This is a genomic window from Paradesulfitobacterium aromaticivorans, from assembly GCF_054657415.1.
The window spans coordinates 575,390-686,356 of the sequence record NZ_BAAHYT010000010.1; the positions used below are offsets into that span (position 1 = coordinate 575,390).

A 110,967-nucleotide genomic window follows, 5' to 3' on the forward strand; every position below is an offset into this window, starting at 1 on the left:
AGACATCCGCCTGGGAGTCCATCGCCAGTTGCAAGCGCTGGGCCAAATCTTCCCGTTTGCGTTTGAGCAAGCCCTGAGAAGTCCCCAAATCCTGGTCTTCCTCGCGCACCATGATGGCCTTGCCGCCACCCTGCTCAATTAAGAGCTTGAGCCGCTTCGCTATGGCCAAAGTAATATCCTTCTCCAAAGTTTGGCTTTTTCCCACTGCGCCCGGGTCAACCCCGCCGTGCCCGGCGTCTATGACCACAACCTTGTCCCCTAACGTCCAGTTCCAAATTTTCGTGTCCTTGTTGCCTGCCTGCCACGCTACCCCTATGACGAAGACCGCCGCTAACAGCACTCCGAGATAGAGGAGATTCCTTCTCCCTCCTGCCTTCCATCTATATGTTTTCATGCCCATCCCCCTATTTTATGCTTTCGCTTTACCATATGGGCGGGAGCGATGGAATATGTCGTTAGACAAACTAGTCGCATCTACTTCATCTCAAAGATATCTCTCAACTCTGCTTCCGTTAACTTCGACAGCATCGTTTCACCCGGCTGAATCACAGCATCGATTAGTTCTTTCTTCTTCTCCTGCAGGGCATTTACTTTTTCTTCAATCGTTCCCTGCGTAATCAGCTTAATCACCTGAACCGCCTTTTTCTGGCCGATGCGGTGGGCGCGGTCAGTGGCCTGCTCCTCAACAGCGGGGTTCCACCACGGATCAAAGTGAATCACCATATCGGCACCGGTAAGATTTAAGCCGGTGCCGCCTGCTTTTAAGGAGATCAGGAACACCTTCCCTGCCCCGGCATTGAAGGCTTGCACCATGTCCGCACGTTCGGAGGCCTTGGTGGAGCCTCGCAGATAAAAGTACTCTATCTTTTCTGAGGCTAAATGTTGCTGGATAATATCAAGCATGGACGTAAACTGGGAAAAGACCAAAATCCTGTGGCCACCATCCAAGGCATCCGCCAGAATTTCCTCAAAAAGGATCATTTTGCCGCTCTCCCCGTCATACCCGTCTACGAACATCCCCGGATGAGAGCAGATTTGCCTGAGCCTGGTCAGGGCCGCCAGAATCTTGATCTGGCTTTTTTCAAATCCTGCAACCGCTAATTCCTTGGCTATGTTTTTGCGGGCCTCCTGCAAAAAAGCAAGGTAAATCTTTGTCTGCTCTTCGGTCATCTGGGCTTTTAATCTGGTTTCTATTTTTTCCGGAAGTTCCTTTAAGACATCTCTTTTCAAACGGCGCAAGATAAAGGGATTGACATGCCGGCTTAATTCGGCCAGGGGCCCGGCATCCTCTCCCTTAACAATGGGCGTTTCAAACTTTTTGTGAAACTCCTGGTGAGACAAAAGATACCCTGGCATGATGAAGTTAAATATGGACCACAGTTCGGATAGGGAGTTCTCGATCGGGGTTCCGGTCAGGGCAAAATACCCTTTGGCCTTGAGCTGCTGCACAGACTTGGCATTGATCGTGTGCGGATTCTTAATGTGCTGGGCCTCATCCAGGAAACAGTAGGAAAACTCAAGGTTCGCATAATAATCAATATCCCGCCGCAGCACAGGGTAAGAAGTCACCACCAAATCCCAATCCTTGCAGTCTGCCAACTGAGCCCGACGCACCCGGGGATTCCCTTCCACCACTAACACTTTCAATTCCGGCACAAACTTTTTGGCTTCCTCCTGCCAGTTATATACAAGCGAGGTCGGCGCTATAACCAGAGCGGGGCCGGATAGCGCAACCTTCTCCGCCAGGATAAAGGCCAAGACTTGCACTGTTTTACCCAGGCCCATATCGTCTGCCAAGATGCCGCCCAGACCATACGCAGCCAATGTTTTTAACCATTTGAAACCGGTCTTCTGATAATCCCTGAGCACCGTCTGCAGTTCCGGCGGAACATCATACTCCGCATCCTGAGGTTCGAGAATACTTTGCACTAAGTGTTTAAAGGCTTTGTTGCGCTGGATACCTGGCAGGTTAGCTTGGCGCAAAAAATTGTCAATATATAAAGCCCGGAATTTCGGGAGATTGAACACCTTCTTACTGAGATCCTCAGCTTTGAGATCCAGGTTGTCCACCAGTTTGGCGAAATTATCCAGTTCAGGCTGTTCTAAATTGAGAAAAGAGCCATCCCGCAGCCTGAAGTATTTTTTCTTAAGCCGCAGGGACTTAAAGATATCTCCTAATTCTCCCTGATCAATATCACTGTATTCAAAAGATACTTCCAAAAGGTCCAAGTTCTCATCTAAGCGAACCCGGCCGGAAAAGGAAGTTGAAGTCCGGATTGTGAGCTTAAACTCATCGGAATAATATATTTCAGCCAAGTCCTGCAGTTGGGAGAGGTAGGTCATGATAAATTCAAATATTTTTTCGTCATCGTCCAGATGAATTTGACCCTGGGTCACGCTGAATTCTGCCTGTTCCAGGATATTTAGAACCTTCCTCTCTTGTTCAACAGCGCGAATAAGAATAGTATCTTCTGCAGCCTGGCTGCTGCCTGCCTCTGCGGTGGAAGCAAAAGGATTAATCACCGTTTCCCCATAGTGAAACTCCACGCGGACAATGATTCCATTGTTTGCTGAGCGATCAAAGTAAATTTTGGGCATCAAGCTTTCCCGGCTGAATTTGGCAGCGAGCTTCGGTTCAATCACGACTTTACCCATTTTTTCAATCAGGGGTAGAGCCTCTGAGACAAAGAACTCCTTCTTCTCCGCCGGCAAGACGATATCGTTGGTTAATCCTTGCTGGTAAGCCTTGAGCATAGAGGGTAAACTCTGTTTTTGGGCCGGAGACGCCAGGTAGATCTTCTGCCTATACATAAAATAACTGCCGTCCGCAGTAAGCTGGATCGGTAATTCATCTGTTTCCAGCACCAACGCCAAATCCTGAGCTTCAGCGCGCAAAGAAAATTTCAGTGGCAATCCTTCCCGGCTAATTCTGGTTGCCTGGCGCGAACCGGTGTGTATCCCCACATAGAATTCTTTGTCTCTAACAGAATCTAAAAACTTCTTCAGAAAAGGCCCCGTTAAGCGCAAGAATTTCTGGTTAAAAAGGCTTGCACCATAATAGAAGCTTCTCATGTCTGCAAGAGCCTCATGCTGTTCAAACATTTCCCCGAGCATGGCAATTACCGGACGGTCTTCCTCTTTGAAGGTATGTCTCAGGGGTTCAAACGTAAACTGTTTGCCGAATTCCAGCGACTGTTCCTCTTGTATACATTTTAGAAGTTTCCCGATGTCCTTGACCACATACAGACGCTGCCGCCCCACTTTTAGCTGCAAATCCCCCACAATCCTTGCATGTGAGTGCAGGATATCCAGTTCCAGATCGAGGTTTATCTCTTCTTGGGGATATTCCTGGCGCTGGCCGGCAAAAAAGGCTAGTAACTCTTTAGCAGAGCGTTGTTTGATCTCGCGTTTTACCTTCACTGGGTCCAGGCGTTGCTGAAGGGTTTTGAGCACGGCTACAATATGCTTGCACGCTCCAGGGTAAGTGCTGTAAGCCGGGCAGGTGCACTGATACTGGCTAATTGAGCTATGTTCATTAAAATATACCTCTACGCGGTAGTTGTACGTCCCCATGACCATGGCGCTAGCCGCACCGATCGCGGGCTCAAAAACCAAATTAGTTACTCTGTTAGCCATGTAATAAGCAACGCCATGACTATATACATCTTTATTGGTGGCAATGGCAATGATCTCATTGTTTTTAACGTCTAATAGCGGCATAAGGCTGCTCCTTTAATGCTCCTTAACTTGGGCTCGCAAGGCTTGGCTGGACTTGCTAAACTTGCTAGACTTCCCGGCTCACTGAGCTTCTAAATCCTTGACCCCTCTGTAAATAAGTTCAAACAGCTCGGCCAGATCCTTTTCCTCGACACAGGAAAAGGCAATACGCACATCACTTTCCCCGAGTGATATGACTCCTACTCCATATTGTTCAAGCAAGTGCTGCCGTAGCTTTTCCGCATTCACTCGCTTAAGCTTCAAGCACATAAAATAGCCGGAATTAAAGGGATAGTACTCCCACACATCAATATACTTGCCATTTTTAAGCACATTCTTTACTTTAAGGGCGCGCCTTTTCAGAACTTCATACTTCGCTTGCTTTTGTGCCGGAAAATCAGGAGCTTGCAAGGCCTGTAAAATAAAGGTCTGGGACGGATGCGTCACACTGGAAACCACGCCGCGAATAATCCCTAAAGCTTTGTTTTCTAACGCATTAAGCACCGCGGTATTATCAGACGCAAAGGTGATAAACCCGACCCGAAAACCCCACACATACTCTTCTTTGGTCGCTCCATCGACTTTGACTGCTAATACCCGTGGATGAATGTTGGCTAGTCTGCCAAATAATGATTCCGTAATCGAGTCCTCATAGAATAAGCCGAAGTAAGCATCATCCGTAACGGCAACCACATTGAGCCCCTGGTCTGCAACTTCCTTCACTGCAGTCACAATCTCCGCCGCTTCCTCTTCCGTAGGCGTGTAGCCGGTCGGATTATTCGGGAAATTGAGCAGCAGGATTGCCTTGACCTGCTGCTTTTGGGAAAGCAGGGCTTCTTTCATGCCACTCACATTAAATTTACCCTGGTCTGTGAAAAAGGGATAGGTTACTGTTTTAGCCCCCCGGCGCACGCCGAAGATGAGATTATAGTTGCCCCAGAGCTTATCCGGCAAAATCAAAGCATCGTTGGAGTCTATAAACATGTCCGCAACAATACTCAACCCATGTGTCAGGGCATTGGTGACAATGGGGTTGCTGAAAGTTTTCCCCTTGAGCGAGGGATTTTCTTCAAGCATTTTCTCCCGCCAAACTTTTCTCAGCTCCGCTTTCCCGGCTGGGGGAGCATAAGGGTAAATATCTTGCGGCTTGTATGCTGCTAAGGTTTCCTGTAGAAGCGGTAAATACAGGGGCTCGTCCTCTTCCGTCGCGATGCCGATGGTCGCATTAAAGCGGTAGGCCTTCTGTTTCGCTTCCGCAGATTGCGTCAGGATGCCCTTGGGAAAGTATAAACTTTTCCCTAAATCGGATAACATGTCATAGACGTGGGGGTTTGCGGATTGAAGCTCATTATTTAGTTGCTGTGCAATCGGATTCATTTATTCAGCCCTCCACCTTTCAGTATGTAGTTCATCTAATGGCTGATCGCCATAAATATTTCAAGTACCCTTTATAAGAAGCAACTATATAAGAATCCACTCTTTAGTTTACCACAAAAAGCTTATTTAGGTGTTTACTTTTCTGCATTAAAAACAATTACAAAACTCCATGGATTAAACCTCCATGGAGTTTTTATGAATCTAAGCGCGCTACCGCAAATTATGGGAATTCACCAATTCCATAGCGGTTAAAAAGTTAATAGCCTTTTCCACATTTTCCTCCGAAATATCCCAGTTGAAACCTTTAGCTTTCTGAACAACTTCATGCCTTGTTGTCGCTTTGGATTCACTCTTCAAAATAAAGTGCGACTTAGCTGCAATCGAGAGTTCCATATAATCCAAATTCCCGGCTGATTTTAATTGGTCTAAATAACGGTTTATTTCCTTAACAATCTCTGGATTTTCTTTCCGTATCAGCTCAACGATAGTACGTCCATCATCCGTAAGTTCATAGACAAAACGCTTCATTTCAAAGCCGTTTTTATTAAAACCATAGTCAGCTCCGGGGCATGTCCCCGTCACCCTGATAATATCCCCGCACAAAAGTGGTCAGACGGCGGTATAAAGCTATTTCCGGATCCGAGAGTTTAATTTCGACCACTTCCGCGCTGCGCCGACCGGCAATGGCCCCGGTTTCACTGTGATGCGCCTCATCCACAATCACCAAGTCATAGGAAACTCCCAGCACTTGTTCCCGTTTACTGTCCCGTTTGGCAGTGTTAATCGAGGCAATAATGCGGGGAAATACTTCCCAGGGATTAGGGTAAGCCTTAAATTCAGGACTGTCATAGACCACAAAATCCAAATTGAATTTGGACTGCATTTCTTCCCGCCACTGCTCGACCAGGGAAGGAGGGGCAAGCACCAACACCCGGCGCACCAACCCGCGCAGAATATATTCCAACGCAATCAGACCGGCCTCGATAGTCTTGCCCATACCCACCTCGTCACACAGCAGAGCCCGTCCACGCAAATTGGTGAGGGCATGCCGCACCGTATGCAGTTGATAATCGAGCGGCTGAATTTGGCGCACCGCAGGCAAGGAGAGCAGTGTCTCAAACCCGGGGCTCAAGGACAGGTGGAGGGCTTGTCGGCGCAAATACAGATCCGATGCTGGTGACGCCCCCAACTTTTTGATGGCTGCCAGAACCGCCGCGTCTTCCTCCGCAAAAAAATTAATCCGCACCGGGGAAGCCTCAAAAGTAACCGACGCAGTGGGCCGTGACGGAAGGGGTGAAGATGGTGCAGGAACTCTCGCGGTTGTGCGCTTCGGCGGCCGGTTTGACGGTTATAACCGCCGGGGTTTTTGTCGTACCCCTGGCATTGACCATGGCCATCAGGGTGTTGCCATACTCATCTGACAAAGTGACAATCCGGCGGGCGAAAGGCCTAAAAAGTTCAGCCAAAGGCCCCTCCAGACTGAGCGTATTCGATACCCTCAACTCAGGTGACAACTCAAAAATAATCTTGTTCTGGACACCCTTCATCAGATTGATCCAACCTTCCATCTGACATCATTACGATTCCCTTGCTTTTATTCTGTCACGCATTCAGCAAATTGACAACTATAACAATTGCGGGCAATCTTGCGGAAAACCTTCGCCTCTCCTTTAAGCACCGGCACGACTTTAGGTTCGAGTTTTATTTAGCGGGTACTCCCCTGCGCTCAAACGCAAATAGTTTTCCGAGATTAGATAGATCGGCCGAAAATCATGGCCCCATTGGGAAATACAATGGACTTCATCAATTCTTGCAAATCCTGCCAAAATTCTTCACTATAGAAATGACTTGATAGAAATGACTTGTATAAAATTTCCGACAACTTCCGGCTAAATGGAATATTTTTACTCTATCTTTATTCGATTCTATCACAGAGCGCGGACATAGTTTTGCGTTCGAACGGAACAATCACATCATTGCCTCCGGTGCTTCATCAAAAGACTGGGAAATTACAAATACAAGAATTAAAATGAAAAACCAAGTGGGATAAAAAAGGTATAATGGTATAATAAGAATACTAAGGGAATATCAAGAGAGAATATCAAAAAGCAACCCCTATTCTATTTTAGGAAAGGTGATCCCGATGAAAATTCTTTTAGTCTATCCCAAAAATCCCATTACCTATTGGGGCTTTCAGCATGCTCTGAAGTTTGTGTTCAAGAAAGCCGGTTATCCGCCCCTTGGCCTGTTGACCGTTGCAGCCATGCTTCCCGCACATTATGAAAAAAGACTGATCGATATGAATGTGACAAAGTTAAAGGATCAAGATATCTTATGGGCTGATTTCGTATATATCAGCGCCATGGTTGTCCAGAAAGAATCCGCCAGGGAAGTGATTGACCGTTGTAAGCGTTTGGGGATAAAGACGGTCGCCGGTGGACCCCTCTTTACTTCCGAACCTGAGGAATTCGATGATGTGGATCATCTTGTACTGAATGAAGGGGAATTGACCTTGCCTGCTTTTCTCAGCGATATTGAGCGAGCGGCAGCAGCACACCTTTACACGTCTCCGGAATGGGCTGATTTGCGGAAAACCCCTGTGCCATTGTGGAATCTCATTAACCTAAAAAAGTATGCAACCATGAACATTCAATACTCCCGCGGCTGTCCCTTTGATTGCGATTTTTGCAACATTACTTCCTTGTATGGACACACACCAAGGACAAAGGATACTTCCCAATTGCTTGAGGAATTGAACGCTCTTTATAATTCAGGTTGGAGAGAAGGAGTCTTTTTTGTCGATGATAATTTTATCGGTAATAAAAGAAAATTGATCGCAGAAATATTACCCGCGCTGATTGATTGGATGACAGAAAAGAAATATCCTTTTGCCTTTCTGACGGAAACATCCATCAACCTTGCGGACGATGAACAATTGATGCGCTTGATGGTAAAAGCTGGTTTCGATACCGTATTTATCGGCATCGAAACACCGAATGAGGATAGCTTGACTGAATGCAACAAGATGCAGAACAAGAACCGCGATTTGATCGCGTGCGTAAAAAAAATCCAAAAGTTCGGGCTACAGGTACAAGGGGGATTTATCGTAGGATTTGATAACGATAACGCAACCATTTTTGATCGTTTGATCAGCTTTATCCAGGAGAGCGGTATCGTCACAGCCATGGTTGGGTTATTGAATGCACCCAAAGGGACGAAACTGTATCGGCGCTTAGCCGGAGAAGGCCGACTGATGGAAGATTTCTCCGGGAATAATACAAACTTTACCATGAACTTTATTCCCAAAATGGACAGAGAAATACTGGTCAAAGGCTATCAAAGGATCGTGGATACCATTTATTCACCCAAAACATATTATGAGCGTGTGCTGACCTTTCTCAAGGAATACACCCCTGAAAAGCCTCCGATGGTGCATCTGAATGTTCGCTACATCATGGCCTTCTTCAGAACCGTCATCCGTTTAGGCATCATCGGTAAGGAAAGACGTTATTACTGGAAACTGATCTTCTGGTCTTTATTTAAGTCTCCCAAGAATTTTCCCTTGGCCGTCACCTTCTCCATCTATGGATTCCATTTCAGAAAAGTATTCGAAAGAACTTCTTAGGATTCTTTCATAGAAGTACAGCCCTAATTTGGCAGCCCTCTCCAGCAAAGACGGCGGGATCAGATCCGCGTGGATAATGATATGCCGACATCGTTACCCATAAAAGAAATAAGCCTAGAAATCAATGACAGTTTGGTACTCCGCGTGCTATGATCAAGGCATACTACCAAAAGGAGTCTGAATAATGTTGATTGACGACGCGATCAAAGCCTGGAAATTAACCAAACGCTATGGCAGCTTTACCGCAGTCAATGAGATCGATTTCTCCGTCCACCTGGGAGAATGTTTCGGGCTGTTAGGCCCTAATGGAGCAGGCAAAACATCCACAGTTAAAATGATATACGGCTTTTCCCCGGTTACCTCAGGCAAGCTATATGTCTTAGGAGAAGACATCATGGTTAATCCCCGTGAGGTGAAAGCCCACCTGGGAGTCGTGGCCCAGGAGGATAACCTGGACCCCGAACTGACCGTCCGGGAAAACCTGCTTGTGTATGCTACCTATTTCCGCTCGAGCCGGGAAGCAGCCCGCACACGGGCTGATGAGATACTCTCCTTCATGGGCCTGGAGGACAAAGCGAATGACGTGGTAGAAAACCTTTCCGGCGGGCTCAAGCGGCGCTTGACCATCGGCCGCGCTTTAATTAATCAGCCGGAACTGCTCATCCTGGACGAGCCTACCACCGGGCTGGATCCTTATGCCCGCCGCCTCGTCTGGCAGCGCTTGCGCCAGCTGAAGGAGAGCGGAACGACCATGCTGCTAACTACCCATTACTTAGAAGAAGCCAGCCAACTCTGTGACCGGCTTCTCATTTTACACCACGGAGAAATCCTCGAACAAGGTTCTCCTGCCGAACTAGTGCAAAAACATGTCGGCCGCGAAGCCTTGGAATTGGGACTTTCCCAGGAAGCAAAAATTCCCAAGGATTTAGTGGATACTTTCCTTAAGTGGGGAGGGCCTTTGGTTAAATCTCATCAAGTTTTGGGTAATGATCTTATAATCTTCACCCAACAAGGGGAATTTTTGTCCGCAAAAGTTAAAAAGCAGGCTGCCGCCGCCAAGATTCCTTTGGCTTTCCAGCGCCTGCGCCCCACGACCCTCGAAGATGTCTATCTCAAATTAACCGGTGAGTTCCTGGATGCAGCAGAGGGTGAGGAAAGGGAGTAGAGATATAATGCCCAACACGCGTCTTAGCAAGCTGTCCCTGCTTCATGGAATCAGCGAAAAACCTGATCTATCCTGGCCCCTTGTTTATAGGGTGTTTCTCCGCAACCTTAAGGTATTTAGGAAGACTTGGGTGGCCACGATCATGTTCAACTTCGTGGAGCCCCTGCTCTATCTCTGGGCGATGGGCTTTGGGCTCGGGGTCTATGTGACCCAAATCCAAGGCTTGTCCTATCTGGACTTCCTCGCTCCCGGTTTGATTGCCTCCTCAGCCATGTTTGCCACTACTTATGAAATGACTTATGGCAGCTTTACCCGCATGGGCCATCAGAAAGTGTTTCACGGCATGGTCGCAACACCCATGAGCATGGACGACGTTTTAATGGGTGAAATTTTGTACGGAACCTTCAAAGGGATACTTTACGGCTTTGTTTTTTTCATAGTTGTTGCCTTATTCGGTATCGTCAAATCTCCATGGGCACTCCTTGCCGTTATCCCTCTCTTTTTTATGGCAGCCGTCTTCTCGATCCTTTCCCTGATTTGGACCGCAATCGCCCCGAATTATGACTCCTTCGGCTATTTCTTTACCCTCTTTATTTCCCCGATGTTTCTGTTTGCCGGGATCTTCTTCCCGATCGACAACCTTCCACCGGCTATTCAATTTCTGCCCGCACTTACCCCGCTCTATCACGCCGTTGAAGTCATCCGACCGCTGGTTCTGGGTAAGCTTTATTGGGGCATGCTCATCCATTTGGTGTGGCTGATTGCTTTTACCTTAGTCACTGTCCGCTTGCCGCTGGTGATGGTGAGGAATAAGCTCATAAAGTAAGCATCAACCAGCTTTGATGAATGCATTCAATTATTTCGCACCAATTTCAGGCATGGCATCCCAAGTCTGCCCGAGCAGGATTCGCCCGTTTTTCTTTTTGTTTGTTCCACCCCACTGTTTAAAATAGAACATCACATTTTGACGATGGCATTCTTCTTTCAAGGAAAGAACCCCTTCAGGTTCCATCTTTCTTGCCCCCCGGTCCACTTTCTCCACCTACGATTGCCCAATCAATTCCGGATAAATCCGGATAACTTACCTTATCGATTAATGGTTCAAACGAGATAAAGCGAACCCTTGCATCAACTTGTCTCAAAATGTCTATCCAATACTTGAGTTTGGGCTATGGCGGCTAACGAACTCCATTTTAAATTCATGGCGTAGGGATCAAGGAAGATCACACCTCGCCAATAATTCCTATACCAGTCGTAGGAATTAATCGTTGCCAAGAGTTCATTACAATCACCTATTATAAATTCTGCATTTATAGTAGGATTTTTTGCCTAATATTCTTAGCTAATATCTCTATGTATTCACTTGATGCCCGCTTTTGCTTTAAGATCGTCGCCGGGAATTCCTCTGACTTCAGTCAGATCAGCCATGATGTATGCAGCAGGAATACGTCAGTGTATACACCCAGCAATAGGTTAGTCCCCCATACAATGATGGAGCGTGCTCCAAGTCCCGGAACCCGCGAAAATACTGGACATTACCCTTAAAAAGGGGAATTCCAAAAAGTTCTTAGTACTTTTTGGAATTCCCCTATAAAACATTCCTATAAAAATCCTTAATAAATGATAAGTGGCTTAATTACTCCATCTTCCTTTGTTTTCATTAGATTAAATGCTTTTTCTAATTCGCTAAACGAGAATTTATGAGTAGTTAACGGAGTTGGATCGATTTTCCCTGTCTCAATCAGTCTAAGCAAACGACCTAGGCGTTCCTTTCCGCCTGGGCACAATCCTGTCTTAATAGTTTTACCACCCATTCCTACACCCCAGGCTAACCGTGGAATCATAACATAATCACCCTTAGAATGGTAACCTGCATTGGAAATGGTACCACCAGGTCGAGTAGCCTTTACGCATGACTCAAAAATTACCTGAGAGCCTACTGCATCTATTGCAGAATCTACACCTTCCCCGCCAGTTAACCGTAAAATCTCCTCTACAGGGTCTACTTCTGTAAAGTCAACAATAATATCAGCCCCAAATTGTTTGGCCATTTCTTGACGTTTTGGTACAGACTCTACAGCAATAATTAAACCTGCACCAAGCAATCGTGCTCCTGCTGTTGCCATCAGGCCAACAGGTCCTTGTCCGAAAATTGCTATAGTGCCACCTAGTGGAATATCAGCATTTTCTGCGGCCATAAAACCAGTTGACATCATATCTACAGTATAGACAGCTGCTTCGTCGTTAACAGAATCAGGTATAATTGCTAAATTAGCTTCTGCATCATTTACATGGACATATTCAGCAAATATACCGTCCTTAACATTTGCATATTTCCATCCACCCAACATTTCTGTGCACTGGGAAGTAAAACCTCTTAAGCAATTTTCACATTTAAAACAAGGTGTTATAGCTCCAACAGCTACCCGATCTCCTTCTTTTACGCTCTTTACTTCGCTACCTACCTTATAGACAATACCTACAACTTCGTGACCAAGGGTGAGATTCTCCCTCTCACCGATTGCACCTTCTAAAGTATGAATATCGGAGGTGCAAACTAAACCCACTGTTGGTTTAATGATAGCATCGTTCGGACCTAAATCCGGGATTGGTTTTTCCATCCAGCCTACTTCATCAATGCGCTTCATAACAAATACATTCATTGTTTTCATCACCGAATCTACCTCCGTTTTTAAATTTTACCTACAAAACATTCTATTGTTTCAATTATCGTTTTTATTTTCACCCCTCTCAAATTAGTTTAATTTTTAATTTCTTTATGCACCTATACTAACCAGAATCTATTAAAATCATTTAACCCAAGTGATAAAAAAATAATACAAAATCTATTATGTAAATAGAAGGTAAAAACAAAATCGAACAAAGACTGGTGAAACTTGAGCAAGCGGTGCGCAAGCTAAAGGAAATCACTTTACATTCATGGGAACAATACAGCAATAATGAAGCACTAAGAGACAGGGCCGAACGCAACCTACAGGTCGCGGCTCAAGCTTGTATTGACATCGCCAACCACATTATTGCTGACAAAGGGTATCGTACTCCTCAAGGGTATGCTGAGAGTTTCGTGGTATTGGCCGAGGAAGAACTTATTCCCAAGGAACTGGCTAACAAAATGAAAATGATTGCCGGGTTCAGAAATATCCTTGTCCATGATTACCTGGAAATTGATCATAAGATTGTCTACTCAAGTATAAACTACCTTGACGACTTCAGACAATTTGCGTCATATGTACATAAATTGCTTTAATGCGAAAGGCTAAAGAGACATTTCTCACCCATCGCTTCTCCCGCAGCATTTTTTGGTTTCTTGCCGCTGCCACAGGGGCACGGATAATTGCGACCGATTTTTGGGCTCACGGCATGCACCTTGGCTTGTTTTGGCTTAGAGACGCGGATCCGTGCCATTGTCGTTTTATTTTCATCACGCATCTTTTGTTCCGCCAAGAAATCTTTCCGCTTAAGGCAGTCTTTCTTTTTTCTACAAATGAGGACCAAAGAAAAAAGGGGGTTATCGCCAATATAACCTCTCATAGATGCAGTCCCAAAATGTGTCTATTCTCGAACAAGTAAATTGGAGCTAGTTAGTCACTCTTAAATGCACAAATTAGCAAGTTCGTCAAAAGTCATTTTTAATATTTCCCCCAGTACTTGCTAAATTATCAAGCAATTCTTTTCGAAAATGCACATCCTTCATCGCTACACTTTCAGTGGTTTCCAATTTAGAACAAGACATCATGGCTAAACCGCGGGGGGTGAAAGCGCGCCTAGGGGTCGTAGCGCAAGAGGATAATCTTATGGCAGCTTTACCCGCATGGGCCATCAGAAAGTATTTCACGGCATGGTCGCAACACCCGTGAGCATGGACGACTTTTAATGGGTGAAATTCTCCCGCCGGCTATTCAATTTCTCCCCGCGCTTACTCCGCTCTATCACGCCGTTGAAGTCATCCGTCCGCTCGTCCTGGGCAAGGTTTACTGGGGCATGCTCATCCATTTGGTGTGGCTGATTGCTTTTACCTTAGTCACCATCCGCTTACCGCTGGTAATGGTGAGGAATAAGCTCATAAAATGAGCATCCCCGCCAAGCTGTGCACAGCCGTTTCCCCCATCAATTTATACCCCTCAAGACTGGGGTGTACCTCATCAACGAAAAGCCTATCAGCTTGCCCTTCGTTAATCGCCGCCAGGAACGGACTGTAAAAATCGATATAGGGAATCCCTTCTCGACCTGCATAATCTTTGAGCCAATTTCGGTATTGCATGAGGTACTTTTCTTCTGCCGGCAAGAGAGATGGGGTGGGCAGCCCAAGCATGGGACTAATCCCGTGCTGGCGGCTCATTTCCACCATCGCTTCGAAGTTTGCGCTGACCTCGGCCAGAGGATAGCCGGCAGCGGCATCATTAGCTCCTCCGAGAATGATAACATGGGTCGGGGTGTAAGCAAGCACATCCAGCTCAAACCGTTTACGCATGCCGCGTGTCAGATCCCCGCATATCCCATGATTCAGTATCTCGAGCTTTAGTTCCCGGGCTAGATATTCCACCCAGGATTCGTGCTTGCTATACGGGTACCCTTCGGTAATCGAATCTCCAACCGCAACAAGTTTCATGCCCTTTGCTCGTCCTTCCATTACACTGCTCAAGCGCTTAATGAAGGAATTAACTGGGAAAAACAAGTAGAATGAGGTATAATAAATTTAGAGTTTTGCGGGGGTGTTTTTATGTCTCAGAACATTATCTTTTCAAAAGCAGAATTAAGAGCGCGACTCCAAAGTTTTATAGAACTCATCAAGCATAGAGACAGCATAGTTGCCTTATACCTTTTCGGTTCGTATGCCGCCGATCGACCAACGCCCTTAAGCGATATTGACCTGGCTGTCTTGTTTGAAAAATCTGTTGATCGGGAATTGTACCTGCCAGAACGGTTGCGGTTATTAGGAGAACTGTCAATAATTCTAGGCACGGACAGAGTTGAACTGATCGTGCTGAATGAGGCACCTCCTAGTCTAGGATACCGGGTGATAAGAGACGGAAAATTATTATTTGCCGGAAATAATTCGGACAGTCAGATAGTAAATTTCAAAGTTAAAATACTTGACCGGTATTTCGATTATCAAACGGCACAGAGGATATTTTCCGAAGGTCTGGCCAGACGCATACAGGAGGGTGGTTTTGGTGGTTGATAAAGATAAAATCGAACAAAGGCTGGTAAAACTTGAGCAGGCGATGCGCAAGCTAAAAGAAATTGCATTACAATCTTGGGAACAATACAACAATAGTGAAGCGCTAAGAGACAGGGCGGAACGCAACCTACAGGTCGCGGCTCAAGCCTGTATTGATATAGCCAACCACATTATTGCTGACAGAGGTTATCGTACTCCTCAGGGATATGCCGAAAGTTTTTCAGTTTTGGCCGAGGAAGGAATCATTACCGACAGACTGGCTGACAAGATGAAAATGGTTGCCGGGTTCCGAAATATCCTTGTCCATGACTACCTGGAAATTGATAATAAGATTGTATATTCAAGTTTAAACCACCTAGACGATTTCAAGCAATTTGCATCAAATGTATATAAATTGCTTTAGTATTAAAACATAGTTCTCTTGTATACAGTCAGGCACCCAGAGGGATTAGGGGTTACTTACCCTCACTGATATTTTATGTCAGACCCCGTAAGTTTCCTGCCCCTCCACAAACGCACAAATTTCAGTCAGGAACTCCGGGCCATACTTCTCAAGTTTTCTTTCCCCCACGCCGTTGATCCGCAGGAGCGCCGTGCGCTCAGTCGGACAGAACTCCGCCATCTCCCGCAGGGTATTATCTGCAAAGATCATGTACGGCGGCAGCTTTTCCCGCGCTGCGATGGCACGGCGCAAACCGCGCAAGCGTTCAAACAAGCTCTGCGGATCGGTATTCTTCTTCTCTATTTTGCGGAGAACCTTTCGAAAAACTTGAGCCTCCCCTTTCAGGACAGGCACAACTTTGGGTTCCAGTTTAACCAGCGGGTACTCCCCTGTACTCAAGCGCAAATAGTTTTCTGTGATTAAATAGTTCATACAGTCTTTAATTTCCTGAACCGGCATCTGATTCATTAAGCCGTAAGTGGAGAGCCGGTCGAACTTTAGGTCGAGGACTTTTTTATTGCGCGAACCTTTTAACACTTCTGCAACCAAATTCATCCCAAAACGCTCACGCATACGGTAGATACAGGAAAAGATCTTTTGCGCCTCAATCGTGAAATCCACTGTTTCGCGGTCATCCTTGCAGTTCCCGCAGTTGCCACATTCTTGAGGCACATCATTTTCCCCGAAGTACTCCAGGATCGTTTTGCGCAAACACCGGGTTGTATGGCAGTAATCCACCATCTCCTGCATTTTCTTCAGTTCACTCAGCTTGCGTTCTGGGTGCAAGGTGGTTTGTTCAATCATGTGCCTTTGCAACACGACATCCTGGGGAGAATACACAAGGATACATTCTGCCGGCTCTCCGTCCCGGCCCGCCCGTCCGGCTTCTTGATAATACGCTTCCATGGTTTTAGGCATGTTATAGTGAAGCACGTAGCGCACATTGGACTTGTCAATCCCCATACCAAAGGCATTCGTCGCCACAATCACATTCACCCGATCATGCAGGAAATCCTCTTGGCTCTTTTGCCGCTCCAAGTCATTCATTCCGGCATGGTACTTACCCGCTTTAATTCCTTTCCCGGCCAAAAATGCCTGCAGCGTATCCACCTCTTTGCGGGTGGCTGCGTAAACAATTCCGCATTGCTCCGGATGCGCTTGCACGTATTGAAGAAGAAACACTTTTTTGTTCTCCCCGCGCAAGGTAGAAAACGTCAGATTCGGTCGGTCAAAACCGGTGACGAATATCTTCGGACGTTGTAACCGCAGAAGGCGCACGATATCCTGTTTGACCTCTGCGGTCGCCGTAGCGGTAAAAGCACCGACCAAAGGCCGCTGTGGGAGTCCCTGCAAAAACGGCCCCAAGCGCAGATAGCTCGGTCGAAAATCATGGCCCCATTGAGAAACACAGTGGGCCTCGTCAATGGCCACAAACGAGATTTGCAGCAACTCTAGCAAGGAGGCAAAGCTCTCCGTCTCCAGGCGTTCCGGAGCTATGTACAACAGCTTATATTCCCCGAGACGGGCCTTCTCGATCCGATTCCGGGTTTCCCTGAGCGTCAGGGAACTATTAATAAAAGTCGCCGGAACTCCATACTGCTCAAGCGCGTCGACCTGATCTTTCATAAGAGAAATTAGAGGCGAAATAACAAGGGTGACCCCTTCGAACAAAAGCGCCGGAATCTGATAGGACAAAGACTTCCCTGCTCCGGTCGGCATAATGGCTAAAGTATCAGATCCCTGAAGCAAACTCGCGATGACTTTTTCCTGGCCCTCCCGCAAGTGAGAGTATCCGAAATATTTCTGTAAAACCCGGAGGGCTTTGTCCATCATGGCGTTCAATTCCTTTCCTTACCTTCCCTGTTTAGCAACTTGCCTATATCTATCGTCCTAAGGATCTTTGTTACTACATTATCCCACACTAGCTTCACTTACAGCATGAGTATATAAATTCTGCATGAATGCCCAAACTCCTTGATTTGTTTTTGAATTTCGGCGCAAATAAAACAACCGTTCCCAAGTTAATTGGAAGCGGTTGTAGGTAATCAAATGAACCTGTCAAGCAATATGTCCTCCACATTTCTTCTTCCATCAATTACTGCAAGCACCCATACTTTATTTGCTTCAGTCTTATAAATAATTCGCCAAGACGGGCTAATTAATTCCCGGTAGATTATTATACTAAAAAATCCTAATTCCGGAACAATTCTTCCCTGTAGCGGCAATAGCCGTAAGTTATCGGCTTTTTCTTTAATAGCCAGATAGACTCTTCTTGCTTGAATTTCACTGTCAAGGGCAATATATTCAATTATTTTCTTTAAATCCTGCTGGGCAGTTTGTGTCCAGAAGACCTGATATACCTCTATAGTCATGGTGTAATAGCGTCAAAGTCACGATCTAAGTCTGAAAAAAAGTCTTCCTGTGACATAACTTTTCCATCGACTATATCACGTTCGCCTTGGGCCATTAGTTTTAACAAACCGATGGCCTTCTTCATTTTTTCGTAGGATTCAGTATCCACCAGAACCGCCTTAGCCTCACCGTTTTGAGTCACATAGACGGGTCTGTGGGTCTCGTTCACTTGCTCCAGAATCTCAGCCGCATTGGCTTTAATATATGAAATAGGTCTAATATCTTCTTTAATATTCATCGCATGATCACCACCGGTACAAATATAGTACTAAATTAAGACCGGTTTGTCAATAAAGAAGCCTTACTTCAGGTGGAATTTAAACTCCATCTGAAGTTTAGTCGCACTTAATTAAAACGATAGGTCCAGAAAGACTCTTGCTCGAGAAAGCGAGAAATTGAGCTTTTCGATGTCCCTTCTTTGAATTGAACATCCTCCAAGTGACCAAACATCAGTTGTGACTGTGACCTATGTGCCCGAATTGCTGCCAGCTTCATATCTACCACGGCAGAGATATCGTTGTTGATATCCGGCGGACCAATTACATCCTGACACATGCGTGCAAAAGCATGTGCGTAAACCACAGGGCGTTCGTCAGCGGAAAGACCAGAAATAGCCCGGATAGTCACTTCCCCAAGTGCATTGTGATCCGGGTGTACCGCATATCCGGGATAGTGGGTAAGTACCAGCGAAGGCCTAACCTCGCGGATTATTTGTTCCAGCCTGCTAGTAAGTGCTTCAGGTTCCTCAAACTCGATCATTTTATCCCGCAGACCGAGTTTAATCACATGTTTGATGCCAAGAACCTGACAAGCTTTTTCCAGCTCTGCTTCCCTAACGTGAGGCAGCGACTCTCGGGTGGCGAAAAATGGTTTCCCCATGTTGCGTCCCATTTGGCCCAGGGTGGCGCAAACATAAGTAACCGGTATACCCGATTTAGTGAATAGGGCTATGGTCCCTCCACAGCCAAATGTTTCATCATCTGGATGAGGAAAAACTACCAGAACATGTTGTGCCAAGGATCTTTTACCTCCTGCGTTTATCCAACTTTTATATCTAAGAAATTAGCCCTCTAAGACTGGTTACAGCTCAAACGGATTCAGACTAAGTTCCAACGCTACAGCCAATCGTCCCTCTTCATCATGACCGGCCAGTAATAGCCGTCCTTCTTGGTCCACCTCAAAGTCAGTTAACCCTTCGGCATAAACCCAGCCGAGTTCCATCTTGAGGCCGACTCGATACGGGCGGTCGCCCGTGATAACCCCTCTCCCAAAACGGATCCGACTATTGCGAATATATGCTCCGACGGCCATTTTACTTTCCTGGCGATGGACGGCATAAGCCCCGTTAGTTGTCTCCAGATGGAGGTATACTTCACGGTTAAGAAAACCGTCCAGCACAGCTTGTACAGTCACCTTATCAATTGGGTTCATGAACTTATCACCACCTCGACGAATACATTGTCAACTTGTTATGTTTTGGCAAACTCAAATTTCAGGGTCCCGTTCTCTCGGTCTTCCCAGGTCAGATAAGCTGCGAATGATTTGCCGTTTTTAGATTTGAAACCTTTAATCAAGGGTGTTTTACCTCTTTTTAACAGGCTTTTCATCTGGCTCGGAGTTAGCACTTTGCCACAGATGGTATTTTTCCATACCACAAAGCGACAACCAGCCCGCCAATTGGCACATCCATACCCTTTCTTCCCTTCGATCACCATCCCCCCGCAGCTGGGGCAGGCGCCTAGATCGATGTTCGATGTTCGAGGCACGAGATTCGACTGCGAGGATTCTTTCGGGCCTCGTTGTGCTTTGGAGGTATCGGAAGGCGCATGGGCCAGAGGTGATTTTCCGTGAGCTCGTTCGAACGAACGCAGTTCCTCAATCATGTGGTCTATGGCCTCTGCGACAGTCAGCATGAATTTTTCTAAAGCCAATTCTCCTTTTTCCACTCTGGCCAGATCAAACTCCATTTGTCCGGTCATTTCGGCGCTAATCAGAAGCCTGGAATAAGGAAGCCGTTCCCGGATCAGCCGGATAAGCTCACTTCCCTTCTCCGTCGGCCTTAATACTTTTTGTTCCTGTACAATATAGCCTCGCTGTAACAGGTTTTCCAAGATGGCGGGTCGGGTAGCCACGGTACCCAAGCCTTTCCCTTTTAATTGTTGGCGCAGTATCTCATCGTCGATCTGCTTGCCGGCAGTTTCCATGGCCTTGAGCAAATCTCCCTGTGTAAAGCGTTTAGGTGGTTTGGTCGCCTTTTCTTCGACAATGACCCGGTTCGTCTGCACATCCTCCCCGAATTGTAAGGGCGGGAGGGCTGTGTTCTCACCATCAGCCTGCTCACTATCTTTTGAAGAACGTTCCTCATCTTCTTCAGATCCGTAAGCCCTCTTCCAGCCTGCGCTAAGCATCACCTTACCTTTGGTGCGAAATAGTTCGCTTACCACTTCGGTTATCACTTCGGTCTGCTGGTAACGGGCAGCCGGAAACCAGATCGCCAAGAACCTGCGCACGATTAAATCAAACAGTTTTCGCTCCCCATCGGTGAGCCGCTCGATGCTAATTTTCTCTGTCGTCGGGATAATAGCATGGTGGGCAGAAATCGTATTGATTATCCTCTTGCCCTTAGGTACACCTAAACGACCCGCTTCTTCCGCCAGATAAAGATATGGCCCTTGGCATACAGCCTGCAAGTGAGCAGGCAGTTTCGGAACCAGATCGGCCGGTAGATAGGGGCAATCTGTCCGTGGGTAGGTAATGGCCTTTTTCTCATACAAAGACTGGGCTAGCTGGAGCACCTGCTCGGCGCTAAAACTATAACGCTTAGAGGCGGCTACCGTCAGACTGGTGAGGTCAAATAAAAGCGGCGGCGGTTCCGATACTTCCTTTTGCTCTAGCTTAACGACGTGGTCAGTGAAGAAACCCACAATCGCGATAATGGTTTCTGACAGCGAACGGAGTCCCACACCTCTTGAAAAAGCAATTGTCCTTCCCGATCGGCATCTGTACCGCAAATCACCTGCTCAATCTCCTTCGACTTCAGCCACTGTTGAATGACATTATACTGTTTGCGTGCTTCGGATTTCACCGCCCTGCGGAATTCCTGTAAGCCAGGCAATACCGGCAACCGCTTGAGACTCCAGCGTCGGCCAACCCGTTCGAGATCCATATACACTTCCGGACGCTCCAGTTCCAAAAGGTGACCGAAGCACCAGGTGATCACATACTTTTCATTCTCCAGATACCCGTCCCTTTTACCCAGCACACTGAGGGTCCGTGCATATTCCCGGGCTTGTGCCGGCTTTTCGGCGATAATCAGTGTTCTTCCCATGCCAGACCCCTCTTCCTTCTACTTAGCCCTCCCAGTTATCATACCCAGTCAAATTCGAACTGTCTCTTCTTCTTGAGTTCTTCTTCAAGCGGGTCAATATGGTAGGAACCCCGCTCAATCTTCGAGGTCGTTCATTAATGGAAATTGCTTATATCATGACACAATTCGGCAATTGAGTAGGTATTTCCTCCTTATACTTGTCAAAGCTCCCCCGGGTTCAACCAGAAACCTCCTTAATTAAAAATAATAAAGCATCCCAACGACAAAAGTTTTCGCACCAATCTCCGGCATCTCATCCCAAGTCTGCCCCAGCAGAATTCGTCCGGCTTTCTTTTTATTGGTTCATAAGTCTTTCCGCTCTTTTCGTCAATACCTAAAAGGTATGCCATGATGCCTGGCTCTCTGACGATGGTATCCCCATCATCGATATAATCAAAAATCTCGCGCAAAATTCTGGTAAGATATTCTGCCAGAATTTTAGAAGACTCAGCCGAATCCAGCGGCTGAGTCTCTTTTATGACAAGCTCCTGATCAATTCTATTAAGGTTTTCAGTAATAATCCCATTAATGATTTGCTCATATAGCCCATAGATGATTCCCGACATGCTCCACCTCTAACCAATGACCTCTTCAGCTTTTCCACCAGTGGAATATCGGCAGGGGCAAAGTCATATAAATCCAACTCATTGTGATTAGCCCAAACGATTAGGCAATAGTTTCAGAAACCGCATTATCATGGATTCTCTGAGACCGTTGAATATCCCAGGTGCCGGTGATGAGTCACCAGAATAGTGTCTTAGAGTACAGAAAGCAAGATTATTTTTTCCAATTCTTCTTCACTCTTTGCAACCCGGCCTGCCCCAATGCCTTCCAGATAGATTGCGTTTTCCTCTTCCTGTCCAGGTATCGGCCTGAAAATAACCAAGGGCACCCGTTTCGTCAACGCCTCAGAAACCGTTAAGCCACCTGCTTTCGTAATAATAATGTCCGCAGCACTCATCAATTCCTCAACATTTTGTACAAATCCAAAACGCGCAACTGGGTTTTGTAACGCCTGAATGAATTTCACAAATTCACTGCGCCCCAAACCGTTCAAAAATCGTTGGAGTACGGAATCTGGAGGAATCTTTGACGTACGGTAGTAAAATTTCCCCCATAGTTTCGGCGTATGTTTAATGAGCTCAATGTAGGTGTTCTTAACAACAGTGTTGAAGGTCTTACTGAGAAATGCCCCAAAATCCAAATGCGTAATTTTAACGTTTGGGTCCTTGGCACGTAACGCCTCGATAACCGCTTCAGCCGCTCGCACATGCCCGGCCCCAGACGTCGCCGAAAAAATCAGCACACTCATTTGCTCCACGTACAAACCTCCTCGTTTCAAACTGGGCTCTCGGCATTCACCGAGTTAGAAGGGACAAGGGTTTCTCCCGAATTCCGGAGAGGCTATTAAACCGTGCAGAAAGACGCTCAAATTCCCGTTCCGCGCATTGCATGATATCCTGAATAATGCATGCTGCGGGTTCAATACGTTTAACCGCTCCGACGATTTGACCAGCCATGATTGAACCGTTCTCAATATCCCCCTCCACCATGGCTAATCGTAATTTCCCTACACCCAGTTTCTCGAGTTCCTCAGCTGGCATCCCTTCCCGTTCATGTTGATCAATTTCACGGGTAAAGTGATTATCCAAACAACGAACCGGGTGACCCGTTGAACGTCCTGTCACTACAGTAGCACGATCTTTCGCTTTAATAATCTTATCCTTGATAAGCTGGGAAATGGTACATTCTTCTGCGCACATGAAGCGTGTCCCCATTTGTATCCCTTCGGCTCCGAGGGCTAAAGCTGCCACCAGGCCTCGGCCATCCACGACCCCTCCGGCAGCAATGACCGGGATTTTAACGGCATCGACCACTTGGAGAACTAGTGGGAAAGTTCCAATGTCCCCGATATGCCCGCCGGACTCCATTCCTTCGGCAATGAGTGCATCAACCCCAGCCTTTTCCAGCCGTCTGGCCAACGCGACAGAGGCCACCACTGGAATCACCTTCGTTCCAACTTTTTTAAGCATGGGCACGTATTTCCCAGGATTCCCTGCCCCCGTCGTAATCACCGGGACACGTTCCTCCAAAATCACCTGCATGACTTCATCCACAAACGGGGACATCAACATGACGTTAACCCCGAAAGGCTTTTTCGTGATCGCTTTCACTTTACGAATTTCCTGACGCAACCAGTCCGCAGGAGCCTGTCCTGAACCAATGATACCTAACCCGCCGCTTTCCGAGACCGCAGCGGCCAGTTCTCCGGTCGAAACCCAAGCCATTCCGCCTTGGAAAATTGGGTATTCAATCCCGATGAGGTCACAAATCTTTGTTTTTAGCATTCCTGCGTCCCTCTCTTTGCCCATTTCAAAACAGTCGCGCCCCACGTTAGACCGGCCCCAAAGCCTACCATGACTAACACATCCCCATAGGCTACTCTCCCCGCCTTTACGGCTTCATCCATAGCCACAGGAATAGAAGCCGCAGACATGTTACCATAGCGGTCTAAATTTACGACTACCCTGTCCGGAGAAATTCTCAGACGTTTTACGGCAGCATCTATGATCCGAATATTAGCCTGATGGGGAACTAAAAGATCAACGTCTTCTTTACCTAAGCCCGCACGTTCCAAAGCCCGCAAGGCCGCCTCGCCCATAATCCTTACGGCAAACTTGTAAGTCTCGCTACCCGACATATGAATTGTATGCATTTTTTGTTCTAAGGTCTCCGCTGTCGGTGGATTTTTGGAACCGCCGGCTGGTACAAGCAATAACTTCCCCCCCGAACCGTCAGCCCCCAACTCAAAACTCAAAAAGCCGTAGCCATCTTCAACCGGTTGAAGAATTGCGGCTCCAGCGCCATCGCCAAATAGGATACAAGTCGCTCGATCCTCCCAATTAAGCAATTTACTAAGAGTCTCCGCTCCGATAACTAAAGCTGTGCGGTACATACCCGTAGCAATAAATTGACTGGCAGTAGTCACCCCATAGAGAAACCCACTACACCCAGCTTCCAAATCAAAAGCCGCCGCCTTTTTAGCCCCTAAACGATCAGCTACTAAACAAGCAGTTGCCGGAAAAATATAGTCTGGAGTAACTGTTGTTACGATCACGAGATCCAACTCTTCAGGAGTTATCCCTGCATCGGCCATTGCCCGCAAAGCAGCTAGATAACAAAGTTCTGATACCGGCGTATCTTTCTTTACTATATGACGTTCCTTGATCCCCGTACGGCTGATAATCCATTCATTATTGGTATCGACCCTCTTTTCCAAATCCACATTGGTTAAGACATCTTCCGGAACATAAGAACCGGTTCCGACGATTCCGACTTGGCGCATTGTGTAAAACCTCTTTCCGCTATTTTTCTCCCAGCTACTCAACAGCTTGGTAATATCTCATTTTTGTCTAGCATCTACCCACGTTATAGCTAACGAATTGACCTAGATAAATAATGGTTTAAAGTAGAAAAATCACGGATTCTTCTACTTTAAACTGTCCTAGCGTAGCGTATATTTCTGCTGAAATGTTGGCGGGCTCCCCAGTTTAGCGAAACAAGGCCAGAATAAAGCCAACCGCTTTGCTCCAAAAAGACTCATGCTTTTTAGTTGGAGCAGAGGAAAGTGGCTCATTTGCATTTGCATTTGTCTTCACTGAACAGTCCCCAAATCAGCCTTTTTAAAGATGCAACAATACACTTTGGCACAAAAGACCCAAAAACAAAATACTATTTTAGCCAACACGCGGCATAATCTCGCTATCCGGTAATTTAAGGTCGGATTGATGCTTAATTTTAAACCAGAACTCTTCAACAGTTGCTACTTTATCCATAAAACAAACCAAGAATCCTTCCCGGCTGCGGGGCCACCGGGGAGTTAACGGCCACATGTGGTAGAGGATGATGTCTTGTTCTTTCTTGGAAAGACAAAAACACCGATCAGCATTTTGACACGCGATACGGGGATGACGAAAGCCGTGCCAGTGCTTGCCATCGGGGCGTGGCAAATGCCAGTCATAGAGGTAGAAATCATGGAGAAGCGCTCCCCGTGTAGCACTTCGGCTATCGAAAGAAGGTATGACCTTCCGTAATCGCTCTGAGTAAGTAAAGGTTAACCAAGCTACATGGAGTGAGTGATCGAAAACAGTGAATGGTTTATGATGGGGAAACTGAGCTAACTGCTTGAATTCGGGATGTTCTAGAATATCTTGCACTAACTCTTGAAAAATCAAAGGGCTCACCTCTAAATCTATTGTAAAGTATTAATCTTCTTTGTTTTGACCCAGGATTTTTTGTCTTTGACGTTTAACAAACTGTTCCACTGAATCCTGTTTGGCTTGGAGCAAGGAAACGGTTTCATTTAGCGTATGGCGCAGCTTGGGATAAGTGGAAAGTAACCGGCGAAAGGGCCGGAACAAAACCACTAAACGCTCGTGACTCTGAAGCGTGTGATTTTGCTGGAAAATATCTACAATGCGTTTTAAGCGGTGGAGAAGAATGGTTGATTGAATGATATCCCACACAAGATAAATTATAAAAATGAATGCGAGAATGATTTTAGGACTAGACGGGATGCCTAGTAAATAATCATGGAATTGTGGGTGGATGAAGCGGGCAAACACAAGACCGAGAACTCCCCAGATTAGCGAAAAAGGAAGGGCGATCCGTCCTTGGAAATTTAGCGGGGTGTCACTGTAATCCCAGAGTTGTAAGTGAAAGAAACGTTCTAGACACAGCCCGGATACGTATTCTAAAGCCGTGCTTAAAACGACGAAATAAATAAATCGCCATTCCCAAGCGAGATCTGATATCCATGGATCTGTCATTGCGACTAAGAGTGTAAAGGAACCATAGAGCGGCAGAAAAGGGCCTTTAAGAAAACCGGGATTGACGATATGTTGTTGGGTGAGGGAACGGTATGCGCTTTCCAATATCCAACCTGCAAAAGCGTAAGAAGCAAAGGTCAGGACTGTATATGAAAAGTGGTCAAGCCAAAGCAAACTAAGCATTAAATATTAACTCCTTAATGAGGGCATAAGCAAAACCTTAGACTGAGTTCCCAAAAAGACCCAAATATGGCGGAAAAACAATTCCCCGCTTGCAGGAACACAGTTGCATTTTATGCCAGTTAGACTTAAGATATACCCAAAAGACCCAAAAGATAAATCTGTAATCACTATAACATTTTTTTTATTGCTGTCAAGATGAATTAATAAGTCAATCTGATGAGGGAGAAAGAAACAGAATGGGTATAACTGAGAGACGCAAGCAGTTCTTGCAACAGATTATGAACCTTTATGAAAAGACGGGTTTGCCTGTTCATTATATAACTTTGGCCAATCTAATCGGAGTCAGTAAATGGACAGCTTATGATATGTTAAAAGAGTTGGAGAAAAACGGTTTGCTTAGACGGGACTATACCATAAACCCCCATGAATCAGGGCGGTCTATGATCGTTTTTGCCCCAACGCCCAAAGCCGAGGAGCTTTTTGGTAAGACGAGGACTACAATTTGTAACCCGAGGGAATTGAGAGCTATCAAGAATTCGGTACTAGGTTTACTTAAGGAGGTGCGGATGTTTCGTCTCCAGCAAGCAGTCGATCTCTTTTTGGAGAAAATTGCTCATGTAACTGTCCAGGCAGAATTTTGTCTCTACATCCTCGGACTTTTGATTCTGTATCTCAATGTACTCGGGAAAAAGCGGAAACAGATGATTGAGCACTTGATGAATGTTTCGAATCGCTCGGAAATACAATTGACCATGTTTTTTGGGACGGTGATGGGAACGGCTGTTCAAACCGTTGGCCATGAACTCGGGCCTGAAATCACTAAACTCATCGCTTTGTTTTTTAACTATCTTGATGAATTAAGTCTTGACGAGCTACAAACGCTTACTGATTTTGTCCGGGAAGCCATGGTTTAAACATCGTATTACTTAAAACATTGGTTTTTGAACACTGACATACCGTTCAAGTGGGCGTCCTAGCAATAAGTGACAGGCTCTTCGGTAGTGGGATTAGCTTCTAATGCAACTGTTGCACAGGTCGAAGGTTATTAGACCTAGTAAAGGGGGTGGCAAAAAACATTGCTTAAATATGTGATATTTGTCCTAGCCTATCTTGCAGGGGCGATTCCATTTGCGTATTTTGCTGGTACGGTGAAGCAAGTTGATGTGCGTAAGGGCGGGAGCGGGAACATTGGAGCCACGAATGCCTTTCGGTTACTCGGACCGAAGTTGGGGTTGGCGGTTTTAGCCGGGGATAGCTTGAAAGGAGCTTGGGCAGCATGGAGCTCTTACTAGTTGTCAGGTGATTTTCAAATTAGGTTAAGTGCATCATGTCGTTAGATGAGCCACTTGTTCGTTTACACCCATCGACAAGGGCATCTCAGTTAACAGTAATCCCCTGTTGACCCATGCATATTACGAATTGACAAAATAGAAAAAAATCATATAATCAAATTAGATCGGATGTCCGAATTAAAAATAAGGAGCAATGCCATGAACAACGAAATGGAAAAAATGAACCAATCCCAAAAAATATTACTCGCTGCATTTGAGTGTATTTCATCAAAGGGTTATGCAAATGTATCTTTGCGTGATATTGCCGATGGAGCAGGGGTTGTTCTAAGCCAGCTTAACTATTACTATAAAAATAAGGAGGGGTTGCTTACAGAGGTAATAAAAATGATGATGCAAAAGTACCTGCAGGAAGTAGAGGATCATTTAAGAAATGGAACCACTGCCAAAGAAAAAATATCATCCCTTATTATATATTTTCAGGAAATGTTAGAGGAAAATCCTAAGCTTTTCAGACTGTTGTATGACTTTAGCGGGATGGCACTCTGGTCAACTACATTTAGCGAATTACTCCGAAACCTGTTTAATGATTTAGCAAATTTAATAGAAAAACATGTCCTAAATAATATTGCCATAAAAGGCAATATATATGGCTATTCCCCCAAATCCATTGCCAGGATGATTTTTGGAGCAATGTTCGGAACTGCCATACAGGTCATTTTAGACCCTCAAGAAAAAAACCTACCTGAAGCTTTAAATGCAATTGAATTGGTGCTTGAGTAAAGAGTAAAGAGTAGACTGAGAACAAGGAGAAAATTACAATGGATCATAACACTATAAAAGAAAATCTAAAATCTTTTGGACTCAAGAAAGTTATATCTTTTATAGATTCTGACCCGGACAAGAACATTCCAAAGATCATAGATTGGGTCGAGAAAATCGATGTTGAAGGGATTGTTGAAAGACAGCTAAAATCTGTAAAATCGGTAATTAAAGATGAAGATGGTAATTGGTACCAGCTTATAAAGAGTCTTTGGACTGACATTGATGATGGCGTAAGAAAAACCTTATTCGAAAATTTTGTAGTTAACGCTACAATACTAGGTGGAAGTAGGCGAAGCAAGGGAAAGGAAGAAAATAACTGTAATATACCATGGGCAATACTTATGGATCCAACCTCTGCATGCAACCTAAAATGCACAGGTTGTTGGGCAGCAGATTATGGAAATAAGCTGTTTATGGATTATGAAACCTTGGATAAGATAATTTTGCAAGGTAAGGAACTCGGTACGTACATGTACCTTTATTCCGGTGGCGAACCCCTTTTAAGAAAGGATGATATTATCCGTCTATGTGAAAAGCATAATGATTGTGTGTTTTTGGCCTTTACAAATGGAACTTTAATAGATGAGACCTTTGCCGATGAAATGCTTAGAGTCAAAAATTTTGTACCAGCAATAAGTGTAGAAGGATTTGAAGAAGCTACAGACTATCGACGCGGCAACGGTACATACAAGAAAGCCCTTGGTGCGATGGATATATTAAGGAAAAAGAAATTACCTTTTGGTTTCTCATCTTGTTATACTAGCAAGAATACAGATGTGATAGGTAGTGAAGAATACTTCGATGAAATGATAAATAGAGGAGCTAAATTTGGCTGGTTCTTTACTTATATCCCTGTTGGAATAGATGCAGTGCCTGAATTAATGGTAACTCCGGATCAACGTGAATTTATGTACCATCAAATAAGGAAATTTAGAGAAACAAAACCTTTATTTACAATGGACTTTTGGAATGATGGTGAGTATGTTAATGGCTGTATAGCTGGCGGGAGATCTTATCTTCATATCAATGCAAATGGAGATATTGAGCCTTGTGCTTTCATTCACTATTCAGATTCAAATATTCATAAAAATACTCTTATAGAAGCATACCAGTCTCCATTATTTATGCAATATTATAAAAATCAACCATTTAATGATAACCACTTAAGACCATGCCCGTTACTAGATAATCCAGAAAAACTTGAAAGTATGGTTATTGCTTCTAGTGCAAAATCAACTGAAATGCTGCACCCTGAAGATGTACATTATTTATGTGGAAAGTGCAAAGATGCTTCTGAAAAATGGGCGGTAACGGCCGAGAGACTTTGGAGAAATTTTTAGAATAGATAGGGGCTGTCCGAGGCGACAACTCGTAGAGGGAGCGCTCCCAAAAATACTCTTCTCGATAGCTATCCCAACCCCAGGAAGCGTTTGGATCGGAAAAGGATCCGGGACATTGGCAGTCATAAATCCCTTGCTGATGGCAGGAGCAAGTTTTTCGACCGAATCTGCTTGAACCACTTCGAACGGTGGTGCCACCGCCGGCAAGGGAAAGATTCGAGGGATCCCCTAAGAGACCAAAATGGGCCGAAGGAAGCACGAAACAATGCTTAAAAAGGTTCATCACCACGTCAAAGGGAGCCGACGGTGCTGGAACGTCTTGATACTTGGCGATCCGGTTCACCAAGCGCTCAACGCTACTTGGGTGTTTGGGAGTTTCCAATTTCTCATTTCGTTTACCCCGTTGCCGGGGTTTCGGGACAAAGGGAAATTTTAATTTAGAAGAAATATTTGAGAAGGGTAGTTTTATAATGCTTGATTTTATTGCATTTCCTATAGGGTACATTTTAAAATTCATTTATGACATACTTGCATTCAAGAATTATGGACTTGCTATTATAATTTTGACAGTAATAGTTAAGTCACTTTTACTGCCATTATATATCAAACAGTATCATTCAACCTCAAGATTCAGTGAGATTCAGCCACAAATGCAGGAAATACAAAAAAGACATAAAAATGACAAAGAAAAGCTTAATCAAGAAATGATGAAACTGTACCAGGATAATAAAGTCAATCCTGTTGGAGCTTTTTACCACTTCTGATACAAATGCCGATACTTTTTTCGTTATATTACGTAATTTCACAGCCATTAAAATATATGATTGGAAAATCTCCGGAAGTTATTCAGCAATTATTTGAAAAAATACCTGCAGGTGCAGACAGAATTACGAATATGCATGACTTAAGCATCATCACCTACTTCAGCCAACATGCCGACAAGCTGTCAACTGTTAGCCAAATGCTGAAACAGGACGAATTACTCAATATGAATTTCCTGGGGGTTAATCTGGGCGCAATACCTACATGGGATTATCACAAGCTCTTTGGAGATCCTATGGGCACACAAAATTTGATTCTGCTTTTAATTCCAATATTATCAGCAATTACGACCTATATATCCGTGAAGTATTCTATGCAGCAAACACCTCAGACAAGTGATAACCAAATGCAAAATTCTATGCAGAACAGTATGGTTTTGATATCTCCAATCATGACTGGGTTTATTACCTTCAGTGTGCCTGCTGGTCTGGGACTTTACTGGATTGTTGGAAATATATTTCAGATATCTCAACAAATATTCATGAACAAGTTCATTATCAAAAAGAATTTGAGCTTAGATGTAAAAGACAAAAAGGCTAAGGAAAGGAAATTTGCGAAAAATCCTTGACGCTACCTTTTGTCATGGTACCACAACCACCTCTCAAGAACCGTGCATTTACTAAACTTCTTTATTCCAGAAAGAATTATTATTAGGAAGTTTTAGTGCAACAAAAAAGCACCTGATTAGGTGCTCAGCTCAAATCTAATAAATTACTTGTTTTCTATCACTTGAAAAAAACAATTACTCAATGGGTCCAAACTTTTATTGGCAGCTATAATTGTCGCATCTAACAAGGTTTCGTGGTTAATTAAAGACCAGTTTATAATATAACCACAATTCAAAGCCAATTGACGAATAAATTCTCTGATACTGCGGCCATTGCCTTCTCTAAACGGATGTATCATATTAAGTTCAGACATGTAGTAGGCTGCCTTTTGAGAAAACTCCTCCGTATTCAAACCTCTCAAATAGCTATCCTTTTTTAGTTTATTAAATATGGCTTCTAAATTTTCTTCAATAAACTCGCTTTTACAGAAAATCGTAGAACCCTTTTCAATATTCTCAATTCTTAATTTACCAGCAAAAAAGTAGATGTCTTGAAAAATATACCTGTGTATTCTCTTCAAGTGGGTCATTCCAAACCTGCCTCTAACAGGCTGTTCTTTTTCAAGTTGGTATTGCCGAATCATTGTTATATCTGCTTCATACTCAGCTAAAGCCTTTTCATCCCTAATGTTCTCTTTATTGATCAATACTTCAGAATCTTTGTAGCAATATAAAGATTGGTTGGTTTCTTTACGATTATATTTAGAAAAGCGACTACCACTCCTCATTTTATCGTCCAAATTTCGAAGCGTGCCTTGCCTTTATACGCGCGACAGCCTCCCTACTACTGATCTTGTCCTCAAGGTACTGCTTACCAATGGTCTGCGCATGCGCGCTTGGTTTTAATCCTTCAAAAGCCATTGATGCCCTTACACTCGAGATCACCCTTGTACTTTTTAAACCCTTTGAGCTCCTCGTTTTCAAGATCATCACCTCTAAAACTATTATACTCATCTTAAGACAAAAGGCACGTTTAGTTTTGAGAATTTCTATGTGTGCTTCTAGATAACTGCTCTTTTTTTTATACTCCGAACCCAATCTAAGCCGTGTTATCGGTGTTCAAAGCCTATATATGGTTATAAACCCACCGGTAAACCTTCCAGTTTTGATAGATAAGGCTATTCTGTTTGGTCAGATCATCATAATATTTATTATTCGAAACCTTGTAGGGGTTGTGGTAGGTTTCACCATCAATTTCGATAGCAATCTTTACGTCTTCACTTTCCAGAGCGAAGTCAATAAAGCGTCTGTTCCCATAAATATCTGTAAACGGATATTGCAGAAAAAGATACTGTGACTTATCTGGGCCAAAGGTATCACAAAATAATTCTACAAATAAATCTTCGGCCGCACTGTTAAGACCTCCACTCTGCTTATACTTAACTGTCAACTTGCTTCAACCCCTCAGCCGTCAATAACTTCCTTAAGCAACAGTTTTTCTTTGAAAGCACCTCTCTCCAGCACTTTCTGCTGCCTTATCGTTTCAAACTCTTGTAATGATACGTTCTTGCAGTTCAATATGGCATAGACCACTTCAACCAAATCGGCCAGTTCTTCAACACTTTGGCTGTCTAAATATTCCTGAAGTTCCTCACCCAATTTAGCATTTAACAGTTGCAAATATTCCTCTCCGGAGACCTCTTCTATAACTGCCTGTTTCCCGCTTTGTCTGATGATTTGCGGAATTTTATCACGAATGAGTTTATTGTAGATTTTGATATTCATCGTTTTCACCGGACCTTTATGTGAAAATTTCATTTGCCTTTCCATTTGACAAAGTCTCACAATAAGATAAATTCTGCATTTATATGTTAAACCCTGCCAGATAACTCGATTTATTTGGAGATTTATATGTGAACTTTGGCCAGCACAAATCGTCGTTGTTTTCTTTGGACAAACCTCATCAGTGGCTGTTACAATGTATTTCGAAGCGAAAACAACATATGACCAACATGAACAGGATATCCAGTATACCAAAAACTCAGTGTTTATGCGGATTTTTACTGCTTCTTAACCCATTTTAGACTGCAATTTTTGACCATAATCACATGAAACCTCTATTGCAATTTGAGGTCATACGATGAAACTCTTGACCAGATTATTTTAAATATTAGCGATAATGGCCCAGGCGTACCATCAGCAGATTTACCGTTTATTTTTGATAAAGGCTTTACAGGAGAAGGAGGTAATTATCCAGGACGAGCCACAGGGATGGGACTATTCTTAGTACGAAAAATGGCTCAGGATTTGGCAATTGACATAGATGCAAAGTCAGAGCCTTCTTTAGGCCTCACAATTTCATTGATATTTCCAAGAGTGAAGTATTGATGGAGTTCATGCAAATTTGACTAAATGCAGAACAACATCATTTTTATGTGCATTGTATTTACAATGCACATATTTTGTGATAATATATATTATGATAATAAAGGAGGGCTAAAACATGGCTGAAACGACAAATTTAACCATTCGCATGGATAAAGAACTGAAGGAGCAGGCAGAACAGCTTTTCTCTGAATTAGGCATGAATATGACGACGGCGTTTACCGTCTTTGCCCGGCAGGCTGTACGGCAGGGAAAAATACCCTTTGAAATTTCTTTGAATATTCCGAATGCTGAAACAATAGCGGCTATGGAAGAAGCCAATAAAATAAGCCGTGACCCAAATGCGAAACGCTATTCCAGTTTTGAAGAACTGATAGCGGAGGTTCAGGATGAAGTATGAAATTCTATCAACGGGAAGATTCAAAAAAGACTTAAAGGCAATTATGAAACGGGGCTATAACCTTCAATTGCTGCAAGATGTTGTTTCTCTGTTGGCGGCTGGAAGCTCCTTACCGGAGAAGTACAAAGACCATATGTTAACAGGCAATTGGATCGGGCATAGAGAATGTCATATTACCCCCGATTGGCTTTTGGTTTACAGGATTGATAACGATATTTTAGTTCTGACGCTTACCAGAACAGGCACGCACAGCGACTTGTTTTAAACAAAACACCCTAAAGCACAAGGCGGACTGCTCATGATGGGCAGTCCGCCTTGTGTTTTAGCTATCATACATCATAAATTCTCTTGCAATCTGCCGTGCTGTTTGGGGGTCATAATGCTTTTCGAGGGAATCCCTTACTCATTTCTCAACAAAATGATATAAAAAGAATATAATTCAAAAATCAGCATAAATCACTTGACTTTAGGAAATCGTCCATTTATTGGTATATCTAATGAAGAATAGTGATGTTTTTATGAAAAAGACTTTTCTAGAGGGACTAATGCATACAGAACAGCTTATTGATGATATTGTGTTTATGTGTGAAAATCGAATGAAAGCTACCTATTTTACGCGAGCAGTCCATGTTATCATGCCCAGTCAAATTCGAACTGCCTCTTCTTCTTGAGTTCTTCTTCAAGCGGGTCAATAGGAACCCCGCTCAATCTTCGAGGTCATGTAGTCTTTGCCTGCAAAGGGTCTGAGGCGCAGGCTGTACACTACCGGAAAGTAGGTAAAGATCGCGTCTTCCGAGAGGGCGGTTAAACAAATCATTTGCACGTTGTTGCTTTCAGCCAGTTGAAAAATTAAATTGAGAACATGAGGCGAGGATGCGACTCCGAAGGGATTATCCGCGAGCATGGCTTTGGGTGGATTATGGAGACTGGACATTTTGCTCCTCGTGTAGCTTAGAATAGCCATGAACATGGCCATATACCCGGCAAAACGTTCACCGCCGGACCATTTTTGCACTTCTTCTCAAGCGTTATAGAAGGGGGTAGTTGGGTGTTGTTCGGGCTTTAAGACACGGATAAGCGCTTGATCCAGGCCGGATAGGACATTTAAGAGCTGGCGCGAGGACATTTTACGTTCGATAAACTTCTCCTGTTTTTCTTCAGTCTCTCCTTCGCCGACGAGACGCTTGAGTTCTTTAATTAAATCGTCGATATACACTCCCATCAGGGCTTGAGCCTTAGCTTCCTCGATATCTTTAAGCTTGATCTGGACTGCATTCACCCGCCGCCAGCGTAATCCACCTTGACATAGCGATCGATCATCTGCATCTCCTGGGCGATCCGCTCCACCTGCTTAAGCGAGCGTTCCACCAGTTCCTGCTTATTCCTTTCCGCTTCCTTAAGCTCAAAGGTCACTTTTTCCTCGTATTGGGCAATGATTTCAAAGCTTTTGGCGAAGCTTTGCTCCACAGCCTCAAGCTGGAGATGTCTTTCTTCATCGGCAACCAGGTGGCTGACAAACCGATCGATCACGGTATTTCCCTGCTCCCGCAAAATCTGCGCATAGTGCCTGAAAGACTTTTCCACTGCTTCCCGTAATTTTTGTACGTCCTTTTGGGAAACCTGCAGCTCCTTAGCCCAGGTTTCTATGGTTATTAAAAGCTTGGTCCGTACGCTTTCCCATTCATCAGCTTCCAGCTGTTCTCCCCCGGGAGGCACGTCAAAATTCTTTATGCTTGTAGCCAAGCTATTCAGAGCACCGGAAAGAGTAGTTTTACGGTTTACTGTATCACTGAGAATTTGATTCCATTCCTCTACCTGCACCTTCAGAGCTTCTATTTCCCGCTTGATTTTGGTTGCTTCCGCTTCTAAATCATTAAAGATCTCCGCCGGCGGCTGCCCGTAAGTATTCTTAATATGCTTCTCTATTTGTATAAGCTGCCCCATAATACGCTCAATGGCTAGCCCAGCCGCATTGACCCTTTTTTGCCAACCATCAACATCCTCTTTCAGCTTACGCAGTTCACGTTCCTGCCTTTCGATTTCTTCGTCCGGCACTTGGTACTTGGCGTCCTCGACCTCAGCAAGCTCTAACTTTAAATCGCGGGTAATTCTTTTTTCTAGCTTCTGAATCTCATCTAGGTTGCGCTTGATGTTTTCTTCCCAATGCTTTAATTCTAAATGAGCTTGAGCAAACTCATTTTCATTCGCCTCCCAAAGGGCTTTGGCTTCCTCATACCCGGCTTCGTGTTGGGGGATGACTTTCTGGCTGGGCGCAGGAACGGAGTTCAGCTCTTCGTGTCTTTTTTTCCTCAAGACCTCGACATCTTTGAGCTTACGTTCCCCATTCACATATTCTTCACGCGTTTGTTCCTGCTCAGCTTCCCCTTGTTCCAGCCGGTCAGCGATCTTTTGCTGTTCGTCGAGGGCAACTTTTCGTTCAGCATATTTTTCGGCCCTGTCTAGAAAATCCTTTTGCCACGCCTTAAACCTATCCAGATCTCTCTCCCGCAAGTTCTCTTCTGATTTGCTTTCTTCCGCTAAGCGCATCGTATCTTCATTCTCTCGTTCTACTCTTGCCTTCTCTGCTATCAGAACAGTTCTTGCGCTCTTGGCTGCCGTAAGTTCTTCATTAGCCTTGTCGATCTGCGCGGTGAGGCCGGACAAATACCCGGACGGATAATGCCGGTAATAGGCTCTGTCCAACTCATCCAGTTTAATAATCTGCTCTTCTGTTACCTGCAGGTTTTGCAGGGTCTCTGTTTTACGCCCAATTTCCGTTTCCAGGGCTTGAGCAACTTCAACCAGGGACTGAGCCGACAGAGCATAGCTATACCCTTTATGCCACAAGAGATAAGCCGGCCCACCGATAGAAAGAATCTTTTCCGGTTTGGTTTCCCCGGACGGCACCAATTCAGGACGACGTACGATAAGCGGAACCGGACAGCTCAAGAGCTCAGTTTGTAACGCTTTGCTGTTTTGCAGACGTTTAAAATCCTCTTCCGCCAAAACCAAAGCAAAAGGTAGGAGTGGCTGATGCCGCAGATAGCTCTCACGTTCCTGCTCATCCCCCTGTTCTTCCAGCCACTTGCTCCCGGTTTGGGACGGAATCTGCAGTTCCTGCAGCAGTTTTTGCACTTTAAGGATTTCCCGGTTCGGTACATAGCTGTCTGTTTCCCGGATGAGGTTTAACTGACTTTTGAATTCTTCCAGCCTTACCCCTTCCAGGCGGATCCTATCCCGGATATCCATTTTTTTCGCGCTAATTTCCGCTTCAATCCGGTTTTGCTCCACATGAGGATCAACACAGCGAATGGAAAATCGCCCGAGTGATTCTTTCAACTCGGCTGTAGCCTGTTCTGCCGAGTCTTTTTCTTTTTGCAGGTTGATAATAAGTTCCCTGCTTTTTTCATAGCCAAGATTGGTGGCGCTAAGCTCTGCCCTCTCAAGATAGAGATTTACCCCCTGACTATGACGGAAAGTGAATTCCGCTTCAGTCTGGCGTTCTCTGAGACTCCCTAATTTTTCTTGTGCCTCCTGTTGCTCCTTTTCAGCAGATGCCTTATCCCGGGTCAGACTCACATAGGGAATACTTTCCGAGTGATAAAGAAGCCTATGGCGCTCGGTTTTCTTAGCAGCCAACGCTTCTTCGATCTGGGTAAGATCCTGTGTCACAATCTCAAATTCGTTTTCCACACGATTAAAAAGCTTGCGCAGGCGGCTTTTTTCCCCCAGCAATTTTGTTTGGCTGGCCGCAAAAGTACGAACAGCCGTTAAAACACGCTCACCTTCCGTCCGCAAAAGCTGAAAATCCTGCAGGTTTTTTTCTAGCTCCGGTAGGCGGATGAGGTTTTGGTTCACCTTCTGAAAAGCTTGGGCCAGACGTTTAGCATCTTCTTCCCCATTAAAAATCGCTTCTTCCACCGCCGGGATAAGGATGGTTTCCAAAAGTTGCCTGGAGGTCTTAGCCTGAGCAAAGAACTCCCCCACTCCACCTTCGACATTGTTCGTCCGCTTGATATTTTTCCACTCTTTTTCAAAAATGCTGTAGCTTTCAAGGTCATGAAGGTAGCTCGGTTTTTTGAGTGAGATAGATTTCCCGGTCCTGTTCGACATGCGCCAACCCGTCTTCTTCCAAAAACTTGGCGACTTTCAAGATAAAACTTATCCGGTTTTTCGTGCTGCGACGCAGAGCTTTCAAATCCGGGTCATATTCAGGCATATCCTGCCAAAGTTCTACTGAACTTTGTAAATTAATTTCCAGCTCCTTTTCCAAATCGGGGAGTTCAGGAGCAGTAGAAATACTTTTGAGCCTCTCAGACACAAACTGTTCCAGGTCACCGACCGTCACATAGGTACGGCTCACTTCACTCAGACTGTCTTCTCCATAAAACATGGCCAAAAGCGAAAGAATGATAAAATAGGCGAGGTAAAGCTCACGGTTGACACTTAGCCCCATGCGCTGTCTGAGTTCCTCATTCGTGTAACCAAAAAAACGGTTGTCGAGGTTGGGTGACAGGTAGAGGACATACAAAGACTCTAAGATTTTCACATCAGCCATAGGTTCAATGATGTTCGTCAAAAGTCCCTGCACTTCGAGATCTGTTTTATAGGTCTGCACCATTTGCGGGTATTCTTCGGCGTGCAATTCTCCCTTTTTCGCAAGTTCTAAAAAGATTTGCAAAGCACTAGCGATGGTTTCAGCTTTATAGGACTCAAACACCTTGATCACTCCCTTGTGGACAGGCATAGAAACGATAATCCGTTACCCTGCTTCCGTTTTCCAAACTCAGTTCAACGCTTGTGGCCTCAATTTCAACTTCCCCCAAGACAGAAGTTTCAGGGTGGTCATCCACGTATTTTAAAAGCAAGTAGGGAAGGTTTCCAGTTTCCGCATCAATAATTTTCGCTTTCATTTCTTCATCAACTTCCAGCGGGATCTTCCCCATCTGGTGCAGTTGGACCAGAAACGCATAAAACTCTACTTCAGAAATCAATTGGACATAAATTTCCCCGGGCAGAGACTTAAGAATACTGCTTAATGTTTGTTCCGTTTTATCCAGCAAAGAACTGAGCACGATGTGAAGATAATTTAAAGTCCGTAAGTCCCTTTGCTTTTTGAACAATCTCTCACGCTCCGCAGCCATGGCCAAATCTTCTTCAGAAGGACCAACAAAAACCTCTTCCGAGTCGAGCTCTTCCCCTTTAACCATTTGGGGCTCCAGCACACGTAGGATATTGAAGGTTGGATTCCGTTTGAGTTTGAATAAGGGGTTAAGCACCTGACGTAAGGAATCCAGATTTGGGTTATCTGAAATGACTCTATTCACAAACTCATGTTCAAAATTAATTTTGGACCGGAAACTATTGGCGAGGCTGTCCAGCATCGCGTCCTCCAGCAGCGAACCCAGGGAAAGTTTGCTCGTGAACAGACGGTTATGTTCATTGACAACAAGATCCAGCCTTTTGGAAACGACCACGAGCTGGTCGAAGCTTTCCCTTTCCTTGACTGTCAGTTCCCGGAACCGGTAAGTATCCACCGTATCGTTTAATAAGACCTGCAGGGAGGAAAAAACTTCTTTTTCCCGGCGCAGTTGTTCAGCAACTTCTTCCATGAGGGAAATATAATTGGCAATGCTGACACCTGAAACGTTGCGCAGCACGAGCTGCCTGATTCGTTCCAACTTCGAATGTACATCCCTCACCTGGACATAAAGGTCATCGACAGTGCGCAAGGCCTCTTGAAAAACTCCCTTTTCAATCTGCTGGCGCAGATAAAGCTGGGAGATACTAATCCGCAATTCCTTATAGATTTCTTTGGTCTTAAACAACAAGTCTAAGCCGGCATCGGTCAAACGAAAGCGCATTTTGCCATGGATCTCGTAATTAGCAACTTCAATGAGGGAGAATTTGCAACGTATCTCCCCGCCTGTCTCCAGATCCCTATATTCCAAGTCAAAAGGCCGGCCGCTGTTGCGCAAAGCATCCAGGAAAAAATAGGCCATCTCGAAGCTCTCATTTTCGGTAAGAGCGGTATCGTAAGCATCTGCCGCTACCCGGCGCAAAAAGCGGGCGACATCCTCATGATCGCAGTAATTCCGCCCGATCAGCATATTTTCTAAAATCAAAAGCATTATCCCAAAGCCGATGGCCAGGGAATCGTACTGATTGTATTTTCGGTTATTGTTCAAGGCAAATAAAGGGTGAAACAGGGCAATATTTTGGATACGCTCGGCAAACCCTCTTAATTCTTCTCCCAAAACGGCACCTCTTTTGGCTCACTAAAGAATAAATAACTTAAACCCTCTTGCGGAATATAGCGTTGATTATGAATAAGGGCCTGGATCTCAGCTCTTACCGGAGCGGGAAAAAGCTCCAGGAACTTCTCTTCATATTCGGGGTGCAGTTTTTGTTCCTTGTCCCTTCTCTTGGGGGCAGCTTGACCATGAAGACGCACAAGCTCTTCATAGCAAAAGATGAATGGCTCTATTTTGTCCAAAGGAAAGGCCGCCGTCAAAGAGCCGAAAATATCAAGCCCTTCCGGATCCAAATCCCCAAAATAGTATACACGCATATTTTCCGCAGAAAGTCCCTGTATTTCCTCCACAAAAGCAATCTACCGACGATCTTGCGGCCTTCGCCGTAGATCAAGAGGTCAAACTCCATATCCCCAAGCTGACGCCTGCCGGCTCGCCAGGATCTCTTAATACTATAAAAGGTGTCTTTGTTTTCGACGATCAGAGCTGTATAGGATTTAGGTGGGGTCTCATGCGAGAGTGAGATCTCCGTGCGGTAATCCACATAGAAAAACGGTTCATAGGTTACATAACAGGACAAATCATTAAGACTGAGGCCAACACGTTGTAAGAGAATGCGCCCCTGCTGACTCAGCAAAAACTTTTCGTCCTGAAAAATCTGAAAGGAGCGTTCATTAATAGAAATATCTTCCCTCAAGCTTTCTCTCAGTTGCGAATTTTTGAGGAAAGCATCCAACTTAAGCAGATACTTTTGGTCCTCAGAGTAAGCTTGGGGAGACTTACGATACACTTCACTTTTAATTAAAGGATGCATACCCAGCAGTCTTAACAGTGATTCTTCTTCCAATCCGCTGGAAACTATCCGATATCTGTTATATAAAACCGGCTTTCGTCCGTTTGTCCCGGAAGCTTTAACCGGCTGCAGCGCCTCCTCAGCACAAAGGGTTATAATTATCCCTGCAAAGGCTTCATACCCTCCAAGGTGCGCATATTCCCCGCTTAGCATTTGATAAACCTGATTTTCCAAGCTTAAACTATCTAAAGTTTTCTGCTTGGAGTCTTTAATCAGCTTCTGTATCTGCTGGAGCAAAGGTTCTTCCCCCTTGGGTTTCATATCATGACACAATTCGGCAATAGGATAAGTATTTCCTTCTTATCGTTGCCAAAGCTCCCCTTGATTCAAACCAGAAACCTGTTGGTTACAAATAACAAAGCATCCCAACTACAAAAGTTCAGGATGCCTACTAGTATGTAGTTTTTCATGCGTTGCAATTTACGTAGTAAAACGGCCAAAAACTGAGATTCCAGGCAATTGTAAAACCTCTTAGCCCGAAATTATCAGCGAAAAAGTAAAAAGGTCAGAAAAGGTCAGATTCCAGCTTTGCATCTCGAGTCTGATATAAGCTATATTAAGGTCAGAAAAGGTCAGGGGCCAAACAGCCTACTGACGTAAAAATAAAGTAAATTATTTTTTGGAGGTGCGAGAAATGTTTGGTTTAACACCCTATCGCAGAAACTCAATTCAACAACCTACTCTTAGCTGTGGCAGTCTATTTGATGATTTCTTTTCCGATTCTTTCATGCCTTCAGTTTTTCCGCAAATGGGAACAATGAAAGTAGACATTAAGGACACGGAAAAGGCCTACGTGCTTGAGGCTGATCTTCCCGGCATCAACAAAGCTGAACTCAAACTCGAGTTCGAGGACGGCCGCCTGTGCATCAAGGTTGAGCGCAATGAAAGCCTGGAAACGGACAAAGACAATTACCTGCACCGCGAACGCCGTATCTACTCTACATCTAGAACCTTTGCCTTTGCAGATGTTAGCCAAGACGGAATTAACGCGAAATATGAAAACGGTGTTTTAAGCGTAACCCTGCCCAAAAGTGAAACCGCAGCGCGCAGCAAAAGCATTCAGATTTCTTAAACCAAAATTACTATTAATTAAGAAGAAGGCACACCAATCTCCAAAGGAGCGGTGTGCTCTTTTAATCTCTAGCTCCATCCGGTGACACAGGTTGCCGCAGATTAGGCAAGAAGATTACTAAAACTAAGCTCGCCATAGCTACTGCAGCCACAGCCCAAAAAACATAACGCAAGGCTGAGGCCAATCCTGTCTGCATTGCGAAAAGCACATCCGCGGACAAAACCGCGCGTTGCTTTGCGTCCAGTAGAACATTGACTATATCCAGATTGAGTCCTTGAGCAACTGGTATAGTCCTTAGATAAGAACTCAGTCCTATTGTTGAGTACAGCTCCCAGAACTGCCGCCCCCAAGGTGCTCCCCAGAATGTTCATAAGCATATTACTGGCCGTAACAACACCGCGTTGCTGCCAGGACACACTGTTTTGAATAGCCACGATAAAGACCGTACGGGCAAGGCCCATTCCGACTCCAACCAAAAAGGATCCTGTCGCAGCCAACCACCAGCCGCGTTGTGAAATAAGCAAAACCAGCAAAACTGTGCCGAAAAGAATAAATATCCCACCGGCTACAGCCAGAGTACGAGTTCCGAAGCGCAAAAGCAATTTTCCGGAAACCATCGAGGCCAAAGGCCACCCAAGCGACATTGAAGCCAGAGCAAAACCCGCCATCATGGGCGACTGTCCCATAACTCCCTGGATAAAGGTCGGTAAGAAGCTCGACAAACCCATGATAATAATACCTGTAGACAAAGTAGCTAAATTAGCAACCGTGATTAAACTGCTGCGCCATATCTCCAAGGGCATTAAGGGTTCAGCGGCCTTGGCCTCAACTAATATAAACAGAGCCAGGCCTAAAACCGAAAGACCAGCCAACAGCATAGCCTGCCAGGACCACCAGGCCCAGGCAACTCCTGACTGTACTAAAAAGAGCATTAAAAGGCTAATGGAAAGGAAAAAAGGCGGAAAAAACCCAGCTGAACAGGGAGAAGCCCCCTAATTCACCTTGCCGCTTGTCCTGACTCTTCTACTAAACCCAGTACCAGAATACCTGCAAGAATTACTCCTGCTAAGACGATCCAACTTACTTCATAAGTCCCGTAAAGGTCAACAATATAGCCAAAAACAGGTGGGAATATTAAAACACCAAGTTGCACCAAAGTAAGGCCGAACCCTATAGCCGTACCCGCTTTATCCCTTCCAGCCAGTTCGGAAACTAAAGCAATATAAAGTCCATTCCACCCAATTGCAGAAAAGCCGAAAACAATAGAAATTAGTCCGATCACCCAGACAGGAGTTTTCTGAGAGATAGACAACATCATTAAGGACATCAACATCGCAATTATGCCTACGCCTGCTAAAACCGGTTTACGGGCCCCCCGGAAAATGGTATCGCTGATATATCCCCAAAAAATCCTCCCGATAATACCGCCAAACTGAAGTAGCACTAGAAAAATACTGGCGCGTACGATAGATAGGCCTATTTTATCATGTATATATAGAACGAGATATGAGACTAACGTAAATTGGGCTGCCACAAAAGTAATTGCCGTAAAACTTGCCAACCAAATATTAACATTACGAAGCACGGACCAATCCTTCTTATTCTGAGAAACATTATTACTAATAGGAATTTTATCAGGATGGTCCCTATACAAGGCTAAACTTAATATCGATCCAGCTATCGGAATTATTCCCATCGAAGCCATGGCGAACCGCCAATCATGGTTTGACGCAATGATCGGTAGCACCAGCGCCGCAAAAAAGCCCCCTAAAGGAATACCGGTTTGTCTTATCCCCAACGCTAGCCCCCATTTAGAATAAGGAAACCATGTCATAATAACTTTGCTACCGGCGGGCGTAGCAGCCGCACACCACAAACCGGTAAAAATGAGAAGGGCAATTAGCATATTGAACGATTTTGAATACGATGCCAGGAAGATGGCACCCCCAGTTAAGAATCCACCGGCGACCAGAACAATCTTTTCTCCCCATATATCGACTGCTTTTCCCGCAAGTAAGGAGGTAAAGGAAATCCCTAGATTAACTGCCCCGCCCGCAAGTCCAACCTGGCTTTTATTTAATCCCAACCCACTTTCTAAAAAAGGCGCCAACGGCCCAATGCCCTGGGGAACAAAAGAAACACTTGCCTGCGCTGCCGTGGTAACAAATAGTATTATCCATCGATAAACCCGGATGTTCGTTTTCAAATTTATTTCTTGTGCCATAACTTCTTAGCCGTTTGCCTCCCATTTGAAAAAAATCTTATAATTCTCCTCTATGATTCCACATCTTTCCTTCATTTCCTCCCCAAAGCGCAAAATTAATCCGAAAAATAACAAATTTTTACTATTGACAAATAACAAATCTCAATGTAAATTTAAGCAATTCGTTGACTTAACGTTCAATCAAAAACCGGAGGTAAACATGACGCCGCGAAACGAGGACGCTAACAAACAAATTCGCGATGAAAGAAGGGATCAAATTTTACAAGCAGCACTTAAAGTATTTGCCAGAAAGGGCTTAGCCGCAGCAAAAATCAGCGATATTGCTGCAGCAGCTGAGTTAAGCCATGGTTTAATCTACCATTATTTTAAGTCAAAAGACGAGATTTTTACCGTTTTGGCTACCCAGGCTTTGGAGGTTTCCAGCAAAATAATTATTGATGCTGCAAATCTTCCTGGTACTCCATGGGAGCGTTTGAAAGCAATGACTGAAGCCATTGTACCCAACGCTTACCAGGGTATCGGTCCGTATTACTTTCTTATAGTTATTCAAACCTTCACCTCGGAAGCCGTTCCTGAACAGGTAAAAGAGCTCGCCGCGAGGCAGTCCTCTATATATACGGACTATTTAGTTCCCCTAATCAGGGAGGGCCAACAGCGGGGTGAAGTTGTCGCGGGAGACCCTTTGCAGCTTGCAGTCTTATATACTTCGATGATCCAAGGTATCGGTATTGTAAAAACGCTCAGCGGGGAAGGACTACCGCTGCCCACACCCGAGATGGTCTTGCAATCTCTGAAAGCTGTCCACTAACTAAAGAAGGTGAGGAGATGGAAAAGTGACAAAGAAAAGCATAATCATTATTGGTGCCGGCATCGCCGGCTTGGCTGCTGGGTGTTATGGCCAAATGAACGGTTACCAAACAAGAATCTTTGAATTGCATGATCTGCCCGGCGGACTGTGTACTTCCTGGAAGCGAAAGGGCTATACCTTTGACGGTTGCATTCAATGGTTAGTAGGCTCAAGCCCGGCAAATGACTTCTATCACATATGGGAAGAGTTAGGGTCTGTTCAAGGGCGTCAGATGGTTAATCAAGAAGAGTTCTTCCGGATTGAGGGTAAAGATGGACAAACATTAATTGTTTACGCGGATGTAGATCACTTTGAGAGTCACTTAAGAACTCTGGCACCCGAGGATTCTTCAACTATTGAAGAATTAGCTGAAGCCGTTCGCCATTTAGCTCACATGCCGATACCCATCGAATCCGGGGTCTTAAACAACATAAAACTTGCAGCCAAATTCCTGCCGTACATCAAGTATTTCAAAAAGTTTGGAAATCTTTCTATTCAAGACTTCGCAAAGCGATTTCAAAATCCCTTTCTCAGAGAGAGTTTTGCTTCCATATTCAATCTCCCCGATTTTTCAATGATCGCCCTCTTAATGTCGCTTGGCTTTAAGCATAGTCAAGCTGCAGGCTATCCTATAGGCGGCTCCTTAGATTTCTCAAAATCCATCGAACGTCGCTATTTCAGCCTAGGTGGAGAGATCAGCTATAAATCAAGAGTTGTCAAGATTATCACGGAAAATAATGAAGCAGTTGGCATCCGACTGGCAGACGGAACTGAGCATCGGGCGGATTTGATAATCTCGGCGGCCGACGGACATGCCACGATCTTTGATATGCTCGAGGGGCAATACTTAAATGAAGAAATCCAGCGCAACTACCGCGAGATGCCTATCTTCCCGCCAATCATCCAGGTATCCCTTGGTGTCGATAAAGATTTCAGCCATGAACCCCATGCGCTGACATTTCCGGTCTCTGAACCACTACATATTGCGGGAGAGCTTCACCACGAACTCTCTCTTAAACACTACTGCTATGATCCGACAATGGCTCCCTTAGGGAAATCTGCTCTAGTTATATCTTTTGCTTCCAACTATGATTATTGGAAAAACCTTGGTGCCGGCACGCAAGCTTATCAGGCAGAGAAAGAAAATATTCTGGCGCAGGTTATTAAGGTCTTAGAACAACGTTTTCCAGGACTAAAAGATCAAATTGAGGTAACTGATGTGGCCACACCGCTAACTTATGAGCGATATACCGGCAACTGGCAGGGCTCGATGGAGGGTTGGCTCATTACGGCCAAGACAATGCGTAAGCGCATAGCGAAAACACTGCCAGGACTAAAGAATTTTTACATGATTGGCCAATGGGATCACCCAGGAGGCGGTGTGCCGCCGGCAGCAAAATCGGGACGAGACGTCATAAAAACAATCTGCAAGCGCGATGGAAATAAATTTAGCACATCCAGCCCTGTTAATTTCTAAAGAAGCTGCCACCGGCAATATAATTTAATGGGCTATGAAGTTTAAATAAGAACAAATCATTCAACCCAATTGCTTTAAAAGGCTGCTTTCCACCCGGCTGCCAAAAGTTCACTTCGTCAGGTCTACAATAAGCTAGATAATTATACCAATTACCATCTGTAACCCCGACAAAAATCTTCATATCAACCACTCCGATAATAAAATACCGAACCATTTCATTTGGTCCAACGCGTCTATGTAAAAAATGTGACATCCATAAAATATCATTACACTTTAACAGTCTTTTGCATCACGAACCCGGGCAAAGGCTGCTTCATCTTCCAAACAATACTGATAGGAGCAGAGCCATAGTGACTTTGATAATCGGCAAGTCCAATACAAGTATATGGCGATGTAAAGGATGCCTCCTTATTGTACTCTCTAACGAAAAATAAAACATTCCCACCATTGGTTGATTGGTTGATATACCTCTGTCCTGTCACAGATTCCTCAGTCGTTCTGCTCTGGGACTGCCAGTGAAACAACTCCTCATTAATGGAATAATCCTGATACATCGTCGAGGGTGAATAATCTTTTTCCGACTTGTTCAAGGTCACGAAAAACACGTCCAGGTTCTTCTCCGGTAAATATAGTACACCTTCTCGAAAATGGCTCCTCTTCTTTTCCGTATGTTTCCCAAGAGCAACCAAAATTTGATCAAATGTATATGAGCAATATAAATCCAGGGGATACTCCTGCCCAAATCTGTCCAAGGGCTTATCAACAAAATCTATTTTCATATGTTGATATTCCAGTAAATCCATCAGTTCATCATAAAGCAAGGTTTCGTCAATAGCCCAATATATGGCCTCATCAATAGAATTAAATCTATTTCCGAGATCATCCAGCCCCTTACCCCATATCGTATAATAAAACATCGTAAGCATAGTTCTTTCCACCGGTGGCAAATGCTGCAATACAGCGCCTTTCCCTGTCTGGATCTGGGGTAAGATAGTCTGGATAAAACGAATCCAGCGCCTGGAATTGGCCAAAGACAGTCTGCCAAGCGCAGAAGAGATCAGCCTTTCCCTTTCTTGAGACACCTTATATCCTCCGAGCAATCCAGCCTGAACCGCCAATCCCACCACAGTAATCTTCTTGCTATACACATCTTGTGGGTTTACGTGGTAAACCTCAAAAAACTCCCTGACTTTAAGCTCGCCTTTAATTTCCATGAAATCATGGAGCTTGCTAATCAGGTTTCGTTTATTGTTAATCGCATTTCTGATGTTCACCAAAATATATTCCTGGGCCTGCTTTTCTAATTGGATTGAGCATCCTCTGGGCACATTGGCGAAACCGGTCTTAATTTCATGCTCTACCGTTTTTCGAGTTCTTGATAACAATGCCTTGAACCGGTCTTCAAAAGAATACTTTTGGTGTGCCTGTCCCACAAAATCTAAAACCGTTAATGCTTCTTTACCATCGCATAATCTTAACCCACGTCCCAACTGTTGCACAAATACCGTCAAACTTTCCGTAGGGCGCAGGAAGAGAACAGTATTTACCTCTGGAATATCTATCCCTTCGTTATAGATATCCACAACAAATACAACATTGATTTCCTTAGTGACAAGGCGGCGTTTCACGCTATCCCTGACTTCATCATCAGATTCCGCAATGAGAAATTCCGAGGCGATACCTGATTTATTGAAGATATTGGACATGAATTCCGCATGCTTTTTGGTTACACAAAAGCCAATTCCAACGATGTCTGAACGGTCTAGGCAATATCTCTCAATAGCGTTAATGATATTCCCTACGCGTTTGACAGCGACAGCTTGCTCAAAAACAAAAAGGTTTTCAATTTCCCCCTCATCATATTTACCGCCAACCCAGCGAACCTGACTTAGATCAACATTGTCAGTCACGCCAAAATAATGGAAAGGGCTGAGCAGCTTTCTTTCAATCGCTTCCCATAACCTGATTTCGGCCGCAACCCTGCCATTGAAATAGGAAAAAATGCTGCGTCCATCTGCTCTTTCCGGTGTAGCAGTCAGTCCCAGCAGCACCTTCGGCTTATAATAATCCAAAAGTTCTTGGTAAGATGGCGCAGCCGCATGATGGAATTCATCAATCACAATATAATCATAAAAATCAGGGGTTGTAATCTCCGTAAGTTCTTTGGAGTTAAAGGATTGGATGGATACAAACAAATGGTCAAACCTGTCGGGCTTTATTCCACCGACCATCATGGAACCAAAATTCAGGTCCTTAAGTATACCTCGAAAGCAGGCAAGACTCTGACTTAAAATTTCCTTCCGATGGGCGACAAAGAGCAATTTGTTAGGCCTGTTCAGATTTGACCGGCAAAAGTCCCGGTAATCAAACGCGGCAATAACCGTCTTACCCGTACCGGTTGCAGCAACGACAAGGTTCCGGAAAGAGTTATGAACTTCCCTTTCCGCTTTCAATTTCTCGAGAATTTCCTGCTGATAATAATAAGGTTTAATATCAAAGTTAAAAGCAATTATATCTTCATCCTGACTGGTTTTTCGCTCCGATTTTAAAGCTTGGCGCAAACGCTCGGAATCAATCTGTGGAACATATGGTGAAAACTCCGGATTATTCCAATACCCTTCAAAAGTAGCCCGGATTTTCTCCAGAATATCCCCTGAGTCATATTGAGATAACTTGATATTCCATTCCAATCCGCTGGTCATGGCTGACTCAGATATGTTTGACGATCCAATATAAACGGTACTAAATCCGGTATCCCGCCAAAAAACATAGGTCTTGGCATGAAGACGAGTCCGTTCCGTATCATAAGAAATATGGATTTCAGTATTAGCAAGTTTACTGAGCTGCTCGATCGCTTTAAAATCGGTGGCGCCAAGATATGATGTCGTGATCACCCTTAGTTTGCCACCATGAGCTGTAAACTGAGTAAGTTCATTGATAATCAACCTTAAGCCACTCCACTTTATAAATGAAACAAGAAAATCAATCCTATGGCTGCTTAAGATTTCTTTTTTGAGTTCGGAAACCATGCTTGGTTCATGAACCGCACCGGTAAAGAGGGAATTTTCCGAAATAGACGTGTCCGGTCTAACTACTTTTTCGGAATCCCCAAATGCTGATTGGATGTTCGCTTTTTTGTCAACCAGGGATAACAACATCTGAGCATCCTGCCGGATGAGGAAACTCTTAACCCTCTTCAGGGTAGCTTCATCATTTTTAAAACTGAAGCTCCCTTTTCGAATAGATTCAATAATATACTGCAAAATACTGTTACAAAAATTAACCCGGTCTCTAACGATGGTATCCCCATCATCGATATAATCAAAAATCTCACGTAAGATTCTGGTAAGGTATTCTGCCAGAATTTTAGAAGACTCAGCCGAATCCAGCGGCTGAGTATCTTTTATGACAAGCTCCTGATCAATTCTATTTAGGTTATCATTAATGATCCCATTAATAATTTGCTCATATAAGCCATAGACAATTCTCGACATGCTCCACCTCTAACCAATAACCTTCTTCAGCTTTTCCACCAGTGGAATATCCGCCGGGGCAAAGTCATATAAATCCAACTCATTGTGATCAGCCCACACGATATTACTGTGGACTTTCAAAATGATATCACCTGAAACCCACTTGCACCAAAAAGCTATCAATTTGATTTTCCCGCTATTATACGCATAGATGCTTTCACCGAAAAAATCCAAGACATCTATGTCAACTTCTAATTCTTCTCTTATTTCACGTTTTAAGCATTCCTGCGGAGTCTCTCCAGGTTCAATTTTACCACCCGGGAACTCCCATTTGCCTGCTAATTTATCATCAGGTGCCCGTTGGGCAATGAGTACTCTATTGTCCTTGAAGATAATTGCGGCTGATACATCCTTCATGATTTTCAATCCTTTGTTTTGCTTCTGAACCATAAATACTCGTAATACTCTGCTATATGCAAAAATATGGATAATGTGCAGTTCACAATATAATGGGAAGTCTAACCATTCCGAGTTAAATAATGTGACTAAATTTTTCTTTCCAAACATTCTTGTAATAAACATGATGGAAACACATGATTGATTATTTCGCAGTCGAATAATCTTTACAATCATTCAGCAATATACTTTAAAACTTTTTTCAAACATTCAAGACTATTGCTTGTTTCCACTGTCTGACCGCTTCCTGGAGCCGTCAAAGAGAATGACGGCCAGAACATTGTTCTTTGATTTAGACAATCAAGCAAAAAACGTTCATAATCACCTTGTGCAGAGGTCGAAGCTTCACCGCCAGACAGCCACCTCCAGTTTCCCATTACCGTATAAACAAAGCTGTCTATCACGATTCCCGACAGGTGATAACTGCTGAAATAGTTATCTCTGACACTCCGAAAATGCTTGCAAGTATCATAGAGCAAACCGTTACTGCTGTTGTTTTTTTGCTTCATTGCGTCTTGTTCAGCTTTCGGATTTGTGGATCGCCAATTGCCGCCCATATTTGAATCGGGATACTTGTATGTACCGTCCCATTGACCGAACCAGTCGACATTTTTGAACGCAGGGAGTATCTCAAACCGCATACCATCGCTAAAATCGATTTTTACCACCTGACCATCAGCCCTGACGTCGCTACGAGAATAGGCGGTCTGTATTGCACTCCGAACCGCCTGCAACAGACGTGATTGCCCGTTGCCTCTTGCAAAATCGTAACGGTTATATTCGCTTTCTGGCAATTCGACCAAAATATCAAGGTCGCTCGTGTCGATGGCCGTTCCGCGCCCATAGGAGCCAACATAAAGGCTGTTTTGTGTTTCGCTCTGGCTGTTCCAAAACTCATGGTTTATCGCCCGTGTCAGAGTACGATAACGTGTTGATATAATGCTTCTAGTATCTCTCGGAATAATCTCACCATGTTTTGAAACTGGTAAACTCATCGTGTTTCATCTCCCTTTCTCAACTCAACAGGAAGAACGCGGTCAATTTCCGCATCCGAAAACGTATTATCCTGCGTAACATTCAACGCTTCTCTTGCCATTTCTACTGCCTTATTAGTAGTGTTCGGAGCATCAGCATATACTTTATCAAGCTGATGAACTGTACTCTCATATTTTTCATACAAAACATCCGGATCATCTTTCTGCAAACGGATTTGCAAAAGCAGCAATTTCAGATCATCTCTTACCGCCAGCAAAGTATTTGCTGCTGACTTATGTTGGCTTACCATTGTCTGCAAATCAAATGATTTAAAAAAAGCACTCACAAAAACAGAAACAAAAGAAATGAGTGCAGAAACCAGCTTGATCCACAATTGATCCGTAAAAATCAAAGATACCACACCGACTGATGTCAATGAAGCTGAGGCAATTTTGGCTGTTTCCATCCTCTTAAACCTACCAGCATAAATATCTGCTTGTTTTTCTTGAATTTTATGTGACCAAACCACACTACCAAGAGTATCTCTTACCGATGACTCTATTTTATCATAATTGCCCACTATCATTATCACTCCTATTCGCATTCACATCTAACGACTCAAGTGTTGTTCCTTTTTATGCCCTTATGAAAATCAAATTAAAACGCCATTATTAATTACCCATTATCGCTATAACAAGAACGTTATAGAACTTCCAATTATTAGCCTAACGGGAAGTAAGTATTAACTACCCTCAACACGATAACAATTTGCCTCCGAACAATATAATCGTGCAAGTCGGGGCAAATTTATTGCAGACCATGTCCATGCAATGGAAGGCTCCCTCTCACTTCTCACCGCAGAAATCGCGTTTCCGAACTCCAGCGGGAGTAAGAAGGTTTTCAATCCAAACTACTGGCTGACCTCGTTCTATGCACAACGTGAAGAAGGTCCTTTGACTCGCACGGGTAAAAGCTACGAAGAAGGAGTTCAGTTCCTCTATGCGGTCTGGTCTGAGGCTCCACCAGGTCTGATTGTCGAGGCCACAAAAGATTATCGTGTGGAATTCAAGGCCCTTGCTCTTGTGGATCGTCATGAGCGCGGTCTGACCTATTCCCTCAAATTCATCGAGTGAACCTGACCACGTATCAGCATGTGCGAGGCACTCCTGTAGAAGCAGCAGGAACCCGTTCCAAACACGATCAAAATCATACTGACGCTGATAGGAAGGAAATGCTCGGCGGAGGACTTGAGCCCCAATGAAGTCGAGGGCAGCACGCGCGGATTCGGTTGCAGAGTCTGGTATGGGTTCAAGGCGCCGCATTATCCGTCGAATCTCGCGGACAAACACTTGAAGGCGCTGCTGCAGACGCTGCAGCCCAGCCTCATCAGTGGAATCAATCGCTTCGAGAAACTGCAAGTCCTGCAGGGCGGCGTTCCAGTTCTCGGGGCTTCTTTCTGTTGCGCCAAGGCGCAGCAGACGCAACAGTATCTGCGTCAGATCTTCACCTAGCAGATCCTGGATCGCGATGTCGCCCACATTGCGGGCGACGTTTCGCAACCTGAGGCCACGAGTTTCGAATGCGGGTGAAAGCTGGCTCTCCACTGAATCAGCGCGCATACGCACGAGAATGGCTAGGTCCTGCGGCTCGACATTGCCCGACTGTACCTCGCTCTCGATCCACTGTGCTAGGTAATCGCTTTCCTTATCCTTGCTCGCAAACTCCCAGATTGCCGCAACGTCACCGTCAACCAGCCGGTCGGCGCGGGCCTCTGACTCCTCGACGGTGTGATCAATCCTGCTCGCGATGACATGCTGAATTCGGACAAGATCCTCATGCGAGCGCCAGTTGGAGATCAGTGAGACCCTTTGTGAGCTGAAATGCTGCTCGAACTGAGCGAAAGCATCTGGCATAGCTCCCGCCCACACCATGATACGCTGCTTGTCATCCCCCACGGCTGTGAAGATAGCCTCGCTTCCATTGAACGTGGTATGCAGAAGCTGAAACTGGGCAAAGGTTGTATCCTGAAACTCATCGAGAAACACGACTGGATATGTGAGATGCAGGGCTTTGAGGATCGACGGGTTCTCTCGAATCAGCAATTCAACGAGCCGGTTGAGCATCGGAAACGACAGCGGAACATGGTCATAGTCGTTGTATTGGGCGCGCCAATATAACGCGACCGCGCGCTGGAGCTCCGAGCCTGCATGGGCGATCGGCAATCGCGCCCTAGCTATCGTACGCTCGAGTTGTTGGGCGTTCACACCGAGGAAATTGTGGACATTTAGAAAATCCTCGTAGTCCTCCCTGCGCGGTGTCACGATCCGATAGTCGGCTGGAGGACAGTAGGGTTCTGGAATCGCCGCGCGAAAGCGGTCTACAAGGCTTTTTGCGAATGCATCAAAGGTATAGGAGTTGAAGCGCCGAGCTTGCTCAGGCGGACAGCGCTTCGCTACCCGTTCTGCAAGATTGCGGGCTGCATCACGCTTAAAACTGATGGCGAGTATTCGTTTCGGCGCAGCGCACAAGCCGGTCTGTAGAAGGTAAGTTGCCTTCTGCGCTAAAAACTCCGTTTTTCCCGCCCCTGCCCCTGCGGTAACAAGAACACTTTGCGTCGTTTGCCTCAGCGCCTCCCAAGCTCGTGGCTCGAGATCGGCGATCCCTTGCGGCCTCCAGTCTTCGGGTCGGATTAAGCTCATTCATTACCCTCCTCTAAGCCGAGTGCGCTCTTCACATGCTCGATCAACGCTATCAACTCGGGAGGCGCATTTTCGGCGAGGTCGTCATCTTCGATGCGTGCAAGTGCAGAGATATGCGTTTCAGGCTTACTTCGGTTCAGAAACAGGTACGGATACCACTTGAACTCGTCGTCATAATCATCATTGTATAACTCGGAATCGCCACCGGTTTTCAGGGTAACGGCTTTCTTGTCGCGAATCGCGTCGGCTCCACCGCGCGGTCCGTGCCCTCCGGGATTGGAATGCTGATATGCATCTGGGAAAGCGCTCAACATCGCGAAATCAATATCCAGAGGAAATGAGAAGAATATTCCTTCCTCTTCAAGCGCTTTCAGCCAGTCATTGTCCTCACCCTCATCCAATAGGTCGCTGTCCTCTATGTCGCCCACCTCGGTGGGATCAATTGTGCCAGCTTCGACTAAAGCATTCTGGCTGAGATCATTGTCGATCTCCCCCAACTTAGAGACTACATCGGCAATCAGGGCGGCTCCGCCGTGCGCCCTTCCAAGATCAAGATCAAGTAGAGTCGCGTGAGGGATGCGAAGATCACTGAGAAGTTTCCAGAAATGGCTGACGTATCTTCCGCCCAAAGGTACGATCGGCACGAAGGATGGATCAAGCTGAACACCCATGGCTTCAGCTATCCTTGGAATTACTATACGCTCAGAGTCACCCTCGCCTAGAACGACGAAACGGGCAAAGTAGATCTCCGGATAAGCCCTGATGGCGAGGCGGACATACTGGCTGACTTCTTCATTGCCCTCCGGTAGCGTAAGTCTCCGAACATAGGCGCGTCGCACTTCACGGTTAAGCCGAAAATAGCGCACTTCTTCTGGCTCTATACGACTGAGAATCGCTGGTGAATGGCTTGACAGCGCGACCTGAGCCGATGACAGAGCGCCAAGCTCCCGCGCCTGCGCGACGATGCGGGAGAGGAAGAAGGGTGAGAGGCTATTCTCGGGTTCTTCAATAGCAAGAAATGTGAGACTCGTCCGCCGCAACTTTTCCTGGTCAAATGAACTCCCATCGGCAGGCTGCGCGAAAACGTCCTTCTCGACTTCCAAGGTCGCTGCCGTGAGCGCGATATGGAAGATGGAACGCTGACCATCGCTGAGATCTGCGAGCGGACGCTCCTGTCCAGCCTCGTCTGGAAAGAAAGCGAACTCGGCCTTGCGAACTAGCTCCTCGAACCGACTTTCGACCAGGCGCAGGAAGGGCATAGTGTCCGTGCCCGCTTCGTGAACCTGCTTCCAACGCCTGGCAAGTCGCTCACTCACAAAGCGCGAAGGTTCCTCGCGCTCGAACTGTTCTTGAATCGCTTGGGCGCTTGTCGCGGTTTCATCCCGAAACCGTTCGGACCATTTCGCGGCCTGCCACAAGCGGCCCTTAAGCAAGGCAGTCACCTGCCCCACGGCGTCACGGGCAGCCGGGACATAAATGAACTGGATGGAGCCGCGCTCCACTGCCTGGACCCGGTTGCAGTCGTCCCATTCGAAATCGTTATTGAGCGTAGTAATCCACCGAAGATCTTCTTCAATGCTGCCTTCCGGCGTACCGTCGTCGATCCATGTCGCCTGCAACCTCATCCTTGCCTTAAGTGGAGCGCCCGGAGCGGAAGCGGCCATCTGAAGGAAAAACTCCGGAACCGCGTCCGCGGCGGCATCTTCATCAAGACCTTCTAGCTCTGGAAAGGAGAAAATTACCTCGATAAAAAGATTCGCCCCTGACTGAAGTTCCTGCTGGTCGGCAGGCAGGTGGAAATCCTGGCGCCGCATGGTGCGCTGAGCGGGCATGACACCGAAAAGACGTGACAGCGCCTGGAAGACAGCCGTCTTGCCGCTGCCATTGTTGCCAACGAATGCGGTGACGCAGCTTTTCAACTTGATTTTAGTCTCTCTCGAACCAAAGCAGCGGAAATTCTTTATGGAAACCTTTTCGATCTTCATTGCCTGAATTCCTCATCTTTCGTATCCTAATTGAAGGCGGACGTGAAGGTTAAAACCCAGAACTGCGCATTATAGACCCCCATGTGGCACCCTGTGCCACACCATCAAATGAATGAAAACGATGGCTAAAATGACATACTTTTACTACGGCATAAGGTCGAAATGTCTTGGTGCGTCTGAGCCCGATATTATAGACTGATTAAGGCTTCCTGCTTGCACCACAAATTGTTGCCATGAGCACGCAGGGTAGATTAATGCTTTACAGGAAGTCCGACGTAAATTTAAATCATTGGAGGTCTTTCAATGAATGTTATTTACGAGCGCTGTTGTGGTATGGATATTCACAAGAACACGATCGCAGCCTGTCTAATTACAGGCAGAAAGAAGGAGATTAGAACCTTCAGTACGATGACTTCATCGCTTCTAGGACTTATTGACTGGTTGAAGAGCGTTGAGTGTCAATGTGTTGCCATGGAGGCAACCGGATCATACTGGAAACCAATCTACAATCTATTAGAAATGGAGGGGATACCTACTTTAGTTGTGAATGCACAACATATTAAAGCTGTACCTGGTCGAAAAACCGATGTTAAAGACTCAGAATGGATTGCTGATTTGCTTCGTCACGGCCTACTAAACGGCAGTTTTATTCCCAAGCGTGAGCAGCGTGAACTCAAAGAGCTTGTTCGTTATCGCAGAAGTATGGTGCAGGAGCGCGCCAGAGAGTTGAACCGCATCCAGAAAGTGCTTGAGGGCGCGAATATCAAGTTAGCTTCTGTTGTTAGCGACATCGATGGTAAATCATCCCGTCGAATGCTTGATATGCTCGTATCTGGCTGTACTGACGTTCAATCTATGGCAGATAAAGCGCTCAGACAAATGCGTAAGAAAATACCTCAAATTGAAGAAGCGCTTCACGGATTTATGGGCGATCATCAAAGGACAATGTTACGTCTAATGCTCAAGCATATTGATAATCTTGATGAACAAGTCCTTTCACTCGATCAAGAAATCCAAGAAAGAATGAAACCTGTCAATGATCAAGTGTCTCTTATCGACTCTATTCCTGGAGTTGGTGAACGTAGCGCGCAAGTCATCATTGCTGAAATTGGCATCAACATGAATCAGTTTCCATCAGCTTCACATCTTGCTTCCTGGGCTGGCCTTTGCCCCGGCAACAACGAGAGTGCAGGCAAACGCAAAAACGGTAAAACGCGCAAAGGCAGCGACATACTTAGGGCTACACTGATGGAATGTGCTAAAGTAGCCGGACATCTGAATAACACATATTTCAGTGCCCAGTACAAAAGAATCGCAGCTAGACGCGGCATTAACCGTGCTACGGTAGCTGTAGCTCATGCCATTCTCAAAGCAGCGTACTACATGCTCAAAGACGACACACCATACAAAGAACTAGGACCAGATTTCTTTGAACTACGCCGGAAAGCGGAGATCGTTAAGAAATCCGTAAAGAGACTTGAAACACTCGGATTTACCGTTACTATTGAACAGGGCGTTAACTCCAGTACAGCTTAGTCACAAATTAAATACTCAAAGGCCTAATTCATGTTTTTCAAGCATCCACTTGAGTATAGCTGGATTTTTTTGTTTTTTTGGCCCTAGTAGTCTGTTTTCAGGATAGACATTAAATTCGGTAAACAAATCCAGTGTATCTGCTTGATGAAGCTTCCCGCTCACCTACTAACTCCTTCGGACCTAAAAAACGCTCAAAATCTTTTAATTAAACTTCCGGCAACCTTTTTATATAATACTCCTCCAATCTCCCGTCGCAGTGCCCAACAATCCATTCCTTTTCCTCCTGCGACAACTTCTTAAATACATGCCTATTAAACTCAACATACTCGATTTCCCTGCACCTACTCATAAATCGCATATCCTCAAACCGCTTAAACGGATTGGCGAAGATATTTCTTTCAACATCCTTTTTGGTATATCCATCCTTACAGAAAATACTGGATTTATTCTCCACGACCAGGCCTTTTTCTTTTCTGGCACTGTAAAAATCCATAAAGTAATTCACAATATCCGAAACCTTTACCCTGCCGTTTTCATCAACATGTTCTATCATTGCTTTGAGCAGAACCGGTTTGTAGGAAAAGCTCATATCCATGGTCTTGACCATGTCCATGAACTTGTCTTTCATATTGGCAGCGTTGATAATATCCCAACCATACTGCTTTGCATATTTCTTCACCGTGTCTTCCCTGAAGTATTTGAAACTCCGTCTATCTCCAAACGGAACCTCAAGGTCCGGTTCAACCTTACCTTCGCGGATATACCTTTCGATAGTTTCCGATTGCACATCCACCATCCGCACGAACTCCAGCTGGGATATCATATCTTTGACTTCATCCTGCCAGTTGAACAGGTCAATCAGCTCATAATCTGAGACAGCAACCGGGAAGTCCAGCAATACCTGAGGTTTTTCCCCTTTGGCTATCAAGTCCCGGTCAAGCTCAAACTGGTGCTGTGGAGCAACGACATATTGTCCCGCCTTGTATTCCTTAAGGTTAAAAATCCTATGTAAAGAGTAAGGCATATTAAACATATTGGCATTATCGATGAAATCAAAGACCATCAGGAATTCTTTGCCCTTGCATTTGCGCATTCCTCTTCCAAGCTGCTGCAGATAGAGTGTTTTGGAGAGCGTGGGCCTGGCCATAAACAGAACTTCGGTTTGAGAACTGTCCCAGCCTTCATTTAAAAGGTCACAGGCACACAGAACATTGATGTCTCCATGCTCATACTGATCAAGTATTCTTGACCTTTCCGAAGACTTCATCGATCCTGAAACAGCCTCACATTTAATGCCGTTTTGTTTAAATATTCCGGAAATCTCACCGGCATGCCGGACCGAAGCACAGAAAACAACGGTTTTCTTGTCCTTGACACAATTCAGGTATGTTTCAGCGATGATTTTGTTTCTCTCGGGGACAAAGAGTTTGCTTTCCAGGTCCTGTGAGTAGTATTTAATGCCATTTATTCTGACCGTTGAGAGATCGACATTGGTCTTGACCCTAATACATCTGATGGGTACAAGTTCGCCGATTTCAACGGCTGTTTGCAAATCTAATTTATGGGCTACATTCTTAAACACTTCGAGCAGGTCTTCCCCATCTGCCCGGTCAGGAGTAGCTGTAAGCCCCAAAGTAAATTCCGGCTTAAAATAGCCCAGAATCTTCTTATAAGTATTGGCAGCTCCATGGTGGCATTCATCAATGATCACGTAGCCAAAATCATCCGGTCTGAACTCATCGATATTCTTGGCGACACTTTGAATGCTGGCACATACGACATAAGCATCCTTATCTTTCTGCTCAGCCACAAACAAGCCCGAATTGGCGTTATCCCATAAATCCTTAAAGGTTAGCTGGGCTTGAGTGATTAGTTCTTTAGTATGGGCCAGAAATAAGGTTCTGCGGCCCAGTCTTTTGGCATCACTTACGGCAGTAACTGTTTTGCCGGTGCCGGTTGCATGAAAAAGAAGCGCTATACTTTCCCCATGATCACGCATATTCTGCAGGCTTGATAAAGCAGATTGCTGGTGCTCTCTCAGCTCAATGATCTTACCTTTCTGCTTGGGCAGATAATCCTCCAGCATTTTAAATAATGGTATTTCCCCGATAAAAGTACTCAGTTCATCCTTAATCTTCTCCGGTTGGTTCTTTAACTGGTTATAAACCCACCGGTAAACCTTCCAGTTTTGATAGATAAGGCTATTCTGCTTGGTCAGATCATCATAATATTTATTGTAGGAAACCTTGTAAGGGTTGTGGTAGGTTTCGCCATCAATTTCGATAGCAATCTTTACGTCTTCACTTTCCAGAGCGAAGTCGATAAAGCGTCTGTTCCCATAAATGTCTGTAAACGGATATTGAAGAAAAAGATACTGTGACTTATCCGGACCAAAGGTATCACAAAATAATTCTACAAAAAATCTTCGGCCGCACTGTTTAGACTTCCACTCTGCTTATACTTAACTGGCAACTTGCTTCAACCCCTCAACCGTCGATGACTTCCTTAAGCAACAGTTTTCCTTTGAAAGCGCCTCTCTCAGTGATCTTCTGCTGCCTGATTGACTCAAAGTCTTGTAATGATACGTTCTTACAGTCCAATATGGCATAGACCACTTCAACCAAATCGGCCAGTTCTTCAACACTTTGGCTGTCTAAATATTCCTGAAGTTCCTCACCCAATTTAGCATGTAACAGTTGCAGATACTCCTCTCCGGAGACCTCTTCTATAACTGCTTGTTTCCCGCTTTGTCTGATGATTTGCGGAATTCTATCACGAATGAGTTTATTGTAGATTTTGATATTCATCGTTTTCACCGGACCCTTTACGTGAAAATTTCATTTGCTCTTTCCATTTGACAAAGTCTCACAATAAGATGAATTCTGCACTTATATGTTAAACCCTGCCAGATAACTCGATTTATTTTGGACAAACCTCATCAGTGACTGCTACAATATATCTCGAGGTGAAAACAACATATGAGCAACATCACGATTACGGAACAGGATATCCAGGTGACTCTTCACGATTTTGAAGTATTATGTCATTATCTGGACGAGCACCGGCCTAAGCTTACCCCAGCCCGACAAGAGCTTGGGAAAAAAGATTGCTTTGCCCTCAACAAGTTACTTTCCCGGCCGCGGGATATGGGTGGTCCCAACTACCTTCAACCCAGTTATCCAACAATTAATCTGTTCTTTTTCATCATCATGACAACCGGTTTGTATAATACGCAAAACGGCAAAGGTGACAGTTTGTTTTTGGCACCTTCGCCAAGGCTGGAAAAATACAGGTCTTTAAGTGCATTCGACAAGTATATGTTTCTCTTTAAGACCTATTGGTCCAAATTGGATTTTGAGGAATTGTATTGTGATTCCATGACCATGTTTCACCATTTCATGTACACAAAATTGGCCTTCGAAGCGTTAGCCGGTGCTGAATCCGATGTACGAATTTTTGCTGATGTAGAAAATTTCAATGAAGGATATGATCCCCTTAATCCCATCCATAAGTTGTTTGTCGGAGCCGGCTTAGTTGTTCATCACTTGAGTGTTTTTGGATTCTGGAAATACGAAGAAGCTTATATTCCGGATTTCCATAGATCCAAGAAGGACATCGATGTCAAAGCCATCACCCCGACACCCCTGGGCATCGCGATGATTAATGCTTGTCGCCGGCGCCCGTACGAAATTTATAACGATTCGAGGAATGACCACTATGTAGACTCAAACTGGAACGATGATCACATCATTACCCTTGCAGCCAAAATGGGTGTAAAACGGCCCCTAGCCACAACAAAAAAAGAGCCCTTTGAACAGGCCTTTGCCGGATTCTTACCGGAGGGAGCTCTCAATGTTAATGCCATAGACAGCGTGGTGGGGCAAGGGAAAGCACCTGTGACAACAGGTGACGGAAGAAGCGTCTTTGTTTTCAAAGTTTCCCTTAACGGTAGGACCTGGCGAAAAATAAAGATCGCATCCGCTCACACCCTCCACCATCTGCATCTGGCTATACAGGATGCTTTTGCTTTGGACGATGACCACCTCTATGCCTTTTTTATGGACGGAAAACCCTGGTCCCAAAACGCTTACTGGGACAAGGAAGACGACAAACAGCCCAGCGCCGACAAAGCGGTCCTCAAAAAGCTGGAGCTTGAACAAGGAACTCGATTTTTATACCTTTTTGACTTCGGGGACGAGTGGAAATTTACAGTCCAATTGGAAGAAATCCTTGATGCCCCGGCTCCGCTTAAACCTATGGTGATCGAGAAAAAAGGAAAAGATCCTGAACAGTATCCGGACTGGGATTATGATTGAATCTCGATATCTATCTGCCCGACCCTATCTTTCCAGAGTAATTAATAATGGGTGCCGATTATTTCCGGAGACCATTGCTTATGTTCCTTCGTATAGCAGCATATTTTTAATATCTATTACAGCACCGACCCTAGACAGCAAGTCCATTTCCAAAAGTCCGTTGATCCTACCTGCAGTATCTATTACACTAAAATCTATATTGCATTTATTAACCTTAAATGGACCAAATTCAATATTGTCAACCATCTTGACAAAGGCATATTGCTTACCGCCTACGCCAACACTGGTAACAATCTGGTCGTCATCTTCAAATTCCAAACCTAACTCCCGAACGGAGTCCGGCGAGAGAATTGAATGTGTCGCACCGGTGTCGATAACCACGTTCATAATTACTCCCGTCCTACCCTGGAAAGTTAGCAGTAAATTTGTAAACAACAAGCCATCGCGACAATCAATCACCATCCTCATATACTCCCCCTAAAACCGGGGTTCCTCCTGATCTCCAATTCCATCTTCGCGTTACGGGTATGATAGACTAATGTATCACCCCTACTTCTCATAAGCTCTGCGGTCGCTTCTTTTGGATCGGATATGCTGCGAATTACGGCAACCTCGTCCACTTTTTCCACATTCTCCTCGACAGTAGATTTAATTATTTTCACCTGCACATACTGATTCGGGCAAAGCTTTCTAACTTCTTCCCATTTCATGATGCCTGCCTCCTTCCATTTATATCTCTTGCCAACATTATATCAGATTCTCAAAATTTGCTCCCCTCAAGATCCATCGAAAGTCGCTATTTCGGCCTGGGTGGAGATATCCGTATAAATCAAGAGTTGTTAAAATTATCACGGAAAATAATGAAGCTGCCACTGGGTAGATAATATCCCTGGCTGTTAAATTATGATTTTATTTGGACAAACCAATCTATTAATTGCCGGGCTATACTTCCGATGCCAGGTATCAGTGGGAGTTGCTCCACGGAAAACCACCCTGCGTCCACGATTTCATTTTTATCAATAATTATGTCCCCACTAGCATACTCAGCTGTAAAACCTACCATTAGAGAATCCGGGAAGGGCCAAGGCTGGCTGCCAAAATATTTAATGTTTTTAACTTTCAGACCCACTTCCTCTTCTACTTCCCTTTGCACACACTCTTCAAATGTTTCCCCTGGCTCCACAAAACCAGCTAAAACACTATAGAAATCTGCTTGAAAACGGCTCCCCTTAGCTAACAAAATCTCGCGTCCCCTGGTAATTGCCACAATAATCGCTGGGGAAATCCGCGGATAGTTAACAAACCCACAAGAAGGACAAAGCTTAGCCCTTTCATCCATCTTATTTTCTGTCTGTGCTCCGCACTGGCTGCAATATTGATGAGTACGATCCCAATGTAAAATATGACTTGCTTTACCTGCTAAGAAAAACAAATCATCGGGGATCTTACCGAGTAACCGCCTTAAGTCGTAAAATGACATACCTTCCGGTGCGACCGTGTCCGGGGTAAGTTCAGCAACGTAACAAGAACGCCCTTCCACTCGATCAAGATATTGACTTCTGATCAGCTTCTTGCTTAACTTATACAAATCAATCTCTGGCAAAGTAAATTGCACTTTATCTTTTTTTGAAAGAAGAATTCTATTTCCTTTAAACAACAACCAATATGCCGTTACGTCTCCATCAGCTTTGCAACTGAGTCCTGGTTCAAAAAACATTAGTTATCCTCTTTCATTTACACTCTTCAATCAAAGCCTTAAAGCCCGGTAATGCTCCTTGAATGGTCTTATTCGCAACACAATAAGCGATTCGAACATAGCCTGGGCAACCAAAGGCAGAGCCAGGTACAATAAGAATATTTTTCTTCTTGGCCTGATTGCAGAATTCCACATCATCCGCGATTGGCGACTTAACAAACATGTAAAATGCACCTTCAGGTTTAATACATTGATAACCGTAGGATGAGAGCCCATTATAGAGAAGTTCTCGATTTCGGTTATAAGTGTCAATATCCACTTTTGCATCTAAGCACTTAGCAACAACACGTTGAAATAACGACGGAGCGTTTACGTAACCAAGAATTCGGGTCGCGATATTCGCTGCTGCGATAACATTCTCAAAATCAGCTGCATCGTCCGGAATCACTAAATAGCCTATTCTTTCTCCGGGTAGCGATAGGGATTTGCTAAACGAGTACCCGACTATCGTGTTTGCATAATACTTTGTAAGATAAGGCACTTCGGCATTATCATAAACAAGTTCCCGGTACGGCTCATCAGAAATCAGATATATTTCTGTCCCAAATTCCTTTTGCTTCTCTCTCAGTATTCCAGAGAGTTTGATTATGGTTTCTTCCGAATAGATAACTCCCGTTGGATTGTTAGGGGAATTTATGATAACTGCTTTAGTTTTTGGTGTCAGCTTCTCTTTAAACTCTTCAAGATTAGGCTGGAAATCGATTGTGTTTGGGGAAACTACAACCAATTCACCCTCATAGTTTGTTACATAACCTCTGTATTCTCCGAAAAAGGGTGCGAAAGCGATAACCTCATCCTTGGGGTTAAGCAACGTTTTAAAAATAACGTTTAATCCACCTGCTGCGCCAACGGTCATGATAATGTTATTGTGAGTAAAAGAAGTACCGAATTTTTCATTGATAGACTCTGCGACAATATTTCTTACATCTTCATAACCTGAATTGTTCATATACCCATGAATGGCCATTGCGCCTTCACTATTTAGAATTTCTATAATTGCTTTTTTTACCTCTTCAGGTGGTTCAACATTTGGATTTCCAAGGCTGAAATCGAATACATGTTCCGCTCCGTAAATTGCTGCTAATTTTTTGCCTTCCTCAAACATGGCCCGAATAAGAGAACTACCTTCCACCTGCTTTTGCATTTGTTTTGATATCATAATGATCAACCTTTCTTTATATAACTTTTCCACTATAATATAGCTAGGGCTTGCTAGCAAAAATCATCATCCTTAACAATACTAGGATCTGCTTCCAAAAGGCTGTAAGCCGCCAAGGCAATTTGTACCGTTGTCCGTGAATGACAGTCTATCTTTCTTTTTCGCCAAACTCCTCGCTTTTCCTTCCAGTGACCCCAAGTGTTTCATTACATTTACCTTGACAATAACTCATAAAAACATTTCATTTTGCCAATTTTTCCCTTATTCATTTATGAACAAGAGTCTTACTATCATATTGCCATATTTAATCTAAATACGTATAAAAATACCATTGCACAAATACAACATTTGCTCCACGCACGAAAATGCTCGCTACGAAAGGAGAAGCAAGTATGCTCTACCGCAAATTTGGTCAACTTGATTTCCATCTATCCGCTCTGGGCTTTGGCTGTATGCGTTTGCCAATTCTTAACAAGGATCAGAGTAACATCAACGAAGCAGAGGCTATTCGAATGATTCGTTATGCGATCGATCAAGGCGTCAATTATATTGACACTGCGTATTTCTATCATAATGGCCAAAGTGAGATCGTAGTTGGCAAGGCCCTTAAGGAAGGGTACAGGGAAAAGGTAAAACTGGCAACTAAGCTACCCGTAGGCAGAGTACAAACTTATGCAGATTTTGATCGCTTCCTTAACGAGCAACTTCAGAAACTGGATACCGGTTACATCGATTTTTATCTGATGCACGGTCTAAACCGACGTACTTGGGATAACATCAGGCAGCTTGGTTTTGAACGATTCCTTGAGCAAGCTCTGGTCAATGGCCGGATCCGTTATGTCGGTTTTTCTTTCCATGATGAGTACCCTGTTTTTACTGAGATTATTGATGCTTACCCCTGGACTTTCTGCCAGATACAATATAATTATATGGATACCCATATTCAGGCAGGGACGGCAGGATTAAAATATGCTGCAGCCAAAGGATTAGCAGTGGTGGTCATGGAACCTATCAAAGGTGGGAAATTGGCGAAAAATCCCCCGCCGGCAATCCAGAATATTTGGGACAAATCACCGGTTAAACGCTCTCCGGCGGCCTGGGCTTTGCGCTGGGTCTGGAATCATCCGGAGGTCTCCGTGGTATTGAGTGGTATGAGCACTATGGACCAGGTGGAAGAGAACTTGCGTACTGTTGAGACGGCAAAACCAAACTCTTTGGATGAAGCTGACCTTTCTCTTATCGAGCAGGTTAAAACTATTTACAATTCTTTGACCAAAATTGATTGTACCGCTTGTGGTTATTGCCAGCCATGCCCTTCAGGGGTTGAAATTCCCCGTAACTTTTCCCTCTTTAATGAGGCTCATACTTATAATGATTTTTCTGCTTCGCGATTTGCTTACAAACAGTTCTTCCAGGGAAACAGCCGTGCTTCAGCATGTACGGAGTGTGGACAGTGCGAGGATCTTTGTCCACAGCACTTAAATATCCGCGAACACCTCAAAGAAGTTGATACTGCTTTTGGTGAATGAACCTGCTTAAGCGTGCTATTCACTTCAAGCACTTAAAAAGCACACCGGCCTTTCTATGGCGGTGTGCTTCTTATTGACTAATTTGGAAACTATAGCTCAAAGCCTATATAAAACTCTGAAGGGACAACTGAAGACTCCACCATTAATTAAGGCTATTGAAGAATTAGGTATTAAAAAACTTGATCGCAATCCTATCTTCCAGTGAAAACGGGTTTTCTCTTTTCAAGAAAGGCGGTGACCGCTTCGCGTAAATCCTCTGTACCACAGCAATACGTCGATTGTGCCTGTTCAAAAAATAATCCTGCTTCCACACTACTTTCATTGGCCAAATTGATACCTTTTTTAGCAAAACGCATGCCGGCTGACGGGAAACCCGCCATTTTTAGGGCAAGCTTCAGTGCACGCTCATTCAGCTCTTCTTTTGTAACGAGGATTTCGATAAGGCCTATTCGCAAAGCCTCTGCGGCATCGATTTCTTCACATCCCATAATCAGGCGTTTGGCTTGGCCGATACCGACCAAATGCGTTAAGCGGGTCGTCCCCCCCATATCAGGAGCTAGGCCAAAGCGCACTTCGGGAATAGAAAATTTGGCATTATCCGCTGCGATGCGAATATCGCAACCGAGAATTAGCTCCGTGCCAGAACCATAGCAAAGGCCTTGAACCGCAGCGATGACTGGTATTGGTAAGCGTTGCCAGAAAGAATAAAGGTTCTGCAGCCATACCAAGTTATCCATAATGAATTCCGTAGTGACACCTTTCAAGAAATTGAGGTCCAAGCCGGCCGAGAAATTGTCGCCATTGGCGTTGATGACGATTCCGCCTAAGTCGCGGTCACAACTGATCTCCTTTTGTATTTCTTCTAACTCATGCAGAAAATCCATGCCAACTACATTAAATCCCTTGGCATTATCCAAAGTGATAATTCCTATTCTGGCATCCTTTGTATATCCTAGATGTTTTCCGTAGCTCATGCCCTCTCCTCCATCCTCGAGTTCAATTCCTGCCATCTTAAGCGGTTTCTCGTTGTAGCTTTTCTAGAGGGATTTTCCCCGGCAAGGAGAGCGGGGATGTAATGAGAATCAATAGTGGGAACATCCTAAAATTAGTTATTCTCTATTTCCCTACTAAACCCTTTCTTAATGTTTTAATATCTTATATTTTATTAAGGATACGGAGAAGGCCTATGTCCTTCGAGGCTATCTTCCAGGCCTCACTAAGGATAAACTCAAATTGGAGTTCGGGGAGTGCTCTTATAAGTAGGCAGCAAAGGGAGCCTTTTTAGCAAAGAAGGCTCCCTAAAATTTAATATCTATTTCCATAAACCGAAAGTTTGTTTGTCAAAATTCAACCTTATTAAACGTTCATCAGCGAAGTTTCCTACAAAGCGCTTTCTCCCGTTTCCCCTGTTCTGATCTTAACGGCATTCTCCACGGTAGAAACGAATATCTTACCATCTCCGATTTCGCCGGTTTTTGCCGTTTCGGAAATAATCCGGATAATCTCTTCTACAGCCTTATCTGGAATGACCACTTCAATTTTCACTTTTGGCAGTAAATACACGGAATACTCGACACCTCTGTACACCTGAGTATGTCCCCTCTGATTCCCGCAACCGATAACTTGGCTCACGGTCAGCCCATTAACCCCAAATTTGTCAAGGGCATCTTTGACACTATCGAGCTTGCCCGGTCGAATGATCGCATCAATTTTCTTCATAAATCATTCCTCCTGAACTAAAATACCTGTATTTATCTTCAGGCACACACCCTTTATCATTTGCCTCCAAATTGAACAGTTGAAGGACCCGTCTTCATCGTGAATCCGGGATAGGCCTCAATGCCATGCTCACCGATATCCAAGCCAAGCTCTTCCTCATCCTTGCTTACACGCAGCCCAATGGTTGCTTTCAGTATTCCAAAGAGGAGCAACGATGTCAAGACTGTCCAAACGAAAACAGCTCCAATGCCTATCAGCTGAGTAATCAACTGCTCCGTTCCACCTCCATAAAAGAGGCCGCCATCAACTGCGAAAAGTCCAACCATTGCAGTTCCATAAGCCCCACAAACACCATGTACGGAAATCGCTCCGACAGGATCATCGATTTTAAGAACTTTGTCAAATAATTCGACCGCAAGCACAATCAAGATACCTGCCCCCAAGCCGATGATAGCCGCACCGGCCGGACTAACTGCAGCTGTGCCGGCAGGTGCCTACGAGAGTCTAAATCCTCTCATAGGCACCTTTGCCCCTTAAAACATAAAACGTCCTCAGGTTATCCCTGAGGACATCTTTAGCCTTAAACAACATAATCAATCGTTAACCATAGTTTAGCACTAATTCTGGGAAGCAACAAGATGGTTTTCAAATGAATATTGTATTTTCATTTTATAAATTGTCCGCAGGCGGCGACCTGCCCAGCGTATTTCCGTAGCAACCACCGCTATTTCCATCATGGCCCGCAGGTAAAATACCCCGCTTACTTTGCGCTGCCAAGCATCCATCACCTGATCGAACTCAGCCCAAAATTCCAGATCATATTCCATTGCTTCCGTCCTTTGGTTTTCATTCAGAGCGCGACTCACCCGCTTAAGCTGTACAGCCAATTTTTCCTTCCCAACCATCAGTAAATCCAGAATGGCCCGGAACTCCGGACTCATCCCATCCGTAGGCAGCGGAGAATCCGGGTCTTGGCGCCTTTTTACCCGCTGGGCGGTCATCTCATCGATGTTTTGGCCCCGCTCGATAAAACCCCGGCAGATTTCCAAAAGGCGTTCCCACAAGAGTGGGTTGTCTTCGGCAGTCAGCTCCTCCCGGGCATGATCGTACATCTCCATAAGCTCGTTCAGTTTATGCTCCAGTTGGACCGGCGGCTCCGGTTTAAACATTGTCAACTCAGCGGACGAAACAAATGTCACCAGGCTCTGGAGAAAATAGGACGAAGATTCCTGAAAGAGGTCCTGAAGTCCCTGCCAAAGCTTCGCTTTATAGGCCGGGGGCCTCAGGATACGGTTGACGGCCAGGGCCACAGCCAGTCCGACAAACACGGCCAAAGACCGGATACCTGCATGCATGAGAAATTGGTCCTTAGGAGCATCCAAGATGAAGACAATGGAAACTACGCCCAGAGTAATAGCGCCCGACCAGCCCAGGCGATTGCACAGCGCAATGATCAGGATCACGGCCATGCCAATGACCAACGGGCCGGTGCCGAAAATCATACCGAGCACGATGGCCAAAGCAACTCCTAATACATGCACCGCTATCTGCTGCCTGGCGTTGCGCAAGGCCTTGCCTACAGATGGCTGCATATTTACAACAGCGGTAATAGCCGCGAAGATGGCCGGTTCGATGCGCAAGAATTTACAGATAAGAATTGAAATGGCTACCGCTACGCCTGTTTTAATCGTCCGCGCCCCAATCGACAAACTTACCCATCCTTCCCCTGCGCGAGTTTCCTCATCGTGTCGACAGAATGCTAAAGTATCAAATCCTCCAGTTTGCGCTTAGGTACATGGTGAACACCCTGTTCATCCCGCCAGTACTTCACTTGGGCGGGGGCATCCATCTCCTCCAAGACCACGATTTCTTTCGGTTTCCCCACGGCCATAGCCAGGACGATCTCGTAATCGTCCGGCAGTTGAAGCTCGGATGCCAGCCGTGGACGGTCTATATTGTTGAATTGGCAGGCACCCAAACCCTTTTCTGTAAGTCCCAGCAGAATGGACTGGGCCGCCAGGCCGTGATCCCAGAAAAAAGTCTTGCTGATCCGCGTGTCATGAAGCATGACGATATAGGCGCTCGGCTTTTCCCCTTCTTCCGGCCCGTCCCAGTTGCTCAAATAGCCTGCCCACTTCAGGGTCTTGAAAATTCGCTCGTTTTTCTCCTTCTCATTGGACAACACATACTTCAAAGACTGCAAATTCCCCCCGGATGACGTCAGCCGGGCCAGGTTGATCACCTCTCGCAGAGTATCCAGCGCAACCTTCTCCTCTTGGTAAAACCTCCTATACGAACGGTTCTTGGTAATGAGATCAATGAGCATTGCTTATCCTCCCCACAAATTAGATATAGTTAAAACTATATTAAAGGACAAACCCGCACCACAAGTGCTGCGAAGTTTATACCTTTTTTTCAATAAATTCTTTCATATCCTGAAGGGTGTTAAATTTTAAGGAAGTTGCGATTACCTTAGCCGTTCCCTTTGCTACCATATCACGGTCTTTATGATAGTCGAATTTGCATGTTCGCCAGATTCCGTCCCTTCCTAAGCCGTAGAATAAATTCGAACCTTTATCCGCTTTCATATTCAAATGAATTAACAGCCGTTTAATGTCTCCGTGCGAAAATCTGATTGGCATTTTCTACATACCGATCGCTTTCTTGATCTTCTCTCGATCTCCATTACATCTTAAAAGCTTTAATAAATAGAGTTGCTTTAATTCAGACTCCACTTGCGCAAACATATCCAACTTTTGAATATAAATATTTAGGAATTCAACAATACTGGTTACTAGATCTTCAGTCGCATCATCAACTGAAGCACCCTCTCCGTAAAGGTCGATTTCCTGTAAGGCTATCGTATAAACTTGTAATTCTTCATCTTTTTCAGTTATTGGATGGAACCGCAACTCATTTAAGAGTCGATCGAGGTAAGAAGTCTTAATATGGGACACTTGGTCCTGCCCGCTGGTTGCATTAAAAGTAATAACCTCTATTCCTTTTAATACCAAATTATTAAGGTCAGAATAATATCTTTTAGTATCCCTAATATTATACCTCGGTACGGCGATAGCTTCCATTTTTAGCTTCCCCTTTCGAATTTCCATCAAAATCACTTCGCTTTTTATTATAAGTTAATGTAGTCACTGTGGTCAATGTAGTCAACGTAGTCATGCGATCTTATTATATGCTCATTGAAGAATAATTAGCCGCTCTGCCTTTACGCTTAATGAAGAAAAGCAGTACCCAGATCGGATACCACTCTTTTTCCAAATTCTGCGCAGGATAATCGAATTGGTTGCCAAGGTGGGACGCACCCTGTAACCGCCAGCAAAATTATTAAACAATTACTAATGGCATCTGCCCTTGCATCGCAAGACTCAGTCTTTTTTCTACTTCACCCCAGTTAACAATCTGCCACCAAGACCTTACATAGTCCTTGCGTTTCGATTGGTAATCCAGATAATACGCATGCTCCCATACATCCATAACAAGCAGCGGGATACTACCTGCTTGAAAGAAATCCTGATGCTTTTCGATTGTTAGGATTTCCAACCGTCCCCAACCCGGTTGCCATACTAACAAGGTCCAACCGGATCCTTCCACATTGATGGCAGCCTCACTGAACTGTTCCTGGAATGCAATCAGACTCCCAAAATAATCAATGATATACTTAATTGTTTGGGCTCCGGGAGTTTCCCATCGATTCCCGACAGGAGCCATTGACGTCCAATAAATGCTATGGAGAATATGACCGGAACCATGAAAAGCAATTTCCCGCTCCCAGTGTTTTACCAGGCTATAATCCCTTTTTTGCCGGGCTTCTGCTAGTTTAAGTTCAGCTTTATTCAAACCTTCAACGTATGATTTATGATGTTGACTATGATGAATTTGTAGCAATCCGGTGCTGATAACAGGTTCAAGAGCATTATAAGGATAAGGTAGCTTTGGTAACCTGTGTTGACTAAGTGGCACCATAAAATGTTGCATATTCAGTCCCTCCCTTAAGATCAATGCACTTCAACAAAGTATTTTATTATGCATTATTCCATTATGTTCAGATTAATTTGAGTTCACGGGCGTAATCAAAGGAAATGATCTCTTTCATTCCGGTGTTTCTGTATCCGGGTTCCTCGTGAGAGAACTCCGAGATTTTTGTGGCCGTAAAATCGCGAAAATAACCGGCCACACACTGAATAACCTCCAGCTCTTCTTCACTGAATAGGGAGGGATCAGGCTCTTCAGTAGCCACGATGACTTCTCCTTCATAGTGCCCATCAAAAGGTTTGGTATCAATCACATTGGCAGTCAATAATGCCCAATGAACGAGATCGTGGTGCGCCGGTACCGGACCGTAATGATTATGAATGTAAACCATCCCCGTGATCGAATGCCCATAGCGTTTTACACAGAGAAAATCGGCATAGAACAGAAGTTTTTGCAGCTTGGTTTTGACCAGTTCGCGATTGTTTCGTGCAAACATTTGAACCATGGCCGTTAACTTCTCAAAATCGAAGTCGGTATTCGTCAGTCCGCGCTCATAGAATTTGCGAAAGACCATGGCTAACGAAACGACCGGATCAACGTCCAGGTCATCCGTTTTTGGCGGGGCCAATAACGATTCGATCCGCTTACGTTCCCGGTCATTGAGCTTTGCACCACGCTGACGCAGCAGCAGCTGGATATAGTCCGGATCGTCTTTCAAGCGCACGAGCTGATCGTGATGGGCCGTATCCGGAATAGCTCCGTGCTCATAACGAACCATCGTGGCCTGGCTCCAGCCCAAGAGTGTTGCCACCGTTCGCCCTGAACCGTACCGTTCCCGGATTCTCCGAATGGCACCGGGGAACAGCAGATTGTGTTTCAAGCGGTATTCTTCATAAGCACGATTCAAGGTTTGTCCGTCAAGTTCCTCATCAAAAATAGATTCACCACATTCAGGACACACCAACACGTCGGAAACCACTTTAATCGGTTCTCCTTTTACCGGAAAGACTTCCTGTTTTCTCACCACCTGGGCGTCAACTTCTCTGTCACATGTATCACAGTAGCGCCTCATAAGTTTACCTCCCCTATTTAAACGGTAGCGTTGTAGGGCCTTGGGAACGATGAAAGCTCATACAGACGCAACCTCTGCTATCAATCTTCAACTTTATATAGACTCGGTCTTTATTTACAGGTTTGATAAACTCCCAAACATCACCGTCGCGATCTTTATCGGGTAACGGCCCTCGATCATAATGCCGGTAACTTAATCCAAGCAATTCCTTTTTGGCACCTTGAATCAATAGTCCAAGGTCCGCCAATCCTGCTAAGTTCTTTTTTCTTGGAACCATTCGCCAGTCACCGCTTTCAATCAGCCGTTTGACTTCTCTCAAAAAAACCTCGATTTGTTCTCTATCCACTTATTCCCTCCTTTCCTTAAGTATTATATCCCAAAATGCTATCAATTAGTAGCATATTATTGCGTTTTATCGAGAAAGAGTCCCAAATCTTAACGGCTATCCCGGTACCTTAAGTTGTTAACTTGATCGATTCGCTGTATACCTGTAATTACTCTTCTTTGTTAAATGGTTTACAGACCAGCCTTGCTGTAACCTGTAAACTCAAACACAAGCGTATGTTATCCAATTCAGCTAATTATCGGAAGAGGTGGCAAGAATGGAACACGTATTTGTTGGTTGCTCTATGCTCGAAAAAGAAATTAGGCAGTGTATGCGAGAACTGGCTATGAAGAACAATTTGTTCTTCATTGACGCTGCGCTCCATGTAAACTTAGACCGGTTAGAAGCGTCCTTGCGAACGAAAATAGATGAGGCTAACCGAAACGACAAACCTTTGATTCTAGTAGGAAATAAATGTCATCCAGACATTGGCGAAATAGCCGCACAATATCATTGTCCAATTGTTTCCAGGTCAAATTGCATCGAATTGCTTCTTGGAGACAAGATGAAAGAATTAGACCGAGAAGCCAAGATTTTTTATATAACAAGCGGGTGGCTTGAGAGATGGAAGGATATTTTCATAACCGGTCTTGGCTGGGACACCATTGATGCTAGGCATAATTTTGGGTATTATGACAAAATATTGATGCTCGACTTGGGCACCCCCGTTGACGAAGAAGCTCTCCTGGAGTTTTTTGAATACACCCAAGTACCGATCGAACCCTACCCAATTTCATTGGACAATCTTAAAAGTGAACTCACTAAGATGCTGAAGAATATCGACTCCTACTCTTAGATTTGTTGAAGAAATAAACTCGCAGTCCATATTACCCGTCCCTAGCCACCGAACCTCATTCATGAGCTCTTTGTCCAATAATTCATAATCGCCAAATCCATGCCTTCATAAAGCGCCAGGGTTAGGAAATGCCCTACCTACTCTCTTATGATTATTGACGTTTACGTTAGCGTTGTCTATAATTGACTATAACAGACAGAAACTTGCCATAGAAATCATCAGCCTTCTGTTATTTTTCATGAACTCAAAGGGGAGAATCACTTTGAATGGAAAAGAGTAAATGTATGTTGGACTTGGTTATATTTTCCACTCTTTCCCCTGAGGAAAAGAGACAAGTCACACAGTTAGCTGGCAAAAAAACTTATCAGAAGGGGACGGTCATTTTTCATGAAGGTGACCCTGCGGATACGATCTATATCGTTAAGTCTGGGCGGATACGATTATTCAAAGGTTCAGAGGGTGGAAAAGAAATTACGCTGGATATCCTTGAAGTGGATAGCATCTTTGGCGAAAACTCAATTTTTGATGAGCAATTTCACTCGATGACCGCGCAGGTGCTGGAACCAAGTTTCATCTGTACTTGTACTAAAGCTGATTTTGAAAAAATGATCTTACAGAATCCCGCTGCAGGTCTTAGATTACTTAAATTCTTGGGCAAGCGATTAAATAATTATACAGACCAAATGGCCGATATGGCTTTTCATGATGTGAGAAACAGACTGCTAAAAACATTGCAACGATTGGCTTCTAATTACGGTAAACCTGTCAACGAGGGGCTATTACTCACGATTCATTTAACTCATGAGGATTTGGCGAGTTTGGTCAACGCCTCCCGAGTCATGATTACCTACACGCTCAATAAGCTCAAAGAAGAAGGACTGATCTCTTATACCAGGGATTCCCTTATTATAAGAATCAGCTAGATGCCTGTCGCCTAGTGCTCTGACCATTCGCTCCGACGAGTTAAAGGTATTGGTACAAAGCCCGTAGCTCTGAAGCTACGGGCTTGGCTCTGCTCTTAGTCGAGAGAAAGAGCAATGACCAAATGTTTAATCTTTTCACAGTAGCACCTCGGCCGCTTCCGCCTTAAACAAGACTTCTTTGTCTTTGATGGAAGCTTTTCCTAGCAATCGGTAACCCTTAGGGCCGTCAGCTTTCGAAGCGATTACGACCTGCATAGCTCCATTTTCTTGGATGTTTTGCTGAGTTTTATCCATTTTGTAGATTCCAAAAGCCAGGACATCGTCTTCCCTAATCTCTTTCACTTGACCGACCACAATTAAATGGGGCTCACCCTGAGCAGAGACTGTAACAATCGGTACGATAGGCGCTTCCTTGATCACTTGTTGGATTGTTTCTGTAATTACCATTTTATACCACCCTTTCTAAACTCTAGTGCGCAGCATTTTCAGAGATACCGTTATGGTTGCATGACCCCGTTGAAATCGTTGCGCCAATTCAGTTGTTAATACAACTTTAACTTAATCATACTTGTCTGTCTGTAAAACATTTTACAAGATTCCACCAGGTTATATAAGGCCCTCCCCAAAACCTTGGGAGGGCCGTTGTGAAGTTCAAGAGTTTTTTAAGTTTTATTAACTTTGCTTATCATTGCCCACTACAGTGATTATAATCTGGAGCTCAGTTTTCCCACCGCACTCAATAGTCCGTCCCGGTCAAAATCGCCGCCGGCGGTAAAAAACCGACCGCTATGGCTCCAGACTAGCATCGTTTTCATTGGACCAAGTCCCAATTCAAAGCAACGTCCTTCCACCTCCATCCCGGCAAATGGAATACGTACCGGTACTGAAGGCATCTGGGCCGGTATGTTGGCGTGGGCCGTTTTAGCCTGGGTAACGGTTAGCTGCGCCAGTGGTTCCCCAGGGATGAAGTACTGTGTCAGCAAAACCCCTTTGTCCTCCGGCAAAGCCAGCCACTGGTATTTGGCCTGGTACACCTCACCGGTCAGGGCTGCCTCCGCTGCAAAAATTTGCCCGCCTAAATGCGCCTTTGCCTCAGCCAGGGTTATATCTTGCAAAGGCTGGACTGTCTGCTGAGTATTGTCCTTCAAATGGACATCGGGCGGCAGTTCCAACGAAAACCGTTCATCCGACAGACCCTGGTTAAAGCGCACTTCCCGTACCACCTTGCGTTGCACCGGTTCACCGGCCGCGTTGTACCATTCCGTCACCAAGGGCATCCAGGTATCTTTGTCCATCCACAAGTGGGTTACCATTTCGCCCTTGTCCTTCACCGTCTGGTTGAATTGGAGATGCAGAGCCGGACGTCCGTTCAGGCACTCCGTACCTAAAAGGCGGCTGCTTTTATCGGCCGCCAGTTTTTTTAGGGAATCGGCGAAATTGAGGCCCATTTGTTCACATGTTCCTCGACCACAGAAACCAACTCCCCGTTAGGAATTAGACAAACCCTAGATCCAAGTTCTACCTTAGTGGAGCGTTTTCCTCCAAGCGAGCAAGGGAAATTGCAGACCCAAGCATAGCACTGTCGCAGCCACCGTCGTGACAACCGGTTCCCAGGCGGGTGTTGACCCCGCCCAGGGCGTCTGACTGAAGGTCATCTGAATCAAGACTAACAGACCCGGCACAAAATGTTCCCGCCAAACCATCGGCAGCACGGTGTTAATGGGCACAATCAAGAGCAAAGCGATGCCACCGGCTAGAGTCGGACTCGTCACCAGGGTACTGGCGAGCAAAATCACACTGATCAGGAACGCTTGATACAGCATATAGAGCAGGGCTCCCTGCCAGAGAGAAAACCAGTTGACCGCTCCGATCAGCTGAGCGGTGTAATACCCACCCAGTCCTAAGCCGGCCAGGGCAGCCAAAGCTGCCACCAGGTAAAGGACGCAAAACTTGGCCGCAACATATTGGTAAAGAACAACCGGTTTACTCCACAGCCACTCCCCGACTGCCTTGCGCTCCCCGGCGACAAGACCCATCCCGATCAGGATAAGGGTTAGCAGGCCCAACTGGTTGTATTGGCTGACGATCCCAGGCACCTGGAAACTAATTTTGTCCAAAGCCACAAAAGCCCCAAAGCGCTTGCTTGCTTCTTGGAACTTGATCATTGTGCATCTCTCCCCAGAATCCAGTACAAAACTGAGCCGAGTATGCCGAATAGCACGATAATTACGGCCCACAGCGCCTTGTTGAGGGTTTTGACTCCTTCGCTGCGCACCAGGCTCACGAGGGAAACAACTTGCAGCGCTACTTGGATCACTAAAATAGGTAAAAGCAAATTCCAGGGAATACTCGTAATTTCGGTGCTCATGTTTCCGCACTCCTTCCGTCCTTTTACAGTCGGTTCCATTTGTGGTATTTATTCTGCCTTTTAGATGCAAACCAACGCGAAAAAGTTCCGGTAAGGAGCAAAGTTTTTTATGTTTATTAGGGGGTCTAAAAATTAAATAAAAAGAGCAAGCAGCCTTTTAGACAGATATTGCTACTTGCTTTTATGTCGTCAATATCATAGTTAAGTGTAATATTGTGTTCCATTATTAGATCCGGAAAATCCCGCTTTTATAACTTCTCTATTAACGCTCTGTATGAAGCAGGTTGGAGAGAAGGCATCTTTTTTGTCGATGATAATTTTATTGGCAATAAGAGAAAATTGGTCACAGAAGTATTGCCCGGCTTGGGAGTTATCGGCAATGAAAGGCGCTACTACTGGAAGTTGATTTTCCGGTCTTTGTTTGAGTGCCCCAAAGTATTCCCTTTGGCGGTGACCTTTTCAATCTATGGATTCCATTTCCGGAAAGTATTCGAAAGAACATCCTGTGAGATTAATTAGGGCGGATATACACCCGCCCACTCTTCAAGACTAAATTTTGTATTACAATATATTAGAAGAGCACGTAATGATCTACCTTGCACCAATATAAATGGTTTAGTACCCTGCTATGATCTTCCGACCATAACAAAACAGTTCGCCACCTATACTGATGGTTCGTTCGACCACACTGGATATCTACCCAGCCATAGTCAACCTCTCGGCTGAATATGACCGCTACAACACCCAGTATGATCTTAGCTCGACCCTATGCGATAAGTTGGAACCTCATTACAATCAATATGTAATACCGACGCTTTTCCTAACCGCATAGAATCTTCCCTCCGACTGCATATGAGCCGTTAGACCCATATACAATCTTTGGCCGACCCATGAATACCCTTTAAGAGCATCCATGAATCTTGGCTCAACCATTACGTACCCTCACTGATATTGTGCATCCAATCGAAATAATTATACATGTTATGATTAAATAAACTGGAGCATTAGTTCAAGCACTTGTGTGCAACCGTAAACCAATGATTCATCTACTTCAACATTTAAGATACGGAAAGGAGGGGTTTGGCTTGCCCAAAACGGAGTTTCAGGTTCTCTCAAATGGTAGGCTAACGCTCTGGTTTCAGGAATGGACACCTGAGGCCAAATCCTTGGCTCCTCCTCAAGCACGCGCGGGAACGCTTTCCGAGCAGAGCCTTTTCCTCTATGGGCACAGCCTCGGCGCCTCGTCCTCAATTACGCCCTCCGGTTTTCTGCCCCGCTCACAGGAGTGATTGCCACCAGCCCCTGGCTGAAGCTGGCCTTTGAACCTGCGGCCGTCACATTAAAATTGGCCGGGTTTATGAACCGGATTTGGCCACGGTCTTTACCATGAACTTCACAATGAGCCAGAATGTCCTGCGGTTGTAGAGACTGTTACTGTGTGGCTGAAAAACCAGCTGTGAAGAAATGTCAAAGCTTCTCTTCTTTACATTCCAAGATAAGCCTCCCGGACATGATCGTTTTGCCGCAGTTCCTCTCCTGTTCCTTCCAGGACGATCCGTCCGTGTTCCAAAACATACCCGCGGTTGGCGATAGACAGTGCATGGTGCACATGTTGTTCCACCAGCATAATTGTTACTTCATTTTTTATGATATCAATTGTTTTAAAAATTTCTTCTACCAAGATGGGAGCAATTCCGAGTGAAGGCTCATCCAACAGCAGCAATCGTGGTTGACTCACAAGTCCCCGCGCAATGACCAGCATTTGCTGCTCCCCACCGGACAAATTTCCTGCCAGGGTGTGAAAACGCTCCTTCAGCCGCGGGAATAATTCCAAAACATAGGCCATGGACTCATTTCGTCCTGCTTTAGCCCGTTTATTGTAGCCTCCCAGTTTCAGGTTTTCTTCCACCGACATGTCTGGAAAAACACGGCGGCCTTCAGGGACATAGGCAATTCCCATTTCCGCCATCCGATGGGCGGGTAACGTTGAAATGTCTTGGCTGTTAAACATCAGCGTCCCTTTTTTTGCCACCAAGCCAACGATCGATTTCAGGATGGTAGTTTTGCCCGCTCCGTTTGCACCGATTATGGATACCACTTCACCCTGTTTCACTTCAAGCGACACGTCCCATACCGCTTGTACATTCCCGTAAAAGCTTTGCAAATTACTGATGTGCAGCATAAGCATCCCCCAAATACGCTTTGATCACTGCTTCATTTTCGACCACATCTTGCGGGTTCCCGCTTACTATCATCTTTCCGTTTTGCAACACGACAATCGCATCGGCTACCGACATGACCGCCTTCATGATATGTTCAATGATGACAATGGTAATCCCCATCTTCCTGATTTCACTGATCAATTCGATGGCCTGATTCACTTCCGCCGGGGTTAGACCACCCATTGGTTCATCCATCAGCAGCAATTCTGGCTTTGTCGCCAGTGCCCGTGCCACTTCCAGCCGCTTCAAATTTCCGATCGATAATTGCCCCGCAATAGTATGAGCAAGAGAAGTCAACTGGGTAAGCGACATGATGTTTTCCGCTTTTTGTTTAGCTTCTTTCACATTTTTACTTTTGGCGAGCGAAGCGACCATCAAATTATCGGCTACGGAAAGTTTGGCGAGCGGTTTCACGATTTGAAAGGTGCGGGCAATGCCAAGGTGATTGAGTTCATACGGTTTTTTCCCCGTAATGTTTTGCCCTTTGAAGGTAACCTTGCCGGCACTCGGGTCAAACGCTCCTGCGATGATATTAAAACAGGTGGTTTTCCCGGCACCATTGGGACCAATCAACGCCATAATCTGTCCTTTTTGAACTGAAAAGGAGACATCGTCCACCGCCTTGACCCCGCCAAATTGTTTCGTAAGATTTTGCGCTTCCAAAAATCCGGTCATACGGTTTTCTCCTTTCCGATGCCCGAATGGCGAGTTTTCTCAAAAAACCAGCGGTACAATCTTTTGAATCCATCCACAATGCCGCCCGGCAAATATAGAATGACCATCATCAGCAAAAAGCCGTAAATCGTCAAGTATAAAGAAGGATAGGTCTGTAAGGCCGGAATTCCTTTCAAATACTCTTGCAGCACGACCAAAATGGCTGAACCGGCAATCGGACCGGCAATCGTTCCAATCCCGCCAATCACGGTCACAAAAATCATTTCTGTGGATATATGCGTGCTTAAGACCATATCCGGATCAATAAATTTGTTGTAGAATCCGAAAAAAGCCCCTGCGGTTCCGGTTAAAAAAGCACTGATAAACAACGCGCTGCTTTTATAGCGTGGAGTATGGATGCCCATCGCTTGGGCCGACTCTTCGTTTTCGCGAATCGCAATCATGCTGTAACCCGTTTTGCTTTTCATCAAATAAGAGCAGAACAGTGAAAAGAGTGCAGCCAACACTACTGCCATATAAAAGTACTCTTGTTTGCTGGAAATGGGGATGCCAAACATGGTGTTGACACCAGACAATGGCATCCCTTCTCCGCCGTTGGTAATGCTTTTCCAGTTTACCGCCACAATGCGCATGATTTCTGCCAACGCTAGCGAGCCCAAGGCCAAATATGGCCCACGCAGCCGAAAAATTAAAGCTCCAATCGGAATTGAATAAAGACCTGCACTCAGTCCGCCAAGCAGCAATCCAAGCCCCATATCCAGATGTCCTCTAACCGACCCAATCATGGCCACATACGCACCCAAGCCAAAAAACATGGCATGTCCGAAGGAAATCTGTCCCGTAAATCCCCCCAGCAAGTTCCAGGCCTGACCAAACATGATACTTATGAGGACAATCGTCACCACCGCATAGATATGAATATCGGCAAACATCGGTACCACCAGTGCCAATAATCCCGCCAGCATCCCTGTTGTCAAAATTGCTTTCATGCTAACGCCCCTTCCCAAACAAGCCCTGTGGCCGGAACAGCAAGACCAACAAGAAAATCACGAGCCCGAAGACATCCCGAAAACCCGAGCCATGAGGAAGATAGGCAGAACCGAAACTTTCCGCAACCCCCAGGATTAACCCTCCAACAGCCGCCCCCGGAATGGAACCCATTCCCCCCAAGACCACAATCACAAAAGCTTTTACCACAAACAAAGTGCCGATGGAGGCGTAAATCGGGTAATTGGCCGCAAGAATATTACCCGCCACTCCCGCAAAGGCAGCTCCCAGCCCAAATGTAATTCCTGAAATGAACGGAACATTGACTCCCATAATCGTGGCGGCCGTGGGATCTTGGGCCGAAGCACGAATCGCAAAACCGGTATCCGTTTTCAGCAGCAGCATATGAAGTACAAAAATAATGACGCCTGTGACCAAAAACCCTGCAGCCATCGCCGCGTTTAATGAAATCCCTCCCACATACCACACTTTGTTTGCCCAATACAGATTCTCACTGCTCAAGCGCAAGAACTTCGGACCGATAAAAGCCGGCAGGGCCATGAAGTTCGCGATAAAAATACTCGCTCCGGCCGTCAACAGCAACGTGTTTTCCTCGCTGGCCCGCTGCGCTTTTTCAACAAACAAGCGATATAAAGAAAATCCGATCACAAAACACACAGGAACCGTGATCAGTATACTAAGAAACGGGTCCACTCCCAACTTTGAAAACAGCAGATAACTCACAAACATCCCAATCATGACAAATTCGCCATGCGCCATGTTAATCACGCGCATCACGCCAAATATCAACGTTAAGCCAAGAGCGATCACCGCATAGATCCCACCGATCAGAAGACCATCTGCCAATGTCTGCACTTTATTCTCCCCCCTGATGCCCGAAAGACCTGAAAAGGAGAGGGATTACCCTCTCCCGCAACTCCTGTTTACTTCCAACCCTTAAAGGGAACGATTTGTTTTTCCGCATTTTGAGGCGGATACACGGTATAAAGTTTGCCATCAATCCACTGGGATACATCGGAAATTGCTTTATTTTGATTGGAATAAGGACCGAACTTTTCGAATTTTACATGGCCGAAAATGGTGTCCATATCCGTTTGCGTCAAGGCCTCACGCACTCCTTCGCGGTCTAAGGTTTTTGCGCGGGATAAGGCATCTGCAACAACATAAATGGCAGCGTATCCTTCCACCTCGTGTTCACCCGGTTCATGTCCGATTTTTTCCGTAAACTTCTTGTTAAATTCCTGCCACTTCGGATCCTTCTTGTTCCCATGCCAAGGACCTGCCGTTAATACCGTATCTGCCAATGCGCCTGCCTGTTTGGCAAAACCAATAATCGAGTGACCGGCCCCGGTTCCGACAAAGTATTTCGGACTTAAGTTGGCTTCCTTCGCCGCTTTGATCAGTTGTGTGGCATCATTGTCATCGCCTGCCGTCATGATGACTACTTCAGGATTTTGTGCTTTCACTTTCTCCATCACAGGTTTCAAATCAAGTTCTCCCGCTTTGTATTTTTCGATGGTGACCGGAACTTTGCTTTCCTCGAAATAGCCCTTTAATCCATATTGATAAACTGCTTCCCCGAATGCGTTGTCGACGTTGACATAGGCTATGGACTTAGGCGGATTGTCTTTGAAGAACTTGCGCAAAGCGTCTGTGTACATACCTGATGTGGGATTTAGACGGAACACATATTTTTTGTCTCCCATCGTAGCCTGGTCTGAAGAACCGTGTTCAATCATATAGGGAACCTTATTCTCTTCGGCTACCGCTGCTTCCTGCAAGGTCACACCTGAGGAACGTCCGCCGATCAAAATTAAAACATCTTTATTGCTGACGAGTTTTTCCGCAGCCGTTTTCCCAACTGCCGGTTTTTCTTGGCTGTCCTCATAGACAATTTCCAACTTTTTGCCTTTCACGCCGCCCTTGGCGTTGATTTCGTCAAGCGCCAGGGAGTAGGCTTGTTTAAACTTTTCGCCGAATACAGCCGATCCGCCCGTTAGCGGGAGAACCGTTCCAATCTTGATCGTGCCGCCGTTGGTGGTTGCATTGGAATTCGAACTATTGGTGGTATCCGGTTTGCTTCCACAACCCGCGACCATCAAACTGCTGATTGCAGCGATAGAAATTAGAGTAAATAACTTTTTCCTCATGTTCTAACCCCCTCCGTTTTGGGTGATACAACCTATTGTTTTATTATTTTATTGAATCTGAATACCGCTCCTTCCTATTTACAGTTCGTATACAATATATAACAAATTTGGTAGCGTTCACAGTTTTAACCGACCAACTGTCACTTTCGAAACCTGAACGGCCGTTTTTGTCAGGTAAACGCACCTTCAAACATATCTTTTTCTAAACTCAATTTGAGTGGTCGAGGTGGTCAATCCTGGAGCCCTGGATTTGGATACTTTATTTGGGTTGTGAATTGTTTATAGAATTTTAACCAGGCTCTCATAGAACTGGGAACCACCGTCTGCCTCCCCAAAAGCTCCCGCTGTCCTGCCTGCCCGACATACCTTCAGCCACCGCCACTGGGATCTCTATTGGCTGATCATACCCATCAGCAACCAAGACTTCCCGGACCTAATCAAGGAAACACAAAATCCCCCTAAAAACAGCCGCTGGCTAAGCTTAAAGGAGCTTGACTCGGCCCCTGTCCCCACAGCTTTCCACGCTCACCGCTTCTTCATTCAAACGCGCGCGGCTAAATTCTTAGAGAATGTCGTCAGGATAAGTCACGGTTAGACCTCCGTTTCAGAACAGTTAACCTACGGGCGGAACGGAGGCCTAATGCTGTCTATGACCTTCTCAGCGTCAAACAAATCTTTTACTGAATTGGCCTGGTAATGCAACGCAATCCCATCGATGTGCCTTCTATCCATCATCAGATAGTCTGAACCGAATTTCATATATGGATTCGGCCCGACAGAACAAAGCACCCTGAAGCCGGAGTTGAGCAGAAATTGAAACTTTGGATCCCCAGGCAGAACGGAGGCGCCAAACGGATAAATGTAAACATCTGTTGGGCCGATCAGCGGTTCGACTTCTTCAAGCCAGCGCCGGGTATCTCCCTGTAAAGAAGAAAGTGAAATACTGCGGGCATTAAGGTGCCCATATCCGTGAGAGGCAAAAGACCAGCCTGTCTCTTTGAGGCGCTTGATCACGGACAAGGCCTGTTGGCGTTCCTCCGCATAGCGTGGGGACTCGCGCTCATTTGTGCGATAGCCTAACACTCCCTCATATCCGGTTAGCGCTATCACCCCTTTAGCCCCATCCAGGGAAAAGTCCGGGTGTTCGCGTACGAATTGATCGAGAATCGGTATGATCTCATTGTCCTTGGATACAGCCTCCTGCCCACCGGGATCTACCGAATAGGTTACAATATTTCCCGTATCATCCAGGATCAACTTATATACATTCCCGTTACGCAGCATGTATTGGTAGTAATTAAGATCGTCAACGGAAAGAATCAGGGGCTTTTTGCCTTGAGGAAGTTTCAGAGGCTTCGGGGTGAGAACATTCTTCCCATTCTCTGCCTTTTCTTCATAAAGGGCATGGATATCAATGAGGATATAGTTTTTCTGGTAGAGACTTTCCAGGATTTTGTGGAACTCCGGCACAGTGACAAACCAGTCATTGTACCCCTTTTCCTCCAAATCCCCATCAAAGGCGAGTTCAGGGTAGGCAATCAGCGGGTGAAAAAAGATATGCTGAACCGGACCCAGATAGCTAACTCGTTCCGCTGCGTTGAGTGCTGCCTGGCGTTCAAGCTCAAGACTCTTCCGTGCAGCCTGGACTTGATCCAGCTTCACCGCAAACTGCTTAACCGTCTCTGCAAAGCCGAGTCGGCTGAGCTCCTCGAGCGTGCGCTTAACCGCTTTATAATCAGCGTTCTTCCTAAGAAAAAGTGTCGTTTCCTCTTCAGCTTTGGTTTGAATTGCCTCCTCCATTTGAGCCCCGACCTTTTCCTTAACGGAGCCAAACACCTTCTGCTCGATACCGGCTTTCACCGCTCCCGCCTGAGCAAGCTCACCCTGGTGGACAAGTTCTGCAAAGCGTTCCACTTCCACTGCTGCGGAAGGGGGAATCGCCTGAACATTAATCGCGGTTAAAGCCAAAAGAATCATCTGGATAAAGAATGCTAGCCCGACAAACACCTGATTAAAGCTCGCTCCGGATTGTCTCACTTTCATCCACTTCATCCCCCTTACAGTTGTCCAAGAACACCTATACTTTCAAATGGATTTCGGCGTAAACTACGGCATTCCTTTTTGGAGAAGTATCATATTCACATAAACAAAAAAACCGTTTCCCGAAATTAATTGGAAAGCGGTTATAAACATCTCGTCTGTGCGTTAAAAAATACTCAATTGATTCGATCTTAAGCGCCGACAAAGTTATGAGAACGGATTTGGCCCCCGTCCACTAGTAGAGTTTCACTGGGATAGTTTGAATTTAGCCCTGCAGCTTAATCGATTGGAGATCCATTATACTTGCCACTAAAGCCCCCAACAGGCGGTGAAAGCCCTGGGGGTTTTGGCCTGGTACCCTGAATTGCTTATTGATCTCGATCTGGACCGCCGGTATCCCAAGTTCGCGCGCCACATAATTCGTGACCGTATTCCGGCCGAAAGCAGCAAAATGGTCCCGAGAAATCCGGATTAAGCCAAAGGCTTGAAAATTGCGCTCAAGCACTTCAGGGAACTGAACTTTGCCTAAGAGAGTCTTTCCTCCGTTTGTGCCTAAGTCCACATCAAAATTGTGCTCACGGGCGGCACCGTGGATGTCCAAGAACCATTGCACCTTTTCCCTATTGCAGATTTCAGCGATCCGATCTTTATAAATACAAGGACTGTCTACGTTCGGATCCCCGCCATACAGCTTGGCCACCGCTATGGCATGGGAACCCGTCAGTTTATTTAAGAGATAGACAACCGAGCCGGTAAATTCGTCGGACATCTTAATCTTTCTCTGCCGATAATGCCTCACGGAATGAGGAGCAGAGACCATTACCGGAATTGTCCCGGGGAAAACCCTGAAGGGATCCTCCTGTTTGGGATTGACATTTCTATTCGTCTTGTAAAAGTGGATCCGTTCCACACTCACCGCTTCTTCATTCAAACGCGCACGGCTGAATTCTTGGAGAAGATCATTAGGATGACTCACGGTTAAACCTCCGGTTGAGCTTATTTTATACCCCATTTGTATTATAATACTTAGGTAAGAAGCAGCAAATTCTTTTCTCAAAGGAGTCAAAGCCGTGCCAAAAATGTTAAAATCCATTAAGCCTATACTTGGAGTATCTGAACCTCTGTCCCCTGTCCCTGATGATGCTCCTGCCCTGGCGCAAGCCTTGCTGTCTTGGTACCATACGGTCAAACGCGATTTGCCCTGGCGGCAAACCCATGACCCCTATGCCATTTGGGTCTCTGAAGTGATGCTGCAGCAAACCCAGGTAAAAACCGTCATCCCCTATTACTTAAGATTTCTCGAACGCTTCCCGAGCCTGAACATCCTGGCCCAAGTCGAATTGGAAGAGGTGCTCTCTTACTGGCGCGGGCTGGGCTATTATGCCCGCGCCCGCCATCTCTGGGAAGGAGCCCGCCATGTATTTTTCAGGCTCAATGCGGAAATTCCTAAAACGTACGAGGCCTTACGCCAGATCCCCGGAATCGGAGAATACACCGCCGGAGCCATCGCCAGCATTGCCTTCGGCGTGCGCATTCCTGCCATCGACGGTAATGTCCGGCGCATTCTCTCCCGCATTCTCGCCTGGCCGCACCCGATTGGAAGTGCGTTGAGCCGCCGGGAATTCCAAAACCGGTTGCTGGAATGGATGCCCACAAGCCAGACTGAAGGCTTCGGGCAAACACCTGGAGATTTCAATAATGCACCCGGAAATTTTAACCAGGCTCTGATGGAACTGGGCGCCACTGTATGCCTTCCCAAAAGCCCCTGTTGCTCTGCTTGCCCGGTATCCGCCTGGTGCCAGGCTTCGGCTCCGGAACTCTACCCGGTCAAGCGGGCCAAAAACAAGCCGAGCTCGATAATACGCCTAACGTTTGTCCTCATACGGGAAGACCAGATTTACCTGCAAAAACGCCCCTCAAAGGGACTCCTGGCAGATCTCCTCGAATTTCCGGGCTGCGAGCTTCCATTACAGGAAGTCTCCATGAATAGAGCACACCAGAATTTCCTCTTGCCCGCTTTAACAGGCACACTGCTTCCTCTTACCCCTGATGATTGCTTTTCTCTCTATCAGAAAGCTGTCATAGACCGTTCATATGACAGAGAAGCGTGGGAATTGTTCCAGTCATCCCCCGCCCTTCACGGCCCTGCCCGACATACCTTCAGCCACCGCCACTGGGAGCTCTATTGGTTGATCCTCCCCATTAAAGGCCACGTTTTCCCAAACCTGATCAGAGAAGCACAAAATCCCCCGGAAAACAGCCGCTGGCTAAGCTTCCAAGAGCTTGACTCGGCCCCTATCCCCACAGCCTTTCAGAAAGTTATCGATGCTGCAAAAATATTTTTTCCTAAACTCAATTTGGCAGCAGGAAAACGAACAGACGTGTAGAATTATAATAACATAATAATTATTCTAATAAAACATTAGGAAATGAGGTATTTGAAAATGACGAAGGTCAGAGAATTGTACAAATGCAGTGTCTGCGGCAATGTGGTCGAGGTGCTCAACCCTGGGGTTCCGGCATTGGTCTGCTGCCATCAATCCATGGAAAAACTGGATGCGTTGGCTCAAGACGGAGCCAGGGAAAAGCACGTGCCCGTGCTTGAAACGACTGCGGCAGGACTCTTAGTCAAAGTAGGAGAAGTACCCCACCCGATGGAGGAAAAACATTCGATCCGGTTCATCGAGGTCTTGACCGCCGACCAAGTTCTAAGGGCGGAGTTGGCCCCCGGACAAAAACCGGAAGCCGTGTTCGCGGTCGCGCTGGCAGATGTGCTTGAGGTACGGGAATACTGCAATCTTCACGGTCTTTGGAAAGCCCGGTGAGCACAGTGAGCCCAACGAGCATCTAACCCATCTTAGCGGTTTAAACGATTGGAGGATAACGTCATGAACTTAAAGGGAACAAAAACCGAACAGAACCTGATGGCAGCTTTTGCAGGCGAGTCGCAAGCCCGCAATAAATACACCTATTTTGCGTCTCAGGCCAAGAAGGAAGGTTACGAGCAGTTGGCTGCCCTCTTCCTGGAGACAGCGGACAATGAAAAAGAGCACGCCAAAATCTGGTTTAAGCTCTTAAATGGCATCGGTGATACCGCAACCAACCTGGAAGCCGCCGCTGGAGGCGAACACTTCGAATGGACGGACATGTATCCTGTCATGGCCAAAGAGGCACGTGCAGAAGGGTTTGCGGATATCGCCCGCCTCTTTGAAGAAGTGGCTGAAATTGAAAAGAGCCACGAAGAGCGCTACCGAGAGCTCTTCAAGAATGTTCGTGAAAATAAGGTTTTTGCTAAAGACGCTAAGGTAATCTGGCGTTGCCGCAATTGCGGCAACATCCATGAGGGCAAAGAAGCCCCAGATGTCTGCCCGGTCTGCAAGCATCCCCGGGCCTATTACGAGATCGTTGTTACTAACTATTAACTTGCAAAATTGTGCTCACGGGCTGCTCCGTGGATGTCTAAGACCCACTTCAATTAAAGTGGTTCGTTCCACGGCCACCGCTTCCTCGTTCAAACGTGCGCGGCTGAGTTCTTGGAGAATGTCATCGGGATGACTCACGGTTAACACCTCCGGTTGGGATTAAAAAGAGCAAGTGCTCCCTGGACAGGGTATCAGCTACTTGCTCTTTTTGCGTTCCTTAAGTTACAAAATCTTGCTCAGGGTCTGCAAAGCCAATTCCATTGTCGCCGTATTCAGCCGGGCATCCACAGTTTCCGGTTTGAACATCAGCAAGATTTCTTGCCCCAGTTTGATTTTATCCGAGGGGTAAGAGGCTGTATCAACGGGAATTGCACCGACGTTAAGGAAGAATTGTTTGCGGTCATCGAGGTCTTCCTTATTCAACCTGACCTCGAACAGTACCCCTTCAATTTCAGGATGATTTTTCTCAAGGAAAGAAATAACTTTGTAAAACAGAAAGCTGCCAATCCCTCTGTTTTGATAATCCGGGGTAATCCCGAGGTGTTCAAAATAGCCCATTTTCACACCTGGCATCCAGTAGAAGCAGGCAATTCCCATAACTTGGCCCCGTTCTACGGCCGTGAACAGATAATAATGATTGGGCTCGATCTTTTGAGGTTGTAAGAGTTTATCCTCAATATTGTGCTGGACTGACTCCGGATATTCAAAGACCGTGCGCAGCAAGCGGATGCCCTCTTGCACATAGTCACCATTCGGCCTTTTACCCTGAACAAATTTGATATCATCCGTATTCACGTCTATGATATTGCCAAAATTATCCTTAATGATAATTTCCTTGTGCTTGATCATGGCCAGATCCCCGGTATCAACGTAGGCTGCGTTAGCTTCATCCGTGTCGATATGAAATTCAGTCAATCCCTCTTTGACAACCCTGACTTTGACATCGTGATAACAGACAGTTTTCTCCCCTTTGATCAGGACACTGACTTTATCCGCATTGGCTATTTCCAGCCTGTCCGCATCTTTGGTCAGCATATGAATGTGCGATTTGGCAATAATGCAGCCCTCATCAAGAACCACAACGCCCTTGGGCCCAATCAGTACCGCTCCCGGGGTGCCCTCGACATCTCCGGAATCCCTTAGGGGCGCATCTATTCCTAAGATATACGTGTCCGTCCGCGCCAGTTCAATCTGAGTTTTGGCCCGGGCCGGCCCGATAATCCGAACTTGCTGCAATACTCCCTTGGTACCGACTACGTTCACTGTTTCTTTGGCGGCAAATTCCCCTGCCTGGCCCAATTCCCTGAGCACTGTAAGATTGTTACCCTTTCCAAAAAGAGCCTCGACATGTTCCTCCGTCAGATGAACATGCGCTCTGGAAACTCCAACCCGCACTAGCCAACGGTTTTCTCTCTTAAAATCTACTTTCTTAGGGTCGATATTAATAGTCATTCTACTGCCTCCAAGCTACAAGATTTAATACAAATTATAGTATTTATACCTAGTATTTTAGTAAATATGTAGGTTCAACGCAAGCACAGACTCTTGTGATCGAGGCACGATTTCAGATACACGATTTCAGATTCAGCAAACTCCCGCTTGTTAAGCTTTGCGGGAGTTATTCGTTCGTATGCCTGGCCAGGAACAAGGATTTCCTGTTTGTTCATACTTACTTATGACTTAGCTTTAAGCTTCCTTTGAAAATAAAGAAAGATAGGAGCCGGGATCACGATCCAGCCAAAACTCTTAATTAAGCTGTTAACCGCCCTATCCCGGGCGCGTTGTTTTTCCTGAGCCACTAAATCATCGTAGTTCTTTCTCAGTTCTTGTTCGGTCAAAGCCGGTTGTTTCTGATCAGGTAATTTCTCAGGCATTCTTTGATACTCGGCAAAACTCATGTAATACGATGGCGGTGATGCGATATCTGCAACCGCCATGAAAGCAGCCACACTGCCGCCAATGGTCATCATTAAGGTAGCCAGAAGTACGATATAGATGTACACCGTTTTTATCATATCTTCACTCCTAACTTGCTCTCCTTCGAAACGCCTTCCCCTACCTGCAGACACTGCTATGATCAGAAAAATAGTGACTAAAACGACTCCCCCGACAATTAGCACACTCATTAAACTTCGCTCACTTCCTTTCATGGGGTTTCCATTCCTGAGGATTTAGGTCTTCTGAGCGTTTCGGTTTCCTGAGGGTTTTTCTTTATAGTTTACGAAGGTGTTGTATACTTTTAGTACTTCAGCATACTATCAATCATCCCATCGAAAGAAATTGCCATGCCACTTGCCGCGAAATTTTAACCCAAGATCTTTGACAATTTTCAAATCTTCGGTCGCCAGTGTTGACCTGTCCTCAAAGGAACACATTAGACATTTTTGCCGGAACATGTTGTCATGATCCTCTGGATCTATCTCATCTGAAAGCAACCCAAGGATTTGGTTTAAGCCCTCCGCGCCAAGATACCCGATAAGGCGATAAGGCCAAAGTGCTCCCCCGCATTGCCCAGAACACAACAGTAGGCAGTTTCCCCTGTTTCAGGATCTACAACTCCGAAAATCTCATCATCATACATCCATTCCCAACAGGCCGATTGTTTGAAAGCAATAGCTGCTTCGTATAGTGAACGCCATTCCTCAATTGTTGGAATGTTCGATTTCGTCATATATTTTCTCCTTTGTTAAATCTCAAAACTTTTATATATAAGATTCTGGGCACAAGGCTAAAACTCCTGCAATGAGAGCGTGTTTGATCCTATCATTTCGCCGTTCGGGGTTAAATACTCAGCTGATGCTTAGCAAGAATGCAACCATGCGGACGCGGAGGCTATGTGCTCAACGCCTTCCGGCGTCACTGCTATTATCAGAAAGGCTGACCGCAAATAGAAGATCTGTTAACTCCATCAGTTGTTCGATCTCTATTCTCTGTTTCATTTGCCTATCCCCCCTGATAAATAATTTACGGCCCGGGCATAAGACCCAGGCCGTAATTCCATAACATATGCACTTTTAGCGTTTGGAGAATTGAGGAGCTTTACGGGCTTTCTTAAGACCGTATTTACGGCGCTCCTTCATGCGCGGATCGCGGGTCAGAAAGCCTGCCCGTTTAAGAGCGGGCCGCAGGCTGATGTCAGCCTTAAGCAGAGCACGCGCGATGCCAAGTCTAACCGCTCCGGCTTGACCGGTGGTTCCACCTCCGTGGACCAAAGCGATAATATCGTATTTTCCTAAGGTCTCAGTCATATCAAGCGGTTGTTTGACGATCATTTCAAGGGTTTTCTTACCGAAATATTCCCCTAAACCTCTTTTATTAATCGAGAAATCCCCTTGTCCGGGAATAAGACGCACCCGTGCTACAGCATTTTTACGACGGCCGGTGCCGGCATATTGCAACTGTACTGCCATTTTCTATACTTCCTCCTTTCTTACCTAATTGTCCAAATTTCAGGTTGTTGAGCTTGATGGGGATGTGTAGAACCTTTGTACACTTTCAATTTCCTGAACATTTGGGCACCTAGCTTATTGTGAGGAAGCATTCCTTTAATTGCATGTTCCACAGCCCGTTCCGGAAAAACTTGCATTAACTTACGATAAGGTGTCTCTTTAAGTCCCCCGGGATAACGGGAGTGTGTGCGATACATTTTGTTATCCAGCTTATTGCCGGTTAAAAGAACTTTTTCAGCATTAATAACAATAATATGATCCCCTGTATCCACGTGCGGGGTAAAAGTAGGCTTGTGCTTGCCCCTAAGGATCAGAGCAGCTTCCGTGGACAAACGACCCAAAGGAATGCCGGTAGCGTCAATGACGTACCACTTGCGCTCTATATCGGCCGCTTTCGCGAAGAAAGTGGACATTTTTCTCCCTCCATTAAGTTCGATCTAAATTCAATAATTTACACATTCAGTTGTCTTTTCCGTTTGATGTGGGGCTCAGGCACACGCGCGGCAAATATCATGAACTATGGGGCTCAATCACAGCTCACGACATAAAGACTCATAATTGTATTTTATCCAAACGGCTGGTAACTGTCAAGGAATTTTGCTTACACCAGCAATTAAAAACTTAATGCTCTAATTGTTTATGATTTGATCTCTATAACACTGACAGGCTTCATTCACTACACAATCTTATATCTAGTACAGCTCCGGAAAAATCTCTTGCGGTTTTTTTGCATCATAATTTACATACGTTAAAGTCAAGCCATGCGGCGGTGCGGTTTCTCCACTCTGTTTGCGGTCTTGGCTCTCAATAATAACAGGAATATCCGATGGGTCAATTTTTCCTTTCCCCACCTCAAGCAGCGTTCCGGCGATTATCCGAACCATGTTGTACAAAAATCCATCCCCGATACAAGTTATGCGGATCATACCCCTGACATTGCCCTCTGACAAGCGTACGTCCTCTAACTCTTGTTCGCTCCCGATCTCCCCTACTCTGGTCACCCTTGACTTGAACGGTTCGTCTTCCAACTCTACCCTGCCTAAAAATAAGGTGCGCTCAAACGTCTTGCTCGCCCCTCCAGCGGAAGCGAAAGCCTTGAAATTATGTTTACCTTCCAAATGCTTAGCTGCCTCTTGCATATGCTTAACATTGAGAGCTATTGGTTCATGGCAGGCATAGAGGCGCCTGAACACATCCGGAATCGGCCGATTGTCAATAAGATAGTCATAGCGCTTCCACTTGGCGGATCTACGTGCGTTAAAATCCTCATGTTCATTTCTAGCCTCTAATATTCGGATGTCGCGTGGTAATAAGCTATTAAACGCCTTAGGAATCTTTTCTTCCGGAATTCTCGTCTCAGAAAAAAAACTCACTACCTGACCTGCTGCATGCACGCCTGTATCCGTGCGCCCGGCCGTGAATATCCTGATTTCCTCACCCAAGACTTCCTGCCAAACTTTCTCTAGGGTTCCCTGAATCGTCGGGCCGTGAAACTCCGGCTGCCGTTGAAACCCATGATAGTTCGTGCCGTCATATGCTATGGTCAGCCTTATGTTGCGCATCCCTGACTCCTTAAAATATACCTTAGTGAACCTGTAACCGCTTCAGACCGTTCCTCTGCCCAAATTCTGTCCGCTCCCGCCACTTCTTAACCCGGTTCCTGCAGCGAAATCCTCAATAGCTCTCTTGGAAGACCCTTGAAACTCTAAACCTATATAAATCAATCTTAACATTTCTTCTCATTGCTTCAAACTAAAAAAATTCTATTAAGGCAAAATAACGAGTATAATTCCGCAAAGGAGCGCAGCTACCACGCTCCAACTATCGCGTCTTCCCCATTCTCGTGTACTAAGCGTGCGGTATTTGCCGCTGCTGTAGCCGCGCATGACCAGGTTTTCGGCGGTCTCCTCCGCCCGGCGCAAACTCAAGAGGAGAAGGGCAGGAAGTAGATTCATTAGTTCCTGTATGCGCCCAAACAGGGAAGACGGGACCGTGCCTTTGGCTGCCCTCGCCTTGGAGATGGCAGCGATCTCTTCCAGCAATAGCGGCATGAAGCGCAGGGTTAGGGTTATTAAAAGGGCGAAATCAGCCGCTTTAGGCGTCAGCCGCACGAGCGGGTTAAGGAAATAGGCAATTCCCAAGCCTTGCTCCAACGGGGGGGTAACCGCGGCAAACAGCCGGGTCAGCGCAAACAAGACAGCGATTCGCCACACCAACACGGCAGCCACCTTAAGACCTTCCACCGAGAAATGTCCTTGCCAGAAATGTTCGGATTCCGACCAAGTCCAGCCCCCGGCCAATAGGTAAAAAGCCGCAATCCAAAGCAGTACCATCAACACAGGGCGAAAACTGCGCCAGGGAACCTCGCTCAACCACATCAGGATGAAAACCCCGGCACTGGCTACAGCTAGACCGTGCCATCCCACCATAGTTAAGACAAAAGACAGCCAGACAAACGCACCTACCTTAAGCCGGGGGTCCAATTCGTGAAGGACACTCTCTCCCGGCCAGTAAACTTCAATCTCCATTACGCATCACACTCTCTCGTTGTCGCTGCTCCTCGTTTGGGAGTGTCAAGGGGACGGTTCCTTTGACATATTCCTCATGCTTCGTGCCAGATACAGGACAGCGTACCCCTGCCGCCTGGAGACACTCACGAAAATCCTGCCAGGATGAAGCGGGAAAATCGAGCGTCACTTGCCCATCTTCAATCAGCCACAGACGGTCAGCCAGTTCAATGACCTCAGTCAGGTCGTGGGTCACGCACAGAATCGTTATCTCCCCACGCACGCCGGACAGAAACGATAAGAGATGTTCACGACCGCGCCCGTCCAGGCCCAGCATGGGTTCATCCAGAAGCAGGACTTGAGGCTTGCTCTCAAAGGCTGCTGCCAAAGCCACTCTCTGTTTTTCTCCTCCACTCAAGTGTTCCGGGGGTTTTGCGGCCATTTCCGCCGTGATCCCAAAGCGTTCCAGGTAGCTAAGGTTCTCATCTTTCTTACTCTTTGCTTCGCGTCTACTGCGCCCGTAAAAAACTTCATCATAGACCGTGTGGCCGATAAAATACTCTCCCGGCTCTTGGAGCACCAGGCGGCAGCGTTGGCGTTGGCGCACCACATTATCTTTCCCGAGGACTTCCCCAAAAGCCTGACATCTTCCCGCTGTCGGTAGATTAAGGCCGATCACACTCTCTAAAAGAGTTGATTTTCCAGCCCCCGAGGGTCCGATAATCCCTACGAACTCCCCTTGATAGATTCTTTTGTCTATATCCAGACGTTCCCCATAGCTGCAATTCTCCCATTCCAGAATCTTAAGCCGGGGCAAATCGTAAAGTTCATACTTATGAGCAGGCTCGGAGGATCCATCCCAATAAGCCTGCTCATTAACTCTATCCCTATGGACACGCTCGAAGTGTCCATGCTCCTTAAATTTGTGGCCCCTGTTGCCCTCGATCTGCGCGAAGTGCGCGCCCCGAATTCGATACTCGGCCCGGATTTGGTACTCGGCACGGAGTCCGTACTCTGCCCGCACTTCCCGGCTCCCTAAAACCGAGGACGGACGACCCGCATCCCACACTCTCCCATCCTTCATAAGCAACAGCCGGTCAGCTTTTGCGGCCAATTCCGGATCATGAGTGATCCATAGCTGACCCATTGGCTCACCTACTATCTCACCCATTGTCTCATTATGTCCCGCAATTGCCCCTGCTGTAGAACATTTCTGTGAAAGCAAAGAGAGAATCTTATCCTGGGCTCTTTGGTCAAGCATAGTTAAAGCCTCATCCAGGATCAAAAAGGCAGGCTTCATCGCCAGGATGGCTGCTATCACTAGCCTCTGGCGCTCCCCCCCGGACAGCGTGGAAGGGGATTGGTTTTCTTTGCCCGCAAGCCCGGTTACAGCAGCCAATTCCTTCACCCTCAGCTGGACCTCCTGAGGGGACAAGCCTAAATTAAGCAGGCCGAAGCCTAATTCTTCGGCAACACTAGCTCCGATGGTCTGACGGCGCGGGTGCTGCCCGATAAAGCCAATTTCACGCCAGCGACCTTCCGCTGGCCAGGGAACAGGATTGTATTGGGCACCTAGTGGCTCACTTGTGCGTGCTTCCATTAGCTCAACCGTTCCGGCAGTAGGCTCGCTCAATCCAGTGATGAGGCGCGCCAGCGTAGATTTCCCCGAACCGTTCGCCCCCATCAAGGCCATAACTTCCCCCGGTCGCCAGTCAAAGCTTACATCACTCACTATGTTCTTATAACCCAGACCATTAATGCGCAATACTTTTTCTGCCATTTAGATCCTCACCAGAAACTTTATATTAAAACCCTACTGCGCACGCCTGCGCACAACTTCGTTTCCTACGATCGCCGCAACGATCGCTTTAATAATATCCATCAGAATATATGGAGTGAACCCCATAGCTATAACTGTGGTAATGGCCATCGGCTTATTCAACACCCAGTTAAAAAGTCCGTAGAAGTAAACTAACCCGAAAGCATAAATCACAACTACCCCGCCTAAAGCTGCGGCAAAAGCTCTGACCAGACTTCCCGGCTTATAAATTAGGCCCGCGGTGTAAGCGGCAAAGATGTAGCCAATAAGAAAGCCAAATGTCGGCTTCATAATATAACCGATCCCGCCAAACGGTGCTGTCGCATAAACCGGCAGCCCAAACAGCCCCAGGAGTATGTATACCACCATGCTCAAAGCTCCATAACGCGGCCCTAAGACAATCCCCGCGATGTACACTAACAGCGGCAGAATACTGAACGGAACCAACGCCGGGGACACCCAGCGCAAAGCCATCCCGGCCACAGACATTAAGGCCGCCATCACTGCAGTCATCGCTAAATTCTTCGTATTCATAATCTTCTCCTCACCCTCTGTAAACTTATACTTCTCTCTAAGTTTACAATAGTGACGGCAATATGGCAACAAAAAACCATTATTATAACGGCTTAAATAGAGGCTTATTTCACAGCGAGATTCAATTGCTTAGCGAACCGTCCGAGCAGAGGAGCGTAGTGAGCGCAGAAGACGAAGTGTTAAGCCGCGCCATGGTTCACTACAGGTATTACCCTAAGGTTTGGCGCGGTAACGGAGTCGACAAGCGAACAGCTCCGTCGCGTGGTGAGCGGGCAATTCATCTCGCGAAATGCAGCAAAAAGGAGCCCCCATCCAGGACTCCCTGCTTCTTAAGCACTATTTGCCAGCTTAATCTACTTCACCAGCTCGATTAACACCAATTCCGCGGCATCGCCCCGGCGGTTGCCCACTTTCATAATCCGGGTGTAACCCCCTTGACGGTCAGCATATTTCGGTGCAATCGTGTCGAAAAGTTTCTTCACCACATCTTCTTCCATTAAATAAGACATGGCTTGTCTTCTGGCAGCCAAGTCACCTTGCTTGCCGAGCGTAATCATTTTCTCCGCGATGGCGTTTAATTCCTTCGCCCGGGCCTCGGTCGTTTCGATACGCTCGTGTTTTAACAGGGAAGTAACAATGTTTCGCAGCATTGCCCCACGATGACCCGTATTCCTTCCCAGTTTGCGGTAAGCCAACTAAATCCCCTCCTTTGCACCGAAATTACTCTTCAGGCTGACGGAAGCCCAAGCTCAGTTCGTGCAGCTTTTGCTCCACCTCTTCTAAAGACTTGCGCCCCAAGTTGCGCACTTTGATCATGTCTTCTTCCGTCTTCTGCGTCAACTCTTCTACCGTATTGATACCGGCCCGTTTCAGGCAATTATAAGAGCGGACGGACAAATCCAACTCTTCAATCGTCATCAAGAGGATGTTATTCTTAGCTTCCTCTTCTTTTTCAACCATAATTTCAACATTGGTGAGTTTATCCGTAAGCCCCATAAAGAGCCGCAGATGCTCGCTTAAAATCTTAGCAGCCAGGCTGGTTGCTTCCTCCGGCGAAATACTGCCGTTGGACCAGACTTCGAGTGTAAGCTTATCATAGTCTGTGATTTGCCCGACCCGCGTATCCTCAACCGTGTAGTTGACTTTATACACGGGGGCAAAAATGGAATCGATCGGGATGATGCCTATGGCCTGCTCCGGCTTTTTGTTCTTTTCCGCCGGCACATAGCCACGGCCTCTCTCCACGGTCATCTCCATAAACAGACGTCCGTCATGATCGAGCGTTGCTATCTTCAAGTCCGGATTGAGAATTTCAATGTCAGAACCGGTAATGATATCGGCGGCCCGCACGACTCCCTCTCCTTGCGTTTCTAAGCGCATAATTCTGAGCTCATCCGTATGTCCTTTGAGAGCCAGGGACTTGAGGTTGAGAATAACGTCTGTTACATCTTCGAACACGCCGGGAATGGTGGCAAACTCGTGCAGAACTCCTTCGATCTTCACTGAGGTTACGGCCGAACCCGGGAGCGAGGAGAGCAGAATTCTTCTTAAGGAATTCCCTAAAGTGATTCCGTATCCCCGCTCCAGGGGCTCAACCACAAATTTGGCATAGGTGTTATCATCTGAACGTTCAACACATTCAATTCTGGGCTTCTCGATTTCTAACATCGGATGCACCTTCTTTCTCGGGAACTTAGATACACACTTCTACCCGTATTTTAACGTGAGTATTTCTCAACGATAAGGTGTTCTTGGATGGGCAGTTGAATATCCTCGCGAGAAGGTAGTGCAATCACAGAACCGGCAGCAGCGTTGGCATCTAGGCTTAACCACTTCACGACACTGCGTGTTCCCAGTGCTTCCATGTTTTCTTTAATGCGCGGTGAATTCTTGCTTTCTTCTTTGATGCTGATTGTCTCGCCGACCCGAACCAAATATGACGGAATATCCACCCGCTTGCCATTTACCGTAACATGGCCGTGGCGCACCAGTTGACGCGCTTCCGGACGGGAAGCTGCGAAGCCAAGGCGATAAGCAACATTATCAAGGCGGCGTTCCAACAACCGTAAAAGGTTGTCGCCGGTCATACCTTTCTGGCGGGCAGCCTCCACAAAATAAGTGCGGAACTGACCTTCCAGTACCCCGTAAATGCGGCGTGCTTTTTGCTTCTCACGTAGCTGGATGCCATACTCTGTGGGTTTCTTGCCACGGCTTTGGCCGTGCTGCCCGGGCGCATACTGACGGCGGTCAATTGCGCATTTATTCGTATAGCAGCGATCCCCTTTGAGGAACAGCTTCATTCCTTCGCGACGGCATAAGCGACAAACAGGACCTGTATATCTTGCCATTAGTACACCCCCTTACACCCTTCTACGTTTGGGTGGCCGACACCCATTGTGCGGAATTGGTGTTACGTCTTTAATCATGTTTACTTCCAATCCGGCTGCCTGTAAGGCTCGGATAGCGGCTTCCCGGCCGGTTCCCGGACCTTTAACAAAACATTCTACATCTTTCATGCCGTGTTCCATAGCGACTTTAGCTGCGGTTTCAGCTGCCATCTGCGCAGCAAACGGCGTGCTCTTACGTGAGCCCTTAAAACCTAAGGCCCCGGCGCTCGACCAGGAAATAGCGTTCCCTGTGGTATCCGTGATAGTGACCATAGTATTGTTAAAAGTAGACTTGATATGCGCAATTCCACTTTGAACATTTTTGCGTTCCCGGCGCCTTGTCCGGACTACTTTACGGGCCATCTCGGTTATCCCCCCTTACCTATTTTTTACGGCGTGCTCCGACAGTCTTGGCCGGACCTTTACGAGTGCGGGCATTCGTCTTCGTCCGCTGGCCCCGTACGGGCAATCCCCGGCGGTGGCGTATCCCACGGTAACAGCCAATCTCTATCAGGCGTTTAATGTTGAGGGACACTTCCCGACGCAGGTCACCTTCAACCTTGGTCTCTTTATCGATAACTTCCCGGAGCTTAGTGACCTCCGCTTCGGATAAGTCACGCACACGAGTGTCCGGGTTTACGCCGGTCTGAGCGAGAATTTTCTTGGAAGTCGGCTGGCCGATGCCATAAATATAGGTCAAGGCCACCTCAACTCGTTTCTCGCGCGGCAAGTCAACTCCAGCGATACGCGCCATCTATTCTTTACACCCCCAAATATTCAATAAAACTTAACTTAATAACCTGATTTATCATCAAGATCCGGTTTCTTACATGCAACCAAGGTAATCCCGGCTCAGCCGCGCATCTAAGAATTGCCTTAACCCTGCTTTTGTTTGTGTTTGGGATTTTCGCAAATAACCATTACTTTGCCATGGCGCTTAATGACTTTGCATTTTTCACAAATCGGTTTGACTGAAGGCTTTACCTTCATGCGGATCCCCTCCCTTTGCTCCTTACTTAAACCGGTATACAATCCGTCCCCGGGATAGGTCATAGGGAGAAAGCTCCACGGTGACCCTGTCCCCCGGAAGAATCCGGATAAAGTTCATCCGGATCTTTCCTGAGACGTGCGCCAAAACCTTGTGACCGTTGCTAAGCTCGACCAGGAACATAGCATTGGGCAGCGGCTCCAAAACCTTGCCTTCAACTTCAATTACGTCCTCTTTGGACATAAGTTCACCCCTCCTCTGGCACTCGTTCAGGCAGTTACACTAGAGTCAAAATCTCAGGACCATTTTCCGTAACGGCTACGGTGTGTTCGAAATGAGCGGAGGCTCGCCTGTCTTTAGTTACAACAGTCCAATGGTCACTTAAGCTTTCGACTTCATACGTTCCCATGTTTACCATAGGTTCGATGGCCAAGGCCATCCCTACCTCGAGTCGCGGCCCCCGGCCGGGCTTGCCAAAGTTGGGAATCTGCGGTTCTTCGTGCATCGCTCTGCCGATTCCATGTCCGACATAGTCGCGTACCACTGAAAATCCGTGCTTCTCAACATGGGTCTGAACCGCATGGGAGATGTCATAGAGACGAAGTCCTTTCTTCGCCTGTGCCAGGCCCAGCATGAGGGACTCCTCCGTTACTTTGAGCAGCTTTTGCAGATCCGGTCCAATCTCCCCGACCGGCAAAGTGACTGCCGCATCCCCGAAATACCCGTCAACAACCGCTCCACAGTCAATACTGATAATATCTCCAGATTCCAATTTCCTTAAACCGGGTATCCCGTGCACTACTTGCTCATTGAGGGATGTGCACAAAGTGGCCGGAAAACCATTGTACCCTTTGAAGGCAGGCACTGCACCCTGCTTACGGATATAATCCTCGGCCAGGCGGTCTAATTCCTGCGTAGTCATACCCGGGTGCACGGCTTCGCGCATGAGAGCCAGGGTTTCTGCCACGATGCGCCCTGCCTTACGCATCCGCTCAATCTGACCCGCAGTCTTCAGTTCGATCATTCTGCCTGCCCCATCGCAACCAGAATATCCTGGAGTACCTTGTCAATTGGCTGGTCGCCCTCAATTCCCTTGAGCAAGCCTTGGGAACGATAGTAGTTAATCAAAGGTTCAGTTTGTTCGTTGTAGACACGCAGACGGTTCTTCGCAGTTTCCAGAGTGTCGTCACTCCGTTGGTAAAGCTCCCCGCCGCATTTGTCACAAACGCCCTCTTTGGTAGGAGGATTAAAGACGGAATGATAGGTTGCCCCACATTGGCGGCAGATCCGGCGTCCGGTTAAGCGCTCTAAGAGCTTCTCTTCGTCCACCTCGATATTGATCACCCCGTCAAGGGCCAAACCAAGGTTCGCAATGATTTCCCCCAGAGCATCTGCCTGAGCTACTGTACGCGGAAAACCGTCGAGCAGAAAGCCTTTGGCACAATCCGGCTGCTTCAGTCTATCTTCCACAATTCCGATTGTGACCTCATCCGGTACCAAACCTCCGGCATCCATATACTCTTTAGCCTTAAGCCCGAGTAGAGTGCCAGCCTTAATGGCAGCCCGGAACATATCTCCGGTCGAAATGTGCGGTATTTCAAACTTCGCGACCAGAGCCTCGGCTTGTGTTCCCTTGCCGGCGCCGGGGGGGCCCATCAAAATCGTTCTCATCTCTCCTTACCTCCTTACTTCATAAACCCTTGATAATGCCTCATCATCAGCTGAGACTCGAGGTTTTTCATGGTTTCCAAGGCCACTGAAACCACGATTAATAGAGAAGTACCGCCAAAGTAGATGTTTTTAAGCCCGGTGAGACCAATAACCAAGCTGGGCAGTACGGCAATCGCCGCCAAGAAAACCGCACCACTTAAGGTAATCCGGTTTAGAACTTTAGACAGATAATCCGTGGTCGCACGTCCTGGCCTAAGCCCCGGAATAAAACCGCCATACTTCTTAAGGTTGTCTGATACTTCAACTGGATTAAACGTAACGGCTGTATAGAAGTAGGTAAAGAAAATAATAAGCATGGCATAGATGAGCAAGTACGGAATGGATTTTAATGATCCGTTCATACTGAACCAGGTATTGACAAAATTAGAGAATCCGGAGTTAGGAACCCAGGTCGATATCTGCTGTGGAAAGGCCAGAAGGGAGACAGCAAAAATTACCGGAATGACCCCGGCTTGGTTCACTTTTAGCGGAATATGCGAGCTTTGTCCGCCATAGACCTTGCGGCCCACAACCCTTTTGGCATACTGAACCTGAATCCGGCGCTGTCCTTCCTGAACATACACAACTCCGGCAATGACAGCCACCACAATAATAACCAGACCAATTACGGTGAGGGCGCTGATTTCCCCGACTGATAACAGCTGCCACAGGGATTTCAAAGCATCCGGTACCCGAGAGACAATACCGGCAAAGATAATGAGCGAAATCCCGTTGCCAATTCCCTTTTCCGTGATGGCTTCCCCGATCCACATCAGAAAAGCGGTTCCGGCAGTCAGCACTAACGTAACCAAAAGATAAATCGGCCATCTCGTGCCTTCGGACGGAATCGCCAAGGCTCCCCTGAGTCCGAGGGTTAAGCCCAAGCCTTGAACGAAGCCTAAAATAACCGTGCCATAACGGGTATACTGCCCAATCTTCTTCCGGCCATAGTCCCCTTCCTTTGCCAAACGCTCTAAGGACGGAATGACAATGGTGAGAAGCTGCAGAATAATTGATGCCGTGATATACGGTGTAATACTTAAGGCAAATACAGACAGTCTCTTAAACGATCCCCCGGAAAAAGTGTCAAAGAAATCGAACACGCCACCGCTGCCGAGCATTTGGTTCAAAACGTCACGATTAACAAAAGGAATGGGAATGTGGGCCCCAATACGGAAAATGAGGAACATGAGCAAGGTGAAGGCAATCTTTTTCCTGAGGTCTGCAACCTTCCAGGCATTCTTCAGGGAATCGACAATCATGTTATTCCACCTCTACTTTTCCGCCCGCTGCCACAATTTTTTCCTCCGCAGCCGAGCTGACTTTATCCACTCGTACGGTTAAAGCTTTTGTCAACTCACCTGTGCCCAGAATTTTAACTCCGTCTTTAATTTGTTTAATAACGCCTGCTTCGATCAGAGTTTCAAGTGTCACGAGCGTGCCGCTCTCGAATCTCTCCAGATCACGCACATTCAGGACATTGAACTCTTTCTTAAAGATATTGGTGAAGCCGCGTTTGGGCAAACGACGATAAAGCGGCTGTTGTCCACCTTCAAAGCCAGGACGTACTCCACCGCCGGAACGCGCCTTCTGACCCTTATGGCCCTTGCCGGCTGTCTTGCCCTGTCCTGAGCCAATTCCCCGGCCCAGGCGCTTAGGAGCATGAGTCGCTCCCTGTGCAGGCTTGAGTTCATGCAATTTCATGCCTAGAGCACCTCCTTTACTCAGCGATTTGTTCCACCGTCAGCAAGTGGGCACATCTACGGACTGTCCCCTGGATTGAAGGGGTGTCTTCATGCACCACACTGGCTCCAACCTTCCTTAAGCCTAAGGCTGCCAGCATCTTGCGCTGTTCTTGTGGATGTCCGATCAGGCTTCTGCTAAGAGTTATCTTTATTTTCACCGGCCAACCCTCCTTAACCCAGAATCTCTTCTACGGTTTTACCGCGGAGCTTGGCAACTTCTTCAACACGTTTAAGAGCTTTTAAGGCTGCCATCGTAGCATTAACCATATTATGAGCATTGGCAGAACCCAAGGATTTCGTCAAAATATCATGAATTCCGCTCACTTCCAAAACTGTGCGCACTGCACCGCCGGCAATAACACCGGTTCCTTTGGCAGCAGGCTTAAGCAAAACTTGCCCTGCCCCAAACACGCCAATGATCGTATGGGGAATAGTTGTTCCGGTAAGAGGAATGGAGATAAGATTCTTCTTGGCGTCCTCTATTCCTTTACGAATGGCTTCCGGCACCTCTCCTGCCTTACCGAGTCCTGCGCCCACATGCCCGTTGCCGTCCCCGACAACGACCAAAGCGCTAAAGCTGAAACGGCGACCGCCTTTTACGACCTTGGCCACACGCGCAATGTGCACGACTTTCTCAGATAACTCCAGTTTGCTAGGATCGATCTTGACCAACGATTTTCCCTCCTTTACTCCTAAAAGTCCAGGCCAGCTTCACGAGCCGCTGCGGCCAAGGCTGCAACTCTCCCGTGGTAAAGATAGCCACCGCGATCGAAAACCACTTGCTTAATCCCTTTGTCCAGGGCTCTTTTGGCTACCAGTTCTCCAACTTTCTGGGCGCCTTCCAAATTACCGCCTAGGACCGCGGCAGCTTTGAAATCTGCATCTAAAGAAGAGGCTGCAGCCAGAGTTACCCCCAGATCGTCATTTATGACTTGGGCGTAAATATGGTTTAAGCTGCGAAACACAGCCAAACGCGGGCGTTCAGCTGTTCCGTGCAAATTTTTGCGCAGGCGCAGGTGCTTTTTCTGGCGGTTTCCTTTTCTATCTACGGGCGTAATCAAAGCGAATCACTCCTTTCACTAAGAGCAAGAGATTTGGCCCTTGCTTATGCTGCTTTACTTCTTACCGCCTTTTTTGCCGCCCGTTTTACCAACTTTGCGGCGAATAACTTCACCTTCATATTTAATCCCTTTGCCTTTGTAAGGCTCAGGCTCGCGTTGAGCGCGTACGACTGCGGCGAAGGCACCTACAGTCTCCTTGTCCATACCCTTAATTAAAATCTTGTTCGGGGCAGGAACTTCAATTTCTAAACCTTCATATGGAACCAGCTCGACAGGATGGGACTTGCCCACACTTAAGACCAGCTTGTTCCCTTGTTTTGCAGCCCTGTAGCCGACTCCGACCATTTCCAGACCTTTGGTGAACCCGGTAGTGACCCCTTGCACCATATTGGCAATGAGACTACGGGTTAAGCCGTGCAGGGAACGGTGGAGAGGTTCGTCGCTGGGGCGGGTGACCACGATCTGCTGCTCTGCCACGGCAATCGTTATCGCCGGGTGCATCTCCCTGGTCAAGGTGCCTTTCGGCCCTTTCACAGTCACCACACTACCCTCTATTTTGACGTCAACACCACTGGGAATGGCGACAGGAAGCTTGCCGATTCTCGACATTGCTTACACCTCCGTTCTCTATCTTACCAAATATAGCAGAGCACTTCTCCGCCGAGTCCAAGTTTGCGCGCCGCCTTGTCAGTCATTATCCCTTTCGAGGTGGAAACAACTGCCATGCCGATACCACCAAGTACTTTCGGCAGTTCATCCTTGCCGGCGTACACTCTGAGTCCTGGCCGACTGATCCGCTTCAACCCGCTAATAACGCGTTCGCGGTTAGGGCCGTACTTCAAATAGAGACGCAGTATCCCTTGCTTACTGTCAGCAATAAACTCATAGTCTTTAATGAAGCCTTCCGTTTTCAGAAGTTCAGCAATATCCCTCTTGACGCGGGAAGCAGGAACTTCAACTTTATCATGATAAACCATTCCCGCATTGCGGATACGGGTTAAGAAATCTGCAATCGGATCTGACATTGCCACTGAGGTCATCCCCCTTCCTTATCTGTGTTCGTAAACACCTTACCAACTGGCTTTGGTGACCCCGGGAAGCTCACCTTTATAAGCTAGTTCCCGGAAACAAATCCTGCACACTCCGAACTTACGGATGTAAGCATGGGGACGACCGCAAATTTTGCAGCGGTTGTGCGCGCGTACGGAATACTTCGGACTCCGTGCCTGGCGAACAATCATTGATTTTTTAGCCACGCTATTTGACCTCCTTCTTCTCAGTCGCGATACGGCATGCCGAAGAGCTGCAAGAGTTCGCGTGCTTCTTCATCTGTTTTCGCCGTTGTCACAAACACAACATCCATGCCCCGGAGTTTATCAATCTTGTCATACTCAATCTCAGGAAAAATAAGCTGTTCCCGGAGCCCAAGCGTATAATTGCCGCGGCCGTCAAAGGATTTAGCAGATACTCCGCGAAAATCACGCACGCGCGGCAGGGCTACATTAAGGAGACGGTCAGCGAACTCATACATCCGCTCTCCGCGGAGTGTAACTTTGGTCCCAATAGGCATCCCTGCACGCAGCTTAAAAGCGGCGATTGACTTTTTCGCTCGAGTGACAACAGGCTTTTGTCCGACGATTTTCGATAAATCAGTAACAGCCGCATCAATCGCTTTCGAATTCTGGATAGCTTCCCCAACGCCCATGTTGACCACGATCTTCTCCAGACGGGGAATCTGCATCACATTTTTATATCCAAACTTCTGCTGGAGTGCAGGAGCGATTTCTTTCTGGTACTTCTCTTTCAGGCGAGCCACTTAGGTCCCTCCTTTCCGCTTATTTTTTATTATCCGGCAAATTCACGCCGCACTTTTTGCAGACACGAACCTTCCCGGCTTCAGTTTCTTTGATGTTCACCCGGGTGACTGAATTGCATTCCGGGCAGAACAGCATCACATTGGAGCTGTGAATGGGTGCTTCTTTTTCAAGAATTCCACCTTGCGGATTCCCCTGTGATGGACGGGTATGGCGTTTAATAATGTTTACCTTTTCTACGACCACACGTCCCTTTTTCGGAATCACTTCCAGGACTTTGCCCTTTTTGCCGGCGTCTTTCCCGGTAATCACCATTACCAGATCGCCTTTTTTAACGTGTATAGTTTGCTTAACAGCAGCCACTTTCTTCACCTCCATCGGTCCTGAGGTCTTAAAGCACTTCCGGTGCCAGGGAAATAATCTTCATGAAATCCTTATCGCGCAACTCGCGGGCCACTGGACCAAAAATGCGCGTTCCGCGCGGGCTCTTGTCATCCTTAATAATGACAGCCGCATTCTCGCTAAAGCGAATGTAGGAGCCGTCCGGGCGCTTGATTTCCTTAGTCGTGCGCACGACGACTGCTTTAACGACATCTCCTTTTTTAACAACGCCGCCTGGTGTTGCTACTTTAACAGAAGCCATAATTATATCGCCAATTGAGGCGTAACGGCGGAAGGAGCCTCCCATGACGCGAATACACATCAGTTCTTTCGCCCCGGTGTTGTCTCCTACTTTAAGCCTGGTTTGTACTTGGATCATCCTTAATAGACCCCCTTCCCAATTGAATTGGGCGCTTTAGAGAACAACCGCTTTCTCTGTGATCTCGATAACGCGCCACCGTTTATCTTTGCTAAGCGGACGGGTTTCCATGATGACAACGGTATCTCCGATATTGCACTCATTCTTTTCGTCATGAGCCTTAAACTTCTTAGTCTGGCTGATCGTTCTCTTATACAGAGGATGACGTACTGTGGTCTCTACCGCTACCACTGCCGTCTTATCCATTTTATTGCTCACGACTTTGCCGATTCTGACCTTGCGATCTGCTCTTTCCATGTTCCAAGTCCTCCTTTCTCTCACTGTTAAGCACGTTTGATGTTCAGTTCGCGCTCACGGAGGATTGTTTTACCACGGGCTATATGCTTACGCACTTCACGGATGCGCATATGGTTGTCTAATTGACCTGTGGCGAGCTGAAAACGTAAATTAAAGAGTTCCGTTTTTAGTTCGTCAACTTGCTTCAGAACTTCTTCGTCAGTCATATCGCGGAAATCCTTAGTTTTCACTAGCGCCACCTCCTTCAAGTTCCTCACGGCGCACAAATTTACACCTGATCGGAAGTTTGTGCATAGCCAGGCGCAGAGCTTCGCGAGCAACATCTTCCGGAATCCCGGCCAGTTCAAACATGACCCGGCCCGGTTTTACGACAGCCACCCAGTACTCGGGCGCACCTTTACCGCTGCCCATCCGGGTCTCAGCCGGTTTAGCGGTGATCGGCTTATCCGGAAAAATCTTAATCCATACTTGACCGCCCCGTTTGATATAACGGGTCATGGCGATACGCGCAGCCTCTATCTGCCTGTTAGTGATCCAGGCAGGCTCAAGAGCAACTAAACCGTATTCCCCAAATGTCACTTTATTGCCACGGGTGGCCGTTCCACTCATACGACCGCGGTGTTGTTTACGGTGTTTCACTCTGGTTGGGACAAGCATTTATTTTCCTCCTTCCACCTGAGCGACCTTCTTGGCGGGAAGAACCTCTCCTTTATAAATCCATACTTTGACGCCGATCTTACCGTAAGTGGTGTTCGCTTCAGCAAACCCATAATCAATGTCAGCGCGCAAGGTATGAAGGGGCACTTTACCTTCGTTATACCATTCCGTACGGGCAATTTCGGCGCCGCCTAAACGACCGCCGCAGGAAATCTTGATACCCTGGGCTCCTTGGCGCATCGTGCGGCCAACAGTCTGCTTCATAGCCCGGCGGAAAGATACACGTTTTTCAAGCTGCTGAGCCACACTTTCAGCCACTAACTGAGCATCAATCTCAGGCTTTTTCACTTCAACGATATTCACAGCAACCTGTTTGCCGGTGAGCTTCTCCAACTGTTTGCGCAAGTTCTCCACTTCAGCGCCGCCGCGGCCGATTACGATACCGGGCTTAGCCGCATACACGGAGACTTTCACTCTGTTGGCAGCCCGCTCGATTTCAACCTTGGGCACACCCGCTTGTTTAAGTTTATCCTTAATAAATTTGCGGATCTTTAAGTCTTCATGCAGAAGGTCGATATAGTTCCGACCGGCATACCAGCGTCCTTCCCAGTCACGGATGATGCCAACACGCAAGCCTTTGGGATTAACTTTTTGACCCACTTATTAACCCTCCTTCTTCTCGCCCACAACCACAGTGATGTGACTTGTGCGTTTGCGAATGACATCCGCACGTCCCATGGCCCGGGGTTTGATGCGCTTCAAAGTCGGCCCTTGGTCGACAAAGACCTCCGTCACAAAAAGGTTGTCTGAGCTTAACTCCAAGTTATGCTCAGCGTTAGCCACTGCAGATTTCAAAACTTTCACCACAGGCTCGGTGGAGCCTTTAGGCGTAAACTGCAGAACAGCAAAGGCATCATTAACCTTTTTGCCACGAATCAGGTCAACTACTTGGCGCACCTTACGAGGAGAGATGCGTATATATTTTGCAATTGCTTTTGCTTGCATTCCTCATACCTCCTCAACTTAGCGTAAGCCGCTGGACTTTTCACTGCCAGCATGCCCTTTATAGGTGCGGGTAGGAGCAAACTCACCAAATTTATGCCCCACCATGTCTTCGGTAACATAGACCGGAACGTGTTTTCTGCCGTCATGAACCGCAACAGTATGGCCTACCATTTGCGGAAAAATTGTTGAACGTCTGGACCAGGTCTTGAGCACGCGTTTGTCGCCACTGTTGTTCATGTCCTCTACCCGTTTAAGCAAGCGCGCCTCCACATAAGGCCCTTTTTTCAATGATCTGGCCATTTTACGGACCTCCTTCCAAGATCGATGTTCGATATTCGAGGTTCGTAGTTCGAATGTTCCGAAGCAGGGCGCTCAGATTACAGCCCCGGGAACTCCCGAAAAACGCACTCTATCAACCTAAGGATTATTTGCTGCGACGCTTCACGATAAAGCGGCTGGTTGGATTCTTCTTCTTACGGGTCTTAGCACCCAGAGCAGGTTTGCCCCAGGGTGTGACAGGGTTGCGGCCAATCGGGTTGCGGCCTTCCCCACCGCCGTGCGGATGATCGACCGGGTTCATAACTGAACCGCGCACCGTCGGACGAATTCCCAGCCAGCGAGTCCTTCCTGCTTTACCGATATTGATATTTTCATAGTCCAAGTTCCCTACTTGCCCGATCGTAGCGCGGCAGTCCAGATGAACCATGCGCATTTCACCGGAAGGGAGACGCAAGGTGGCATATGCCCCTTCTTTGGCCATGAGCTGGGCGGAACCGCCCGCCGAACGGACAAGCTGCGCTCCTTTGCCAGGCTTCATTTCGATGTTGTGCAGCTGCGTACCTACCGGAATATTGCGCAGGGGCAGTGCATTTCCCACTTTGATATCCGCACCGACGCCGGAAACAACGGTTTGCCCTACTTGCAA

131 protein-coding genes and 7 pseudogenes (2 of these 138 only partly in view) are annotated in these 110,967 nt (G+C 46.1%); 31 read left to right on the plus strand and 107 right to left on the minus strand.

What is annotated here, in order from left to right:
* From ACYQ2N_RS08210 to ACYQ2N_RS08235, 6 genes are all read right to left on the minus strand, one after another.
* Positions 1-394 carry the 5' portion of an N-acetylmuramoyl-L-alanine amidase gene (locus ACYQ2N_RS08210; RefSeq protein ID WP_459998728.1) on the minus strand. The gene continues 338 nt to the left of window position 1, outside the view, so 394 of the gene's 732 nt are visible here — the first part of the coding sequence; its start codon is at positions 392-394; the stop codon falls past the left edge of the window.
* An 80-nt stretch (positions 395-474) separates the two neighbouring features.
* Complete coding sequence (locus tag ACYQ2N_RS08215; RefSeq protein ID WP_459998730.1) at positions 475-3,720, minus strand: DEAD/DEAH box helicase; 3,246 nt, start codon at positions 3,718-3,720, stop codon at positions 475-477.
* A gap of 78 nt (positions 3,721-3,798) precedes the next feature.
* Positions 3,799-5,094: an aminotransferase class I/II-fold pyridoxal phosphate-dependent enzyme gene (locus tag ACYQ2N_RS08220; RefSeq protein ID WP_459998731.1), complete on the minus strand. Its 1,296-nt coding sequence runs from the start codon at positions 5,092-5,094 to the stop codon at positions 3,799-3,801.
* Positions 5,095-5,304: 210 nt separating this feature from the next.
* On the minus strand, positions 5,305-5,676 hold the full coding sequence (locus tag ACYQ2N_RS08225) for a hypothetical protein (protein WP_459998732.1): 372 nt from the start codon (positions 5,674-5,676) through the stop codon (positions 5,305-5,307).
* Positions 5,651-6,340 (minus strand): DEAD/DEAH box helicase, encoded by a 690-nt coding sequence (locus ACYQ2N_RS08230; protein WP_459998733.1) that lies wholly within the window; start codon positions 6,338-6,340, stop codon positions 5,651-5,653. The genes ACYQ2N_RS08225 and ACYQ2N_RS08230 overlap by 26 nt, the downstream gene beginning before the upstream one ends.
* Positions 6,341-6,350: 10 nt before the next feature.
* Positions 6,351-6,641 (minus strand): hypothetical protein, encoded by a 291-nt coding sequence (locus ACYQ2N_RS08235; RefSeq protein ID WP_459998734.1) that lies wholly within the window; start codon positions 6,639-6,641, stop codon positions 6,351-6,353.
* A gap of 596 nt (positions 6,642-7,237) precedes the next feature.
* Between ACYQ2N_RS08235 and ACYQ2N_RS08240 the strand changes: the two genes are divergently transcribed.
* From ACYQ2N_RS08240 to ACYQ2N_RS08250, 3 genes are all read left to right on the plus strand, one after another.
* A complete protein-coding gene (locus ACYQ2N_RS08240; protein ID WP_459998735.1) occupies positions 7,238-8,719 on the plus strand; it encodes a B12-binding domain-containing radical SAM protein in 1,482 nt (493 codons plus the stop codon).
* 184 nt (positions 8,720-8,903) lie between these two features.
* A complete protein-coding gene (locus tag ACYQ2N_RS08245; RefSeq protein ID WP_459998737.1) occupies positions 8,904-9,884 on the plus strand; it encodes an ABC transporter ATP-binding protein in 981 nt (326 codons plus the stop codon).
* 7 nt (positions 9,885-9,891) lie between these two features.
* The gene (locus ACYQ2N_RS08250) at positions 9,892-10,710 is read left to right on the plus strand and encodes an ABC transporter permease (RefSeq protein WP_459998738.1); all 819 of its coding nucleotides are present in this window, start codon (positions 9,892-9,894) and stop codon (positions 10,708-10,710) included.
* Between the two features lie 30 nt (positions 10,711-10,740).
* Here the strand turns inward: ACYQ2N_RS08250 and ACYQ2N_RS08255 are convergent, their stop codons facing one another.
* The 3 genes from ACYQ2N_RS08255 to ACYQ2N_RS08265 form a co-directional block, all read right to left on the minus strand.
* On the minus strand, positions 10,741-10,896 hold the full coding sequence (locus ACYQ2N_RS08255; RefSeq protein WP_459998739.1) for a DUF5131 family protein: 156 nt from the start codon (positions 10,894-10,896) through the stop codon (positions 10,741-10,743).
* Entirely contained in the window at positions 10,886-11,026 is a 141-nt protein-coding gene (locus ACYQ2N_RS08260; RefSeq protein WP_459998740.1) for a DUF5131 family protein, read from the minus strand. The genes ACYQ2N_RS08255 and ACYQ2N_RS08260 overlap by 11 nt, the downstream gene beginning before the upstream one ends.
* Positions 11,027-11,497: 471 nt before the next feature.
* On the minus strand, positions 11,498-12,556 hold the full coding sequence (locus tag ACYQ2N_RS08265; RefSeq protein ID WP_460000491.1) for an NAD(P)-dependent alcohol dehydrogenase: 1,059 nt from the start codon (positions 12,554-12,556) through the stop codon (positions 11,498-11,500).
* A 218-nt stretch (positions 12,557-12,774) separates the two neighbouring features.
* On the opposite strand from ACYQ2N_RS08265, the gene hepT (ACYQ2N_RS08270) reads away from it, so the two are divergent.
* Positions 12,775-13,152: a type VII toxin-antitoxin system HepT family RNase toxin gene (gene hepT / locus ACYQ2N_RS08270; protein WP_459998741.1), complete on the plus strand. Its 378-nt coding sequence runs from the start codon at positions 12,775-12,777 to the stop codon at positions 13,150-13,152.
* Here hepT (ACYQ2N_RS08270) and ACYQ2N_RS08275 read toward each other — a convergent pair.
* Positions 13,149-13,334 carry an SEC-C metal-binding domain-containing protein gene (locus ACYQ2N_RS08275; protein WP_459998743.1) on the minus strand — a complete coding sequence of 62 codons (186 nt, stop codon included), beginning with the start codon at positions 13,332-13,334 and terminating at the stop codon, positions 13,149-13,151. The two genes, hepT (ACYQ2N_RS08270) and ACYQ2N_RS08275, sit on opposite strands and share 4 nt — an antisense overlap.
* A 305-nt stretch (positions 13,335-13,639) precedes the next feature.
* Here ACYQ2N_RS08275 and ACYQ2N_RS08280 point away from each other — a divergent pair, with 305 nt between their 5' ends.
* Entirely contained in the window at positions 13,640-13,762 is a 123-nt protein-coding gene (locus ACYQ2N_RS08280; protein ID WP_459998744.1) for a hypothetical protein, read from the plus strand.
* 16 nt (positions 13,763-13,778) lie between these two features.
* Complete coding sequence (locus ACYQ2N_RS08285) at positions 13,779-13,976, plus strand: ABC-2 transporter permease (RefSeq protein WP_459998746.1); 198 nt, start codon at positions 13,779-13,781, stop codon at positions 13,974-13,976.
* On the opposite strand, the gene ACYQ2N_RS08290 is transcribed toward ACYQ2N_RS08285, so the two are convergent.
* Positions 13,966-14,514, minus strand: a complete 549-nt coding sequence (locus tag ACYQ2N_RS08290; protein ID WP_459998747.1) for an SGNH/GDSL hydrolase family protein — start codon at positions 14,512-14,514, stop codon at positions 13,966-13,968. The genes ACYQ2N_RS08285 and ACYQ2N_RS08290 overlap by 11 nt on opposite strands.
* Positions 14,515-14,625: 111 nt before the next feature.
* On the opposite strand from ACYQ2N_RS08290, the gene mntA reads away from it, so the two are divergent.
* Complete coding sequence (gene mntA, locus ACYQ2N_RS08295) at positions 14,626-15,087, plus strand: type VII toxin-antitoxin system MntA family adenylyltransferase antitoxin (RefSeq protein WP_459998749.1); 462 nt, start codon at positions 14,626-14,628, stop codon at positions 15,085-15,087.
* Positions 15,080-15,490 (plus strand): type VII toxin-antitoxin system HepT family RNase toxin, encoded by a 411-nt coding sequence (hepT, locus tag ACYQ2N_RS08300; RefSeq protein WP_459998750.1) that lies wholly within the window; start codon positions 15,080-15,082, stop codon positions 15,488-15,490. The genes mntA and hepT (ACYQ2N_RS08300) overlap by 8 nt, the downstream gene beginning before the upstream one ends.
* A 102-nt stretch (positions 15,491-15,592) precedes the next feature.
* Here hepT (ACYQ2N_RS08300) and recQ read toward each other — a convergent pair.
* From recQ to ACYQ2N_RS08360, 12 genes and pseudogenes are all read right to left on the minus strand, one after another.
* Positions 15,593-17,362 (minus strand): annotated as a pseudogene (gene recQ, locus ACYQ2N_RS08305) (DNA helicase RecQ); the annotation flags it as partial.
* 212 nt (positions 17,363-17,574) lie between these two features.
* Positions 17,575-17,901, minus strand: coding sequence for a type II toxin-antitoxin system RelE/ParE family toxin (locus ACYQ2N_RS08310; RefSeq protein ID WP_459998751.1), 327 nt, complete (start codon positions 17,899-17,901; stop codon positions 17,575-17,577).
* A complete protein-coding gene (locus ACYQ2N_RS08315) occupies positions 17,898-18,179 on the minus strand; it encodes a type II toxin-antitoxin system Phd/YefM family antitoxin (RefSeq protein ID WP_459998753.1) in 282 nt (93 codons plus the stop codon). The genes ACYQ2N_RS08310 and ACYQ2N_RS08315 overlap by 4 nt, the downstream gene beginning before the upstream one ends.
* A gap of 107 nt (positions 18,180-18,286) precedes the next feature.
* On the minus strand, positions 18,287-18,958 hold the full coding sequence (bshB2, locus tag ACYQ2N_RS08320) for a bacillithiol biosynthesis deacetylase BshB2 (protein ID WP_459998755.1): 672 nt from the start codon (positions 18,956-18,958) through the stop codon (positions 18,287-18,289).
* 63 nt (positions 18,959-19,021) lie between these two features.
* Positions 19,022-19,372, minus strand: a complete 351-nt coding sequence (locus tag ACYQ2N_RS08325) for a YojF family protein (protein ID WP_459998756.1) — start codon at positions 19,370-19,372, stop codon at positions 19,022-19,024.
* 38 nt (positions 19,373-19,410) lie between these two features.
* Positions 19,411-21,269: pseudogene (locus tag ACYQ2N_RS08330) on the minus strand (type IA DNA topoisomerase).
* 233 nt (positions 21,270-21,502) lie between these two features.
* A complete protein-coding gene (locus ACYQ2N_RS08335; protein WP_459998757.1) occupies positions 21,503-21,874 on the minus strand; it encodes a hypothetical protein in 372 nt (123 codons plus the stop codon).
* 209 nt (positions 21,875-22,083) lie between these two features.
* Positions 22,084-22,629 (minus strand): annotated as a pseudogene (locus ACYQ2N_RS08340) (glycosyltransferase); the annotation flags it as partial.
* 37 nt (positions 22,630-22,666) lie between these two features.
* Entirely contained in the window at positions 22,667-23,656 is a 990-nt protein-coding gene (gene fabK, locus ACYQ2N_RS08345; RefSeq protein WP_459998759.1) for an enoyl-[acyl-carrier-protein] reductase FabK, read from the minus strand.
* Positions 23,650-24,654 (minus strand): beta-ketoacyl-ACP synthase III, encoded by a 1,005-nt coding sequence (locus tag ACYQ2N_RS08350; protein ID WP_459998761.1) that lies wholly within the window; start codon positions 24,652-24,654, stop codon positions 23,650-23,652. The genes fabK and ACYQ2N_RS08350 overlap by 7 nt, the downstream gene beginning before the upstream one ends.
* 391 nt (positions 24,655-25,045) lie before the next feature.
* On the minus strand, positions 25,046-25,543 hold the full coding sequence (locus ACYQ2N_RS08355) for an HD domain-containing protein (protein WP_459998762.1): 498 nt from the start codon (positions 25,541-25,543) through the stop codon (positions 25,046-25,048).
* A gap of 30 nt (positions 25,544-25,573) precedes the next feature.
* On the minus strand, positions 25,574-26,320 hold the full coding sequence (locus ACYQ2N_RS08360; RefSeq protein ID WP_459998764.1) for a putative ABC transporter permease: 747 nt from the start codon (positions 26,318-26,320) through the stop codon (positions 25,574-25,576).
* Between the two features lie 236 nt (positions 26,321-26,556).
* Here ACYQ2N_RS08360 and ACYQ2N_RS08365 point away from each other — a divergent pair, with 236 nt between their 5' ends.
* The 6 genes and pseudogenes from ACYQ2N_RS08365 to ACYQ2N_RS08390 all read left to right on the plus strand — a co-directional run bounded on the left by ACYQ2N_RS08365 (position 26,557) and on the right by ACYQ2N_RS08390 (position 31,164).
* Positions 26,557-27,234: an Lrp/AsnC family transcriptional regulator gene (locus tag ACYQ2N_RS08365; RefSeq protein WP_459998765.1), complete on the plus strand. Its 678-nt coding sequence runs from the start codon at positions 26,557-26,559 to the stop codon at positions 27,232-27,234.
* A gap of 162 nt (positions 27,235-27,396) precedes the next feature.
* A pseudogene (locus tag ACYQ2N_RS08370) lies at positions 27,397-27,609 on the plus strand (glycerol-3-phosphate acyltransferase); the annotation flags it as partial.
* Between the two features lie 201 nt (positions 27,610-27,810).
* On the plus strand, positions 27,811-28,392 hold the full coding sequence (locus ACYQ2N_RS08375) for a TetR/AcrR family transcriptional regulator (protein ID WP_459998766.1): 582 nt from the start codon (positions 27,811-27,813) through the stop codon (positions 28,390-28,392).
* Between the two features lie 38 nt (positions 28,393-28,430).
* Positions 28,431-29,774, plus strand: a complete 1,344-nt coding sequence (locus ACYQ2N_RS08380; protein WP_459998768.1) for a radical SAM/SPASM domain-containing protein — start codon at positions 28,431-28,433, stop codon at positions 29,772-29,774.
* 265 nt (positions 29,775-30,039) lie between these two features.
* Positions 30,040-30,210 (plus strand): hypothetical protein, encoded by a 171-nt coding sequence (locus ACYQ2N_RS08385; RefSeq protein WP_459998769.1) that lies wholly within the window; start codon positions 30,040-30,042, stop codon positions 30,208-30,210.
* 34 nt (positions 30,211-30,244) lie between these two features.
* Positions 30,245-31,164, plus strand: a pseudogene (locus ACYQ2N_RS08390) (YidC/Oxa1 family membrane protein insertase).
* A 143-nt stretch (positions 31,165-31,307) separates the two neighbouring features.
* Here the strand turns inward: ACYQ2N_RS08390 and ACYQ2N_RS08395 are convergent.
* The 3 genes from ACYQ2N_RS08395 to ACYQ2N_RS08405 all read right to left on the minus strand — a co-directional run bounded on the left by ACYQ2N_RS08395 (position 31,308) and on the right by ACYQ2N_RS08405 (position 32,973).
* A complete protein-coding gene (locus tag ACYQ2N_RS08395; protein ID WP_459998771.1) occupies positions 31,308-31,943 on the minus strand; it encodes a Fic/DOC family protein in 636 nt (211 codons plus the stop codon).
* A 326-nt stretch (positions 31,944-32,269) separates the two neighbouring features.
* On the minus strand, positions 32,270-32,593 hold the full coding sequence (locus tag ACYQ2N_RS08400; RefSeq protein WP_488199458.1) for a hypothetical protein: 324 nt from the start codon (positions 32,591-32,593) through the stop codon (positions 32,270-32,272).
* A gap of 14 nt (positions 32,594-32,607) precedes the next feature.
* The gene (locus ACYQ2N_RS08405; RefSeq protein WP_459998772.1) at positions 32,608-32,973 is read right to left on the minus strand and encodes a nucleoside triphosphate pyrophosphohydrolase; all 366 of its coding nucleotides are present in this window, start codon (positions 32,971-32,973) and stop codon (positions 32,608-32,610) included.
* A 297-nt stretch (positions 32,974-33,270) separates the two neighbouring features.
* On the opposite strand from ACYQ2N_RS08405, the gene ACYQ2N_RS08410 reads away from it, so the two are divergent.
* The 3 genes from ACYQ2N_RS08410 (at position 33,271) to ACYQ2N_RS08420 (ending at position 34,193) form a co-directional block, all read left to right on the plus strand.
* Positions 33,271-33,531 (plus strand): ATP-binding protein, encoded by a 261-nt coding sequence (locus ACYQ2N_RS08410; protein WP_459998774.1) that lies wholly within the window; start codon positions 33,271-33,273, stop codon positions 33,529-33,531.
* 115 nt (positions 33,532-33,646) lie between these two features.
* The gene (locus ACYQ2N_RS08415) at positions 33,647-33,928 is read left to right on the plus strand and encodes a type II toxin-antitoxin system RelB/DinJ family antitoxin (RefSeq protein ID WP_459998775.1); all 282 of its coding nucleotides are present in this window, start codon (positions 33,647-33,649) and stop codon (positions 33,926-33,928) included.
* Positions 33,918-34,193 (plus strand): type II toxin-antitoxin system YafQ family toxin, encoded by a 276-nt coding sequence (locus tag ACYQ2N_RS08420; RefSeq protein ID WP_459998777.1) that lies wholly within the window; start codon positions 33,918-33,920, stop codon positions 34,191-34,193. Before ACYQ2N_RS08415 ends, ACYQ2N_RS08420 begins: the two co-directional genes overlap by 11 nt.
* A 423-nt stretch (positions 34,194-34,616) precedes the next feature.
* Here ACYQ2N_RS08420 and ACYQ2N_RS08425 read toward each other — a convergent pair whose 3' ends face one another.
* Genes ACYQ2N_RS08425 through ACYQ2N_RS08455 form a run of 7 tightly spaced genes read right to left on the minus strand, consistent with a single transcriptional unit; the run spans position 34,617 to position 41,272 of the window.
* The gene (locus tag ACYQ2N_RS08425) at positions 34,617-34,943 is read right to left on the minus strand and encodes a hypothetical protein (protein ID WP_459998778.1); all 327 of its coding nucleotides are present in this window, start codon (positions 34,941-34,943) and stop codon (positions 34,617-34,619) included.
* A 6-nt stretch (positions 34,944-34,949) separates the two neighbouring features.
* Positions 34,950-35,207: a hypothetical protein gene (locus ACYQ2N_RS08430; protein WP_459998779.1), complete on the minus strand. Its 258-nt coding sequence runs from the start codon at positions 35,205-35,207 to the stop codon at positions 34,950-34,952.
* Positions 35,204-38,041, minus strand: coding sequence for a coiled-coil domain-containing protein (locus ACYQ2N_RS08435; protein WP_459998780.1), 2,838 nt, complete (start codon positions 38,039-38,041; stop codon positions 35,204-35,206). Before ACYQ2N_RS08435 ends, ACYQ2N_RS08430 begins: the two co-directional genes overlap by 4 nt.
* On the minus strand, positions 37,986-38,648 hold the full coding sequence (locus tag ACYQ2N_RS08440) for a DUF6063 family protein (protein WP_459998782.1): 663 nt from the start codon (positions 38,646-38,648) through the stop codon (positions 37,986-37,988). The genes ACYQ2N_RS08435 and ACYQ2N_RS08440 overlap by 56 nt, the downstream gene beginning before the upstream one ends.
* On the minus strand, positions 38,641-40,185 hold the full coding sequence (locus ACYQ2N_RS08445; protein WP_459998783.1) for a hypothetical protein: 1,545 nt from the start codon (positions 40,183-40,185) through the stop codon (positions 38,641-38,643). The genes ACYQ2N_RS08440 and ACYQ2N_RS08445 overlap by 8 nt, the downstream gene beginning before the upstream one ends.
* Entirely contained in the window at positions 40,170-40,499 is a 330-nt protein-coding gene (locus ACYQ2N_RS08450; RefSeq protein WP_459998784.1) for a hypothetical protein, read from the minus strand. The genes ACYQ2N_RS08445 and ACYQ2N_RS08450 overlap by 16 nt, the downstream gene beginning before the upstream one ends.
* Positions 40,439-41,272, minus strand: a complete 834-nt coding sequence (locus ACYQ2N_RS08455; protein ID WP_459998785.1) for a hypothetical protein — start codon at positions 41,270-41,272, stop codon at positions 40,439-40,441. The genes ACYQ2N_RS08450 and ACYQ2N_RS08455 overlap by 61 nt, the downstream gene beginning before the upstream one ends.
* 397 nt (positions 41,273-41,669) lie before the next feature.
* On the opposite strand from ACYQ2N_RS08455, the gene ACYQ2N_RS08460 reads away from it, so the two are divergent.
* Positions 41,670-42,107, plus strand: a complete 438-nt coding sequence (locus tag ACYQ2N_RS08460) for an Hsp20/alpha crystallin family protein (protein ID WP_459998787.1) — start codon at positions 41,670-41,672, stop codon at positions 42,105-42,107.
* A gap of 101 nt (positions 42,108-42,208) precedes the next feature.
* On the opposite strand, the gene ACYQ2N_RS08465 is transcribed toward ACYQ2N_RS08460, so the two are convergent.
* A complete protein-coding gene (locus tag ACYQ2N_RS08465; RefSeq protein WP_459998789.1) occupies positions 42,209-43,039 on the minus strand; it encodes an MFS transporter in 831 nt (276 codons plus the stop codon).
* Positions 43,040-43,104: 65 nt separating this feature from the next.
* Entirely contained in the window at positions 43,105-44,331 is a 1,227-nt protein-coding gene (locus ACYQ2N_RS08470; protein ID WP_459998790.1) for an MFS transporter, read from the minus strand.
* A gap of 199 nt (positions 44,332-44,530) precedes the next feature.
* On the opposite strand from ACYQ2N_RS08470, the gene ACYQ2N_RS08475 reads away from it, so the two are divergent.
* Both ACYQ2N_RS08475 and ACYQ2N_RS08480 read left to right on the plus strand, forming a co-directional pair.
* Positions 44,531-45,139, plus strand: a complete 609-nt coding sequence (locus ACYQ2N_RS08475) for a TetR/AcrR family transcriptional regulator (RefSeq protein ID WP_459998791.1) — start codon at positions 44,531-44,533, stop codon at positions 45,137-45,139.
* A gap of 25 nt (positions 45,140-45,164) precedes the next feature.
* Complete coding sequence (locus tag ACYQ2N_RS08480; protein ID WP_459998792.1) at positions 45,165-46,655, plus strand: phytoene desaturase family protein; 1,491 nt, start codon at positions 45,165-45,167, stop codon at positions 46,653-46,655.
* Here ACYQ2N_RS08480 and ACYQ2N_RS08485 read toward each other — a convergent pair.
* The 7 genes from ACYQ2N_RS08485 to ACYQ2N_RS08515 form a co-directional block, all read right to left on the minus strand.
* Positions 46,645-46,836 (minus strand): hypothetical protein, encoded by a 192-nt coding sequence (locus ACYQ2N_RS08485; protein ID WP_459998793.1) that lies wholly within the window; start codon positions 46,834-46,836, stop codon positions 46,645-46,647. The genes ACYQ2N_RS08480 and ACYQ2N_RS08485 overlap by 11 nt on opposite strands.
* An 85-nt stretch (positions 46,837-46,921) precedes the next feature.
* The gene (locus ACYQ2N_RS08490; protein ID WP_459998794.1) at positions 46,922-50,149 is read right to left on the minus strand and encodes a DEAD/DEAH box helicase; all 3,228 of its coding nucleotides are present in this window, start codon (positions 50,147-50,149) and stop codon (positions 46,922-46,924) included.
* 9 nt (positions 50,150-50,158) lie between these two features.
* Positions 50,159-50,545, minus strand: a complete 387-nt coding sequence (gene mutT, locus ACYQ2N_RS08495) for an 8-oxo-dGTP diphosphatase MutT (RefSeq protein WP_460000492.1) — start codon at positions 50,543-50,545, stop codon at positions 50,159-50,161.
* 212 nt (positions 50,546-50,757) lie between these two features.
* Entirely contained in the window at positions 50,758-51,579 is an 822-nt protein-coding gene (locus tag ACYQ2N_RS08500) for an SMODS domain-containing nucleotidyltransferase (RefSeq protein WP_459998795.1), read from the minus strand.
* A complete protein-coding gene (locus ACYQ2N_RS08505) occupies positions 51,576-52,139 on the minus strand; it encodes an SLATT domain-containing protein (protein WP_459998796.1) in 564 nt (187 codons plus the stop codon). The genes ACYQ2N_RS08500 and ACYQ2N_RS08505 overlap by 4 nt, the downstream gene beginning before the upstream one ends.
* 265 nt (positions 52,140-52,404) lie before the next feature.
* Positions 52,405-54,258, minus strand: a complete 1,854-nt coding sequence (locus ACYQ2N_RS08510; RefSeq protein WP_459998798.1) for a UvrD-helicase domain-containing protein — start codon at positions 54,256-54,258, stop codon at positions 52,405-52,407.
* Positions 54,255-56,243, minus strand: a complete 1,989-nt coding sequence (locus ACYQ2N_RS08515; RefSeq protein ID WP_459998800.1) for an ATP-dependent nuclease — start codon at positions 56,241-56,243, stop codon at positions 54,255-54,257. The genes ACYQ2N_RS08510 and ACYQ2N_RS08515 overlap by 4 nt, the downstream gene beginning before the upstream one ends.
* Before the next feature lie 303 nt (positions 56,244-56,546).
* Between ACYQ2N_RS08515 and ACYQ2N_RS08520 the strand changes: the two genes are divergently transcribed.
* Complete coding sequence (locus ACYQ2N_RS08520; RefSeq protein ID WP_459998801.1) at positions 56,547-57,779, plus strand: IS110 family RNA-guided transposase; 1,233 nt, start codon at positions 56,547-56,549, stop codon at positions 57,777-57,779.
* Between the two features lie 15 nt (positions 57,780-57,794).
* Here the strand turns inward: ACYQ2N_RS08520 and ACYQ2N_RS08525 are convergent, their stop codons facing one another.
* The 3 genes from ACYQ2N_RS08525 to ACYQ2N_RS08535 all read right to left on the minus strand — a co-directional run bounded on the left by ACYQ2N_RS08525 (position 57,795) and on the right by ACYQ2N_RS08535 (position 60,586).
* Positions 57,795-57,941, minus strand: a complete 147-nt coding sequence (locus ACYQ2N_RS08525; RefSeq protein ID WP_459998803.1) for a hypothetical protein — start codon at positions 57,939-57,941, stop codon at positions 57,795-57,797.
* Positions 57,942-57,984: 43 nt separating this feature from the next.
* The gene (locus tag ACYQ2N_RS08530) at positions 57,985-59,865 is read right to left on the minus strand and encodes a DEAD/DEAH box helicase (protein WP_488199459.1); all 1,881 of its coding nucleotides are present in this window, start codon (positions 59,863-59,865) and stop codon (positions 57,985-57,987) included.
* Between the two features lie 400 nt (positions 59,866-60,265).
* Positions 60,266-60,586, minus strand: a complete 321-nt coding sequence (locus ACYQ2N_RS08535) for a nucleoside triphosphate pyrophosphohydrolase (RefSeq protein WP_459998804.1) — start codon at positions 60,584-60,586, stop codon at positions 60,266-60,268.
* Between the two features lie 171 nt (positions 60,587-60,757).
* Between ACYQ2N_RS08535 and ACYQ2N_RS08540 the strand changes: the two genes are divergently transcribed.
* Positions 60,758-62,095 carry a plasmid pRiA4b ORF-3 family protein gene (locus ACYQ2N_RS08540; protein WP_459998806.1) on the plus strand — a complete coding sequence of 446 codons (1,338 nt, stop codon included), beginning with the start codon at positions 60,758-60,760 and terminating at the stop codon, positions 62,093-62,095.
* A gap of 78 nt (positions 62,096-62,173) precedes the next feature.
* Here the strand turns inward: ACYQ2N_RS08540 and ACYQ2N_RS08545 are convergent, their stop codons facing one another.
* The 4 genes from ACYQ2N_RS08545 to ACYQ2N_RS08560 all read right to left on the minus strand — a co-directional run bounded on the left by ACYQ2N_RS08545 (position 62,174) and on the right by ACYQ2N_RS08560 (position 65,010).
* Positions 62,174-62,557 (minus strand): aspartyl protease family protein, encoded by a 384-nt coding sequence (locus ACYQ2N_RS08545; protein ID WP_459998807.1) that lies wholly within the window; start codon positions 62,555-62,557, stop codon positions 62,174-62,176.
* 2 nt (positions 62,558-62,559) lie between these two features.
* A complete protein-coding gene (locus tag ACYQ2N_RS08550; RefSeq protein WP_459998808.1) occupies positions 62,560-62,805 on the minus strand; it encodes a hypothetical protein in 246 nt (81 codons plus the stop codon).
* A gap of 191 nt (positions 62,806-62,996) precedes the next feature.
* Positions 62,997-63,812, minus strand: a complete 816-nt coding sequence (nudC, locus tag ACYQ2N_RS08555) for an NAD(+) diphosphatase (RefSeq protein WP_459998809.1) — start codon at positions 63,810-63,812, stop codon at positions 62,997-62,999.
* A 13-nt stretch (positions 63,813-63,825) separates the two neighbouring features.
* Positions 63,826-65,010, minus strand: coding sequence for a pyridoxal phosphate-dependent aminotransferase (locus ACYQ2N_RS08560; protein WP_460000493.1), 1,185 nt, complete (start codon positions 65,008-65,010; stop codon positions 63,826-63,828).
* Positions 65,011-65,402: 392 nt separating this feature from the next.
* On the opposite strand from ACYQ2N_RS08560, the gene ACYQ2N_RS08565 reads away from it, so the two are divergent.
* Positions 65,403-66,539: an aldo/keto reductase gene (locus ACYQ2N_RS08565; protein ID WP_459998810.1), complete on the plus strand. Its 1,137-nt coding sequence runs from the start codon at positions 65,403-65,405 to the stop codon at positions 66,537-66,539.
* A 191-nt stretch (positions 66,540-66,730) separates the two neighbouring features.
* Here the strand turns inward: ACYQ2N_RS08565 and ACYQ2N_RS08570 are convergent, their stop codons facing one another.
* From ACYQ2N_RS08570 to ACYQ2N_RS08610, 9 genes and pseudogenes are all read right to left on the minus strand, one after another.
* Positions 66,731-67,513, minus strand: a complete 783-nt coding sequence (locus tag ACYQ2N_RS08570) for an enoyl-CoA hydratase/isomerase family protein (RefSeq protein WP_459998812.1) — start codon at positions 67,511-67,513, stop codon at positions 66,731-66,733.
* 406 nt (positions 67,514-67,919) lie between these two features.
* The gene (locus tag ACYQ2N_RS08575; RefSeq protein WP_459998813.1) at positions 67,920-68,258 is read right to left on the minus strand and encodes a P-II family nitrogen regulator; all 339 of its coding nucleotides are present in this window, start codon (positions 68,256-68,258) and stop codon (positions 67,920-67,922) included.
* 56 nt (positions 68,259-68,314) lie between these two features.
* Positions 68,315-68,734 (minus strand): annotated as a pseudogene (locus ACYQ2N_RS08580) (ammonium transporter); the annotation flags it as partial.
* A 141-nt stretch (positions 68,735-68,875) separates the two neighbouring features.
* The gene (locus ACYQ2N_RS08585) at positions 68,876-69,967 is read right to left on the minus strand and encodes an FUSC family protein (protein WP_459998814.1); all 1,092 of its coding nucleotides are present in this window, start codon (positions 69,965-69,967) and stop codon (positions 68,876-68,878) included.
* Between the two features lie 50 nt (positions 69,968-70,017).
* Positions 70,018-70,584, minus strand: coding sequence for a nitroreductase family protein (locus ACYQ2N_RS08590; protein ID WP_459998816.1), 567 nt, complete (start codon positions 70,582-70,584; stop codon positions 70,018-70,020).
* Positions 70,585-70,903: 319 nt separating this feature from the next.
* On the minus strand, positions 70,904-71,341 hold the full coding sequence (locus tag ACYQ2N_RS08595) for a hypothetical protein (protein WP_459998818.1): 438 nt from the start codon (positions 71,339-71,341) through the stop codon (positions 70,904-70,906).
* 259 nt (positions 71,342-71,600) lie between these two features.
* A complete protein-coding gene (locus ACYQ2N_RS08600) occupies positions 71,601-72,251 on the minus strand; it encodes a superoxide dismutase (protein ID WP_459998819.1) in 651 nt (216 codons plus the stop codon).
* 67 nt (positions 72,252-72,318) lie between these two features.
* Positions 72,319-73,320 carry a type II TA system antitoxin MqsA family protein gene (locus tag ACYQ2N_RS08605; RefSeq protein ID WP_459998820.1) on the minus strand — a complete coding sequence of 334 codons (1,002 nt, stop codon included), beginning with the start codon at positions 73,318-73,320 and terminating at the stop codon, positions 72,319-72,321.
* Between the two features lie 13 nt (positions 73,321-73,333).
* A complete protein-coding gene (locus tag ACYQ2N_RS08610; RefSeq protein WP_459998821.1) occupies positions 73,334-73,666 on the minus strand; it encodes a type II toxin-antitoxin system MqsR family toxin in 333 nt (110 codons plus the stop codon).
* Positions 73,667-73,922: 256 nt separating this feature from the next.
* Between ACYQ2N_RS08610 and ACYQ2N_RS08615 the strand changes: the two genes are divergently transcribed.
* A complete protein-coding gene (locus ACYQ2N_RS08615) occupies positions 73,923-74,501 on the plus strand; it encodes a DUF1638 domain-containing protein (RefSeq protein ID WP_459998822.1) in 579 nt (192 codons plus the stop codon).
* A gap of 266 nt (positions 74,502-74,767) precedes the next feature.
* The gene (locus ACYQ2N_RS08620; RefSeq protein ID WP_459998823.1) at positions 74,768-75,424 is read left to right on the plus strand and encodes a Crp/Fnr family transcriptional regulator; all 657 of its coding nucleotides are present in this window, start codon (positions 74,768-74,770) and stop codon (positions 75,422-75,424) included.
* 135 nt (positions 75,425-75,559) lie between these two features.
* Here ACYQ2N_RS08620 and ACYQ2N_RS08625 read toward each other — a convergent pair whose 3' ends face one another.
* From ACYQ2N_RS08625 to ACYQ2N_RS08640, 4 genes are all read right to left on the minus strand, one after another.
* A complete protein-coding gene (locus tag ACYQ2N_RS08625) occupies positions 75,560-75,871 on the minus strand; it encodes a pyridoxamine 5'-phosphate oxidase family protein (RefSeq protein WP_459998824.1) in 312 nt (103 codons plus the stop codon).
* 257 nt (positions 75,872-76,128) lie between these two features.
* Positions 76,129-76,872, minus strand: coding sequence for a LolA-like protein (locus ACYQ2N_RS08630; protein WP_459998825.1), 744 nt, complete (start codon positions 76,870-76,872; stop codon positions 76,129-76,131).
* Positions 76,873-76,947: 75 nt separating this feature from the next.
* Entirely contained in the window at positions 76,948-77,589 is a 642-nt protein-coding gene (locus ACYQ2N_RS08635; RefSeq protein ID WP_459998826.1) for a hypothetical protein, read from the minus strand.
* On the minus strand, positions 77,586-77,792 hold the full coding sequence (locus ACYQ2N_RS08640; protein ID WP_459998827.1) for a PLDc N-terminal domain-containing protein: 207 nt from the start codon (positions 77,790-77,792) through the stop codon (positions 77,586-77,588). Before ACYQ2N_RS08640 ends, ACYQ2N_RS08635 begins: the two co-directional genes overlap by 4 nt.
* Positions 77,793-78,065: 273 nt before the next feature.
* Between ACYQ2N_RS08640 and ACYQ2N_RS08645 the strand changes: the two are divergent.
* Positions 78,066-78,311: pseudogene (locus ACYQ2N_RS08645) on the plus strand (DUF4070 domain-containing protein); the annotation flags it as partial.
* Between the two features lie 566 nt (positions 78,312-78,877).
* Positions 78,878-79,081 (plus strand): hypothetical protein, encoded by a 204-nt coding sequence (locus ACYQ2N_RS08650; protein ID WP_459998829.1) that lies wholly within the window; start codon positions 78,878-78,880, stop codon positions 79,079-79,081.
* 194 nt (positions 79,082-79,275) lie between these two features.
* Here the strand turns inward: ACYQ2N_RS08650 and ACYQ2N_RS08655 are convergent, their stop codons facing one another.
* From ACYQ2N_RS08655 to ACYQ2N_RS08675, 5 genes are all read right to left on the minus strand, one after another.
* Positions 79,276-79,974, minus strand: coding sequence for an ABC transporter ATP-binding protein (locus ACYQ2N_RS08655; RefSeq protein ID WP_459998830.1), 699 nt, complete (start codon positions 79,972-79,974; stop codon positions 79,276-79,278).
* Complete coding sequence (locus tag ACYQ2N_RS08660; protein ID WP_459998832.1) at positions 79,958-80,689, minus strand: ABC transporter ATP-binding protein; 732 nt, start codon at positions 80,687-80,689, stop codon at positions 79,958-79,960. The genes ACYQ2N_RS08655 and ACYQ2N_RS08660 overlap by 17 nt, the downstream gene beginning before the upstream one ends.
* On the minus strand, positions 80,686-81,678 hold the full coding sequence (locus tag ACYQ2N_RS08665; protein WP_459998833.1) for a branched-chain amino acid ABC transporter permease: 993 nt from the start codon (positions 81,676-81,678) through the stop codon (positions 80,686-80,688). Before ACYQ2N_RS08665 ends, ACYQ2N_RS08660 begins: the two co-directional genes overlap by 4 nt.
* A gap of 1 nt (position 81,679) precedes the next feature.
* Positions 81,680-82,552 carry a branched-chain amino acid ABC transporter permease gene (locus tag ACYQ2N_RS08670; protein WP_459998835.1) on the minus strand — a complete coding sequence of 291 codons (873 nt, stop codon included), beginning with the start codon at positions 82,550-82,552 and terminating at the stop codon, positions 81,680-81,682.
* Positions 82,553-82,620: 68 nt separating this feature from the next.
* Positions 82,621-83,847 carry an ABC transporter substrate-binding protein gene (locus ACYQ2N_RS08675; protein ID WP_459998836.1) on the minus strand — a complete coding sequence of 409 codons (1,227 nt, stop codon included), beginning with the start codon at positions 83,845-83,847 and terminating at the stop codon, positions 82,621-82,623.
* 349 nt (positions 83,848-84,196) lie between these two features.
* On the opposite strand from ACYQ2N_RS08675, the gene ACYQ2N_RS08680 reads away from it, so the two are divergent.
* Positions 84,197-84,442, plus strand: coding sequence for an NUDIX hydrolase (locus tag ACYQ2N_RS08680; protein WP_460000494.1), 246 nt, complete (start codon positions 84,197-84,199; stop codon positions 84,440-84,442).
* Between the two features lie 23 nt (positions 84,443-84,465).
* On the opposite strand, the gene ACYQ2N_RS08685 is transcribed toward ACYQ2N_RS08680, so the two are convergent.
* Positions 84,466-85,890, minus strand: coding sequence for a polysaccharide deacetylase family protein (locus ACYQ2N_RS08685; RefSeq protein ID WP_459998837.1), 1,425 nt, complete (start codon positions 85,888-85,890; stop codon positions 84,466-84,468).
* Positions 85,891-86,152: 262 nt separating this feature from the next.
* Positions 86,153-86,863 carry an N-formylglutamate amidohydrolase gene (locus ACYQ2N_RS08690; protein ID WP_459998838.1) on the minus strand — a complete coding sequence of 237 codons (711 nt, stop codon included), beginning with the start codon at positions 86,861-86,863 and terminating at the stop codon, positions 86,153-86,155.
* A gap of 103 nt (positions 86,864-86,966) precedes the next feature.
* On the opposite strand from ACYQ2N_RS08690, the gene mutY reads away from it, so the two are divergent.
* The 3 genes from mutY to rbr all read left to right on the plus strand — a co-directional run bounded on the left by mutY (position 86,967) and on the right by rbr (position 89,309).
* The gene (gene mutY / locus ACYQ2N_RS08695) at positions 86,967-88,274 is read left to right on the plus strand and encodes an A/G-specific adenine glycosylase (RefSeq protein WP_460000495.1); all 1,308 of its coding nucleotides are present in this window, start codon (positions 86,967-86,969) and stop codon (positions 88,272-88,274) included.
* A 57-nt stretch (positions 88,275-88,331) separates the two neighbouring features.
* The gene (locus ACYQ2N_RS08700) at positions 88,332-88,712 is read left to right on the plus strand and encodes a desulfoferrodoxin (RefSeq protein ID WP_459998839.1); all 381 of its coding nucleotides are present in this window, start codon (positions 88,332-88,334) and stop codon (positions 88,710-88,712) included.
* A gap of 63 nt (positions 88,713-88,775) precedes the next feature.
* Positions 88,776-89,309 (plus strand): rubrerythrin, encoded by a 534-nt coding sequence (gene rbr, locus ACYQ2N_RS08705; RefSeq protein ID WP_459998840.1) that lies wholly within the window; start codon positions 88,776-88,778, stop codon positions 89,307-89,309.
* 15 nt (positions 89,310-89,324) lie between these two features.
* Here rbr and ACYQ2N_RS08710 read toward each other — a convergent pair whose 3' ends face one another.
* The 38 genes from ACYQ2N_RS08710 to rplB form a co-directional block, all read right to left on the minus strand.
* Positions 89,325-89,447, minus strand: coding sequence for a hypothetical protein (locus ACYQ2N_RS08710; protein ID WP_459998842.1), 123 nt, complete (start codon positions 89,445-89,447; stop codon positions 89,325-89,327).
* An 84-nt stretch (positions 89,448-89,531) separates the two neighbouring features.
* Positions 89,532-90,761, minus strand: a complete 1,230-nt coding sequence (gene pduL / locus ACYQ2N_RS08715; RefSeq protein ID WP_459998843.1) for a phosphate propanoyltransferase — start codon at positions 90,759-90,761, stop codon at positions 89,532-89,534.
* A gap of 221 nt (positions 90,762-90,982) precedes the next feature.
* Positions 90,983-91,459 carry a hypothetical protein gene (locus tag ACYQ2N_RS08720; protein WP_459998844.1) on the minus strand — a complete coding sequence of 159 codons (477 nt, stop codon included), beginning with the start codon at positions 91,457-91,459 and terminating at the stop codon, positions 90,983-90,985.
* Positions 91,460-91,567: 108 nt separating this feature from the next.
* Positions 91,568-91,831, minus strand: coding sequence for a DUF7309 domain-containing protein (locus tag ACYQ2N_RS08725; protein ID WP_459998846.1), 264 nt, complete (start codon positions 91,829-91,831; stop codon positions 91,568-91,570).
* On the minus strand, positions 91,759-91,980 hold the full coding sequence (locus tag ACYQ2N_RS08730) for a DUF7309 domain-containing protein (protein WP_459998847.1): 222 nt from the start codon (positions 91,978-91,980) through the stop codon (positions 91,759-91,761). The genes ACYQ2N_RS08725 and ACYQ2N_RS08730 overlap by 73 nt, the downstream gene beginning before the upstream one ends.
* A 343-nt stretch (positions 91,981-92,323) precedes the next feature.
* Positions 92,324-92,719 (minus strand): 30S ribosomal protein S9, encoded by a 396-nt coding sequence (rpsI, locus tag ACYQ2N_RS08735; protein ID WP_459998848.1) that lies wholly within the window; start codon positions 92,717-92,719, stop codon positions 92,324-92,326.
* 20 nt (positions 92,720-92,739) lie between these two features.
* Positions 92,740-93,171, minus strand: a complete 432-nt coding sequence (gene rplM, locus ACYQ2N_RS08740; protein WP_459998849.1) for a 50S ribosomal protein L13 — start codon at positions 93,169-93,171, stop codon at positions 92,740-92,742.
* 279 nt (positions 93,172-93,450) lie between these two features.
* Positions 93,451-94,320 (minus strand): tRNA pseudouridine(38-40) synthase TruA, encoded by an 870-nt coding sequence (truA, locus tag ACYQ2N_RS08745; RefSeq protein ID WP_459998851.1) that lies wholly within the window; start codon positions 94,318-94,320, stop codon positions 93,451-93,453.
* Between the two features lie 204 nt (positions 94,321-94,524).
* On the minus strand, positions 94,525-95,286 hold the full coding sequence (locus ACYQ2N_RS08750) for an energy-coupling factor transporter transmembrane component T family protein (RefSeq protein WP_459998853.1): 762 nt from the start codon (positions 95,284-95,286) through the stop codon (positions 94,525-94,527).
* Positions 95,276-97,045: an ABC transporter ATP-binding protein gene (locus ACYQ2N_RS08755; protein WP_459998854.1), complete on the minus strand. Its 1,770-nt coding sequence runs from the start codon at positions 97,043-97,045 to the stop codon at positions 95,276-95,278. Before ACYQ2N_RS08755 ends, ACYQ2N_RS08750 begins: the two co-directional genes overlap by 11 nt.
* 33 nt (positions 97,046-97,078) lie before the next feature.
* Positions 97,079-97,618: a biotin transporter BioY gene (locus ACYQ2N_RS08760; protein ID WP_459998855.1), complete on the minus strand. Its 540-nt coding sequence runs from the start codon at positions 97,616-97,618 to the stop codon at positions 97,079-97,081.
* 353 nt (positions 97,619-97,971) lie between these two features.
* Entirely contained in the window at positions 97,972-98,313 is a 342-nt protein-coding gene (rplQ, locus tag ACYQ2N_RS08765; protein ID WP_459998856.1) for a 50S ribosomal protein L17, read from the minus strand.
* Between the two features lie 25 nt (positions 98,314-98,338).
* Positions 98,339-99,286 (minus strand): DNA-directed RNA polymerase subunit alpha, encoded by a 948-nt coding sequence (locus ACYQ2N_RS08770; RefSeq protein ID WP_459998858.1) that lies wholly within the window; start codon positions 99,284-99,286, stop codon positions 98,339-98,341.
* Positions 99,287-99,336: 50 nt separating this feature from the next.
* On the minus strand, positions 99,337-99,966 hold the full coding sequence (gene rpsD / locus ACYQ2N_RS08775) for a 30S ribosomal protein S4 (protein WP_459998859.1): 630 nt from the start codon (positions 99,964-99,966) through the stop codon (positions 99,337-99,339).
* Positions 99,967-99,978: 12 nt separating this feature from the next.
* Positions 99,979-100,368 carry a 30S ribosomal protein S11 gene (gene rpsK / locus ACYQ2N_RS08780; RefSeq protein ID WP_459998860.1) on the minus strand — a complete coding sequence of 130 codons (390 nt, stop codon included), beginning with the start codon at positions 100,366-100,368 and terminating at the stop codon, positions 99,979-99,981.
* Positions 100,369-100,387: 19 nt separating this feature from the next.
* Complete coding sequence (gene rpsM / locus ACYQ2N_RS08785) at positions 100,388-100,759, minus strand: 30S ribosomal protein S13 (protein WP_459998862.1); 372 nt, start codon at positions 100,757-100,759, stop codon at positions 100,388-100,390.
* A 122-nt stretch (positions 100,760-100,881) separates the two neighbouring features.
* Positions 100,882-100,995: a 50S ribosomal protein L36 gene (gene rpmJ, locus ACYQ2N_RS08790; protein ID WP_459998863.1), complete on the minus strand. Its 114-nt coding sequence runs from the start codon at positions 100,993-100,995 to the stop codon at positions 100,882-100,884.
* 22 nt (positions 100,996-101,017) lie between these two features.
* Positions 101,018-101,236: a translation initiation factor IF-1 gene (infA, locus tag ACYQ2N_RS08795; protein WP_005810121.1), complete on the minus strand. Its 219-nt coding sequence runs from the start codon at positions 101,234-101,236 to the stop codon at positions 101,018-101,020.
* 34 nt (positions 101,237-101,270) lie between these two features.
* A complete protein-coding gene (gene map, locus ACYQ2N_RS08800) occupies positions 101,271-102,017 on the minus strand; it encodes a type I methionyl aminopeptidase (protein ID WP_459998864.1) in 747 nt (248 codons plus the stop codon).
* Complete coding sequence (locus tag ACYQ2N_RS08805) at positions 102,014-102,664, minus strand: adenylate kinase (RefSeq protein WP_459998865.1); 651 nt, start codon at positions 102,662-102,664, stop codon at positions 102,014-102,016. The genes map and ACYQ2N_RS08805 overlap by 4 nt, the downstream gene beginning before the upstream one ends.
* Before the next feature lie 14 nt (positions 102,665-102,678).
* Positions 102,679-103,965 (minus strand): preprotein translocase subunit SecY, encoded by a 1,287-nt coding sequence (secY, locus tag ACYQ2N_RS08810; RefSeq protein ID WP_459998867.1) that lies wholly within the window; start codon positions 103,963-103,965, stop codon positions 102,679-102,681.
* Between the two features lies 1 nt (position 103,966).
* Complete coding sequence (rplO, locus tag ACYQ2N_RS08815; RefSeq protein WP_459998868.1) at positions 103,967-104,407, minus strand: 50S ribosomal protein L15; 441 nt, start codon at positions 104,405-104,407, stop codon at positions 103,967-103,969.
* Positions 104,408-104,423: 16 nt separating this feature from the next.
* Positions 104,424-104,606, minus strand: coding sequence for a 50S ribosomal protein L30 (gene rpmD, locus ACYQ2N_RS08820; protein ID WP_459998869.1), 183 nt, complete (start codon positions 104,604-104,606; stop codon positions 104,424-104,426).
* Between the two features lie 13 nt (positions 104,607-104,619).
* A complete protein-coding gene (rpsE, locus tag ACYQ2N_RS08825) occupies positions 104,620-105,120 on the minus strand; it encodes a 30S ribosomal protein S5 (protein WP_459998870.1) in 501 nt (166 codons plus the stop codon).
* A gap of 20 nt (positions 105,121-105,140) precedes the next feature.
* Positions 105,141-105,509, minus strand: a complete 369-nt coding sequence (gene rplR / locus ACYQ2N_RS08830; protein WP_459998872.1) for a 50S ribosomal protein L18 — start codon at positions 105,507-105,509, stop codon at positions 105,141-105,143.
* A 54-nt stretch (positions 105,510-105,563) separates the two neighbouring features.
* The gene (rplF, locus tag ACYQ2N_RS08835; protein WP_459998873.1) at positions 105,564-106,118 is read right to left on the minus strand and encodes a 50S ribosomal protein L6; all 555 of its coding nucleotides are present in this window, start codon (positions 106,116-106,118) and stop codon (positions 105,564-105,566) included.
* 23 nt (positions 106,119-106,141) lie between these two features.
* The gene (gene rpsH / locus ACYQ2N_RS08840) at positions 106,142-106,540 is read right to left on the minus strand and encodes a 30S ribosomal protein S8 (RefSeq protein ID WP_459998875.1); all 399 of its coding nucleotides are present in this window, start codon (positions 106,538-106,540) and stop codon (positions 106,142-106,144) included.
* Positions 106,541-106,579: 39 nt separating this feature from the next.
* Complete coding sequence (locus ACYQ2N_RS08845; RefSeq protein WP_459998877.1) at positions 106,580-106,765, minus strand: type Z 30S ribosomal protein S14; 186 nt, start codon at positions 106,763-106,765, stop codon at positions 106,580-106,582.
* 20 nt (positions 106,766-106,785) lie between these two features.
* A complete protein-coding gene (rplE, locus tag ACYQ2N_RS08850) occupies positions 106,786-107,325 on the minus strand; it encodes a 50S ribosomal protein L5 (protein ID WP_459998879.1) in 540 nt (179 codons plus the stop codon).
* A gap of 19 nt (positions 107,326-107,344) precedes the next feature.
* Entirely contained in the window at positions 107,345-107,686 is a 342-nt protein-coding gene (gene rplX, locus ACYQ2N_RS08855; RefSeq protein ID WP_459998880.1) for a 50S ribosomal protein L24, read from the minus strand.
* A gap of 28 nt (positions 107,687-107,714) precedes the next feature.
* Positions 107,715-108,083: a 50S ribosomal protein L14 gene (rplN, locus tag ACYQ2N_RS08860; protein ID WP_459998881.1), complete on the minus strand. Its 369-nt coding sequence runs from the start codon at positions 108,081-108,083 to the stop codon at positions 107,715-107,717.
* Positions 108,084-108,119: 36 nt separating this feature from the next.
* Positions 108,120-108,380, minus strand: coding sequence for a 30S ribosomal protein S17 (rpsQ, locus tag ACYQ2N_RS08865; RefSeq protein ID WP_459998883.1), 261 nt, complete (start codon positions 108,378-108,380; stop codon positions 108,120-108,122).
* Between the two features lie 26 nt (positions 108,381-108,406).
* Positions 108,407-108,610: a 50S ribosomal protein L29 gene (gene rpmC / locus ACYQ2N_RS08870; protein WP_459998884.1), complete on the minus strand. Its 204-nt coding sequence runs from the start codon at positions 108,608-108,610 to the stop codon at positions 108,407-108,409.
* A complete protein-coding gene (gene rplP / locus ACYQ2N_RS08875; RefSeq protein ID WP_459998886.1) occupies positions 108,600-109,037 on the minus strand; it encodes a 50S ribosomal protein L16 in 438 nt (145 codons plus the stop codon). Before rplP ends, rpmC begins: the two co-directional genes overlap by 11 nt.
* The gene (gene rpsC / locus ACYQ2N_RS08880) at positions 109,038-109,697 is read right to left on the minus strand and encodes a 30S ribosomal protein S3 (RefSeq protein ID WP_459998887.1); all 660 of its coding nucleotides are present in this window, start codon (positions 109,695-109,697) and stop codon (positions 109,038-109,040) included.
* Between the two features lie 3 nt (positions 109,698-109,700).
* Positions 109,701-110,042 carry a 50S ribosomal protein L22 gene (gene rplV, locus ACYQ2N_RS08885; protein WP_459998889.1) on the minus strand — a complete coding sequence of 114 codons (342 nt, stop codon included), beginning with the start codon at positions 110,040-110,042 and terminating at the stop codon, positions 109,701-109,703.
* A gap of 18 nt (positions 110,043-110,060) precedes the next feature.
* Positions 110,061-110,342 (minus strand): 30S ribosomal protein S19, encoded by a 282-nt coding sequence (rpsS, locus tag ACYQ2N_RS08890; RefSeq protein WP_459998890.1) that lies wholly within the window; start codon positions 110,340-110,342, stop codon positions 110,061-110,063.
* Positions 110,343-110,466: 124 nt separating this feature from the next.
* Positions 110,467-110,967, minus strand: the 3' portion of a protein-coding gene (rplB, locus tag ACYQ2N_RS08895) for a 50S ribosomal protein L2 (protein WP_459998891.1). It continues 327 nt past the right edge of the window; 501 of the gene's 828 nt are visible here — the last part of the coding sequence; the start codon falls outside the window, past its right edge — the gene reads right to left on this strand; it ends in the stop codon at positions 110,467-110,469.

Bases quoted from the DNA above. Each gene is read 5' to 3' on its own strand.
- ACYQ2N_RS08215 (WP_459998730.1), bottom strand. From the start codon at position 3,720: ATGCCGCTATTAGACGTTAAAAACAATGAGATCATTGCCATTGCCACC.
- ACYQ2N_RS08220 (WP_459998731.1), bottom strand. From the start codon at position 5,094: ATGAATCCGATTGCACAGCAACTAAATAATGAGCTTCAATCCGCAAAC.
- ACYQ2N_RS08235 (WP_459998734.1), bottom strand. From the start codon at position 6,641: ATGAAGGGTGTCCAGAACAAGATTATTTTTGAGTTGTCACCTGAGTTG.
- ACYQ2N_RS08240 (WP_459998735.1), top strand. From the start codon at position 7,238: ATGAAAATTCTTTTAGTCTATCCCAAAAATCCCATTACCTATTGGGGC.
- ACYQ2N_RS08245 (WP_459998737.1), top strand. From the start codon at position 8,904: ATGTTGATTGACGACGCGATCAAAGCCTGGAAATTAACCAAACGCTAT.
- ACYQ2N_RS08250 (WP_459998738.1), top strand. From the start codon at position 9,892: ATGCCCAACACGCGTCTTAGCAAGCTGTCCCTGCTTCATGGAATCAGC.
- ACYQ2N_RS08255 (WP_459998739.1), bottom strand. From the start codon at position 10,896: ATGGAACCTGAAGGGGTTCTTTCCTTGAAAGAAGAATGCCATCGTCAA.
- ACYQ2N_RS08265 (WP_460000491.1), bottom strand. From the start codon at position 12,556: ATGAAAACAATGAATGTATTTGTTATGAAGCGCATTGATGAAGTAGGC.
- ACYQ2N_RS08275 (WP_459998743.1), bottom strand. From the start codon at position 13,334: ATGCGTGATGAAAATAAAACGACAATGGCACGGATCCGCGTCTCTAAG.
- ACYQ2N_RS08280 (WP_459998744.1), top strand. From the start codon at position 13,640: ATGGCTAAACCGCGGGGGGTGAAAGCGCGCCTAGGGGTCGTAGCGCAA.
- ACYQ2N_RS08285 (WP_459998746.1), top strand. From the start codon at position 13,779: ATGGGTGAAATTCTCCCGCCGGCTATTCAATTTCTCCCCGCGCTTACT.
- ACYQ2N_RS08290 (WP_459998747.1), bottom strand. From the start codon at position 14,514: ATGAAACTTGTTGCGGTTGGAGATTCGATTACCGAAGGGTACCCGTAT.
- mntA (WP_459998749.1), top strand. From the start codon at position 14,626: ATGTCTCAGAACATTATCTTTTCAAAAGCAGAATTAAGAGCGCGACTC.
- ACYQ2N_RS08310 (WP_459998751.1), bottom strand. From the start codon at position 17,901: ATGACTATAGAGGTATATCAGGTCTTCTGGACACAAACTGCCCAGCAG.
- ACYQ2N_RS08315 (WP_459998753.1), bottom strand. From the start codon at position 18,179: ATGAATATTAAAGAAGATATTAGACCTATTTCATATATTAAAGCCAAT.
- ACYQ2N_RS08325 (WP_459998756.1), bottom strand. From the start codon at position 19,372: ATGAACCCAATTGATAAGGTGACTGTACAAGCTGTGCTGGACGGTTTT.
- ACYQ2N_RS08335 (WP_459998757.1), bottom strand. From the start codon at position 21,874: ATGTCGGGAATCATCTATGGGCTATATGAGCAAATCATTAATGGGATT.
- fabK (WP_459998759.1), bottom strand. From the start codon at position 23,656: ATGCTAAAAACAAAGATTTGTGACCTCATCGGGATTGAATACCCAATT.
- ACYQ2N_RS08350 (WP_459998761.1), bottom strand. From the start codon at position 24,654: ATGCGCCAAGTCGGAATCGTCGGAACCGGTTCTTATGTTCCGGAAGAT.
- ACYQ2N_RS08360 (WP_459998764.1), bottom strand. From the start codon at position 26,320: ATGCTTAGTTTGCTTTGGCTTGACCACTTTTCATATACAGTCCTGACC.
- ACYQ2N_RS08365 (WP_459998765.1), top strand. From the start codon at position 26,557: ATGGGTATAACTGAGAGACGCAAGCAGTTCTTGCAACAGATTATGAAC.
- ACYQ2N_RS08375 (WP_459998766.1), top strand. From the start codon at position 27,811: ATGAACAACGAAATGGAAAAAATGAACCAATCCCAAAAAATATTACTC.
- ACYQ2N_RS08380 (WP_459998768.1), top strand. From the start codon at position 28,431: ATGGATCATAACACTATAAAAGAAAATCTAAAATCTTTTGGACTCAAG.
- ACYQ2N_RS08385 (WP_459998769.1), top strand. From the start codon at position 30,040: ATGCTTAAAAAGGTTCATCACCACGTCAAAGGGAGCCGACGGTGCTGG.
- ACYQ2N_RS08405 (WP_459998772.1), bottom strand. From the start codon at position 32,973: ATGGAAAGGCAAATGAAATTTTCACATAAAGGTCCGGTGAAAACGATG.
- ACYQ2N_RS08415 (WP_459998775.1), top strand. From the start codon at position 33,647: ATGGCTGAAACGACAAATTTAACCATTCGCATGGATAAAGAACTGAAG.
- ACYQ2N_RS08420 (WP_459998777.1), top strand. From the start codon at position 33,918: ATGAAGTATGAAATTCTATCAACGGGAAGATTCAAAAAAGACTTAAAG.
- ACYQ2N_RS08435 (WP_459998780.1), bottom strand. From the start codon at position 38,041: ATGTCGAACAGGACCGGGAAATCTATCTCACTCAAAAAACCGAGCTAC.
- ACYQ2N_RS08450 (WP_459998784.1), bottom strand. From the start codon at position 40,499: ATGCGTGTATACTATTTTGGGGATTTGGATCCGGAAGGGCTTGATATT.
- ACYQ2N_RS08460 (WP_459998787.1), top strand. From the start codon at position 41,670: ATGTTTGGTTTAACACCCTATCGCAGAAACTCAATTCAACAACCTACT.
- ACYQ2N_RS08465 (WP_459998789.1), bottom strand. From the start codon at position 43,039: ATGCTCTTTTTAGTACAGTCAGGAGTTGCCTGGGCCTGGTGGTCCTGG.
- ACYQ2N_RS08470 (WP_459998790.1), bottom strand. From the start codon at position 44,331: ATGGCACAAGAAATAAATTTGAAAACGAACATCCGGGTTTATCGATGG.
- ACYQ2N_RS08475 (WP_459998791.1), top strand. From the start codon at position 44,531: ATGACGCCGCGAAACGAGGACGCTAACAAACAAATTCGCGATGAAAGA.
- ACYQ2N_RS08485 (WP_459998793.1), bottom strand. From the start codon at position 46,836: ATGAAGATTTTTGTCGGGGTTACAGATGGTAATTGGTATAATTATCTA.
- ACYQ2N_RS08490 (WP_459998794.1), bottom strand. From the start codon at position 50,149: ATGTCGAGAATTGTCTATGGCTTATATGAGCAAATTATTAATGGGATC.
- mutT (WP_460000492.1), bottom strand. From the start codon at position 50,545: ATGAAGGATGTATCAGCCGCAATTATCTTCAAGGACAATAGAGTACTC.
- ACYQ2N_RS08500 (WP_459998795.1), bottom strand. From the start codon at position 51,579: ATGAGTTTACCAGTTTCAAAACATGGTGAGATTATTCCGAGAGATACT.
- ACYQ2N_RS08510 (WP_459998798.1), bottom strand. From the start codon at position 54,258: ATGAGCTTAATCCGACCCGAAGACTGGAGGCCGCAAGGGATCGCCGAT.
- ACYQ2N_RS08515 (WP_459998800.1), bottom strand. From the start codon at position 56,243: ATGAAGATCGAAAAGGTTTCCATAAAGAATTTCCGCTGCTTTGGTTCG.
- ACYQ2N_RS08520 (WP_459998801.1), top strand. From the start codon at position 56,547: ATGAATGTTATTTACGAGCGCTGTTGTGGTATGGATATTCACAAGAAC.
- ACYQ2N_RS08530 (WP_488199459.1), bottom strand. From the start codon at position 59,865: ATGCTGGAGGATTATCTGCCCAAGCAGAAAGGTAAGATCATTGAGCTG.
- ACYQ2N_RS08535 (WP_459998804.1), bottom strand. From the start codon at position 60,586: ATGAATATCAAAATCTACAATAAACTCATTCGTGATAGAATTCCGCAA.
- ACYQ2N_RS08540 (WP_459998806.1), top strand. From the start codon at position 60,758: ATGAGCAACATCACGATTACGGAACAGGATATCCAGGTGACTCTTCAC.
- ACYQ2N_RS08545 (WP_459998807.1), bottom strand. From the start codon at position 62,557: ATGGTGATTGATTGTCGCGATGGCTTGTTGTTTACAAATTTACTGCTA.
- ACYQ2N_RS08550 (WP_459998808.1), bottom strand. From the start codon at position 62,805: ATGAAATGGGAAGAAGTTAGAAAGCTTTGCCCGAATCAGTATGTGCAG.
- nudC (WP_459998809.1), bottom strand. From the start codon at position 63,812: ATGTTTTTTGAACCAGGACTCAGTTGCAAAGCTGATGGAGACGTAACG.
- ACYQ2N_RS08560 (WP_460000493.1), bottom strand. From the start codon at position 65,010: ATGATATCAAAACAAATGCAAAAGCAGGTGGAAGGTAGTTCTCTTATT.
- ACYQ2N_RS08565 (WP_459998810.1), top strand. From the start codon at position 65,403: ATGCTCTACCGCAAATTTGGTCAACTTGATTTCCATCTATCCGCTCTG.
- ACYQ2N_RS08570 (WP_459998812.1), bottom strand. From the start codon at position 67,513: ATGAGCTACGGAAAACATCTAGGATATACAAAGGATGCCAGAATAGGA.
- ACYQ2N_RS08575 (WP_459998813.1), bottom strand. From the start codon at position 68,258: ATGAAGAAAATTGATGCGATCATTCGACCGGGCAAGCTCGATAGTGTC.
- ACYQ2N_RS08590 (WP_459998816.1), bottom strand. From the start codon at position 70,584: ATGCTCATTGATCTCATTACCAAGAACCGTTCGTATAGGAGGTTTTAC.
- ACYQ2N_RS08595 (WP_459998818.1), bottom strand. From the start codon at position 71,341: ATGGAAGCTATCGCCGTACCGAGGTATAATATTAGGGATACTAAAAGA.
- ACYQ2N_RS08600 (WP_459998819.1), bottom strand. From the start codon at position 72,251: ATGCAACATTTTATGGTGCCACTTAGTCAACACAGGTTACCAAAGCTA.
- ACYQ2N_RS08605 (WP_459998820.1), bottom strand. From the start codon at position 73,320: ATGAGGCGCTACTGTGATACATGTGACAGAGAAGTTGACGCCCAGGTG.
- ACYQ2N_RS08615 (WP_459998822.1), top strand. From the start codon at position 73,923: ATGGAACACGTATTTGTTGGTTGCTCTATGCTCGAAAAAGAAATTAGG.
- ACYQ2N_RS08620 (WP_459998823.1), top strand. From the start codon at position 74,768: ATGGAAAAGAGTAAATGTATGTTGGACTTGGTTATATTTTCCACTCTT.
- ACYQ2N_RS08625 (WP_459998824.1), bottom strand. From the start codon at position 75,871: ATGGTAATTACAGAAACAATCCAACAAGTGATCAAGGAAGCGCCTATC.
- ACYQ2N_RS08630 (WP_459998825.1), bottom strand. From the start codon at position 76,872: ATGGGCCTCAATTTCGCCGATTCCCTAAAAAAACTGGCGGCCGATAAA.
- ACYQ2N_RS08635 (WP_459998826.1), bottom strand. From the start codon at position 77,589: ATGATCAAGTTCCAAGAAGCAAGCAAGCGCTTTGGGGCTTTTGTGGCT.
- ACYQ2N_RS08640 (WP_459998827.1), bottom strand. From the start codon at position 77,792: ATGAGCACCGAAATTACGAGTATTCCCTGGAATTTGCTTTTACCTATT.
- ACYQ2N_RS08655 (WP_459998830.1), bottom strand. From the start codon at position 79,974: ATGCTGCACATCAGTAATTTGCAAAGCTTTTACGGGAATGTACAAGCG.
- ACYQ2N_RS08660 (WP_459998832.1), bottom strand. From the start codon at position 80,689: ATGACCGGATTTTTGGAAGCGCAAAATCTTACGAAACAATTTGGCGGG.
- ACYQ2N_RS08665 (WP_459998833.1), bottom strand. From the start codon at position 81,678: ATGAAAGCAATTTTGACAACAGGGATGCTGGCGGGATTATTGGCACTG.
- ACYQ2N_RS08675 (WP_459998836.1), bottom strand. From the start codon at position 83,847: ATGAGGAAAAAGTTATTTACTCTAATTTCTATCGCTGCAATCAGCAGT.
- ACYQ2N_RS08685 (WP_459998837.1), bottom strand. From the start codon at position 85,890: ATGAAAGTGAGACAATCCGGAGCGAGCTTTAATCAGGTGTTTGTCGGG.
- mutY (WP_460000495.1), top strand. From the start codon at position 86,967: ATGTTAAAATCCATTAAGCCTATACTTGGAGTATCTGAACCTCTGTCC.
- ACYQ2N_RS08700 (WP_459998839.1), top strand. From the start codon at position 88,332: ATGACGAAGGTCAGAGAATTGTACAAATGCAGTGTCTGCGGCAATGTG.
- rbr (WP_459998840.1), top strand. From the start codon at position 88,776: ATGAACTTAAAGGGAACAAAAACCGAACAGAACCTGATGGCAGCTTTT.
- pduL (WP_459998843.1), bottom strand. From the start codon at position 90,761: ATGACTATTAATATCGACCCTAAGAAAGTAGATTTTAAGAGAGAAAAC.
- ACYQ2N_RS08720 (WP_459998844.1), bottom strand. From the start codon at position 91,459: ATGAAAGGAAGTGAGCGAAGTTTAATGAGTGTGCTAATTGTCGGGGGA.
- ACYQ2N_RS08730 (WP_459998847.1), bottom strand. From the start codon at position 91,980: ATGACGAAATCGAACATTCCAACAATTGAGGAATGGCGTTCACTATAC.
- rpsI (WP_459998848.1), bottom strand. From the start codon at position 92,719: ATGGCAGTACAGTTGCAATATGCCGGCACCGGCCGTCGTAAAAATGCT.
- rplM (WP_459998849.1), bottom strand. From the start codon at position 93,171: ATGTCCACTTTCTTCGCGAAAGCGGCCGATATAGAGCGCAAGTGGTAC.
- truA (WP_459998851.1), bottom strand. From the start codon at position 94,320: ATGCGCAACATAAGGCTGACCATAGCATATGACGGCACGAACTATCAT.
- ACYQ2N_RS08750 (WP_459998853.1), bottom strand. From the start codon at position 95,286: ATGGAGATTGAAGTTTACTGGCCGGGAGAGAGTGTCCTTCACGAATTG.
- ACYQ2N_RS08755 (WP_459998854.1), bottom strand. From the start codon at position 97,045: ATGGCAGAAAAAGTATTGCGCATTAATGGTCTGGGTTATAAGAACATA.
- ACYQ2N_RS08760 (WP_459998855.1), bottom strand. From the start codon at position 97,618: ATGAATACGAAGAATTTAGCGATGACTGCAGTGATGGCGGCCTTAATG.
- ACYQ2N_RS08770 (WP_459998858.1), bottom strand. From the start codon at position 99,286: ATGTTAGAAATCGAGAAGCCCAGAATTGAATGTGTTGAACGTTCAGAT.
- rpsD (WP_459998859.1), bottom strand. From the start codon at position 99,966: ATGGCAAGATATACAGGTCCTGTTTGTCGCTTATGCCGTCGCGAAGGA.
- rpsK (WP_459998860.1), bottom strand. From the start codon at position 100,368: ATGGCCCGTAAAGTAGTCCGGACAAGGCGCCGGGAACGCAAAAATGTT.
- rpsM (WP_459998862.1), bottom strand. From the start codon at position 100,759: ATGGCGCGTATCGCTGGAGTTGACTTGCCGCGCGAGAAACGAGTTGAG.
- rpmJ (WP_459998863.1), bottom strand. From the start codon at position 100,995: ATGAAGGTAAAGCCTTCAGTCAAACCGATTTGTGAAAAATGCAAAGTC.
- infA (WP_005810121.1), bottom strand. From the start codon at position 101,236: ATGTCCAAAGAGGACGTAATTGAAGTTGAAGGCAAGGTTTTGGAGCCG.
- map (WP_459998864.1), bottom strand. From the start codon at position 102,017: ATGATCGAACTGAAGACTGCGGGTCAGATTGAGCGGATGCGTAAGGCA.
- ACYQ2N_RS08805 (WP_459998865.1), bottom strand. From the start codon at position 102,664: ATGAGAACGATTTTGATGGGCCCCCCCGGCGCCGGCAAGGGAACACAA.
- secY (WP_459998867.1), bottom strand. From the start codon at position 103,965: ATGATTGTCGATTCCCTGAAGAATGCCTGGAAGGTTGCAGACCTCAGG.
- rplO (WP_459998868.1), bottom strand. From the start codon at position 104,407: ATGAAATTGCATGAACTCAAGCCTGCACAGGGAGCGACTCATGCTCCT.
- rplF (WP_459998873.1), bottom strand. From the start codon at position 106,118: ATGTCGAGAATCGGCAAGCTTCCTGTCGCCATTCCCAGTGGTGTTGAC.
- rplN (WP_459998881.1), bottom strand. From the start codon at position 108,083: ATGATCCAAGTACAAACCAGGCTTAAAGTAGGAGACAACACCGGGGCG.
- rpsQ (WP_459998883.1), bottom strand. From the start codon at position 108,380: ATGGAAAGAGCAGATCGCAAGGTCAGAATCGGCAAAGTCGTGAGCAAT.
- rplP (WP_459998886.1), bottom strand. From the start codon at position 109,037: ATGCTTGTCCCAACCAGAGTGAAACACCGTAAACAACACCGCGGTCGT.
- rplV (WP_459998889.1), bottom strand. From the start codon at position 110,042: ATGCAAGCAAAAGCAATTGCAAAATATATACGCATCTCTCCTCGTAAG.
- rpsS (WP_459998890.1), bottom strand. From the start codon at position 110,342: ATGGCCAGATCATTGAAAAAAGGGCCTTATGTGGAGGCGCGCTTGCTT.